This window comes from Citrobacter sp. Cu231 (assembly GCF_030332265.1).
Taxonomy (GTDB): Bacteria; Pseudomonadota; Gammaproteobacteria; order Enterobacterales; family Enterobacteriaceae; genus Citrobacter; species Citrobacter meridianamericanus.
Genome location: NZ_JAOWIE010000041.1, coordinates 1 through 115,343 on the forward strand (window position 1 = coordinate 1; position 115,343 = coordinate 115,343).

The following is a 115,343-nucleotide window of genomic DNA, read 5'->3' on the forward strand; positions in this document are numbered from 1 at the left end:
AGTCTTCCCTTGTTATTGTGTAGCCAGAATGCCGCAAAACTTCCATGCCTAAGCGAACTGTTGAGAGTACGTTTCGATTTCTGACTGTGTTAGCCTGGAAGTGCTTGTCCCAACCTTGTTTCTGAGCATGAACGCCCGCAAGCCAACATGTTAGTTGAAGCATCAGGGCGATTAGCAGCATGATATCAAAACGCTCTGAGCTGCTCGTTCGGCTATGGCGTAGGCCTAGTCCGTAGGCAGGACTTTTCAAGTCTCGGAAGGTTTCTTCAATCTGCATTCGCTTCGAATAGATATTAACAAGTTGTTTGGGTGTTCGAATTTCAACAGGTAAGTTAGTTGCTAGAATCCATGGCTCCTTTGCCGACACTGAGTAGATTTTAGGTGACGGGTGGTGACAATGAGTCCGTGTCGAGCGCTGATTTTTTCGGCCTTTAGAGCGAGATTTATACAATAGAATTTGGCATGAGATTGGATTGCTTTTAGTCAGCCTCTTATAGCCTAAAGTCTTTGAGTGACTAGATGACATATCATGTAAGTTGCTGATAGGTTTCCAGTTTTCCGCTCCTAGGTCTGCATATTGTACTTTTCCTCTTACTCGACTTAACCAGTACCAACCCAGCTTCTCAACGGATTTATACCATGGCACTTTAAAGCCAGCATCACTGACAATGAGCGGTGTGGTGTTACTCGGTAGAATGCTCGCAAGGTCGGCTAGAAATTGGTCATGAGCTTTCTTTGAACATTGCTCTGAAAGCGGGAACGCTTTCTCATAAAGAGTAACAGAACGACCGTGTAGTGCGACTGAAGCTCGCAATACCATAAGCCGTTTTTGCTCACGGATATCAGACCAGTCAACAAGTACAATGGGCATCGTATTGCCCGAACAGATAAAGCTAGCATGCCAACGGTATACAGCGAGTCGCTCTTTGTGGAGGTGACGATTACCTAACAATCGGTCGATTCGTTTGATGTTATGTTTTGTTCTCGCTTTGGTTGGCAGGTTACGGCCAAGTTCGGTAAGAGTGAGAGTTTTACAGTCAAGTAAGGCGTGGCAAGCCAACGTTAAGCTGTTGAGTCGTTTTAAGTGTAATTCGGGGCAGAATTGGTAAAGAGAGTCGTGTAAAATATCGAGTTCGCACATTTTGTTGTCTGATTATTGATTTTTGGCGAAACCATTTGATCATATGACAAGATGTGTATCTACCTTAACTTAATGATTTTGATAAAAATCATTAGGGGATTCATCAGAGCTAAACGTGCTGCGCGTCCGGCTAAATATAGCTATGTTGACGAAAACGGTGAAACTAAAACCTGGACTGGCCAGGGTCGTACACCGGCTGTGATCAAAAAAGCGATGGAAGAACAAGGTAAACAACTGGATGACTTCCTGATCAAGGAATAATTCAGAATTACGCTGTTCAAAATCCCGCCAATGGCGGGATTTTTTTTGCCGCTACTTCGCTCTATCCATACCTGGATTAGGTATAAAAAAACGGCGCTGGGTTAACAGCGCCGTTCTTACCTGGTAATACCTGGAGGTTACTTTTTAATACCCATCTCTTCTTCCAGCCAGGCTTTAAATTCAGCACCCAGTGTATTATGGCGAATACCATATTCTACGAACGCTTGCATATAGCCCAGCTTATTACCACAGTCATGGCTTTTGCCCTTCATGTGATAAGCTTCAACCGTTTCTTTTTCAATCAGCATATCAATAGCATCAGTCAGCTGAATTTCATCACCCGCTCCCGGAGGGGTTTTAGCCAGCAGAGGCCAAATATCTGCGCTCAGCACGTAACGCCCCACAACGGCCAAATTAGATGGCGCTACATCGGCCTTCGGCTTTTCAACAACGCCAACCATCGGTACGCTTTCGCCAGGAGCTAATTCAACGCCCTTACAATCAACAACACCATAAGCGGTAACATCTTCTACCGGCTCAACCATAATCTGGCTACTGCCTGTTTCATCAAAACGATGAATCATTTCGGCAAGGTTGTCGCGTGATAAATCAGATTCGTATTCATCAAGAATTACGTCCGGCAGGATAACCGCAACTGGTTCATCACCCACTACCGGATGTGCGCACAATACCGCGTGACCCAGACCTTTGGCCAGCCCCTGACGCACCTGCATAATAGTGACATGCGGCGGACAAATAGACTGCACTTCTTCCAGAAGCTGACGTTTTACACGTTTTTCCAGCATAGCTTCAAGTTCAAAGCTGGTATCAAAGTGGTTCTCAATCGAATTTTTAGACGAGTGAGTAACAAGCACAATTTCAGTGATGCCCGCAGCAATACATTCGTTTACGACGTACTGAATTAATGGCTTATCAACCAACGGTAGCATCTCTTTCGGGATAGCTTTCGTAGCCGGTAACATCCTGGTTCCTAATCCCGCTACCGGGATAACGGCCTTTTTGACTTTCGAATTAAGGGCAGCCATTTAAAACTCTCCTGGACTGTTCATGTATTGAACGTGTTCATCAATCTGTATCGCATCCCAGTATATCAGTACAGCGACAAGCTTCTGGTCTGAAAAGGACGCGCGTCGGTATAATTAAGATAAATACGAATAAATCTGGCGCTGATAGTAGCACCCGCAGCATGAGAGAGGTGAACCAATTTGATTCCCACACCTGTCAATTGTTCATTCCGCAGACAACATCAGGCGCAAACGACCACCAGCCCCCCAAATTTGACATTGCCAGGACTCGCAGCGTTGACTTAGTTGATTAAGATACGCATTACCTAAAGTGCCCAGCGGAACGCCATTACTGATTTGTACGTTGTGGGAACCCGTATTTAATGTCGCATTCAGCCCTGCAGATACCAAAATCAGGTTTTTTAATTCGCTGTGGTAATAGCCCACCAGCAAGGGAAACTGTCCAGGCAAATTAGCCTGGCGCAGTAAATGGTTTACCTGCTTCAATAACGCACCGAGCTCCGGTAACCGTTGATTTTGATGTGCCAACTGTTCCTGCAACAAACCGTTAAATAGCGCGCGCAGTAATAATGCTGCCAGGACACCGTTATCCCCTGCCCTTGTCACATCAAGGCAATAAAACGCAAGGTCATGGTCCGAGAGCGGCGCAATATCCAGTACCAGCCCCGGCTGATCGGCGGCCACTAACTGGCGATAATTGATTCGACAGTGTGAAATCACTTGTGACACCGGAGGCTGTAATTCTTGTAACAGCTTTGCCGCAGCAGCCGGATCGCCGACCATCGCATCCCAGTCGCGAAACAGCCGTTCTTCTTCTTCCACACGTGAATTAAACATATTGGGATACAAGCACGCAAAGACGGTTTCACGTAGGCGGTTAAGGTCCTTTACTGGTTTCAGTAGCACATCATCCACCCCCAAGCGCAGCGCCTTAGCGATGTCGGACATGTTTTCCGTTGCGGAGATCACCAGTATCGGGGTCTGATCGCCACGATTACGCAGATACTCCACCAGTTTGAGGCCGTTCATTCTTGGCATAGCCAGATCACAGATCATCAAGTCTGGGTTAAAGTGTCCGAGTAATTCCAGAGCTTCAAGCCCATCGCCAGCTACCGCTGTTGTCGCCCCCAAAGAGGAAAACCATGAGTCCATGAGTGAGCGAAATACCGGCTCATCCTCAACGATAAGAATCTGTTTTCCGACCAATGGCTGCGTCATATTCTCCCCCCTGACTGGCTTTAGTAAATAGTGGCATGCTATTGCTACTCACGCCTGTCAGAATTTGCTTAAGTGTTGATAAAAAATGCGTTAGACGTTGGTTTTCACCAAGGGTAGAAGTTCATCCATTTTCTTCTCGACCGCCAGTTGTCCGGCAGCAATTGCTGCGCTAGCGCGGTGGAAATCCAACGTGGATATTTGCGGACAAAACGGCTGAATCAGAATATCCGGCGGGTCGCCAGCCATGCGGTTACGTTTCAGACGGTTTTCCAGAACCTGAATAGAGGTCGTCATGATTTCCATCGCCGTCGGTGCGGTGACCGCACGCCTGGCCGTAATGTTGCTCAAACGCTCTTTCAGGCGGGCACGCCAGGAAAGCTCGTCAGTGTCACCACTCAATTCGCTATCACTGCTGACGTTGAAGGAGAGTAAATCTTGCTGCATAAGATGCGCATCGTGTTGCAGATCGACGGCAATAACGATGTCAGCACCCAGCGCGCGGGTCAGGGACACAGGTACGGGATTCACCACTGCACCATCGACCAACCAGTAACCATTATGCGCCACGGGAGACATCAGACCGGGAATACTGCAGGAGGCTCGGACAGCGAGATGCAAATCACCTTCGGTGAACCATAGCTCCCGACCCGTGCTCAGGTTTGTGGCAACCGTTGCGAAACGACGTGAGCATTGTTCAATAGCTTCTACCGGCATGACATTACGATACTGATTGAATACACGTTCACCGCGCAGCAATCCACCTCTACGCCACGAGAGATCCATCAGGCGTAAAACATCCCAATAGCTGAATGAGCAAACCCACTGCTCAAGGGCAGGTAATTTATTGCAGGCATAAGCGGCGCCCACCAACGAGCCGATAGAACAACCCGCAACGATATCAATATCAATGCCCATGTGTTTCAGGGCTTTAATCACACCAATATGCGACCAGCCTCGCGCTGCGCCGGAACCTAGCGCCAGCCCAATTTTTATTTTTCTCATTGTACCTACAGACTTCCCCTGGCTTGCAGACGTAGCAACATCACTACGGCTCAGTTAACATAGTGCCACCGTGGCGTTTTTACGCCGTTTTTTTATTCCAGGGAGTATTTTGTGTCTCAGGTTTGTCCCTGTGGTAGCGCTGTCGAGTATAGCCTATGTTGCTACCGTTATGTGTCTGGCGAACAAGTAGCACCTACGCCGTCACACCTCATGCGTTCTCGCTACTGCGCTTTTGTGATGAAGGACGCAGATTACCTGATCAAAACCTGGCATCCAGACTGTCATGCAACCGCGTTTCGCGACGACATTATCGCAGGATTTAGCCATACCGAATGGCTCGGACTGACCGTTTTTGAACAAGAGACGACAGACGCAGAAAATACCGGCTATGTCAGCTTTGTCGCACGGTTTACAGAACAAGGTAAAACAGGCGTAATTATCGAGCGCTCTCGTTTTCTAAAAGAAAACGGTCAGTGGTACTATATAGACGGTACACGCCCTCAAATTGGACGAAACGATACCTGCCCTTGTGGCTCCGGTAAAAAATTTAAAAAGTGCTGCGGCTAGTCAACGCCCGACAGTATCAATTTTGCAAACATTCTCAACAGGATCACCGCTGCAAATGCATTCATTACAACGAAAAGTACTGCGTACTATTTGCCCGGACCAAAAAGGTCTGATCGCACGCATTACGAATATCTGTTACAAACACGAGCTGAATATCGTGCAAAACAATGAGTTCGTGGACCACCGTACCGGGCGTTTTTTTATGCGTACCGAACTGGAGGGTATTTTTAACGACGTCACGCTGCTTGCCGATCTGGATAGCGCCTTACCCGAAGGCTCCATTCGTGAATTAACGCCAGCAGGCCGCCGTCGCATCGTCATTTTGGTCACTAAAGAAGCTCATTGTTTGGGCGATCTGTTAATGAAGGCCAATTATGGCGGACTGGATGTTGAAATCGCTGCGGTGATCGGCAACCACGAGACGCTGCGCTCCTTGGTTGAGCGATTCGATATTCCGTTTGAGCTGGTCAGCCATGAAGGTTTAACGCGTGACGAGCATGACCAGAAAATGGCCGACGCTATCGACGCGCACCAACCGGACTATGTCGTGCTGGCAAAATACATGCGCGTTCTGACACCTACATTTGTTTCCCGCTTCCCGAATAAGATTATCAATATCCACCATTCATTCCTGCCAGCGTTTATTGGTGCTCGCCCTTACCATCAAGCCTATGAGCGCGGCGTGAAGATCATCGGTGCGACGGCGCATTATGTGAATGATAATCTCGATGAAGGTCCAATTATTATGCAGGACGTGATTCATGTGGATCACACCTACAGTGCAGAAGATATGATGCGCGCAGGTCGTGACGTTGAGAAAAATGTATTAAGCCGCGCGCTGTATCAGGTTCTGGCTCAACGCGTCTTTGTTTACGGTAACCGAACGATTATTCTGTAATCACCAATAATATGAATTGATTAGCTTTACTGCGTTACGGATGAAAAGTACGCAAACAGTTCATGTTAAGCAAAGGAATGCTTTACAGCGGCGCATCATTTGATATGATGCGCCCCGCTTCCAACGGAAGCAGGCCAGTAAAAGCATTACCCCGTGGTGGGGTTCCCGAGCGGCCAAAGGGAGCAGACTGTAAATCTGCCGTCATCGACTTCGAAGGTTCGAATCCTTCCCCCACCACCATTATTCAGCTAGTTCACAAAATCAGTATACCCCAGGTGGGGTTCCCGAGCGGCCAAAGGGAGCAGACTGTAAATCTGCCGTCATCGACTTCGAAGGTTCGAATCCTTCCCCCACCACCATCATTTCATATAGCACCAACACCGAATTCATCTGTAGTGCCCCATGAACCGCCCAATAGGGAAGGATGAGAAGCTTCGACTAAGGTTCGATTCGAGCGTAGCGAGAAAGCGTTGCCGCAGGCAACGACCCGAAGGGCGAAGCGCGCAGCGCTGAGTAATCCTTCCCCCACCACCTACTTCTCCAGTAACACTTCAGCTAAATACATCTTCTTGCAAACAACCATAAAAAAACCCCGCCGAAGCAGGGTTTGTCTAATACAGATAACCGATTAGTGACGCGCTCGTACAATCTGGTATTTACGCGTCAGGTACTCGACCGGAACGCTCCAGATGTGCACCAGGCGCGAGAATGGGAACAACAGGAACAGCGTCATCCCCAACACCAGGTGCATACGGAAAATAAACGCGACACCATCCAGATATTGAGACGCTCCGCCGTGGAAAGTCACCACAGACTGTGCCCAGTTCACCAGCTTCATCATCTCGCTGCCGTCCATATGCTGGGCAGAGAACGGAATGGTCAACAGGCCCAGCGCACACTGAACCACCAGCAGGGAAAGAATCAAAATATCTGCTGCAGTCGTGGTTGCCCGCACACGTGGGCTGAACAGACGGCGTTTAAGCAGTAAAACGCCACCAACCAGGCACATCACGCCGGATGCCCCGCCCGCAAACATCGCCATCTTCTGCTTCACTTCGAGCGGCAGCCACGCTTCATACATCCAGTGCGGCGTTAACATACCAAGGAAGTGACCGGCAAAAATACCCAGAATCCCGATATGAAACAGGTTTGACGCCATGTTCATCCCTTTACGATCCAGCATCTGGCTGGACGCCGCACGCCAGGTGTACTGTCCGTAGTCATAACGCAGCCAGCTGCCGATCAGAAAGACTGAACCTGCAATGTACGGATAGATGTCAAAGAAGAACGTATTCAGGAAGTGCATTATTGCTGTCCTCCGGTGGTGATATTCAGATACTGCGGCGCAACGGCCCCGGCAAAACGACGCTGATAAGCGGTGATTTCCGACTCGCCACACCCCTGATCGGCGAAGAATTTCACTTGCTCTTCTTCCCAAACTGCATCCAGCGCTTGTGGGGTATCATCACGCGCTTCATCCGCAATCTTTTCAGCCACTTTATCGCTGTCGATAACGGTATTCGCCAGTTTTAACAGCAGATCAAACAGCATCGCATAACGGCTTTCACGCTGTTGCAAACGTGCGCTGAGCAGCGCCAGAATTGGTGCTATATCCTGTAATCCAGCTAACGCTTCGCTTTTCGGCAGTTGCGCAAGGTATTCCAGATACAGCGGAAGATGATCGGGAAGCTCGCGGCTGTCGAGCTGCAAACCGTGCTGCTCATACTGCGACATCAGATCGACCATCGCCTGACCACGATCGCGGGACTCGCCGTGTACATGTTCAAACAACAGCAGCGAGGTGGCGCGACCACGGTCAAACAGTTCGCTATAGCTTGCCTGCACATCCAGCATGTCCTGCGCAGTGAGATCGCGCAGGAAAACGCCCAGGGTCTGGGCATCCTCTTTATCCAGGTTTTCAGATGACGCGAGTGCATCGAAAAGTTCCTGCTGATGCTGCCATAAGGCAGCATCCGGGTACTCGAGCAGACGCGAAACAATGACGAGTTCAATCATTGGTGCGGCTCCGTTTTGCTGGTCACATCAACAGCGTCGATGCGGCGGCTGTTGAACAGATTGAATTTAGTATCAGAACCGTGGCAACCGTCACCGAAGGTAAAGCCGCAACCGCTTTTCTCCGGGAACGCCTCACGCGCCAGTTCACGATGACTGCTCGGTACCACGAAACGATCTTCGTAGTTAGCAATCGCCAGATAACGATACATTTCCTGTGCCTGCGCTTCGCTTAATCCCACCTCTTCCAGCGCACGGGTATCAACTTTACCGTCAACGGTTTCCGCACGTTTGTAGTGACGCATCGCCAGCATACGTTTCAGCGCCAACAGTACCGGCTGTGTGTCGCCTGCGGTGAGGAGGTTCGCCAGGTATTGAACCGGGATACGCAAACTCTCAACGTCCGGCAGAATACCGTTGCTACCAAGCGTACCCGCGTCCGCGGCAGACTGAATCGGTGACAAAGGCGGCACATACCAGACCATCGGTAGCGTGCGGTATTCCGGATGCAGCGGCAGCGCCAGCTTCCAGTCCATCGCCATTTTGTAAACCGGAGACTGTTGTGCAGCGTCAATGACGCTCAGCGGAATACCATCTTTCAGCGCCTGTTCAATAACCGCTGGATCGTTCGGATCGAGGAACACGTCCAGTTGACGCTGGTACAGATCCTTTTCGTGCTCGGTGCTGGCCGCGCTTTCGATCGCATCTGCGTCATACAGCAGTACGCCGAGATAACGGATACGACCAACACAGGTTTCGGAGCAAACGGTCGGTTGACCCGCTTCGATACGCGGATAGCAGAAGATGCACTTCTCGGACTTCCCGCTCTTCCAGTTGAAGTAAATCTTCTTGTACGGGCAGCCGGTGATGCACATACGCCAGCCACGGCACTTGTCCTGGTCGATCAGCACGATGCCATCTTCTTCACGCTTGTAGATAGCGCCACTCGGGCAGGTCGCCACACACGCCGGGTTAAGGCAGTGCTCACACAGGCGCGGCAAATACATCATGAAGGTGTTTTCGAACTGGCCGTACATTGCCTTCTGCATGTTTTCGAAGTTCTGGTCTTTGGCGCGTTTTTCGAACTCGCCGCCCAGAATTTCTTCCCAGTTAGGACCGCTGGTAATTTTGTCCATCCGCTGACCGGTGATCAGCGAGCGCGGACGGGCAATCGGCTGCGCTTTGCTGCCTTCCGGCGCGGTGTGCAGATTCTGATAGTCGAAATCAAACGGCTCGTAGTAGTCATCCATGCCCGGTAGATGCGGGTTAGCAAAGATTTTACCCAGCAGCAGCGCACGGTTACCCATGCGCGGTTGCAACTTACCGTTGATTTTACGGATCCAACCGCCCTTCCATTTTTCCTGATTTTCCCAGTCATTCGGGAAACCAACACCAGGCTTACTTTCGACGTTATTGAACCAGGCGTATTCCATACCTTCGCGGCTGGTCCAGACGTTTTTACAGGTCACTGAACAGGTGTGGCAGCCGATGCACTTATCGAGATTCAGCACCATGCCGACTTGTGAACGAATTTTCATTTTACGCTCTCCTGTACCTGGTCATTGCCTTCGCCATCCAACCAGTTAATGTTCTTCATCTTACGTACAACTACGAACTCATCGCGGTTTGAACCGACGGTACCGTAGTAGTTAAAACCGTATGCCAGTTGCGCATAGCCGCCGATCATGTGGGTCGGTTTCGGCGTAATACGGGTCACCGAGTTATGGATCCCGCCGCGCTGCTGGGTGATTTCTGAACCCGGCAGGTTAACGATGCGTTCCTGCGCGTGGTACATCATGGTCATCCCGGCCGGCACACGCTGGCTGACAACCGCACGTGCGGTCAGCGCACCGTTGCTGTTGAAAACTTCGATCCAGTCGTTATCTTCGATACCCAGTTCTTTCGCATCGACTTCACTCATCCACACGATCGGACCACCGCGTGACAATGTCAGCATCAGCAGGTTGTCGCTGTAGGTGGAGTGGATACCCCATTTCTGGTGCGGCGTCAGGAAGTTAAGCGCTTTTTCCGGGTTACCGTTAGACTTCTCACCCATCACCTCTTTCACTGAACGTGTGTCGATAGGTGGGCGGTAAACCAACAGGCTTTCACCGAAATCACGCATCCATTGATGATCCTGATACAACTGCTGGCGACCGGAAAGCGTACGCCATGGGATCAGTTCGTGAACGTTGGTATAACCGGCGTTATAAGACACATGTTCATCTTCCAGACCAGACCAGGTCGGGCTGGAAATAATTTTTCGCGGCTGCGCCTGAATGTCACGGAAGCGAATTTTTTCGTCTTCTTTATTCAACGCCAAATGTGCATGGTCACGTCCGGTAAATTCACTCAACGCTTTCCAGGCTTTCACGGCGACCTGACCATTGGTTTCAGGGGCCAGTGTCAGGATCATCTCAGCGGCATCAATAGCCGTGTTTAGACAAGGCTGTCCTTTCGCCGGGCCTTCCGCCTTGGTGTAGTTGAGCTTACGCAGCAGATCCATTTCGCTCTGGGTGTTCCAGGCAATACCTTTACCGCCGTTACCGATTTTTTCCATCAAAGGACCGATAGAAGTAAAGCGCTCATAGGTTGCCGGATAGTCACGCTCAACGGTCATGATGTGCGGCGCGGTAACACCCGGAATCAGGTCGCATTCGCCTTTTTTCCAGTCTTTTACATCCAGCGGTTGCGCCAGTTCGGCGGCAGAATCGTGCTGGATTGGCAGCGTAACGACGTCGGTTTCTTTCCCGAGGTGGCCTACGCAGACTTCAGAAAATGTCTTCGCGATGCCTTTGTAGATTTCCCAGTCGCTTTTCGACTCCCAGGCTGGGTCAACGGCGGCAGACAGCGGATGAATAAACGGATGCATATCCGAAGTATTCATATCATCTTTTTCATACCAGGTTGCGGTAGGCAGCACGATGTCGGAATACAGACAGGTGCTCGACAGACGGAAGTCCAGCGTCACCACCAGATCCAGTTTGCCGTCCAGTCCGTTGTCATGCCATTCCACTTCTTCTGGCTTCACGCCGTTCTGCTGGCCCAAATCCATCCCCTGAATACCGTGCTCGGTACCCAGCAGGTACTTCAGCATGTACTCATGTCCTTTACCTGAAGAACCGAGCAGGTTAGAACGCCAGATGAACAGGTTACGCGGATGGTTTTTACCGTTTTCAGGTTGTTCCGCCGCAAAGCGAATCGAGCCTTCTTTCAGGGATTTCACGGTGTAATCCACCGGTGTCATATCTGCATTCTGCGCTTCTTGCGCGATATACAGCGGGTTGGTACCCAACTGCGGCGCAGATGGTAGCCAGCCCATACGTTCAGCGCGAACGTTAAAATCAATCAGGTGGCCGCTATAGCGGGATTTATCTGCCAGCGGAGACAGCAGTTCCTGCGCGGTGACCGTCTCATACCGCCACTGACTGGAGTGATTATAGAAGTAGGAGGTGCTGTTCATGTGACGCGCCGGACGCTGCCAGTCAAGGGCAAACGCCAGCGGCTGCCAGCCGGTCTGAGGGCGCAGTTTCTCCTGGCCGACATAGTGTGCCCAGCCGCCACCACTCTGACCCACACAACCGCAGAAAATCAGCATATTGATCAGGCCGCGATAGTTCATATCGAGGTGGTACCAGTGGTTCAGGCCCGCACCGACGATAATCATCGAACGACCGTGCGTCTTGTCGGCATTATCCGCAAATTCACGGGCGATGCGCACAATCTGAGCACGTGATACGCCGGTAATTTTCTCTGCCCATGCTGGGGTATACGCTTTCACGTCATCGTAGCTGGTCGCGCAATTTTCATCGTTCAGACCACGTTCCAGACCGTAGTTGGCCATGGTCAGGTCGTAAACGGTGGTCACCAGTGCGGTAGAACCATCGGCCAGTTGCAGACGTTTAACCGGCAATTTATGCAGCAGAATGTTTTCCAGTTCTACTTTGCTGAAATGTTCAGTACCTTCACCGCCAAAGTATGGGAAACCTACTTCAGCGATGTCATCCTGACTCCCCAGCAGACTGAGCTGCAGTTCGGTTTCATCACCAGATGTGCCGTCACGCTGCTCAAGGTTCCATTTGCCTTTTTCGCCCCAACGGAAACCAATTGAACCGTTTGGCGCAACCATTTCGCCGTTGCTGTTGATAGCAACAGTTTTCCATTCTGGATTGTTTTCCTGGCCCAGAGCATCAACCAAATCCGCCGCACGCAGCATACGACCAGCAGCATAGTAGCCGTCGCGCTCTTCCAGCATCACCAGCATTGGCATGTCGGTATAGCGACGTACGTAGTCGGTGAAGTACTGGCTCGGATTATCGAGGTGGAACTCGCGCAGCATGACGTGGCCCATCGCCATCGCCATCGCCGCATCGGTCCCTTGTTTCGGTGCCAGCCACAGGTCGCACAGTTTGGCAATTTCTGCATAGTCCGGCGTAATTGCTACCGTTTTGGTGCCTTTATACCGAACTTCAGTGAAGAAGTGCGCATCCGGGGTACGGGTCTGAGGTACGTTGGATCCCCAGGCAATAATATAGCTGGAGTTGTACCAGTCGGCGGATTCAGGTACGTCTGTTTGCTCACCCCAGGTTTGCGGAGATGCTGGCGGTAAGTCGCAATACCAGTCGTAGAAGCTCAGGCAGGTACCGCCGATCAGCGACAGGTAGCGCGCGCCAGAAGCGTAAGAGACCATGGACATTGCCGGGATGGGCGAGAAGCCAGCGACGCGGTCAGGGCCATAGGTCTTGATGGTATACACGTTAGACGCAGCAATCAGTTCGTTCACTTCCTGCCAGGAAGAACGAACGAAACCACCACGACCGCGCGCTTGTTTGAAGCTCTTTGCTTTGTCGGCGTCTTCGATAATAGACGCCCAGGCATCTACCGGATCGCTGTGCAATCTTTTTGCTTCACGCCACATCTTCATCAGACGTTTACGCATCAGCGGGTACTTCAGACGGTTAGCGCTGTAGAGATACCAGGAGTAGCTTGCACCGCGCGGACAGCCGCGAGGCTCGTGGTTTGGCATATCCGGACGAGTGCGAGGATAGTCAGTTTGCTGGGTTTCCCAGGTTACCAGACCATTTTTGACGTAGATTTTCCAGCTGCATGAGCCGGTGCAGTTTACCCCGTGGGTTGAACGCACGATTTTGTCATGCTGCCAACGCTGGCGATATCCATCCTCCCAGTCCCTGTTAGTATTGAGAAGCTGGCCGTGCCCATCGGCAAAGGTTTCGCCCTTCTGCTTGAAGTAGCGAAACCGGTCCAGGAATTTACTCATCGGTTTTCTCCTGTAGGAGCCTGACGGCTCTCTGATAAATCGACATTGCTTGATTGAGAGCGAAGGTAACGCTCTGAAAGGACGTAAGAATTGATAACGATCAAGGCAGACAGGGATGAAAAATGAGGGACAATTTTCACATACCCCCTTAGTGGGATATCTATAAATCAGTCAACTAACTGAATTATAATAATTTTTTTAAATACACTTATCATACAAATGTTAAATTCTTTATAAGTGGGTATTAAGGGGTATCCCCCCTGCCTGGCATCGTGAAAGCACCATACTCACAGGCAGTTGTTGTGCCCCCATGATAAGTATGTTGTAACTAATGATAAGCAAAAAAAAGCGCGGTCTAACGCCGCGCAATGGATAATCAACAGTTACTGCTTTTTTACTTTTTAGAATGACGTCCGTATACCGCCCAGGTGATAACCACACAAGCGACATAGAAGATCAAAAAGACTTTCATCGCACCGACCGGAGAACCGGTTAATGCCAGGGATGTACCAAATGCTTTCGGAATAAAGAAGCCGCCGATCGCACCAATAGCAGAGATAAAGCCCAACGCCGCCGCCGTATCGGTTGCTGCTTCACGCATCGCTTTCTCTTCTGAACCGCCTTCAGCTTTTACTCTGTCCATCGTCAGTTTACGGAAGATAACGGAGATCATCTGGAAGGTTGAACCACTCCCCAGCCCGGCCGTCAGGAACAACGCCAGGAACACTGCGAAGAAAGCAATGAAGTTGCCTCCGACACCATTTGATGGCAGCGTCAGGAACAATAAGGCACTGAAAATAGCCATCAGCACGAAGTTCACCAGTGTGACACGGGTTCCGCCCAGACGGTCAGAGATTGCGCCACCTGCAGAACGCGCCAAAGCACCAATGAACGGGCCAAAGAAGGCGTAATGCAGGATCTGCACCTCAGGGAATTGCGTTTTCGACAGCATCGCAAATCCAGCTGAGAAACCGATAAAGGAACCGAAGGTCGCCAGATACAGCAGGCTCATAATCCACAAATGCCCGCGTTTCAGCACTGGTAATTGCTCTTTCAGCGAGGCTTTGGAGGTTGCCAGTTCGTTCATACCGAACCATGCGGCCAGCGTGAAAATAGCGAGGAATGGCACCCAAATCCATGCGGCATTTGCCAGATACAACTGCGTGCCATCCGGTTGTGCAACGCCGTGGCTACCGAACGCGGCAAAGATTGACAGTGAAACCACCAGCGGAGCGACCAACTGCATCACGCTGACACCCATGTTGCCCAGGCCACCGTTCAGCCCCAGCGCGCCACCCTGTTTCTGTTTTGGAAAGAAGAAACTGATATTTGCCATGCTGGAAGCAAAGTTCGCGCCGGCAAAACCGCACAGCAGAGAGATAATTATAAAGGTACTAAATGGCGTGGAGGTATCCTGCACCGCAAAGCCTAACCATACACAAGGAATGATCAGGATACCGGTACTGAATGCCGTCCAGCGACGGCCACCAAACAGGGGAACCATGAAGGAATACGGTACACGCAGCAACGCGCCGGACACCGAGGGTAATGCCGTCAACATGAACAGTTGTTCGGTAGTGAAATCAAATCCAACTTTCGGTAAATTCACCGCCACGGCGCTAAATAACATCCACACACAAAACGCCAGCAGCAAGCAAGGAACGGAAATCCACAGGTTACGGCTGGCGATTCGTTGACCACGCTGTTGCCAGAAGGCGGGATCTTCCGGCCGCCATTCGGTAATTACAGCTCCAGATGCCCTTTCCGGGGCAGATGAGTGACTCATAGACACCTCTGATACTTGTTTCGATGCCTGCAACATTAGGGTTTACAGCTGGAGGTAAGTTGATATAAATCAAAGGAAAAGGTGTCATTATTCAGGCCTAAAATTTGTCATTACCCTAAGTGAGTACATAACTTAGGTAAAAAATATGTGGTTTTTCACGCCTCTGCCGTCCCCTACTCCCCCTCGTCCATGAACACTCCCCCTGACGGCAATTAAGAGGTAGCCCGTTTGAGGTATGGGTATACTCCAGTGTATCGTCGAGAATAACGCCACTGCCTGCAGCATCGTCATTCAATAAGGTTTTCTGTTCTGCGAAATCCGAAGGAACAAGTCACCATGTTTAAACGTTGTCTCTCTCCGCTGACGCTGGTCAACCAGGTGGCGCTGATTGTTTTGTTGTCCACTGCCATCGGCGTGGCAGGTATGGCTGTCTCCGGCTGGCTGGTTCAGGGCGTTCAGGGTAGCGCGCATGCAATCAACAAAGCAGGCTCGCTACGTATGCAAAGCTATCGCCTGCTGGCAGCTATCCCGTTGGATGCTAATGATCAACCGCTACTGGATGAAATGGAGAAAACGGCGTTTAGTCCGGAATTGACGCGTGCTGCTGAGCGCGACGGACAGCAAACGCAGTTAAAAGCATTACAGGATTACTGGCATACCGAACTGGCACCGGGACTTTTACATGCGCAGACACCTGATGCGGTCGCGCAGGATGTTACGCGCTTTGTGGTTGGACTGGATAAACTGGTTACCGCCTTTGATCATACTACCGAATTACGTATTGAACGCGTCGTCCTGCTGCATCGCCTGATGGCCATATTTATGGCATTGCTGCTGGTCTTCACTATTATCTGGCTGCGGGTGCGTCTGTTACAGCCCTGGAAACAGCTGCTGATAATGGCGCGAGCGGTCAGCCAGCGTGATTTTACCCAACGCGCGCATATTAGCGGGCGTAATGAGATGGCGGCTCTGGGTTCGGCACTGAATAACATGTCGGAAGAACTGGCTGAGAGTTATGCCGTGCTGGAACAACGCGTACAGGAGAAAACGGCGGGGCTGGAGCATAAAAATCAAATCCTCTCTTTCCTGTGGCAAGCCAACCGCCGTCTGCACTCACAGGTGCCGTTATGCGAACGCCTCTCCCCGGTATTGAACGGCCTGCAAAATTTAACCCTGCTGCATGATATAGAACTGCGGGTCTATGACCTGGAGGATGAAGATAACCACCAGGAATTTACCTGTCAGTCCGATGCCAGTTGTGATGAGAAAGGCTGTCATTTGTGTCCACGTGGGACGCTACCTGCCATTGACGGCGGTATCACACTGAAATGGCGTCTGACCGATACACATACACAATATGGTATTCTGCTCGCCACGTTGCCGTACGGACGCCATCTCAGCCACGATCAACAGCAGCTGGTCGATACGCTGGTTGAGCAACTGACCGCAACGCTTGCACTCGACAGGCATCAGGAGCGTCAGCAGCAGTTGATCGTGATGGAAGAGCGTGCCACCATTGCGCGCGAACTTCATGATTCTATTGCACAATCGCTCTCCTGTATGAAGATGCAGGTTAGCTGTTTGCAGATGCAGGGCGATGCGCTTTCAGATAACTGCCGCGAGCTGCTCAGCCAAATTCGTAATGAGCTGAATGCTTCGTGGGCGCAACTGCGTGAGCTGTTGACGACCTTCCGTTTACAGCTGACGGAACCTGGATTGCGACCCGCGCTGGAAGCCAGCTGTCAGGAATACAGCGCCCGTTTTGGATTTACGGTTAAGCTGGATTATCAGTTGCCGCCGCGTCTGGTCCCTTCACATCAGGCGATTCACCTGCTACAAATTGCCCGCGAAGCCCTGAGCAACGCTCTTAAACACTCGCAAGCCAATGAAGTGGTCGTGACGGTGGTGCAAAATGGCAAGCAGGTCAAACTGACAGTACAAGATAACGGCTGTGGCGTACCAGAAAACGCCGAACGCAGTAACCACTACGGTATGATAATCATGCGTGACCGCGCGCAGAGCTTGCGCGGCGATTGCCGTGTACGCCGTCGCGAGACAGGCGGTACTGAAGTTGCTGTCACTTTTATTCCCGAAACAAACTTCACAGAAGTCCAAGGAGATACCCATGAGTAATCAGGAACCGGCAACCATCCTGTTGATCGACGATCATCCGATGCTGCGAACCGGTGTAAAACAGCTTGTCAGCATGGCGCCCGATATCACCGTGGTCGGTGAAGCCAGCAATGGCGAGCAGGGTATTGAGTTGGCAGAATCCCTTGATCCCGATCTGATCCTTCTCGATCTCAACATGCCCGGCATGAACGGTCTGGAAACACTCGACAAGCTGCGTGAGAAATCGCTGTCGGGCCGTATCGTGGTGTTTAGCGTATCCAATCATGAAGAAGACGTGGTTACCGCACTGAAGCGTGGCGCCGACGGCTATCTGTTGAAAGATATGGAGCCGGAAGATTTGCTGAAAGCATTGCAGCAGGCAGCCGCTGGTGAAATGGTGCTAAGCGAAGCACTAACCCCGGTTCTGGCCGCCAGCCTGCGCGCCAATCGTGCAACGTCGGATCGTGATGTCACCCAACTGACACCGCGCGAACGCGATATTCTTAAGCTGATCGCCCAGGGCCTGCCGAACAAAATGATCGCCCGCCGTCTGGACATCACCGAAAGTACGGTAAAAGTTCATGTGAAACATATGCTGAAGAAAATGAAGCTCAAATCACGCGTTGAAGCGGCGGTATGGGTGCATCAGGAACGCATTTTCTGATAATGCATTAACGAGGATCATTTTCCGAAACGTTAATAAACGGTTCGGTCAGTGAGAGCGTGATCTCATTGGAAGAGACACGCTGGCCCAGCTCATCTTCTACCACCACAGACAACCGCCAGCGGTTCATCGCCCCTTCTCTGCTGTCCCATTTTGGCATAATAATTGTCCAGCCCTGCGCGCTTCTGCTATTACTGCCAGCCGTTAAGCTCAACGCCTGGGTATCGCCCTGCCACGTCAGGTGGCGAATCCCATACTGACTACGTACTTGCAATTTCAGCGCCACCGTCTCTCCCCCTTTGAGATCCCACGGTGGCGTGGCCAAAAATACCGACAGGGTTTTACGCTGGCGATATTCCAGCGTCGGCAGATTGTTACGCTGCGGATCGTCATAACGACTGCCACGCAGCGAATGGCTGTTTGCCACCTCGCTGACCATCAGTTGTTTTTTTAGCGGCACGCCAAATCGGTAATTGAGCGTGAAGCCGAGGTTATTCTGGCTGATGCCGCTTTCACCCTGCTTGTGCTGCGCTGTCACTGTGATCAGCGGCACCGGCGTATAGCTCAGCCCGAGATTCATCGCCACCGGGTTGTGGTACCCGGTGCCCGAATGAAAAAGATCTACCTGGTCGCCAAAATACTGCTCCACACTGATGCTGGTATTAAGGTGTTGGTAAAATGGCATGCGCATTTGCGCGGTCAGATCATAGCCGCGGGCCATCCGTTGTTGCTGGGTCACAGAGCGCTCCTGCCAGGAGGAAAACGGCTGATAATAGTTAGCAGATAAGCGCAAATTTTTGCCCCATACCTCTGCACCGAGACCTCCCCGGGGCAGATTTTCATCCAGCAGGTTGTCATAAAAGGTGTTGTAACCCAGTAACCAACCGTCACGTACCCAGCGCTGCCCAATCCCCGCATTACTGACCAGTCCTTCATCCTGCTGCGTCAGTCCCAGCTGGCTCCAGGTGAGATAACGTTGATTGTCTTGCCACGGGATAAACCAGCTCCCCCGACTCCCGTTAAAACTGCCTTCGTTATCAACCTGCAACCCAACGCTGGCATTTCCCCACACAGAGAGCCAGGATTCCAGTTGCTGATTCACCTGCTCGCTAACCGTATCACGCACCTGACCAAACGCGAACTGCTTCGCCTGTTCACCCGTATCAAGCCCGTTATCGGTCATGCTGGCTTCACCGAACGCTTTGACCATTTCGGCAAAGTGCTTTTCGCCCGCCCGCGACTCCGGTGCCATGCCGAGATCGGGCAAGCCATCACTATTGTTATCGAAAGGGTTTTCCGCCTGATGAATGAAAGACGATTGCGCACTGGCAGTACCGCCTGCCAACGGCAAGAGGGAGAATACAGCGAGAGATAAATAAATATTATGGCTCAAATCGTTAGCGGTTTCTTACATCAATTAGCCACAGCGGCATACTTACCTTAAACCATAACTTCTTCAGCATTGATTTTCAGCCCTTCCCACCTTTTTCGGCATTATCCTGGCATCGAGAAAGAGGTGTAACATACGTGTCAGTTATTAACGCTCATATGCAGCAAAAGGAGTAAAAATGCAAAAGATAGTGATCGTCGCGAACGGTGCGGCCTACGGAAGCGAATCGTTATTCAACAGCCTGCGTCTGGCTATCACTTTGCGCGAACAAGAAGGCTCTCTCGACCTGCGTCTGTTTTTAATGTCAGACGCGGTAACTGCGGGATTGCGTGGCCAGAAACCCGCTGAAGGATACAATATTCAGCAAATGCTGGAGATTCTGACGGCGCAAAATGTTCCGGTGAAACTGTGCAAAACCTGCACCGATGGCCGTGGGATCACGGCGCTACCGTTAATTGACGGAGTGGCCGTCGGTACGCTGGTTGAACTGGCGCAATGGACGCTGGATGCAGATAAGGTATTGACCTTCTGATACAACGTTTTCAGGCAAGCGCACTGAAAGTGTCGATAATTTCCGGATTTAATTGTAGATGGGCGCGGTTTCGTTGAACGTTAGCACGCCCTTTCAACCCTTTTGAGGGATTTTGTCACTTTTGTTTAATCGTTATGCCATTTTTTGATCAAAATCAGCATCCTGTTGCTCCCCCTTTGGTGTTATGCAATGAGTGAAATGTGAACAACATCACGCAGCACTTTCGACAGAAAGTACGTTGTTTTCAAGAACGGGGTGAAAAATGGCATTAGTGAAGGCGAGTTTAAAGTTATTTGGTGGCGATACGGTGGTTGTGCGCTGTTCTGAGCGCTGTCATATCCATTTGATGAGCGAGAAAAATCACGTCAAAGACACGCAGTCCGACATTTTAAGCGTGCAGGATCGTGATAACGCATGGCTGACCGTGCCCTATACGGGCATCTGGAATGTGCTGATCGACAGCCACAGCCAGTCGCTTGAGCATTCGATAAGTTATATTGCAGCCTAAGCGTTAAATGCCCGAAAAGCGTCTGGCTTTCGGGCATTCAGTTCTTGGCGGGGTTCAGGCAAACCCTGGTCGCATAACGCCCTCCGGCAGATTCTCTCCCAACAATCGTTTGACCGTAATCACCAGATCGTTAAGACAGTCATCCTGCATCCCCAACTTAACCAGCTCTTGTTCCAGCGAGAACAAATACTGGGCGTTGGTGCCTAAAGGCCCACTCGCCGCAGCAATAAGCGGAGCGATCACCTGCGCACGCGTGTCTGACTCAAACAGCGGATGGCGCGGATCCATAATGAAGACCAGCGCGTTCACCGTCCGACCATCATCCAGCGCCAACTGGCACCAGGTGGGCAGATAGCATCCGGTTATCATTTCACGCTTCCACAGTAAAGAAAGCTCTTGTTCCAACGACGCGTGCGGTAGGCGGTAGGCTACGCCGGTGGTGCGTCCGCCCTCTTTCAAGGCCAACATGCGTCCAGGCTGACCCGCCGTTCCTCTCCCCGCCGTCAGGCGCAGGCAAAAAGCACGGTGCCAGCCGACTAACGTCCCGGTACAGGACTCATCAAACTCTAAGGCCGGATTCCACATCAACGATCCATAACCGAAGATCCACACCGGTCCATCATCGGGTCGGCAAGCAAGCGTGGCGGCCAGTGAAGCTGCCCGTTGTTCCGCTGACCAGAGTAGTGATTCTTCAATAGCACCAAACGCCGTCTTACAGTCGGCATTCAATAAAAAATCACGCGTTAACACCTTACACCTCCGCCACTGCTGCTTCCGTGCGACAACTTTTTTGACGCCTTCCAGGCTTTTTACTGCTCATTTTGAAACCAATAGCTGGACAATAGGCAATTCGCCGCTCGCTTGCAAGGCAACAAAGCGTCAACGGCACTTTATATCCTCTCGCGTTGCTAAACCCTGCACTATCATTTGTATCAGTACTATCAGCAATTCTTGTTGACGGTAAAATCTAATGCTTTGTTATTTAAATACTCTATAAACAAGATATGCAATTTTGTTCGCTTTGATGCAAAAAATGTTCCATGCCGTAAAATTACGTAAAATCAGATCGGAATTACCGAAAGATCTGTTATTTTTTACATTCTTTAATACTTTTATAATTATAAATACCTGCAGAGATGGAGAATTAGTTCAATGACACAAGTACATGAGGCGGTAAAAACCCGCCACAAGGAGACCTCTCTCGTCTTCCCGATTTTGGCGCTGGTAGTCCTGTTCTTCTGGGGGAGCAGTCAGTCACTACCAGTGGTCATCGGTATTAATGCGCTGGCCCTTATTGGTATATTAAGCAGCGCATTCAGCGTTGTCCGTCATGCGGATGTATTAGCGCATCGACTTGGCGAACCCTACGGGTCACTGATCCTCAGCCTGTCCGTTGTTATTCTTGAAGTCAGTTTGATCTCGGCATTAATGGCGACCGGTGATGCTGCGCCTACCCTCATGCGCGATACGCTGTATTCAATCATTATGATCGTCACCGGCGGTCTGGTCGGTTTTTCATTACTGTTGGGTGGACGTAAATTTGCTACACAGTATATGAACCTGTTTGGTATTAAACAGTATTTAATCGCCCTGTTCCCACTGGCCATTATTGTACTGGTGTTCCCAATGGCTTTACCGGGCGCGAATTTCACGACGGCGCAGGCGCTGTTGGTCGCATTAATTTCTGCGGCAATGTACGGTGTATTTTTGCTGATTCAAACCAAAACCCACCAAAGCCTGTTTATTTACGAGCATGAAGACGAAGGCGACGATGACGACCCGCATCACGGTAAGCCGTCAGCACACAGCAATATGTGGCACGCCGCCTGGCTTATCATTCATCTGATCGCCGTTATCGCCGTAACCAAGATGAACGCCAGCCCACTGGAGACATTGCTGACAGAACTGAATGCACCAGTAGCCTTTACCGGTTTCCTGGTCGCGTTACTCATCCTCTCTCCTGAAGGACTGGGCGCGCTAAAAGCGGTGCTGAGCAATCAGGTACAGCGGGCGATGAATTTGTTCTTCGGTTCGGTATTAGCCACTATTTCACTGACCGTACCGGTGGTGACGCTGATCGCATGGGCAACCGGAAATGATTTAGTGTTTGCGCTGGGCGCGCCAGAGATGATTGTGATGGTTTCATCACTGGTACTGTGCCATATCTCTTTCTCCACTGGACGCACCAATGTGCTTAACGGTGCGGCTCATCTGGCGCTGTTTATCGCCTATCTGATGACAATATTTGCCTGATGAAAAAAGCCGGACCCGACTCAACTTGTCGGGTCCGGCTTTTTATTTCCTTTCGTAGGCCTGATAAGCACAAGCTCTGTCAGGTATACAAAATGACTTAGTTCTCAGTATCCAGCTCGTCGAAGCTTTTCACCAGGTCATCAATGGCTTTAATCTGCGTCAGGAACTGTTCCAGTTTCGCCAGCGGCAGCGCGGATGGGCCATCGCATTTCGCATTGGCTGGATCCGGATGCGCTTCAATGAACAGGCCTGCCAGACCGACTGCCATACCTGCACGCGCCAGTTCGGTAACCTGCGCACGACGCCCACCGCTTGCTGCACCAAACGGATCGCGACACTGCAGCGCATGGGTCACGTCGAAAATCACCGGCGAGTTGCCGGAGACCTTTTTCATCACGCTAAAGCCCAGCATATCCACAACCAGGTTGTCATAACCAAAGTTCGCGCCACGGTCGCAGAGAATAACCTTATCGTTACCGCCTTCATGGAATTTATCCACGATATTACCCATCTGACCAGGGCTTACGAACTGCGGTTTCTTCACGTTAATAACGGCACCGGTTTTCGCCATCGCTTCCACCAGATCGGTCTGGCGAGCGAGGAATGCCGGCAACTGAATCACATCCACCACGTCAGCAACAGGTTGCGCCTGGCTGGCTTCGTGGACGTCGGTGATCACTTTTACGCCAAAAGTTTGCTTCAGTTCCTGGAAGATTTTCATCCCTTCTTCAAGGCCCGGTCCACGGTAAGAGTGGATGGAAGAACGGTTGGCTTTATCAAAGGAGGCTTTGAACACGTAAGGGATACCCAGCTTTTGAGTAACGGTTACGTAGTGCTCACAAATGCGCATCGCCAGATCGCGGGATTCCAGCACGTTCATTCCGCCAAACAGCACGAACGGCAGGTCATTTGCCACGTTGATGTCGCCAATGCTAACCACTTTTTGTTTCATAGGATCGCCTTAAACGGTAGGTAAAGTGTCATTAATCAATGCAATACAATTTGTTTGTGCGAAATAGTATTAATCTGCGCACGAATCATTTCGCTGATCGGGTCTTCCGGACACTGTTCAACGAAATAGCTTAAATCGGTCAGCGCAACATGCTCACACTCCAGCTGCGCGTAGATTAATCCACGGTCGCGTATTTCATACGGGTCTTCAGGATTAAACTGTAATAATGCTTCGCTGGCACGCAGGGCCAGTTCCATTTGCCGCTCTTCCATCAGCGATGATTTCAGCGTGTCCAGCAGTTTGCGGATCACTTCCGCGTTATCCGCTTCATCCAGGTCCTCGTTAAATAACTCCGCAACCGGGCTGATATTCCCTTTCAACCAGACTTCCAGCGTGTGCTCATTTAACGTTTCGCCATTGAACGGATTGATTAGCCACATTTCGCCATCGAGCGATTCAATACGCAGGATGAGTTGTGTCGGGAAAATCACCGGCACCAACGGCAGTTCCAGTCGGTTGGCAATCCATAATAAGATCGCGCCCAGCGACACGGCGCTGCCCTGACGATTTTTCAGAACCTGGTCAAGCCATAGTGCATCAGAAAGACGATAGACGCCGTGGGTGTCCGTAAACCCCCATTCGCCATAAAAAAGTGCCAGCAGTTTTTCCAGTTGCTCATCCTGAGACAGGAGCTGGCTAATTTCTTCTTGCGCCAGACTAACCAGACGTTCCAGTTCGTCATAAACAGTTTGTGTTGGAAAATCCAGACGGATAGTCTCCGACGCCAGGATCATCCCATCACACAATGGCGCTTTATTAAATTCGAAATCAGCTAACGACCTCATGCTTACCCCAGTAACGGTATTTTTGTGGTGGCGAGTTTAATGATGATGTACAGCACCACCAGCGCCAGCGGAAATGCGACTAATCGCGCCTGCTGACTGCGCGCCCGACGATAATCGAGCGCAATAAAACCCAAAACGATGTAAATGATAACCCCAAACAGCTTTTCAGTCAGCCATGTCCCGTGCTCAGTGAATGGCAGGATGTGCGCTTTAAGCATTAACGCCACGCCGCTGAGTAATAAAACGGTATCCACAACTGGCGGCACAATGCGCGTCCAGCGTGCGCAGGCAAGACGTGAGTCGGTGTAACGCCACCAAAAACGCAGCGTCAACAGACCAACAGAAAGCGCAATGCTGATGAGATGGACGTTGAGTAACACTCTGAAGGAACTCATGATGGAAGGCGTCCAAGCGTAATTCGCTCGTTGCCGCCATAGTCACGGCAGGTTTCAACTGTCTGGTAACCGGCATGAGTATAGGCGTCGCGGACGGCCTGTCCCTGCTGCCAGCCGTGCTCCAGCAGCAGATAACCGCCGGGCGTTAGCATTTGTCGAGACTGGTCAATGATATGCACGATATCCGCCATTCCCTGCTCGCCCGCCACCAGTGCCGATAGCGGCTCAAAACGTACATCGCCCTGCTCGAGGTGCGGGTCTTGTTCGTCGATATACGGCGGATTGCTGACAATCATGTCAAACTGCTGCCCCTGCAAAGCACTGAACCAGTCGCTTTGCAGCACGCAAACATTGTCGATAGCCAGATGCTGTTTGTTGCGGGTTGCCAGTGCTACAGCATCGGGCATGCGGTCAACCGCGGTCACCGCGCAATCCGGACGCTCGGTTGCCAGCGCCAGCGCAATGGCGCCCGTACCGGTTCCCAAATCGAGAATACGACACGCAGAGGCAGGCAGACGAGCCAGCGCCTGCTCAACCAGACACTCGGTATCCGGACGTGGAATAAGCGTAGCCGGAGACACAAACAGCGGCAGCGACCAGAACTCGCGCACGCCGGTCAGATGTGCCACAGGCTCCCCCCGCTGACGGCGTTCCAGTAATGTATCGAGCCGCTGACGCTGCGCCTCGGTTAACACCGTTTCGCCAAACGCCAGAATAAAGGTGCGCCCCTTACCGGTCACAAACTCGAGTAAAATCTCGGCGTCACGGCGCGGGCTTTCGCTTGCCTGTAATTGGCTTATCGCTTCACGCAGCCAGTGCTGATAATCCATTAATCCTGCTCGGACAATGCCGCCAGTTGGTCAGCCTGATATTCCTGGACAATCGGCTCAATGAGCATATCCAGTTTACCTTCCATCGCTTCATCCAGACGGTAGAGCGTGAGATTAATGCGGTGATCGGTCACGCGCCCCTGCGGGAAGTTATAGGTACGATTGCGATCGCTGCGATCGCCGCTGCCTAACAGGTTACGACGTTCAGAGGCTTCCGCCTGCTGGCGTCTCGCCACTTCCGCAGCACGAATTCGCGCCCCCAGTACCGACATCGCTTTCGCTTTGTTTTTATGCTGTGAACGTTCGTCCTGGCACTCAACCACAATACCGGTCGGCAAGTGAGTAATACGGATAGCGGAGTCGGTGGTGTTAACGTGCTGACCCCCTGCGCCGGATGAGCGGAAGGTATCAATACGCAGATCGGCCGGGTTGATGTCCGGCAGTTCTGCATCCGGTAGTTCCGGCATGACCGCAACCGTACAGGCAGAGGTGTGAATACGGCCCTGTGATTCCGTCGCCGGAACACGCTGCACGCGATGACCGCCTGACTCAAATTTCAGTCGGCCGTAAACGCCTTCGCCGCTAATCTTGGCAATGACTTCTTTATAGCCGCCGTGCTCGCCTTCACTGGCGCTCATGATCTCTACCCGCCAGCGACGCGCTTCAGCATAGCGGCTGTACATGCGGAACAGATCCCCCGCAAACAGCGCCGCTTCATCACCACCGGTTCCCGCACGCACTTCGAGGAAGGCGTTACGTTCATCATCGGGATCTTTAGGTAACAGCAGTACCTGCAGATGCTGTTCCAACTGTTCGCATTTCTCTTTTGCTTCGCGCAGTTCATCCTGCGCCATTTCACGCATTTCAGGATCGTCGAGCATCATCTGAGCGGTCTCGATATCTTCCTGAACCTGTTGCCAGTCCGTAAAACAGCGGGATACATCGCTTAATTGGGCATATTCGCGCGACAGTGCACGAAAGCGTTCCTGGTCTGCGATAGTACCCGCATCACCGAGCAGCGCCTGAACTTCTTCATGGCGTTCATGCAGGGCTTCCAGTTTGGCAACGATAGAAGGCTTCATAGGCGTAAATGCACCCTGTAAAAAATAAGATTGGTGTGCTGCTACTCCAGCCCGAGGCTGTCGCGCAGAATATTCAGGCGTTCACTATCCCCGTCACGGGCGGCCTGTTGAAGTGATTTGGTTGGTGCATGAATCAGGCGGTTGGTCAGTTTCCAGGCCAAATCCTGCATAATGGCTTGCGCATCACCACCCTGTTGAAGAGCGGCCAACGCTTTGGCGGTCAGTTCATCACGGATCTGTTCTGACTGACTGCGGTACTCGCGGATTGTGTCACTTGCGCCCTGAGCGCGTAGCCAGGCCATAAACTCGCTGGTTTCCTGCGCCACAATCGTTTCGGCTTCCACGGCTGCCGCTTTGCGCTGCGCCAGGTTATGCGAAATGATGCTTTGCAGGTCATCAACGCTGTACAAATAGGCGTTGGACAACTTACCCACTTCCGGCTCGACATCGCGCGGTACGGCGATATCCACCAGCAGCATAGGTTGGTTACGACGATTTTTAAGCGCGCGCTCCACCATTCCTTTGCCGATAATCGGCAGCGGGCTGGCGGTGGAGCTGATAATAATATCGGCATCCTGTAAACGCGCGTCGATATCACTCAGCGAAATCACCTCTGCGCCGACTTCATCAGCCAGCACCTGCGCACGCTCGCGCGTACGGTTAGCGATGATCATCTTCTTCACTTTGTGCTCGCGCAGGTGTCGCGCCACCAGTTCGATGGTTTCGCCAGCGCCGACGAGCAACACGGTTACCGTAGAGAGCGATTCAAAGATCTGCCGCGCCAGTGTACAGGCGGCAAACGCGACGGACACGGCGCTGGCGCCGATGTCCGTTTCTGTGCGTACACGTTTAGCGACAGAGAATGATTTCTGGAACATGCGCTCCAGTGCGCTGGCGTTCAGATGGCCTTTTTGCGAGTCCGCAAAGGCTTTTTTCACCTGCCCCAAAATCTGCGGCTCACCGAGCACCAGCGAATCCAGGCCGCTGGCGACACGCATCAGATGACTGACGGCGTCGTTGTCCTGGTGCCAGTACAGGCTATTGCGCAGGTCTTCTTCATTGAGATTATGGTATTCGCACAGCCAGCGAACCAGCGCTTCTTGCAGGTTATCCTGCTCTTCAACGCTGAGATACAGCTCCGTGCGGTTACACGTCGACAATACCACCCCGCCCTGCACCATTGGCTGCGCAAGCAGGCTGTCCAGCGCCTGATCGAGCGTATCCGGCGAAAACGTTACGCGTTCTCGCAGCGATACAGGTGCCGTTTTATGGTTAATACCAAGCGCTAAAAGGGTCATGTCTGCGGGAATAGTACCAGCGTTGATAAGGTTAGACTGGGTGCATCATACAGGATGCGTGCGGTCAATAAAAGAGACTGACCCCTTTTGGAGTAATAGCTTAGTGCACAAATTTAAGCGAATTAAGATAACTTGAACGTAGACGATGTCTGATGGTGGCGCTAGCATTAAGCGTTATAACTGCAACGTATCTCAAGGATTTGTCATCATTATGACCCTGCCTGATTTTCGCCTGATTCGCCTGCTGCCGCTGGCGGCCCTGGTTCTTACTGCCTGTACGCTCAACGCGCCGAAAGGTCCTGGCAAAAGCCCCGACTCTCCACAGTGGCGACAGCACCAGCAGGAAGTACGCGCCCTGAACCAATATCAGACGCGCGGTGCGTTTGCCTATATTTCCGATCAACAGAAGGTGTATGCCCGCTTTTTCTGGCAGCAAACCGGACAGGATCGCTATCGTCTCTTGCTGACCAACCCGCTGGGCAGCACTGAACTGGAACTCAATGCGCAGCCGGGCAACGTCGAGCTTGTCGATAACAAAGGTAAGCACTACACCGCCGACGACGCCGAAGAGATGATTGGAAAACTGACCGGCATGCCTATTCCATTGAACAGCTTACGCCAGTGGATCCTGGGACTGCCGGGAGACGCCACCGATTATAAACTCGACGACCAATATCGTCTGAGTGAAGTGAACTACAGCAAAGACGGTAAAAACTGGAAAGTGGTCTATAGCGCCTACGACAGCAAAATCCAGCCAGCGATGCCGGCGAACATGGAACTGTCCGATGGCTCCCAGCGTATTAAGCTGAAAATGGACAACTGGATTGTGAAATGATGACCCGTTGGCCCTCTCCGGCAAAACTGAATTTGTTTTTATACATCACCGGGCAGCGTGCGGACGGTTACCATACGCTGCAGACGTTGTTCCAGTTTCTGGATTACGGCGACACGATAGATATTGCGCTGCGTAGCGACGATGAAATTCACCTGTTAACTCCGGTGGAAGGCGTTGCGCATGAAGACAACCTGATCGTCCGTGCGGCGCGTTTGCTAATGACGACGGCATCTGAAAGCAATCGCCTTCCCAAAGGAATCGGCGCGGACATCAGTATCGAAAAGCGCCTGCCGATGGGCGGTGGCCTCGGCGGTGGTTCATCAAATGCGGCGACCGTTCTGGTGGCGCTGAATCATCTCTGGCAGTGCGGACTTTCCGTGGATGAGCTAGCGGCGATCGGCCTGACGCTGGGGGCGGATGTTCCTGTGTTCGTACGCGGTCATGCGGCTTTTGCCGAAGGTGTGGGAGAAATTCTGACGCCGGTCGAGCCGAAGGAAAAGTGGTATCTGGTTGCTCATCCGGGAGTCAGCATTCCAACGCCGGTGATTTTTAAAGATCCCGACCTCCCGCGTAATACGCCAAAAAGGTCAATAGAAACGTTACTAAAATGTGAATTCGGCAATGATTGCGAGGTTATCGCAAGAAAACGTTTTCGCGAGGTTGATGCGGCGCTTTCCTGGCTGTTAGAATACGCGCCGTCGCGCCTGACTGGTACAGGGGCTTGTGTCTTTGCTGAATTTGACACTGAGTCTCGTGCTCGCCAGGTGCTTGAGCAAGCCCCGGAATGGCTCAAAGGCTTTGTGGCGAAAGGCGTCAACCTCTCCCCATTGCAAAGAGCGTTACTCTAAATCCTTCGGGTTTCAGGAAGATGGCGAAATGACGAGTCGCCAGGAGCATACAAACGTATGTCACTGGTGCGAGGAATTGATGCCAGCGCACATGAAACGTGAAGGATACCGAGTAAGCCGGGCAAGCTGAGTTGCGGTGACAACGTCACCCTGTTCCAGACGTTGCATCGCGCTCTTTAATACACCGCATGGAGAGGATTCTGCCCGGCCCGCACAGTTTTCGGCAGATTCTTTCCACCAATGGACGCATGCCTGAGGTTCTTCTCGTGCCTGATATGAAGCTTTTTGCTGGTAACGCCACCCCGGAACTAGCACAACGTATTGCCAACCGCCTGTACACTTCACTCGGCGACGCCGCTGTAGGTCGCTTTAGCGACGGCGAAGTCAGCGTACAAATCAATGAAAATGTACGCGGTGGTGATATTTTCATCATCCAGTCCACTTGTGCCCCTACTAACGACAACCTGATGGAATTGGTCGTTATGGTTGATGCGCTGCGCCGTGCTTCCGCAGGCCGTATCACCGCCGTTATTCCTTACTTCGGCTATGCACGTCAGGATCGTCGCGTACGTTCCGCTCGTGTTCCGATTACCGCTAAAGTCGTCGCTGATTTCCTGTCCAGCGTTGGCGTTGACCGCGTCCTCACCGTTGACCTGCATGCTGAACAGATCCAGGGCTTCTTCGACGTACCGGTTGATAACGTATTCGGTAGCCCGATCCTGTTAGAAGACATGCTGCAGCTGAATCTGGACAACCCGATTGTGGTTTCTCCGGATATCGGTGGCGTCGTGCGTGCCCGCGCTATCGCTAAACTGCTGAACGATACCGACATGGCTATCATCGACAAACGTCGCCCGCGTGCGAACGTTTCTCAGGTGATGCACATTATTGGTGACGTTGCAGGTCGTGACTGCGTACTGGTTGATGACATGATCGATACCGGCGGTACGCTGTGTAAAGCAGCAGAAGCACTGAAAGAACGTGGTGCAAAACGCGTATTTGCTTACGCAACCCACCCGATCTTCTCAGGTAATGCGGCAAACAACCTGCGCAACTCTGTGATTGATGAAGTCGTTGTCTGTGACACCATTCCACTGACTGACGAAATCAAAGCATTGCCAAACGTGCGTACATTGACCCTGTCGGGTATGCTGGCCGAAGCGATTCGTCGTATCAGCAACGAAGAATCCATCTCTGCTATGTTCGAGCATTAATCGAGCCCGGCTCAAAAACCCGCTGCGGCGGGTTTTTTTATCTGTAATATTTATTTGTATGACTTTTGCCTCCTTCACCTGCCATTCAGTTGACAGATGATGCGCCCATGGATGAAACATTATTGTGAACAGATTATTTTCCTCACATGTGATGCCTTTCCGCGCCCTCATCGACGCTTGTTGGAAAGAAAAATATACTGCTTCCCGCTTTACCCGCGACCTGATCGCCGGGATAACGGTTGGGATCATTGCCATTCCACTGGCGATGGCGCTGGCAATAGGCAGTGGCGTTGCTCCGCAGTACGGCCTGTATACCTCAGCCGTCGCTGGGATCGTTATCGCCCTTACCGGGGGCTCGCGCTTTAGTGTATCTGGCCCTACCGCCGCCTTCGTGGTGATTCTGTATCCGGTATCGCAACAGTTTGGGCTGGCAGGCCTGCTGGTTGCCACGTTAATGTCCGGGATATTCCTGATCCTTTTCGGCCTCGCCCGCTTTGGCCGCCTGATCGAATATATTCCGCTGTCTGTGACATTAGGTTTTACCTCGGGTATTGGTATCACCATCGGTACCATGCAGATTAAAGATTTTCTCGGCCTGCAAATGCCCCATGTTCCAGAGCACTATTTGCAGAAGGTTGGCGCGCTGTTTATGGCCTTGCCGACCATCAACGTGGGTGATGCCGCGATTGGCGTAGTAACACTGGGGATCCTGATTTTCTGGCCACGTCTGGGTATCCGATTACCGGGACACCTTCCTGCACTGCTGGCAGGCTGCGCTGTGATGGGGATCGTGAACCTGACCGGCGGCCATGTCGCCACCATCGGATCTCAGTTCCACTATATTCTGGCTGATGGCTCGCAAGGCAATGGTATCCCACAACTGCTGCCGCAGTTGGTTTTACCGTGGAATATGCCAGAATCAAACTTTACCCTTAGCTGGAGCTCGTTACAGGCGCTGTTACCGGCAGCCTTCTCGATGGCAATGCTCGGGGCAATCGAATCTCTGCTGTGCGCTGTCGTCCTCGATGGGATGACCGGTACCAAGCATAAAGCCAACAGCGAGCTGATTGGCCAGGGTCTGGGCAATATCGTCGCCCCGTTCTTTGGCGGTATCACTGCCACGGCGGCAATTGCCCGTTCAGCGGCAAACGTCCGTGCCGGAGCGACCTCGCCAATTTCTGCGGTCATCCACGCAATTCTGGTGATCCTCGCCCTGCTGGTGCTTGCACCACTGCTTTCCTGGTTACCGCTTTCCGCCATGGCCGCGCTGTTGCTAATGGTGGCATGGAACATGAGTGAAGCGCATAAAGTGGTGGATCTGCTGCGTCATGCGCCAAAAGACGACATCATTGTCATGCTGATGTGTATGTCGCTGACGGTGTTGTTCGATATGGTTATCGCCATCAGCGTCGGTATCGTTCTCGCTTCTCTGCTGTTTATGCGCCGTATTGCCCGCATGACGCGTCTGGCACCGGTCAACGTAGACGTACCGGATGATGTGCTGGTGCTGCGCGTCATTGGCCCACTGTTCTTTGCCGCTGCGGAGGGATTATTTACCGATCTCGAGTCGCGTATTGCAGGTAAACGCATTGTGGTGCTGAAATGGGACGCCGTCCCGGTACTGGATGCCGGTGGTCTGGACGCCTTCCAGCGCTTTGTCAAAAAGCTACCTGAAGGCTGCGAACTGCGGGTATCTAACCTGGAATTCCAGCCGCTGCGTACCATGGCTCGCGCAGGTATTCAGCCGATCCCCGGGCGTCTGGCATTCTTCCCGAATAAAGACGCCGCGCTGGCGGACATCAAATGACGTCTATCCCGGCTAAGGGAAGCGCCGCAAGACCATAAATGACATGCAAAAAAATGGCTCCCGTAGTGGGAGCCATTTTTATAACAAGCTTATTGCTTACGCTTTCAGCAACTTTTCAGCCGTTACCTTAACGCTGGCCAACAGGACTTTCACATCCTCCAGACACACCGTCGGGTTCAGCAGCGTCAGCTTCAGGCAGGTGATGCCATCCGCTTCAGTCACCCCGACGTTGGCGCTACCCGAAGCCAGCAGAACGTCGCCAATACGTTGGTTCAGTAGTGCAACGAACGCCATATCGTCGCTTTCAGGACGGAAGCGGAACAACACGCTTGCCAGTTGCGGCTCCATCACCAGTTCCAGGTGCGGCTGAGTTTTGACAAACTCAGCTACATCGCGTGCCAGCGTTACGCCATTATCAATGATTTCGGCATACTGCTTTTTGCCCAGCGCTTCGAGCCCCATCCACAGCTTCAACGCATCAAAACGGCGCGTGGTCTGCAGCGACTTCGACACCAGATTCGGCACGCCAGCTTCTTCATCGAAATCAGAGTTCAGGTACGCCGCCTGATAGCGCATCAGTTCATAGTGGCGAGCATCTTTTAACAGGAACGCGCCGCAACTGATGGTCTGGAAGAACTGTTTGTGGAAATCCAGTGTCACAGAATCTGCCAGCTGAAGGCCGTTCAGGAAGTTGCGATACTTCTCAGACAGCAATAACGCCCCGCCCCAGGCTGCATCCACGTGCAACCAAATCTGATGCTCCGCCGCCAACGCCGCGATATCCGCTAACGGATCGATGGCGCCTGCATCGGTGGTCCCTGCGGTGGCAACAATCGCCATCACCTGCTCGCCGTTCGCTTTCGCCTGGGCCAGCTTATCTTTCAGGTCAGCCACATCCATGCGGGAGAACGCATCGGTCTTCACCTGGGTCACTGAGCGGTAACCCAGCCCCATCAGCGCCATGTTCTTCTGCACGGAGAAGTGAGCGCTTTCTGAGCAAAACACTTTGATTTTGCTCAGATCGCCGATCAAACCATCCTGCTGAATGGAATGACCCTGGCGTGCAAAGAAAGCATCACGCGCCAGCATCAGGCCCATCAGGTTACTCTGAGTGCCGCCGCTGGTGAACACGCCGGCATCGCCCGCCGCATAGCCCACCTGCTCGCGCAGCCATTCGATCAATTTGATCTCAATGATGGTGGCGGATGGGCTCTGGTCCCAGGAGTCCATGCTCTGGTTAGTGGCGTTGATCAGCACTTCCGCCGCCTGGCTAATCACCAGGCTCGGACAATGCAGGTGCGCCACGCACTGGGCATGGTGCACTAACAGGCTGTCTTTCAGAAAGTATTCAACCGCACGCTCAATAGCGGCCTGGTTGCCCAGGCCCTGAGACGTAAAATTCAGGTTGATGCGTTCGCGCAGCTGTTCAACGGTTTTGCCCTGATACATCTCAGGCTGCTTCAACCATTCAACCACCGCTCTCGTACTCTGCTCGATAGCATCTTGATAGGCTGCGATGCTTTGCGCCGAGCCGGACAGAATCGGGTTTAGGTCTGACATTCGATCCAACTCCGTTTAAACCGGCTTAATGCCAGCGCCCAGCAGGGCGTTTTCGAATTTATCGAGGAAAATTTCCAGCTCAGCGTTGGTGATCAGCAGTGACGGCAGCAGACGCAGCACGCAACCGTTGCGACCGCCGCGCTCCAGAATCAGGCCGTTTTCGAAGCATTTTTTCTGCAGCAGCGCGGATAGCTCGCCATCGGCCGGGTAGCAGCCCATGTGATCCTGCGCTTCGTTCGGCTTAACGATTTCAATACCAATCATCAGACCCAGACCACGTACATGGCCAATCACCGGGTAGCGTTTCTGCAGGTCAGCCAGCTTGCCTTTCAGCCACTCGCCCTGGGCAGCCACTTTATCGGCAATCTTGTCGTCTTTGAGGATTTTCAACGTTGTCAGGCCGGTCGCCATCGCCAACTGGTTGCCGCGGAAAGTACCGGTGTGGTGCCCTGGTGCCCATGCATCGAATTGTTTTTTAATACCGAGAACCGCCAGTGGCAGACCACCGCCAACCGCTTTGGACATCACGATGATATCTGGTTCGATACCGGCGTGTTCGAAGGCGAACAGTTTACCGGTACGCGCGAAACCAGCCTGTACTTCATCAATGATCAGCAGAATGCCGTGTTCCTGGGTCACTTTACGAATACGCTGTAACCACTCGACCGGAGCCGGGTTCACGCCGCCTTCGCCCTGCACGGCTTCGAGGATCACGGCAGCCGGTTTACGCACGCCGCTTTCAACGTCGTTGATCAGGTTTTCGAAGTAATAGGTTAATGCTTTAACGCCAGCCTCGCCGCCGATACCCAGCGGGCAGCGGTATTGATGCGGATACGGCATGAACTGCACTTCCGCCATCATGTTGCTGACGGCTTCTTTCGGTGACAGGTTACCGGTCACAGACAGCGCGCCGTGAGTCATCCCGTGGTAGCCGCCGGAGAAGCTGATCACGCTGGAACGACCAGTCACTTTTTTCGCCAGCTTCAGGGCCGCTTCAACGGCATCTGCACCGGACGGTCCGGTGAACTGCAGGCAATATTCTTTGCCCTGGCCCGGTAATAAAGACAGTAAATAAGATGAAAATTCATCTTTTAACGGGGTAGTAAGATCGAGCGTATGTAACGGTAAGCCGCTTGTGATGACACTTTGAATGCTCTGCAGCACTTCAGGATGATTATGACCAAGCGCCAGGGTTCCGGCACCTGCCAGGCAATCAAGATATTGATTATTTTCTACGTCGGTAATCCAGACGCCCTGCGCTTTAGCAATCGCCAATGGCAGTTTACGTGGATAGCTGCGGACATTAGATTCAAACTCAGCCTGTCTTGCTAAAAAGGTATCATTGCTCTGTGGTAATGAATTAGCACTTAAAGTATCAATACGGACTTTATCCGTCATCATATCACTCCTACAACCAGGTGTAGATTAACGCCTGATTGAATAAATGGTTATAAGGATTACCTGTAAAAAAGCGCGGCTAATATATGTTGTTTTAGCTTAGGACTCAATCATTTATTTTTAGACGTCTCAAATAATCACTTTCCCCTTAAATTTCAATATGTAAACCTCTCCAACCATTACTAAATCCTAAACAAATATAGCTATTTAATTAACAATGCCGTAGCCAATTGCAACGCATACGATGTTATAAAAACCATGAGATTTTCATGTTTTTATTATTTTTTTACACGTTTTTACCATTAATGATGTACGCACTTTCTTGTTACGACATGATTTTTCACTTATTTGCCGATAAATCGAATAAAAAAGTCGATCCCTTAATATAAATCACTTAGTATGGCGCGCTTATTTACAGGCTATGTAAATAAAATTAATGCGCAGCACCCGGTAACGCGTACAGGCGACACGTGTTATCGACAACAGGAATGCCCTGGGTTGTCAGCAGAAATGTTCGCGGGCGGACATTTCGTAAGGTGAACATCGTTCCCTTATGCCGAGAATGAAAATTTTCTAGCCATACTTTTATGGCGCCCTGATATGAGATTGTTATGACTCGCATTTATCCACCATCCGTCGTTGCCAAATTTGGCGGCACAAGCGTCGCTGATTTTGATGCGATGAACCGCAGCGCCAGCATTGTCCTTGCTGATCAAGATGTCCGTTTAGTCGTACTGTCTGCTTCTGCAGGCGTAACAAACTTACTGGTCGAGCTTTCTGAAGGTCTGGAAACGCATCAGCAATTAGATAAACTTGAGACCTTACGCGCCATTCAATACAACATTATTTCCCGCCTGAAGCAGCCCTCCGTTATCAGCACGGAAATCGATAATCTTCTCAACAACATACGCCACCTTGCGCAAATGGCGACGGTCTCACCATCCGATGCGCTAAGCGATGAATTGGTCAGCCACGGCGAGCTTATGTCCTCTTTGTTGTTTACTGAAGTTTTACGTGAACGATATGCCGAAGCCGGGTGGTTTGACGCTCGCAGCGTGATGTGTACCAACTCGAGTTTTGGCTGCGCCGAACCTGAACTTAGTACCCTGCACCACCAGGTCGAGGCCCATCTTCGCCCTCGTCTTGAACACGCAATCATAGTGACCCAGGGATTTATCGGGCGTGATGCCGCCGGACACACTACTACGCTTGGACGCGGTGGGAGTGATTACACGGCGACGCTTCTCGGTGAGGCGCTTCACGCCGCACGCGTGGACATTTGGACCGATGTGGCGGGGATATATACCACCGATCCGCGTATTGCGCCGCGGGCCAAACGCATTGATCACATCTCATTCTCCGAGGCCAGCGATATGGCCGCCTATGGTGCGAAAGTGCTCCATCCGGCAACACTGCTTCCGGCGATGCGTAAAAGCATTCCGGTCTTTGTTGGCTCAAGTAAGGATGCGGCTGCCGGCGGAACGCTGGTGCATAACACCACCGATAATCCGCCGCGTTATCGTGCGCTCGCCGTGCGCCGTAAGCAGACGCTGTTACGATTACACAGTCTGGAATCACAACCGTCCTGTGCTTTCCTGGCGCAAGTATTTGCCATTTTAGCCCGCCACACGGTCACGGTAGATTTAGTCACAACCTCGGAGAATTGTATTGCGCTGGCACTAGATGCCACTCATGCGACGTCAGGCGAAGACCATATATTAACCACGGCATTATTTACCGCATTGTCCTCCCACTGTCGCGTGGAAATAGAAACCGGACTGGCACTCGTCACTTTGGTTGGGAATCAACTGACTCAGGCTGCGGGGGTTTGCAAAGACGTTTTTGCCTGGCTTGAAGAGCATACGGTACGAATGATTTGCCATGGAGCATCGAATGACAACCTGTGCATCCTGTTACCGGCTGACGATGCGGATAGCGCGGTTAGAGCATTACATTCTCGGTTATTCGAGTAATTCTTCTATTATTCCGTAACGCCTATCAAGCAAGATTTATAAACCAGCAGAGCCCTGGTTTTACAACCAAGGCTTTGCATTCAGACCGCCGGACTCTTAACAGAGGGACGATTTAGTTATGACGGTGATTGGTGCCACCACGACGGCATCGTTTGTCATAATGACGTACCCACCAGTAACGGTCACTGATTTGTTCGTGCCCACCCACTCTGGCGCCTGCTAACCAGAGAATACCGCCAACAAAAATACTGAGCACTGCACCATGTGCGAAAAACTGTGGCAGATTAAATTGCGGCAGTTGGTTTAAAATTGAATAACCCACTCCCACAACCATCACCACCAACCCCAAAGCCATGAGCACGTTACCGAGTAGCGAAGCGTTTTTGCGTTTCATGTGTCACCTCCGGAACTTTTGGGTTGTTACAGGAAATACCCCTAATCCTTATGTGTAAAGTATAGACAACACTTCCATTCGCAAGTGCGCCAGCGATCACAATAACAAACACTCGCGCAACAAAACTTTACAAATAAACTACTGAACACACTCATTTTCCAATAGTCCACTCGTGCAATTATTCAGTTTTTAGTGATAAACACTCAGTTTTTTGTCAAGCGCACCTTCAGACAGTAAACTACACGTCGTTTATGGAAACACTCAGGATAAAACACGTGACGATTAAACTGATTGTCGGTCTGGCGAACCCCGGCGCAGAGTATGCGGCAACCCGACACAACGCAGGCGCATGGTATGTCGATCTACTGGCAGAGAGATTACGCGCTCCCCTGCGCGATGAGCCGAAATTCTTCGGCTACACCTCCCGAGTAACGCTTGAAGGTGAGGATGTCCGTCTGCTGGTACCGACCACATTTATGAATCTTAGCGGTAAGGCCGTCGGTGCAATGGCCAGTTTTTATCGTATTAATCCCGATGAAATTTTGGTCGCGCACGATGAATTAGACCTGCCACCTGGCGTTGCCAAATTTAAGCTTGGCGGCGGCCATGGCGGGCATAATGGCCTGAAAGATATTATTAGCAAGTTGGGCAATAACCCTAACTTTCACCGATTACGCGTTGGAATTGGTCATCCGGGTGATAAAAACAAAGTTGTCGGGTTCGTTTTAGGCAAACCACCTGTTTCAGAACAGAAGTTAATTGATGAAGCGATTGACGAAGCGGCACGTTGTACCGAGATTCTATTCAAAGATGGCCTGACCAAAGCAACGAGTCGGTTGCACACCTTTAAAGCGCAATAAGCAGCGATGTGCGGCATTTTTCTCGCGTGCTGTGTATAATGGGCAGAGTTATTTACTTTTCTACAATCTGTTTTCTATAACAGGTTGAATATCAAAAGATTAAGGTGATTTAAACATGGGATTCAAATGCGGTATCGTCGGTTTGCCAAACGTAGGCAAATCCACCCTGTTCAACGCGCTCACAAAAGCGGGTATTGAAGCGGCAAACTTCCCGTTCTGTACTATCGAGCCGAACACCGGTGTTGTCCCGATGCCCGATCCGCGTCTGGATCAGCTGGCCGAAATCGTCAAACCGCAGCGTATTCTGCCAACAACGATGGAATTCGTCGACATTGCCGGTCTGGTAAAAGGCGCGTCTAAAGGCGAAGGTCTGGGAAACCAGTTCCTGACTAACATCCGTGAAACCGAAGCGATCGGCCACGTTGTTCGCTGCTTTGAAAACGACAACATCATCCACGTTAATAACAAAGTGGATCCGGCTGACGACATTGAGGTTATCAATACCGAACTGGCGCTGTCTGATCTGGATACCTGTGAGCGCGCTATCCATCGCGTACAGAAGAAAGCCAAAGGCGGTGACAAAGACGCTAAAGCAGAATTGGCTGCACTGGAAAAATGCCTGCCGCAGTTGGAAAACGCCGGTATGCTGCGCGCGCTAAAAACGCTGACTGACGAAGACAAAGCGGCCATCAAATACCTGAGCTTCCTGACCCTGAAGCCAACCATGTATATCGCTAACGTCAACGAAGACGGTTTTGAGAACAACCCGTACCTCGACAAAGTACGCGAAATCGCGGCTGCCGAAGGTTCCGTTGTGGTTGCCGTTTGTGCTGCTGTTGAAGCTGACATTGCTGAACTCGATGATGCTGATCGCGAAGAATTCATGGCGGAAATGGGTCTGGAAGAACCAGGACTGAACCGTGTTATCCGCGCAGGTTACGAATTGCTGAACCTGCAAACCTACTTCACCGCTGGCGTGAAAGAGGTTCGTGCATGGACCATCCCGGTCGGCGCCACGGCTCCACAGGCCGCCGGTAAAATTCACACAGACTTCGAGAAAGGCTTTATCCGCGCACAAACCATCGCGTTTGAAGATTTCATCACCTATAAAGGTGAACAAGGTGCGAAAGAAGCCGGCAAGATGCGTGCAGAAGGTAAAGATTACATCGTTAAAGATGGCGATGTAATGAACTTCCTGTTCAACGTCTAAATAGAACCTGCTGTCTCATGAGGTTTCATTGAACCTCGTCGGGACCGAAAAAACTTATGAAATCCACGCAATTGCGTGGATTTTTCATTTCACAATGTCTCAATTCATCTCGTAACAACGCTGTCAAAAATGAGTACATATTGAGGCTGACTCCTTCGTGAAGCACATAGCCCTACAGTTTCTCCAGAATTAAACACGCTTCACGATTAAGCGTAATGAACTCCTGCCAGCTATATTGCTGTTGATAGTTAAGCTGATACTGCTTCTCTACCTGGCAAATAAGCGGGCGTGTTTCATAAATCGCACACAACTTTGTCTCCATCTGATAGTGCTGACAAATGCCGTCACCGCGATCTAGAAATTGCGTTTCACTGGCGCGATCGACGTGGCGACAACAAGCGCCGCACTGGTTACAGGGAAACGCGGGTGTTAGCGTCATAACTTACTTAACCAGCTACGCACAGAGCGGGTATTCCCTGCTTCAAAGGGTAGCGCAATATTACGGCGCTCAACCTCTGCACGCAGCAACAAACCGCGCTCAATTTCACTATTCACCGCGTTAAGATGCAGCGAGAAGCGCGATAACGCAGACGTATCAATAGCAAACTCTAACGCCGAAAGCTCCAGTAGATAACGATCGAGTGCAGCATTCACCTGCTGATAATACTCTAGTGCTTTCTGATACTTATCTTTAAACGTATCCAGAAACTCCCAGACCTTTTTCATCAATTTGCTGTGTTCCAGGAAGTAGTTCATTACCAGCGTCAGAATACCTGTCGCCAGCGCACCGCAGAAAGCGGCCAGTTCCGGGCCAAAAGGAAAGACGAGCATCTTGGCTAAAGCATCATTAACCACCACCCCAGCAGCCACGGACACACCCGCAGCCACCAGCTTGCTCACCGCTTTAGCTAGCTGCCCCGGCGCTAACCCCTCAGGATTAAAGACCATAACTTTAAAGGCCTGTACCAAATTGTTCCACATCTCACGAATCAGGCGCACCATCATCTTCTTAGTCGTAAAGAAGATATTGAAGAGCGTCGTCGTAATGCTGGAGAGCACGCCACCGATGGCACCGTCTTTAAAGGACGTCAGGAAAGTGTTGAATTTACCCTGCACTCGCTGCCAGACTGCGCGTAATGCCTCCGCCGCATCTTGCAGGAAGTCTCCGGCATCGAATGAACGACGATGCTTCTCAAAGATCACGGGAATACGCTCGCGGAACTCAAACCAGGTCTCTGCCAGAACCAACCCCAACATCTGCCGCGTTCCCATGCGAAACGCATTGTTCATTGTGGCAGTGGCGACATTCTTCGCAAACTTGCTGCTGGTGTAATATTCCCGATTGATCGTACTGTTGTATTTTGCCCGCGCCTTTTTGTCGGCCTCTTTCATCCGTTCAAAATCGGCGGCGGCTTTATTTTCCAGCTTATTAAGTTTTTTTTGCTCTTGCTCGGAAAGCGTTAGCTGGCTGCGTAAACGGGCAATTTCCTGCGTAGTCGCAGCATACTGTTCTTGTAGCGTTTGCACGAAGGCATCCATCGTTTTCGCCTTCTTCGCCTTATTCAGCGACTCATTCGTGAAGGTCAGATTTGATGAATCATTAGCCAGATCGGCACCATCGCATTCGGCAAGGATACGCCCTGGATCGTTGTGAATTTCATGGGCGGCAATAATATGGTCGAGGTTCTTTTTATCATTAGCAGCAAATCTCTCACCGGTGTAGGTATCAGTCAACGTACCAGCTTCGTGCGCCTTTTTTCCCGCCCGATTGGTGGCAATGTAGTTTTCGTGGCTATGATAATGATGAGAATCATACCCTTCACGTTGCTCGTATCGTTGACGCTCGGCATCGGTAGCATACACTCCCTCGCGAGCGTTATGGATGGTATTCACATCGCCGCCGTGTTTATCCTCCAGCAAGAGAAAATCCAACCCAAAAGAGGTGATCAGACTCTTGACCACCGTCTGATGTAACTCTTCACCCCAGTCAAACCTGGCTGTGTTCATTGTGCTCACCCATAGCAATGCCGGGCAGCATCGCCCGGCAGGTCGATTAAATACGAGAGGAAAATGCGTCAAACTCAGAAGCAGAAGCCGACAGTTTTTCGTCCAGAATCTCTTTGTTCAGCAGGTTCATACCGTTGCTGTCGGTCTGCAGTTGGATCACCCCATCTTCGATAACGGCTTCTCCGTTTTCCTGCGTCACCGGCTTGAACAGCGGCGTGGTGATCACGTCGGTCATGATGGCGGCTAATTCATAACCATGGTCGATAATCGCCATGATCTCTTCCGACTCACTAATTTCGGTGGTGATATTCTTCTCATGACGTTCAACAATGATGGCATGCATTGCTTTCAGCGGCTCAAAGTAGTGTTGAACAAAGACGCTATGCATACGGGTAATTGATTCATAAATACTATTTACATACCGCTGCACCTTCGTCAGATGCGCTTCAGCCGCATTCATTTTTTCCACCGCCGCGGTCACTTCACGAGAGCTTTGATAAGCATTGTTAAGTGCTTTTTCGGCATGGCTATCGTAAGCCCAGCCCGCAATAGCAATCAGCGGAGCCACCACCGCACCGCCGAGCACCATCGCGCCGCCCGCCATCCCCCACCCACCTGCGGCCAGGGAACCACCACCAATAGCCGCCATTGTGGCGTTATACGCCGCCGCACCAGACAGGGCGGCGATCGGCGTACCGGTAGAAGCTGCGGCAAACGCCATAACACCGCTGTACACGGCAAAACCAGCGGCAGCACCAGAAACCCCGGCACCGACGACTGTCGTCAAGTATTCCGTGGCGGAAATCGCCAGACTTTGAATTTTATTGATATTGTGCTGCGGTACCTTCAGACAAAGATCTTTATGCCCATCCTTAGCCATACGCGCCAACAGATCGTCGGCAATCGTTTTAAATTCATTGAAATCTTTACCGATTTTCAGCTCTTTTTCACCCAGTTCGGCCAGTTTTTTCGACGTTGTTTCATTTGCCTGATCAAAACTCTCTTTATGCTTATCAAAGCGACGTTGCGCGCGATCTAATACATCATCAGCTTCCGATTTTTTCTGATAGCCATCATAAGCTTTTTTGCCGCCAAACGCCGTTGCCGCTGCCGCGACGCCCAGAATAATGAATGGTAATGCCATAGATAATAATCTCCTTTGCAATAAATCGTTGTTACCTGCTACGCATCACATTCCAGAACAGGAACGGGGTCGCGATCGCCAGTGATGTAGTTATGCAGTATATTGATGACCGTTTTTTTCAACCATTCTGGTTCCAGAATTTCTATATTTGGTAACCAGAATAGAATTAGTGGAATAATTTGATTCTGATGTGCTGCCTTGCAAAGCAAAGTCACGCCATCATTCTCTTCGCGAACCAATTCTTGCTGAGGCAGTAAATCTCGTCTTGCGAAGTAGCCAGCAATGCTGTGTTTAATACGCACCCGCACTTCAAACGTATCTTCACTCACCCAGGGATCGCGATGCTCGTCAATTAATGACAGTGTGGGTATATCAACCGCAAAATGCTCTTTCCGGATATCCAACCACCGAATTTTACTTAACGAAAAAGACTTAAGTTTTCCGTCCTCAGTCGCCTGCAGATACCAAATATTTTTCTGGTTAACTAATTTATAAGGGTGAACAGTGCGCGTTTTGTCTTTATATAAAATATGACAGACTCTGTTTTTCTGAATCGCTTTTTCTAATAAGTTAAAATACTTTCGCAAATCATTTCTGACTGAATGTTCAGGGCGACCAAACTGAACTCTAACGTGCTGTTCTTCAGCTCTTTTTTCTAAGTTAAGCCAAAAATCTTCATCTCTCTCAGGAAAAACCGCATCGGCGTCCAGCAGCTTTGCCAGTGGGCCATGAAGGGCATAGGCGCTATTATTCTGCGCTCGAACCGGTATCAATCGATACTCTCCGCCACCACTCCCCTCAATAAAAGAGGAAAGCATATTAAGATCACGATAGACCGTTCGTTCAGTGATATTAAATTTTTTCATCAACTGATAGCGATTCACAACGCCACAAGTTTGTAGCTCTATTAGGATATCGACTAAACGTTCTGCTGAGCAACTCCTTGCTGAATCAGCCATAAGCACCTACTTTTCTGTTTTCCTTACACAAATTATATATAAAATACTGACATATCCTGTCAGTGTATCGGCACGCTAATCATTTTTTTTAGAGAAATCGGCAATTTATTTAACCGTTAGTCGCATTAGGCAATTTTTAGGGGCAAAAAGCTCTCCTCATCAAGAGTAAATGCCAGAGGTATGACAGCAAAAAGACCGCATGCATACATCCTCAACAAACTGGCTAACGGCTATCTCTTCCACTAAGCCAAATTCAACGTTGAGTTTGCAAAGATGGATTGTCAGGAGAATTTCTTAATGATGGCCAGCACCGTGGTATGAACGCCGGTATTTGGCTTCTTCACGCTGAGTAAAAAAACATCATCCGCAGAAGGATATGGATGCGCTGGCAGCAGAAGAGCTAAATGGGGGATTTTACACTTCAACAACTCCCCATCTGTTTACGCGGTTGCAGCTGTTAGTGCTGCTGATTGAGGCGTTGAAACACAAGCTAATTCGTTGTAGAACCAGGCTTACCCATTGATTTCATAGTGACAAGGGGCTAATTTGTATCTCATTAAACATGATTATGACCCCCATCAAAGCCAGACTATGAACATCAGCGAAAAAACATATCATCAATTGAAGGCCAAAATCATCGCAAATGAGTTGGTAGGGGCTATCTCAGAAAATGAGCTATGTCAGGAACTTAATGTCAGTCGAACGCCGTTGCGTGAGGCTTTGTTTCGTCTGATGACGGAAGGCTGGATTGAGCCTTCCAAAAACAAAACGAAAACCATTAAGCCCATTACACTCAGTGAAATACGCGATATTTTTCAGATCCGAAAAGACATTGAAATTATGGTATTGAATTTGTCATGGGAGAACCAGGATCCGCAACGCTACCAGACAATTAAAGATAAAATTGAAGTCGGTTTTCATGATTCGAATGTGTCTTTATTACTCGAAGCTGATAACGAACTACATGAACAAATGCTATCCGATTGCCACAACGCTATCGTGACTAAAACACTGACCTTCATGTATGACCGGTTACGCATGCTGCGTTCAGACAAAATGAAAAATGATTCAATCATTGATTCATCCAAAGAACATTTGAAAATTTGCGCCGGTATTATTTCCCGTGATATAGAACAAACCCGTGAAGCCATTGCCCACCACGTCAACAACTCATACAACCGTCTGTTCTCCAGCTTTAAATAGGCATACATATAAAATGACCGGTATTTCTACCGGTCATTTGGAAAATTAAAAATTAGTAGAGCTGTCGGTACAACACTTTAATCTCTTCAATACAGGTATCTCGAGGATTTCCACCGGTACAGATGTCCGCCATTGCCGCAACGGCCAATGCATCGATATCTTCATATTTCATGCCGATATCACGCAGTCGGACAGGAATATTAACGTCTCGGTTAAGTTGTTCCACGGCTTCAACGGCCGCCTGACGCGCCTCTTCGATCGGCATCACCATGGCCTGAGTATTGCCCAGAGCCTGCGCAATCTGGCGATATTTGTCTCCTGTAAACTCAGCATTGTAAGCCATGATATGCGGCAGTAGCACCGCATTGGCAACGCCATGCGGTGTACCATAGAATGCCCCCAGAGGATGGGCCATACCATGTACCAGACCCAACCCGACATTAGAGAAACCCATCCCGGCAATATACTGCCCCACCGCCATACCTTCAGCGTCCTGGTCTATTCCCTGTATCGAACCGCGTAGCGAACGCCCTATCATCTCAATTGCCTTTAAATGAAGCGTATCGGTTAATTCCCATGCCCCTTTCGTAATATAACCTTCAATTGCATGAGTCAATGCGTCAACCCCGGTTGCCGCCTTTAAACTGGGCGGCATGCTGGCCATCATGTCAGCATCAATAATGGCAACGACCGGAATAGCATGAGGATCGTAGCAAACGAACTTACGGCGGTTCTCTACATCGGTAATTACATAGTTAATAGTCACCTCTGCTGCCGTACCCGCGGTCGTTGGAATGGCAATCATCGGTACGGCGGCATTTTGAGTGTCAGCCCCACCTTCGAGGCTGCGGACATCGGCAAACTCAGGGTTGCTAATAATTATCCCTACCGCTTTGCACGTATCCTGCGGTGAACCACCACCAATGGCGACCAGGTAATCCGCGCCCGCCTGACGAAATGCTTCAACACCTTGCTGCACGATGTCAATCGTAGGGTTAGGTATGACCTTATCAAAAATTTGGTAAGGCAACCCTGCGCTATCAAGAATATCAAGGACCTTAGTCGCCACATTAAACTGGATAAGATCGTGGTCAGTAACTACCAGCGCTTTTTTAAAGCCTCGCTTTTTAACTTCATCAACGATAGCGTTAATTGAACCCACGCCAAAATATGAGGTTTCATTTAATATCATTCTATAAGACATATTCTATACCTTATAACAGAGATGTATAACAGCAATACTGTATTGCCGTAGCATAATGAATGCCGTTATTGATTTTTGATTATTTGATACTGAACATTATGTCGATCTGTTGCGATTCCTGACAGGTTAGTTTCCCCGCAAAGCTTCTTGATCCCCCTCCAGAATACTGAAACTTATGAGCCACCGCGGTTTTAATTGTGGTAACAAAATCATTACCAATATTATAAATAGCAGAAAGTCGGCTTATCTCACGCTGTATACCAGTAAGCTGGGTAAGATCATTTTCATCCCAGGCTTTAATTGCCCGCACAAAAAGTTCGGGACAAATATTATTTAATCCTGAAATAACTCCCGCGCCACCCGCGAGTAGATTTGGGATGAGATATTCATCATAACCGGACAGAACAACAAAATCGTCTCTAACGGACGCGACTGACTGAATGATGGCGCGAGTATGAGAGAGGCAATCAACAGTATCTTTAACACCCACAAAATTGGGAAATTCTGCCGCTAATTGCGCCACCAGTACCGCGTCCAGATCGCATCCAGTTCGGGCAGGAAAGTTGTATGCGAACCATTTTCCATTCAGGCGTTGCCCCAGATCGCGGTAGTATGCCAATAGTTGGGCCGGCGTTTGTTGAAAATAGTAGTGAGGTAGAATCATCACTGCCTGATACTCGCAATGCGAGGCCTCTTCTGCCAGACGTATCATATCCGCCATACAGGTAGCTGAGATATTTGCCACCAGCGGCAGCGATGACATTTTCCGTGTCTCACGGATAAGCATCAGTCGTTCATCCAGCGTTAATGCAGTGAACTCCCCAATACTTCCCATTAGCAATACGACACGAGTCCCTGCCTCTTTCAACCGTCGCAAATGCTGTTGCAGTGCCGATAAATCAATATTTCCTTGTTGATCAAAAGGCGTAATTGATGGGCACCATGCACCGTGAAATTGAGCATGATTTTCAGACATAATATATTCCTGAGAAAATAAAAATTGTTTTATTCAATGACATGGTAAACAACAGTATCAGCCTGTATTTTCTGCCAGTCCCACTGAATACCCAAACTAGGTTCCTCTGGTGGAAAAGCATATCCCTCGCGAATGTTCACCTTATTCAGAGTAACACTATCGAGTTGTGGGATATATTCCAACCAACGGCTATTAGTAATGGCGCAACATAATGATATATGCAATTCCATCAAGAAATGCGGACAGACAATTTTGTTAAAGCATTCCGCCATATGTGCAACTTTAAGCCATGGTGTAATACCACCAATACGAGCCACATCAACTTGAATAATATCTGCGGCATTATTCTGTAAATACTCTTTGAAGTGCTGGATGGAATAAATGGACTCACCCACAGCAACAGGAATAGAGGTTGACTCACACAATTTCTGGTGAGAATCAACATCATGCGCAAGAAACGGTTCTTCAATCCATGAAAGATTAATATGTTCCAACAACGTTGCTCGCTGTTTGGCTTCCGAGAATTTAAACGCCTGGTTGCAATCAGTCATGATCACATACTCATCACCCACCGCTTCACGTACAGCAGTCAAGCGCTCGATATCACGCACCGGACTTTCAGAACCAATTTTGATTTTAGAACCGCAGAATCCCTGCGCCTTAACGGCTAGCGCATCATCAACTAATTCCTGAGTGCTTAAATGCAGCCAGCCCCCCTCGGTGGTGTATAATTTCATGCGCGATTTCGCGCCACCTGCGACTTTATACAACGGCAAATTCATGCGCTTACACTTCAAATCCCATAATGCGGTATCAATGGCTGCCAGTGCCAGAGACGTAATGGCGCCAACCGAGGTCGCATGAGTTGAGAATAGCAATGATTCCCAGATGCCCTCAATCATCGTCGCATCCTGACCAATCAATTTCGGTAACAGATGATCTCGTAACAGCGCAACCACAGATGAGCCTCCAGTGCCAATGGTGTAGGTGTAACCTTCACCTATTTCTCCACTCGATGTTGTTAAACGAATAATCGGCGTCTCTTGTGATACAAAAGACTGAATCGCATCGACACGTTTCACTTTAGGTTTCAAATCAACCATAAAGATTTCGGCTTTAACTATTTTCATTACATCCTCAATATCTGTTTATTTTTTTCGCAAAGTTACAAATGATGCTTACTGAATACCAATACTGACCAGTTCATCCCACAATCCCTGCGGAATATCCCAGTTAGCCCATGTAAAATTAGTCAACGCTTGCTCCACGGATTGAATGCCGCAGGTTACAGTGACCACATTTTGGTTTCTTAATGGGAATTGCAGCGCCGCGGCACCAATCGGCACGGCATATTTTGCACATAGCGCTTCTATCGCATTTACTTTTTCAATAACCTGCGCTGGCGCTGAACCGTATTCATACAACGCCTTAGATTTATCTTTGGCGACTAAAACTCCGGTAGCGAAAGGTGCAGCAACAGCCACCGAAACATTGTTGCTTTCACATTTAGCAAAGAACGCCTGGCGGTCTGTTTCCAGCAGGTTGTAGCGGTTGGCGAGCATTAAGATATCCGGGGCAGCGTTATCCATCACCTCCATAAGGATTGCCTCTTCATTCGCACCTGCGCCCCAGGCTTTGATATCGCCATTGCGCTTAAGCTCTTCTAGTGCTTTCTGCCCTGACTCACAGAAGGTTCTAAAATGTTGACGTTCCAGTTCCGTATTGCCGTAGGTATAGGTACCGAGATCGTGTACATAGAGAATGTCGATAAAACGGGTTCCCAGGCGCTGGATAGAGTTTTCGTATGAGCGCATGATGCCCTCATAGGAGTAATCAGCCAGTCGGTTAAACGGGTTCTCATCATAGAAGAACTCCCCCGCCTCAAGACCAGGCTCTTGTTTCCGCGATTGCAGCAGACGACCAACCTTGGTGGACAAAACATATTCGCTACGATCCAGTCCCCGTAATCCCAGACCTAAACGCAGTTCAGAAAGTCCGCTGCCATAATGTGGTGCAGTATCAAAGTAGCGCCAGCCAACCTGAATGGCCTTATCAACAATGTCCATGGCTTCGTTATTGCTCAGCGTTCTGAATAAATTAGCCAGGCTGGCTGCACCGAAGGTTAAAGAAGGTACACTAAGCCCTACACTTTTAATTGTATTCTGAGTAATCATAATATTCCCCTGATGTTTATCAGTATTCTTAGTCAACTTTTTTTTGCAGTTAATGAGGGTGCTGTAATTGATTTATTATTAATATTGAAAATCAACTTCAGCACATAAATAATAATCCCGGTCGCTACGATAGAAAAAATACACAAGAGTGCAGGATTCATTCCTTTTAACAATTCGAACATTTTGTAGAAAATATAGGATATAGCGTGTGAGCCGCCATCGATTGATGAGGCCATCATCTCTTTTGGCACATTCAATTGCGCCTTTTCGGCCAAAGCCTGCGACACAACAGCGAGATCCGAACCAAACCATAGGATCCCACACACGATGACAATGCCATTAATTAATCCACGGAACATGTTTCCGTTGCATGCAACCGTGCCAAAGACGACAAATATCGGCAGATAAGGAATATCGGCGAATGGCATCATGGTATTAAAAGGCAAAATAGTACTAATCAGGATAGTGAGTGGTACCATCAAAATACCTACAGACAATACCGCAGGATTTTTAAAAGCAATTTCACCACTAATACCAAAATAAAGTGACTTTGTTGGAAAACGTTTCTTTACCCATTCAGAGGCAATTTCAGTAATTGGTACCAGACCACTGACCAGTACCCCCGCCATCGTCGGCAATAACACCATTACCGCCGCAAAATTCATCCCACTCTTAATAATATCGCTGAACGGTAGCGCACCAAGCATACCGATAATTACCCCCAGAATGGCTCCCATGGCTAACGGGCTACCAAAAAAACCTAGTTTGGCTTCAATTTTGCTGAGATTAAGGTCAATTTTGTTAATCAACGGAATACGATCAATTACACGATCCATTAAAAATGCCAACGGAGCCCAGGCGACGATCTCCGCCTGAGTAATAGTCACGTTCGGCGTGTCACAGAATTTCTGCACATGTGGGGCAATGTAATCGGCGATTTTTAGCGTAATAATAAATGTGATCCAACTGGCGAAAATCCCCATCCAAAATGAACCCGTCACCTGTTCAACAATGATTCCGGCAAATACAAAGTGCCAATAATTCCAAAAATCAACGTTAAGGGTTTTAGTGGTGTTGGTTGAAATCATCAACAAATTAGTGACAAAACATAACGTATAAACTATCGGTAGAGAGAGTGCAGCCAGACTGAAGGCGCTAATTAGCGGCCACCCCAGATCCAACACTTCATAATGAAGATTGAGGTTTTTTACCATCGCTTCTGTCGAACTGCTGAGTGATGTCACCATAAAACCAATCAGCAACGAAAGACCGAGAAAACCAATACCTACCGTCATTGCATTTTTCGCCGCGTCGGCAAGTTTCGCGCCAAAAAGCACGGCAAATAAAAACATAATCATTGGAATGACCACTGCCGGGCCAAATCCGAGAATATATTGAACGACTTCCATAAGTGCCCCCCTGTTACTTTAATGAGTAAACCTTCTCTGCCACGCGATAAAAGAAGTTATCGCTGGAAAGAGCCTGGTGAGATTGCAGGTAGTTCTGGTAAAGCCCTAAAGTGCCGGCGTACGGTAATGCCAGTAGAGAAACTGGCCAGTCGGATCCATACATCACTCGCTCATGGCCAAATGCGGCAAAAACCGAGCTAAAATAAGGTTCAAGCTCCTGGCTCGCCTGCTCAGGTCCCGTCCAGCGGGCGTAATCTGCTTCCGTGACCAGGCCTGATAGTTTGCAAAAAACATTGCTGTAAGCCTCACCAATCAACATTAACTGTTCACGCCAGCGGATAATTTCCCTGTCGCGAACTGCGGGTTTTGCCGCATGTTCGATAACAAAGGTCACCTCTGGACAAGCAGAAATTAGCTGATTTGCCGCCTCAAGCTGTTGGTGCGTAACCAACAGTTCATACACCAACCCTTGCTCCCCAACACTGCGAACCCCCTGAATAAATTGCGGGGTCACTAAATGACTCTCAGGCAAGCCTTGAGACATATAGCGGATCCCTTTCAGATAGCGGGATTTTCTCAGCAGTCTCTGCAAATCCTGTACGATCTCAGTCCCGTGGTTTATATCCACCCATCCAACAACACCTTTGACTTCATCGTGATGCTCAGCTATATCCAGCAGCCATTCGGTCTCCTCAATTGAAGGGATGGCTTGTACTAAAATGGCGCCTTCGATACTGTTTTCAGCCAATACCGCCTGCAAATCGTCAATAAGAAAATCACGTCGAATTGCCGCCAGGTCGTCTGTAATCCAGGAAAAATGTTCCCCCCGGCACTGCCAAACATGGTTATGGGTATCGATCACTCTCATACTCACTCTCTGTATTTTTATTGTATACAATGAGAATACAATAAAAGTCTGTGATTAAAAGGCAACCACGGAATGCACTATCTGAGTACGGGATCACAATTTTCACGGTTTATCTGTAGGCTAAAAAAGGGGGACGTAAATGCCTATAACCGCCGTAAAATCCAATGTCACTAAGATGAACTATTGCATGTGGTTAATGTGGTGGACGCTTGTACGTCCCACTGAAGTTACAGAAGCAGAGAAGAGCGATGGATGGGTAAGAACGGAAAAAAATGTAAACGTTTCGTAAGTTACAATATATTGATACGTTAACATTAATAAATAATGGTTATTTTATTGAAACCCCTAAATTACGGCGAGAGTTTAATATACGACCCAACTTTGAGCCTTGCGCGCTCAACAGTGACTAAACAGTACCCCCAAGTTTCAGTTTTATAACATCCACCAGCAAATTAGCGATACCCTCAACAGAATGCACACATCCCTCCGGTTATTGAAACGAAGCAGTTAAGCTAATCATATTGACGACCGGGGAAGCCAGGGGCTGTCGACTCGCACAGTATCCCGGTGATCGAGTCCCTGGATAAGATGCAGTGCACTGAGACGGCCAATTTCATAATGCGGCAACTGTATCGTCGACAGCGGCGGTAAAAACAACTCACCGGTGCCCACCATATTGTCATAGCCCAGCACAGCGACGTCCTGCGGAATGCGCAGCCCACGGCCCAGCAATACCTGGTAGATAACAAAAGCCACGCGGTCATTCCCGCAAACCACAGCATCAAATATCGGTCGCGCGCCATGGATATAGCGGCCGACAATCTCCGCTGCATCAATATGGTGGCTTTCGCCGGGTGGGAGATAATGGTGGAGCATGGCATCAGGGTCAACCCCCGCCTCACGACAGGCGCGCTCCATTCCCGCCCGGCGGCGATCGGTCGCCACAATCCCTTTCGGCAGGTGGATGCACAGCAGCCGACGATAGCCTGCGGCTAATAGCGCCTTCACGCCAAGGTATTGCCCTTGCTCATCATCAGGAATATAGGTGGGAAAAGGACCACTGATGCTTTCGCAGTTTGCCAGCACGCAGCGATACTTATGCAGCTTTTCCGGTACCGGAACCTGACGCAACCCCATCGCGGTATAGATAATGCCGTCAGGGCGATGCGCCAGCAGCAGATCCACCATTTTCTCTGGCTGGTCATTGCTGAACATATTCACCACAAAGCTATTCCAACCGTGCGCCCGCGCGGTCTCTTCGATAGAGAGCGTTATCTCCACGGAAAATGGCGTGGTCATGGTGTCCAGCGCTAACACCCCAATAGTGTTAGCCGTGGTTTTCGCGCCACGAATTTTTTTCGCGGAGAGATCGGAGACATACCCCAGCGCATCTACCGCTTCCATCACCTTTTTATAGGTTTCTGGCCGCAGTCTCTCGGGCTCGTTAATCGCTCGTGATACGGTCATTAACGAGACGTTAGCCCGTTGCGCCACATCCTTTAAAGATGCCATACCCTCTCCTTTAACGGCGTTCACCTTGCCGGGTCTGAAAATGCGATCTTGATAACACTCGCAAAATGTTAACGTTAACTTTTGTGATTAACATCGATATTACCATCAATTCTGCGAGAAAGCTGAGAATGTTAACGTTACCTTCTACTCAATTCACTGACAGGGACACGCAAATGACGTCATTACTCTTAACGGCCAATAAGGCCCTAAACCAGCAAAAAGATCGTATCAATCCGCGCTGGTATCCGTGCTATCACCTCGCCCCTCCGGCGGGCTGGATGAATGACCCTAACGGCCTCTCCTGGTTTGATGGTTACTACCATGCGTTCTATCAGCACTATCCGTGGCAACCGGTTTGGGGGCCGATGCACTGGGGCCATGCGCGCAGCCGCGATATGGTGAACTGGGAGCACCTACCCATCGCACTGGCCCCCGAAGGGCCAGAGGATAAAGACGGCTGTTTTTCCGGTTCAGCGGTGGTTGACGGCAATAAACTGGCCCTGATCTACACCGGGCACAAATTCGACGGCGAGGCAAAAGAGGAAAACCTGTATCAGGTGCAATGTCTGGCCACCAGCACCGATGGAGTTCACTTTGAACGCCAGGGCATGATTCTGGATACCCCGCAGGGCGTTCACCATTTTCGCGATCCGAAAGTCTGGCGAGAGGGAGACAGTTGGTACATGGTTGTGGGCGCCCGGGTCGATGACGTGGGCGAAGTACAGCTCTATCGTTCGCAGGATCTGCAGCACTGGCAGTTTGCGAGCACGCTTGCCCAGGCCAATGACGGCATGGGCTACATGTGGGAGTGCCCGGACCTCTTCCCGCTGGACGATAAGCTCGTCTTCATGTTCTCGCCGCAGGGTATCGCCGCCGACGGCTACGATTACCGTAACCTGTTCCAGAGCGGCTATATGGTCGGCGAATGGCAGGATAACCATCAGTTCCACGTGACCCACCCCTTCCGGGAGATGGATCACGGGCATGATTTTTACGCCCCTCAGTCATTTTTCACACCGGACGGTCGCCGCGTGGTGATCGGTTGGCTATCGATGTGGGAGTCGCCGATGCCAGAACAGGCCGACGGCTGGGCGGGCATGCTTACTCTTCCCCGGGAAGTGACGCTCGATGCAGATTTGCGTCTGCGCATGAACCCGGTCAAAGAGCTGGAGTCATTACGCGGTCAGCTTCATGTCTGGCCGGTCAGCGACCTGAACAATCGCACCCTGATGGTAGAAGAACAGGCGCATGCTCTCGAAGTCGAACTGAGCCTCGATATTGCCCGCAGCCATGCTGAACAATACGGCATCGCGCTGGGTGACGGGCTGCGCGTCTTCGTCGATACCCAGGCTCAGCGTCTGGTGCTGGAACGCCGCTATCCGCAACACGGCCTGTCGGGCTGCCGTAGCGTACCGCTGCCCGCCAATGATGTGCTGGACCTGCGCCTGTTTATCGATAGTTCGTCGGTAGAAGTCTTTGTTAATCACGGCGAGTACACCCTCAGCAGCCGTATTTATCCTGAACCGGACGATCGCCAACTGACCTTATTTAGCCAGAACGGACACGCCATTTTTAATAACGGGCATGCCTGGCCGCTCGCCGCCAAATAACCACCCGTCTCACTGCTTTGGGGAAAAATAATGACAATCTGGACGCTCGGAGATGCCGTGGTGGATTTGCTACCGCGCGACAATATGCAGTTTGAAGCCTGTGCGGGAGGCGCGCCCTTCAATGTGGCCATCGGCGTCGCCCGCCTCGGCCATGACAGCGGCTTTATCGGCCGCGTAGGCAATGACGCCTTCGGCCGCTTTCTGCACCAAACGCTGGTGACAGCGCAGGTGGACACCAAAAGCCTGGAGTTTGATCCCAAGCGACACACCAGCACCGTACTGGTGTCGCTGGATCCTGACGGTGAGCGGCAATTTGATTTTCTGGTCAATCCATCTGCCGATCAGTTTCTCAGCCCGGCGACTCTCGCCCAGGCGATGGCGGCAACTCGACGGGCAGCGGGCACGTTGAGCTTCGATATCAACCTACGCCCACAGATGTGGGGTAACCAGACGCTGATGTTTGACCTTGTTAGCGAGTTCGCCCGACAGAGTGACATTCTGAAGAGGTCCGAAGAGGAACTGCTTCGGCTAACCCGAACCGACGATTTCAACAGCGCCTGCGGTGCTCTGGCAACTACCCAGCGTGGCGCGCTTAGCGCGTTCCCCAACAACCAACAGCTGAGCCGCTTTATTCAGTCACAACCTTCACTAAACAGAACGATAAACCCGTAATACCGAGCACGCGTTACGTCGCGGCAGCAAGACCTTACAATGACCTAATCTGGATTGGAAAAACATGAAAATAACGATGCCGTTCAGTAATGATAAATACCGGTATTCCTCCGGGTATCTGCTCTTTTTCTTTGCCGCCTGGTCGCTGTGGTGGTCTTTTTATGCCATATGGCTAAAAAGCAAATTAGGCCTGTCCGGAACGGAGCTGGGAATGTTGTATGCCGTAAACCAGTTTTTCAGCATGCTGTTTATGCTGGGCTACGGTTTTCTGCAGGATAAGCTCGGTACCCGCAAGCCCCTTATCTGGATGATGGGGACTGTCATCACGCTCAGCGGTCCGTTCCTGATTTATGTTTATGAACCGCTGCTGGTCTCCAACTTCAAGCTTGGCATGGTACTAGGCGCCATTTTCTTTGGTCTTGGCTATCTCGCCGGTTGCGGTCTGGTGGAAAGCTTCGTCGAGAAAGTGAGCCGCAAATTCAACTTTGAATTCGGCACCGCCCGCTTCTGGGGATCGCTTGGCTACGCCGCAGGGACGTTTGTGGGTGGCATCTTCTTCAGTATCAACCCGCACATTAACTTCTGGTGTGTGTCGGTCATGGGGGTGTTATTCCTGGTGATTAACGTGGTGTTCAAAACCAACGCACCGGCCCCGGCATCCGCGGATACACTTTCGCCCGAGCCAGACGCGCTGACCCGAAAGGATTTTCTCACCATCTTTAAAGATTCGCAGTTCTGGTTTTTCGTTATCTTTGTCGTCGGCACCTGGTCGTTCTATAGCATCTACGATCAGCAGATGTTCCCGGTGTTTTACGCCAGCTTATTTGACGACCCTGAACTGGCTCCGCGCGTCTACGGCTACCTCAACTCAGTACAGGTGTTTATGGAAGCCGTTGGCATGGCGATGATTCCATTCCTGATTAACCGCATTGGGCCTAAATCCGCATTGCTGCTGGGTGGCACAATCATGACCTGCCGAATCCTGGGCTCTGCGTTGTTCACTGATATCTATATTATTTCCTTAATCAAAATGCTGCACGCGCTGGAAGTCCCACTGTTTGTTATTTCAGTTTTTAAATTCAGCGTCGCAAATTTTGATAAGCGCCTATCGTCAACGATATACCTGATTGGCTTTAATATTGCCAGTTCCATTGGCATCATCGTGCTGTCGCTGCCTGTCGGTAAGCTGTTTGATATGGTGGGCTATCAGGAAATTTTCCTGATTATGGCCAGCATTGTGGTAATAACGCTGATATTTGGCTTCTTCTCGCTGAGTAAAAAGCATCATCAGCAGGAGGGCGGGAATGAACTCGTAATGGAATAGCAAAGTTTAGTTTATACCGCGACAGGGCCACTGCCCCTGTCGTACATCCCCAACATCAAGTACAAACTGTCGGTGAGCTCAGGCATGTTTCAGCCAGTTCCGGAAAATTTGCGCTTGCAGTATCCTCTGAAAATCAATCAGCCCAGAGCAACCCAGTTTCTTGATCAAATTCTGCCTGGCCTGATAAATCGTTTTTAAGTGTAGATTTAACAGGGCAGATATCTCAAAAATGGTTCTCCCCTCCCCTAACTGCGTTAAAATATATTTATCCCGCGCGGTCAATGAGATATTTAGCTCTGATTGATTTTCGTGATTACTAGCAAAACCAGTAATATCAATAATAAACTGTTTGAGTGTGGCAACGCTAATATCTATCGGCAATCTGTAAAATGAAATCTCATTGAGATACTGATACAGATGGCCATCTATCAGCAGCACCAACCGGTGCGTATTCAGATCGTAATTTTGCTTTTTTACCGCCTCAAAGTGATTAGCGGTGAAGAACACTAGCCGCGCCTTGTCATCTTCAAAAACGATATCGGCAATGATGTTCTTTAATCCTTGCCTGATAAAAATATCATCAACCCATAATTCCGCGTTTCCAGCATGTTCCTGAATTATGTTCATTTTTATGGCCCCAATGAAAAATCACCATTGACCTAACCGGGCTGCGCAGTTTTATCGGGCTGAAGATGGGCCAGAATCTGCGCATAGATATCGGTTAATATCACATTTTTCTCATTCTTCAACTGCGTACTAAATGCCTGAGCAAGAATATCGTTGTTTATATAACCCTGTTTTAACATTACTTTTCGCTCTACATCCTTATATAGCGCGCAGCGGAAAATATAATTCTCCGGAATTGAATTAGCCATATCCCCCCATAGAAATGCATTTATAAAAAAGAGGCTGCTGTGCATAGTCTTAATCTAAAAAGCGAAGCAGTAGAGTTTGCTGCATATAACAAAGTTGATTATTATTTTAATATAATAACAAATTAAACGTCATCAGCTGTATAACGCAACACTATTTCCAGGGTTTTTCTTATAATATCAGCCTGGACAACATCAGTTGTCGATTCCAGAGAACCGATCAGGCTTAAAATAATGTTTTTATTGTTAACATTATCACCTGCTAAAATAACATTTGTCACCGCCTGACCCAGTACCACAGACTCATCGGCTAAAAGCTCACCGGCATTGTGGAAATAACTTGATAACGCTTTATCCGCCATAACACTGTGGACATTAATTTCATGAAGCATAGTAACCTCGCTTGTATAGTCTGGAAAATTATCTTTAATGTAATTTAGGTTTTTTGCTGGCACTGAAATCACTCTCATCAATAGTTCTGTCCGGTTTTATTTTTATTTTGTCCGGATTAAAATTTGTGAATTCATTGATAACGCTTTCAATTAGTTGTTTGCGTGTCCTGTCCATTTCACCGGCCTGCATAAGTCGCAATTGCTTAATCAGTACCATTAAAGAAACGTCTGTATGCATGCGTAAAATTTCTAGCACAGCCAAACCTGTAATTTCATGTTTCAAGCGTTCACTGTCAGGTTTCTTCATAACTCCTTCACTACTTACCCATTATCTTATTAGGGTTTTCATTTATTCAAAAAGCAGGCCGATCAACGCATTGTAATGTTTCTGTTCGTTCTCTCCTGATGCTTTTTCAAGACGATGAAGAAGTTTGGTGCACAGTGATTTGCGGCTGAGATTGCGCCCATCTTTTAGGATCTCAGTAACGATTTCGCCCAAGGTTTCCTGCTGGGTAGGAAGATGCGCTTTAGCAAAGTAACGAGAAATCGCGCCTGCGGAATCAGTAAGAACAGTATGCTGCTGCATGTACTTCTCCTGTAACAAAATGCTGGTGAATATTAAGTTTTATAACAGTAGCAAAGTTGTACCGAAAATGTGTACAACATGATGAATTAATTTTTACCATAATGTGCTAATTGTTTTAAATCAGATAGTTATAATAATTACAACTTACTTAAAACACTGAACGCATTGTACAAATCGATCCTCACCCAGGGTAGGCTTTATCTTCATAAGGTCTTTAAAATGTGAAATTAAAGTTAGAATAAAGTATTAAAATCACGACATAATCAGGTTTGTCTGATACTGTCCATACTTCTTCTTCCCGCTTATAGTCCCGGAATTTCCATGCTCACAACCATAATTTATCGTAGCCATCTACGTGATGACGCACCTCTTAAAGCGCTTGAAGATATGGTGACAGCCGCAAATATTAAAAACAGACTCTCAGATGTTACGGGGATCTTACTCTTTAATGGTCGCCACTTTTTCCAACTGCTTGAAGGCCCTGAGGAGCAGGTAAAAGAGATCTATCGTTGTATTTGTAATGATCCACGACACCACAATGTCGTTGAGCTGATGTGTGATTACGCTCCAGCGAGAAGATTTGGAAAAGTGGGGATGGAGTTATTTGATTTACAAAGACATGAGCGCAATGACGTCCTGCAAGCCGTGCTGAATAAGGGAACATCGAAGTTTCAGCTCACCTATGATGACAGGGCATTACAGTTTTTCCGCACATTTGTCCTTGCGACAGACAAGTCGAGCTATTTTGAAATACCCGCACCTGATTACTGGAGTTTTATTACCGACAATACTTGTACCCTCCTGGATGAAGACACATTTCCCTCCGATGCAGATTTCAGCTTTGCTTTTCAACCTATTATCGATCCTATGTCGCAGCGAGTCATCGCACTGGAAGCGCTTATCCGCGGTAAAGACGGTGATACCCCCACAACATATTTTGGCAGCTTAAAACCTGAGGATGTGTATTCTGCAGACCTGCAGAGTAAAAAGACAGCCTTTGCGATGGCAAGCGCGCTGGGACTTAATGGCAAAATGTTGTCAGTCAATCTGCTCCCCATGACCTTGGTAAACGAACCCGATGCAGTGAGTTTTCTTATAGACGAAATCACGGCGCATGGACTGGTACCTGAGCAAATCATTGTAGAGTTTACCGAAAGTGAAGTTATTTCGCGCTTTGATACGTTCTCGCAGGCCGTGAAGTCACTCAAGGCTGCGGGAATATGTGTAGCGATAGATCATTTTGGCGCAGGTTTTGCCGGGCTTCAGCTTCTGTCTCGTTTTCAACCCGACCGAATTAAGATCAGCCGCGAGCTCATCACTGATGTGCATAAAAGTGGACCACGGCAGGCCATCATTCAGGCAATTATCAAATGCTGCGCTTCACTGGAGATTATGATTTCCGCAGTCGGCGTTGAAAAACCTGAAGAGTGGATGTGGCTTGAATCCGCGGGCATTGAAATCTTCCAGGGCAACCTTTTTGCACAAGCCTGCCTGAATGGAACACCGTCTGTTGCATGGCCTGAGAAAAAATAATTCCCCATCGTTACTAAATTCAACTCACTGTTCTTTAACAAAAATATCCCCCACATGCCTTCATGTTGAATATAAATTTCAGCATTTGCGCCATACATGATAGTAAAGTAAATCTTAATTTTGCTAGAATCATATGTCAGTTTTGTACAATTTGATGCATGTTGTACAAACTGACAGGAATTGCATATCGGTGACGGAGAATCGGGAATGTTTGGGGGAGTTATGGCGTATTACAGTATTGGGGATGTCGCAGAACGTTGCGGGATAAATCCTGTCACTCTCCGGGCATGGCAGCGGCGTTACGGTTTACTCAAACCCCAGCGCAGCGAAGGTGGTCACCGACTCTTTGATGAAGAAGATATCCAACGTATAGAGGAAATAAAACGTTGGATTAACAATGGCACGCCTGTTGGCAAAGTTAAAGCATTGCTCGAAACCAGCACTCGTGAAACTGACGACGACTGGAATCAACTGCAAGAAGAGATGATGGGCATTCTTCGCATGGTGAACCCGCCGAAACTTCGAGCCAAAATTATCTCACTCGGTCGTGTCTACCCAGTTGAAGCATTAATTGATCACGTTTTTCTTCCCGTACGTCAACGGCTGATGCTTGACCATAATACATCCCGCATTATGAACAGTATGCTTGACGGTGCATTGATTGAATATGTTGCAACACTGCTGTCTGAGACGCGACGCAAATCAGGGAAAGATGCCATCCTGATGGCCTGGGATGTTGAAGACAGAACTCGTTTATGGCTCGAATCCTGGCGATTATCGCAATCAGGCTGGCATATTGCCGTGCTTGCTGAACCCATTGAAACACCAAGACCAGAACTTTTCCCAGGGCAAACGCTTTTTGTCTGGACCGGTATTACGCCAACCCGAAGACAAAATGAGCTGCTACAACACTGGAATGAGCAAGGTTACAAAGTCATTTTCCACTGTCCGTAACTATCGAGGGTGGCCATAACAGCATCATAATGTTGATGACCCCAAAATAGGTGGGTTATCACTTGCTCATTTTTTCACACTGAAGAGAACAGATCTTACAAATTCTGATTTATGATGCTTATTTTGAGTGCCATCGAACGAATCAATTGTCCCTTTTCACCTGTCTTAACCCGCGCGTAGCACAGAAAAAAAACAAAATACTCACCCATTGGTATTATTCTTTTGTAGACGCCATCACCTTTTTCGTAAGTAAACTTCATTAGTCCAACTGGCGTACGCCTAATACTTATTCTAGGGTTAAATCATGTCTTCTTATGCCACATTGTTGTTTTTCTAAGGTAATAAATGTGGTTATTTGAAAAAGGTATAGGATATGGCCCTGGTCTTAAACAAACGCTTAATTCTTTGTTGCTGCGCCTTTTCCATTATTCCTGTGGCTCATGCAGCAACCGTTAATGGAACATTTCAGGTACTGATGACTATTCAAAAGGCCTGTACCGTGACCGCCGGTTCGGCTTCAAATATCACTCTTGGACCAGTGAATACCACGGCAACGAATACTAGCGCAAGCAACACGATTTCGGTTAATTGCTCAAAGACCACGCCTTATTTTATCGGTCTGGCGCCGTCAGCCGCTAATGGAGGGACGACGACAGGCTCAGGTGCCATGTCCTCCGTGGCTAATGCTGCCTCCAATACTGATAAAGTGCCCTATCAACTAAATCGTACATCAGCAACAGGTCCGGTGTGGGGGAACACAGCCACCGACACTGCGCCGGGAAACGGCGTAGCAGCTACGGGGACCGGCCTGGCGCAAATTTATACTGTTTATGCCACCGCACCGAGCGCCAACTTCACTCCTGACGACTATGCCGACACGGTAACAGTTAACGTTAACTACTAACTTCAGGAAACCACATGAAAGTAAAACTGCCTGTTGCGCAGTATGCCTGCGCATGCCTGTTAGGGATGGTTGCGAACGTCAACTTTGCCTCCGCCAGCGGATTGCAAATCGCACCGGTCACGTTAACGCTGCAAGCGACGCAAAATGCCGATGGTATCTGGCTGAGTAACGCAGGTGAAAATGTGCTTAATGCCCAGGTTCGGGTTTTTCGCTGGAGCCAAAGCGCTTACGACGACAAACTTTCGCCCTCTCAGGGGCTGGTCATTAGTCCGCCGATGCTGGCATTGGCCCCCGGAGAACGTCAATTGATTCGCGTTATTCGAACGGGGCCACCCTCGACACAGGCAGAAGACGCTTATCGGTTATCGATAGATGAGTTGCCGCCTGCAAAAGTTGAGAAAAACAAGCTTCAATTTGTACTGCGTTATTCCGTCCCCGTTTTCATCCAACCGGCATCATCTGCGCAAACGCAGGCAAAACTGCAATGGAAATTACAACAACTGGATGGCAAAAAATTTATTGAAGTCAGCAACCTGGGAAATGGTCATGCACAATTATCTGCGGCAACTTTTATAAGCCCTGGCGGGGCTAAAAAAGTCATTACACCCGGACTGTTAGGCTACGTTTTGCCCGGCTCAACAATGCGCTGGATAGTCTCTCCGTCAGCCAGTGATACGCATTATGGCGGGAAAGTTGAAGTAACAATCAATGGCCAAAAAACAGTACAAGACCTTTAACAGATCCTGGCTTCTGCTGAACTATTGCTTTCTCAATGGGGTATTAATTTCGGGAATGGTTTGCGCACAAACGCAGAACAATCACCAGAATGAAAACGGTGTTATTAATGGCGCATCGCGACTTGTGGGTATCGATCTGTATCTCGACGTCACCTTAAATGGAAATTCCGTTGGACTGGTGCATCTGGGTTACGATGATCGAAAGTTCTATGCAGGAGCAGACACCCTACGAAAAATGGGCTTTCGCTTTGCGCCAGACGCCACTAATGTCATCTGCCTGAACGATATCCCTCAGCTTACCATTGACTACAACGCTCAGTTGCAAACGCTTTCGCTTACCGCCCCGCTGAGTTCACTCAATCTTGCGACCACGCAGCTTAACTCGCCCACAGAAACCGCGCCGACGGCGACAACCTCACGCGGAGCGCTGCTCAATTACGATATCTATAGCCAACAGGGTGATGAAAGCGCAATCAATACCTTCAGCGAACTTCGTGCCTTCAGTGCCGCAGGCGTACTCAGCACGACCCAGTTGACACAGTATTCCACCGAGGAATATGCAAATAACAGCGTTGAGCGCCTTGATACCAGCTGGCGTACATCATTTCCCGAAACGATGTTGGCGATAACCGCTGGCGATACCCTGACCAGTTCACTTATCTGGTCTCGGCCGACGCGTATCGGCGGCATGCAGATTGGAACTGATTTTGGTCTGCAGCCCTATATGCCAACTACACCCCTCCCTGCTTATCTGGGCTCTGCAACATTGCCGTCAAACGTAGAGCTGTACGTCGATGGCGTCAGGTACTATAACGGAGAAGTCCCTGCCGGTAGCTTTCAGATCAATACCCTGCCTAACATCAGCGGCGCGGGAACGGGTCAGGTGATGATGACAGACGCGTTGGGCAGAACGAGCGTACAAAATTTCTCGTTCTACAACGATCAACAACTTCTGCGAGAAGGATTAACCGCCTGGTCGGCTGAGTTAGGCGCGGTACGCGAAAACTATGGTTACTCCTCTTTCGATTATGCCAGCGCACCGGTATTGAGTGGTACATGGCGTCGCGGGTTTAGCAATACGTTCACCGCCGGAACTCACGCGGAAACCAGCGATGGACTGATTAACGCAGGCTTTAGTAACGACTGGATCCCGGGAACCCGCAGCGGCACATTTTCGACGTCACTTGCCGCAAGCACCGATTCAGGGCAGAACGGATTTCTGTACAGTTTTGGTTATCGTTGGTCCGGCGAACGGTTTAATTTCAGTACCAGTACAACGGCAACTTCTGGTGATTATCGCGATGTCGCCACCCATTATGGTGAGCCGCCTCCAACGCTTAACAGCAACACGGTCATTGGCTATTCGCTGGAATCTGCCGGTAACGTCAGCCTGAGTTACCTGCAGTTTCGTTACCCGCACGAAAATGCGGTGCGCTATGCTAACGCCAGCTGGTTCAAATCAGTTACAGACAACATCTCACTGAACGCCGGACTCAACCAGAACATTGACGACAACCGCGATCGCAGTCTTTATTTGATGGTAACGATTACCACTGATCACAATCTGAGCGCCAGCAGCACGCTACAACGCACCAACGATGAAACCAGCTACCAGCTCAACGCCAGCAAGACGCCCCCTGCCGACGGCGGTTGGGGCTGGAATCTGGCCACCAGTCAGCAAGCTTCCCGGCAAAGCGGTCAGGGCGAAGTCGGATATCTGGGGCGTTATGGCAAAGCGTACGCGGGATTCAGCCGTTTACCGCATAACCATTATGGCTATGCTGGCGCAACCGGATCGCTGGTAACCATGGGAGGCGGCCTGTTTGCAGCACGGGAAATCAACAATGGTTTTGCCGTCGTATCCACTGACGGCGTTCCTGATGTTCCGATTAAATTGCAAAATAACCTGATTGGCCGCAGCAACGACCAGGGACTACTGCTGGTCTCGCCGCTGAATAGCTATCAAAAAAACCTGATCAGTATTGACCCGATGGATCTCCCCGCCAATATGCGGATCGCACGCGTCGAGGCGAACGCTACGCCTGCCGATCGTTCCGGCGCGTTGGTCAGCTTTGGCATCACTGCCGTACGCGCCGCGCAGATCCTTCTTGTCGACAGTCAGGGTAACCCCATTCCCGAAGGCAGCATGGCTTATGCCGTCAGCGGAACGGGACAATCATCTGTCGTTGGCTTTGATGGGATGACCTGGTTCGACGCGCTGGAGCAGCACAATACGCTACGCGTTGATACGGACACTGGCAGTTGTCGCGTGCAATTTGACTATCCTGCGTCAACGAAAGGGATTGCGCAAATAGGACCGCTGGCTTGCCGACCACAATAACAGGAGTGCGCTCATGAGATTAAGACATCTGCTACTCATCGCTACCGTACTCTTTTGTCCGGCAATTAGCCATGCGGTGACCTGTTCGGTGAGCAATGTGCAGCCCATAAATTTGGGTTCGGTGAATCCGCTGTCGGCAACGGGCGCAACGTCATCAATGACGTTCAATTACACCTGCGCCAAAGAGCTTGGCGACGCGCTGGCAGGGATCAATCTCTGTTTTAATATTGGTGCCTCAGCCGTCAGTGGTCAGGTAACACCCCGGAATATGTCATTAAGTGGAACACCTGCCCAAACGCTGGCATATCAGCTTTACCAGGATCCCGGACACACTAAAGTCTGGGGGAGCCAGTATCAGTCGGGAACGACTTTCCCAATGGTTCAGCTTAACCTGCTGAATCTGACGCCAGTGACAGGCTCACTCACGGTATCTGCACAGATCGTCACGCCACAAACCTCAGCCGTTCCCGGTAACTATCAGGATACTTATACGACGGCGACAGCCTTTGTCACCCTCAATCCTGGATTACTTCTCCCGCCAACCACCTGTGGTGATACCGTTGCTGCCAGGCTTCCTTTCACGGTATCGGCGACCGTCAGCAAACAGTGCAACATCACCTCTGCTACCGACATTAGCTTTGCACCAGCCAGGGCAACCGGACGTAATCTAACGGCGTCAAATACCGTGGGCGTAGCATGTTCCAATAACACGCCCTACACCATCGGGCTTCAGCCCTCCAACGGTAATACAACAGGCAACGGCGTGATGACGGGCACGGGGTCAAATACGGACAAAGTCCCCTACCAGCTTAGCTCGACGCCAGGACCTTCCGGTACGGTCTGGGGTAATACTTCACTCAATACCGTTACGGGGAACGGTACAGGGACAACCACCTCCTACCCGGTTTACGCCACCGTTCCCAGTGCGAACTACACGCCTGACAGCTATGCCGATACCGTCACCATCGCTGTAACCTACTGACTTCAGCTTAAACGCAATAAAGCAAATACATTTTGTTATCATATTGTTTACTTTTAGAGGTGCGTCATAAATCTGACAAATTACGATTTTTATATATTCTGCATATTAAATTACCAGTCACGCAAAACAACCCAAATACAAGCAAAAACAAAGAATAACTATTCAATCATAAGTTAAAGGCCATACTAATCATGGTGATAATCCGTGTTGGTTGGACAGACCGCCCTATGAAAAAAATGTTAAATTTAAGTTTATATGGTGAGATTCACTGTATACCACGGCCAAATTAAGAACATATTACTTTTATAACTAAGGTTTATCATGGATAAGTTATCTTACGCTTCAGATAGCAGCACATCTGCCTGGAATACCTACCTGCAACAAATCGAGCGTGTGGCCCCTTACCTGGGCGAACTTTCCCATTGGGTGGATACCCTGCGCCACCCAAAACGTGCGCTGATTGTCGATATCCCGGTGCAGATGGATGACGGTACTATCCGTCATTTTGAAGGGTATCGCGTGCAACATAACCTCTCCCGTGGTCCGGGCAAAGGCGGTGTGCGTTATCATCCTGATGTTGATCTTAATGAAGTGATGGCTCTGTCCGCATGGATGACCATCAAATGCGCAGCGTTGAACCTGCCTTACGGCGGTGCAAAAGGCGGCGTGCGCGTCGATCCGTTCTCGCTGTCCGAAGGCGAACTGGAACGCTTGACCCGCCGTTATACCAGCGAAATTGGCATTATCATTGGGCCACAGAAAGACATTCCTGCGCCGGATGTAGGGACTAACGGGAAAGTAATGGCCTGGATGATGGACACCTACTCCATGAACCACGGCACCACTGTGACCAGCGTGGTCACCGGTAAGCCAATTCACCTCGGCGGCTCGTTAGGCCGTGATAAAGCCACCGGTCGTGGCGTTTTCGTCAGCGGTCTGGAAGTGGCGCGTCGTGCCAATATCGACGTTGAAGGTGCCCGCGTCGCGGTGCAAGGTTTTGGTAACGTTGGCAGCGAAGCAGCCAGACTGTTCGCGGCAGCTGGCGCACGCGTCGTCGCGATTCAGGATCACACCGCTACGCTGTTTAACACCACTGGAATCGACATGGCCGCGTTGTCTGCCTGGCAATTGGAGCACAAACAGATAGCCGGTTTCCCGGGCGCTGAAACCATTGCCAGCGAAGCCTTCTGGAGTCTGGAGATGGATATTCTGATCCCGGCTGCACTCGAAGGGCAGATCACCCGCCAACGCGCGGAAACGCTGACCTGTAAACTGGTACTCGAAGGTGCCAACGGTCCAACCTATCCGGACGCCGACGACGTTCTGGCAAACCGCGGTATCATCGTTGTCCCTGACGTGGTATGTAACGCCGGCGGCGTAACCGTCAGCTACTTCGAATGGGTTCAGGATATGGCAAGCTTCTTCTGGAGCGAAGAAGAGATCAACAATCGCATGGACAAAATTATGACCGATGCGATGGTGCACGTGTGGGAAAAAGCCGCAGAGAAATCCTGCTCCCTGCGTACTGCAGCCTACATCGTTGCCTGCGAACGCATTCTGCTGGCACGTAAAGATCGCGGAATTTATCCGGGCTAACGCCGAAATCAACCATGCCTCCACACCACCCGCTCTGCAGGTGGTGTGTTTTCCATAAAAACCCGTTCAAATACTTTCCGCACAAATACCGCCCGACCTCTCACTTTCGCTGTTTTATGCACCATGACGTTCCAATACGGAACATTATTATGCTGCTATGTTTCGTATTGAAACGCCATTTACAGCAATTTTCTTTTGCAAACCCGTGTGCAAAATTACTTTATCGGCAGCGAGCAGTCGCCGTGGCGATGTACAAACCGATACCCTACATCAGATGCCTGCCCGAATCCGGCAGCCATCCAGGACTGTCTGCGGAGCATAAATAATGAAAAAATTGATTAACCGTGTTGAAGACGTACTGAATGAACAACTCGCCGGACTGGCGAAAGCGTATCCTTCCCTGGCGCTGCATCAGGATCCGGTCTATGTCACCCGCGCTGATGCGCCGGTAATGGGCAAAGTGGCGCTGCTTTCCGGCGGCGGCAGCGGGCACGAGCCGATGCACTGCGGCTATATTGGTCAGGGTATGCTCTCTGGCGCCTGTCCGGGAGAGATTTTTACCTCACCTACCCCGGATAAAATGTTCGAATGCGCCATGCAAATTGATGGCGGCGAAGGCGTACTGCTGATCATCAAAAATTACACCGGTGACATTCTTAATTTCGAAACCGCCACCGAGCTGTTGCACGAAAGCGGCGTCAAGGTCACCACCATGGTGGTGGATGATGACGTAGCAGTGAAAGACAGTCTGTATACCGCCGGTCGGCGTGGCGTGGCGAATACCGTATTGATCGAAAAACTGGTCGGCGCGGCTGCCGAACGCGGTGACTCACTCGAAGTCTGCGCAGCGCTGGGTCGTAAACTGAATAACCTGGGCCACTCCATAGGGATAGCCATTGGTGCTTGTACCGTTCCGGCCGCCGGACAACCGTCGTTCACGTTGCAGGATAACGAAATGGAGTTTGGCGTGGGTATTCATGGGGAGCCGGGCATTGACCGCCGCACCTTCACCTCTCTTGATCAGACCGTAGATGAAATGTTCGATACCCTGCTGGCAAACGGCAACTACAGCCGTACACTCCGCCACTGGGACAACGTCCAGGGCGCGTGGCAGGAAGGTAAAGAAAGCAAACGTGCGTTACAAAGCGGCGACCGCGTCATTGCGCTGGTCAATAATCTCGGTGCAACGCCGCTGTCAGAACTCTTCGGCGTGTACAACCGCCTCGAAAGCCGTTGCCAGGATGCAGGTATTGTCATTGAACGCAACCTGATCGGCTCTTACTGTACTTCTCTGGATATGACCGGCTTCTCAATCACCCTGTTACAGGTGGATGACGAAACGCTGAACTTATGGGATGCACCGGTTCACACCCCCGCCCTCAACTGGGGTAAATAAGGAGATTCATGATGTCCCTCAACAGAACGCAGATTGTTAACTGGCTCTATCGCTGCGGTGAAATTTTCACCACCGAAAGTGATTTTCTCACCGGTCTCGATCGGGAAATCGGCGATGCCGACCACGGTCTGAACATGCATCGTGGCTTTAGCAAAGTCGTCGAAAAGCTCCCGTCCATCGCCGATAAAGACATCGGTTTTATTTTGAAAAATACCGGCATGGTACTGCTCTCTAGCGTCGGGGGTGCCAGTGGTCCACTGTTTGGCACCTTTTTTATCCGCGCCGCCCAGGTAACGCAGGCCCATCAAAGCCTGACGCTTGAAGAGTTATATCAAATGATGCGAGATGGCGCAGAGGGTGTGATTAGCCGCGGTAAAGCTGAACCTGGCGACAAAACCATGTGTGATGTCTGGCTGCCGGTAGTGGAGTCTTTACGCCAGTCCTGCGAGCAGAAGCTGAGCGTCCAGGCGGCTCTGGAAGCAGCAAGCCAACAAGCGGAAGCCGCTGCACAAAGCACCATCACCATGCAGGCCCGCAAAGGTCGCGCCAGCTATCTTGGTGAGCGCAGCATTGGACATCAGGATCCCGGCGCAACTTCCGTTATGTTTATGATGCAAATGCTGGCTCAGGCGTCCAGAGAGTAAGGATAAAGCGATGGTAAACCTGGTTATTGTTTCTCACAGCGCCCAGTTGGGCGAAGGCGTCGGCACGCTAGCCCGGCAGATGTTAATGGGTGATGGTTGCAAAATCGCCATTGCCGCAGGCATTGACGATCCTGAGAATCCGATTGGCACCGATCCTATTAAGGTGATGGGAGCCATCGAGTCCGTAGCCGACACAGATCACGTGCTGGTGATGATGGATATTGGGAGTGCGCTACTGAGTGCGGAAACCGCGCTGGAACTGCTCGATCCTGCGATTGCCGCCAAAGTGCGTCTGTGTGCCGCGCCGCTGGTTGAAGGCACGCTGGCCGCAACGGTGAGTGCTGCCGCAGGGGCGAATATCGAACGGGTCATTTGTGATGCCATGAACGCCCTCGACGCCAAATGTGAGCAATTGGGTTTACCTTCGCCATCTGCAGCAAAGTCAACGTCTCCTGACTTAGTACCCGATGCAGATGCACGTTCAGTTGCCATTGTGGTGAAAAACCCTAACGGCATCCACGTTCGCCCAGCTTCACGGCTGGTTTCCGCGCTGTCCGGCTTTAACGCCGACATGTGGCTGGAGAAAAATGGCAAGTGCGTCGTGCCTGATAGCCTGAATCAGATAGCTCTGCTGCAGGTGCGCTGTAACGATATGCTGCGCCTGATTGCCAAGGGCGAACAGGCAGAAGATGCGCTGGCCGCATTCAAACGGCTGGCGGCAGAGAATTTTGGTGAATCGCTCGAGCCCGCGAATGCTGATAACGTAGCCACGCAGGTCCCCCCACAGGCAACGGGAACGGCATTCTGTTATACACCGTTCTCACCAGAGGTCAGCCAGCAGCCTACAGCATCACCTCAGGCAGACCAGCAGCGATTACGGGTCGCTATCCAAAACACGCTGAACGATTTAAGCGCACTAACCGCGCTTGCGGAAGAGCGATATTCCGCTGATATCGCCGCTATTTTCTCCGGTCATCACACGCTGTTGGACGATCCCGATCTGTTTGTTATGGCCTGCGATTTAATGCAGGAGACACAGTGTAGCGCTGCCTGGGCCTGGCATCACGTGCTGAGCGATCTCAGCCAGCAGTATTTACAGCTCGACGATCCCTACCTGCAGGCCCGATACATTGATATAGAAGATTTATTATCGCGTTCGCTGCAGCATTTGACGGGGGAGATCGTGCAAATTCCCGCCTTCATTCGCCCCACTATTCTGGTCGCTGATGTCATCTATCCATCTACGATCCTGCAACTCGATCCGAAGGCAGTCCAGGGCGTCTGTCTGCGAGACGGGAGCGATGCCTCCCACCCGGCAATTATCGCCCGTGCCATGGGGTTGTGTTACGTATGTCAGCAGGGCAAGGCTGTTGATAGCATCAAAATGGGTGACGCCCTAACTCTTGACTGCGTGACGCAACGAATCACCCACGCGGATTGATGACGGTTGCACACCCTTCCCAACCAAGGGTGTGCATCCTGTTTGCCCACGTCGGGAAATGTCTGTTTATTCGCAAAATGGGGCGTCAATCACACGCAACAGTCGATCCTGAACTAAGGTTTTCTCATGGTAAATGCCGCTACTTTGGCACGCCGCTAAGGAGATTAACCGATGATAACACCTGCAACTCGCCATCCAGGCCTGCTTTCTGTTGCAATAAAACTGACACTCGCCAGTACCTTTTTTGCCCTTTCCTCTTTTGCCGTCAATGCAGAAGACGCACCAGCCGCTCCGCCGCAGCCGCCAGATATCCTGCTTGGACCTCTGTTTAACGATATACAAACGGCCAAACTGTTTCCTGACCAGAAAACCTTTGCTGATGCGGTTCCTAACAGCGATCCTCTCATGATCCTTGCCGATTACCGGATGCAGAAAAATCAATCCGGATTTGATTTACGCCATTTTGTGGAGGTGAATTTCACTTTGCCGAAAGACGGCGAGAAATACGTTCCCCCGGCCGGGCAATCATTACGCGAGCACATTGACGGACTGTGGCCGGTCCTCACCCGTTCGACAACCGACGCTGAAAAATGGGACTCTCTGTTGCCACTTCCGGAGCCGTATGTGGTGCCTGGCGGGCGATTTCGCGAAATATACTATTGGGACAGCTATTTCACCATGCTGGGGCTTGCCGAAAGCAATCACTGGGATAAGGTCTCGGACATGGTGGCAAACTTCGCTTACGAGATAGACGCCTGGGGACACATTCCTAACGGCAACCGCACCTACTATCTGAGCCGTTCCCAACCACCGTTCTTTGCCTTTATGGTTGAGCTGCTGGCACAGCACGACGGGGATGACGCGCTGAAAAAATACCTCCCGCAAATGCTCAAAGAGCACACATACTGGATGGAAGGCGTCGACACGCTCCAGCCCGGTCAGCAGAATAAGCGCGTGGTAAAACTGGATGACGGCACCATTTTGAACCGCTACTGGGATGACCGCGATACGCCAAGGCCAGAGTCCTGGGTGGAGGATATCGCCACCGCTAAAAGCAACCCGAACCGACCGGCCACAGAAATCTACCGCGATCTGCGTTCTGCCGCTGCTTCTGGCTGGGACTTTAGTTCCCGCTGGATGGATAACCCTAATCAATTAGGCACCCTGCGAACCACCAGCATTGTTCCGGTCGATCTCAATGCATTGATGTTCAAAATGGAAAAGATGATCGCCCTCGCCAGCAAAGCCGCAGGTGATGATGCTAAAGCGGCACAGTATGAAGGCTTCGCCAATGCCCGACAAAAAGGGATCGAAAAGTATCTGTGGAACGACAAAGAAGGCTGGTATGCCGACTACGATCTGAAGAGTCATAAAGTACGCAACCAACTCACTGCCGCTGCCCTGTTCCCGCTGTATGTCAATGCCGCGGCTAAAGATCGCGCCAGCAAAGTGGCCGCGGCAACCCAGGCGCATCTGCTACAACCCGGCGGCCTTGCTACCACATCGGTGAAAAGCGGTCAGCAGTGGGATGCCCCCAACGGTTGGGCCCCGCTGCAGTGGGTCGCAGCATCCGGGTTACAGAATTACGGCCAGGATGACGTTGCGATGGACGTGACCTGGCGATTCCTCACTAACGTGCAGCACACCTACGATCGTGAGCAAAAGCTGGTTGAAAAGTATGATGTGAGCACCACAGGTACCGGCGGTGGTGGTGGGGAATATCCGTTGCAGGATGGTTTTGGCTGGACCAACGGCGTAACGCTAAAAATGCTCGACCTGATCTGCGCCAAAGAAAAGCCTTGTGACAGCGTACCCGCATCGCGACCAACCCCGGCAAGTACAACACCAGCTGAGCCTAAAAAACAGACTCAACCGACGCCTTGATCAACTTTCTATTATAGAGAAACGGCCCCTTGAGGGGCCGTTCGATTAATCTCGTCGTACAAGCCGGAAGACACCCAGCACAATAATCGCGCCGACCACGGCCACCAGGAAGCTGTGGAGATTAAATCCGCTGACATCACCACCGATACCAAACATCGTTGCCAACCATCCACCGACCACAGCGCCGACAACACCGAGAATACAGGTCAGGATAAATCCACCGCCATCGCGCCCCGGCATAATCAGTTTGGCGATAACCCCCGCAATCAGACCAAAAATAATCCAGGCAATAATTCCCATTTTCAGGCCCTCTTTCCAGTGAACGCACGCGCAAGACATTCTTGCGCCAGCCTTTAAAGTATAGGCAAACCATCGTTATATGTTGTTTTCACGCAGACTGAATTCATTGGCGTGGGTAAAAAATTTCATTCATTTGTATTAAGTTCCGTTGATTGATGCCGATAATCCAACGATAAACCAGGCATCCAGGAGTCATTAGGTGTGAGTAACTACAATGAGCAGTTCCTGAAGCAAAATCCGTTAGCGGTGTTAGGCGTACTCCGGGACTTGAATTCGCAGCAGGTTCCGCTGCGTATCTCCTGGTCAGGTGGCCAGTTCATCAGCAAAATACTGGCGGTCAGCCCGGACGAACTGATCATGGATTTTGGCAGTCAGGAATACGAAAACCAGGCTGTGCAGCGAGCCACTCAGATCTCGATTATCGCCGAAACGCAGGGCGCCAAAGTGGAATTCACCCTGCCGCAGCTTAAGAAAGGCGAATATCAGCGGCTGCCAGCATTTATCTCATCGTTGCCGCCTTCCCTGTGGTTCGTCCAGCGTCGGGAGTATTTCCGCATCGGTGCTCCACTGCATCCCCCCTATCGCTGCACGGTAAAAATGCCGGACAACAGTACGCTGTGTTTTCGCTTATTCGATTTGTCTCTCGGTGGTATGGGCGGGCTGTTAGAAACGGCAAAACCGGAAGGCCTGACAGAAGGCATGCGTTTCTCGCAGGTTGAGCTGAACATGGAGCAATGGGGGGTGTATCACGTTGACGCCCAGCTTATTTCCATTAGCGAACGCAAAGTTATCGACAGTAAAAACGAAACTATTACCACTCCCCGCCTGAGCTTTCGTTTTCTCAACGTCGGCCCGGCGGTGGAGCGGAACTTACAGCGGATTATTTTTTCCCTTGAGCGCGAAGCCCGGGAAAAGTCGAACAAGGTGCGCGGTTAGCATCCCCGGAGTTACATCGCATCCAGCGCTTGCTGAAGCTTCCAGATATAACGCGGAGCCTGCGGCGCCGGATGATTATCCGCAACATGTTCAATAAATTCATCCGGGCTGAGATCGTTGATCTTATTGATGGCTTTTTTCCTGTCGGATGAGAACGTCCGCAGCAGTGCGCCCGCGCCGTTGGCGTACGAGACCACCAGTGCATATTGCATCACCTGCGGATCTTCGATCCCGGCCAGCGGTCCGGTCTCCAGAATGCTCAGGTAGGCGGCTCCCATCGAGATATTGCGCTCTGGATTTTTCAACTCGCTGGTCGACGGCTCTCCGCTCCACCCCATACGACGATAAACATCGCGGCCTGAAGTCGAGGCTTTTAACTGCATCAGACCAATCGCATTAGACTTACTGACCGCATTCGGGTTACCGCCTGATTCAATGGCGATAATGGCGGTAATCAATTGTGGACTGACACCCCAGGCCGCTCCGGCTTTTTCACTGATCGGCATCCATTGCATTGCGCGTTTAACCGGAACTTCAGCATTCCATGGCGGATTTTTGTAATCCTGTTTTGAACTACAGCCCGCAAGTAATACAACCAAAAAAGCAAACCATCTCAATTTCACGTCATCTATCCTTATAGCCGGAACCTGTCGCTGAGGTGACAACGACATACCTACGCGGCATGATATACATTTGGTTTTAGTTGTAGCAAGGAAATGCCATGTCCCGGTTTCACTTAATTGCCCCGTCGGGCTACTGTATCAACCAGCAGGCTGCCTTACGTGGGCTTGCGCGTCTTACTGAGGCCGGTCATCAGGTCGATAATACAGCGGTCATTGCGCGCCGCTGTCAGCGTTTTGCAGGTACAGAAGCAGAGCGTTTGGCTGATTTAAACTCGCTCGTAAATCTGAAATCGCCTGATACCATTGTGATGGCGGTACGTGGCGGCTATGGCGCGAGCCGTTTGCTGGCAGATATTGACTGGCAGGCACTTGCGGCTCGCCAGCAACAAAACCCATTGCTGCTGTGTGGGCACAGCGATTTTACGGCGATCCAGTGTGGTCTACTGGCGCAGGGTAATGTGATTAGCTTCAGCGGCCCGATGCTGGCGGCTAATTTCGGCGCCGAAGAGATGAACCCCTTTACCGAGCTCCATTTCTGGCAAGCTTTACGCAATGCCCAATTTACCCTCGAATGGCAGGGTAACGGCCCCGAGTGTGCGACTGAAGGGACGCTATGGGGCGGAAATCTGGCGATGATCATTTCGCTGATGGGTACGCCGTGGATGCCGGCTATCGAAAACGGCATTTTGGTACTGGAAGACATTAACGAGCATCCGTTTCGCATCGAGCGCATGCTGCTGCAATTGTATCACGCAGGCATACTGGCCCGGCAAAACGCGATTATTCTCGGCAGTTTTAGCGGCAGCGCGCCTAATGATTACGACGCGGGTTACAATCTTGATTCAGTTTGTGATTTTCTGCGCGCCAGATTGTCCGTTCCATTAATCAGCGGCCTCGATTTTGGCCATGAACAACGTACCGTAACCCTACCGTTGGGGGCGAATGCGGTGCTGAAAAATGATAAAAACAGCACTCAGCTCACCTTAAGTGGGCATCCGATACTTAAATCGTAAAAAAAGCGGCTAACAGGGCTAAGTTAAACGCTGTTTCTGTCGTTATTATGTTAGGGTTTGTTAATACGAAACAGCGTAATTCAGGAGTAACCGAACGTTGGATGCCGCAGCAATTATTAGCCTTTTTATTTTGGGTTCCGTTCTCGTCACCTGCAGTATCTTACTCAGTTCATTTTCATCACGTCTTGGTATCCCTATTCTGGTGATATTTCTCGCTATCGGTATGTTGGCGGGCGTCGACGGCGTGGGCGGTATTCCTTTCGATAACTACCCTTTTGCCTACATGGTGAGTAACCTGGCGCTGGCGGTTATCCTGCTTGATGGCGGGATGCGCACCCAGGCCAGCTCTTTTCGCGTCGCTTTGGGCCCGGCATTATCGCTGGCGACCGTGGGTGTGCTGATCACCTCTGGTCTCACTGGCATGATGGCGGCATGGCTGTTTCATCTGGATCTCATTGAAGGGCTGCTGATTGGCGCGATTGTCGGCTCAACCGATGCCGCAGCGGTCTTCTCCCTGCTCGGCGGCAAAGGACTCAACGAACGTGTGGGCTCGACGCTGGAAATTGAATCCGGTAGTAACGACCCGATGGCGGTGTTTTTAACCATTACGCTTATCGCCATGATCCAAAATCACGAGACCGGTTTAAGCTGGATGTTTGCGGTACATATAATCCAGCAGTTTGGCTTAGGCATCATACTGGGTCTCGGCGGCGGCTACCTGCTTCAGCAAATGATTAACCGTATTTCACTGCCTGCCGGGCTTTATCCGCTGCTGGCATTAAGCGGCGGGATCCTGATTTTTGCCCTGACTACCGCGCTGGAAGGCAGCGGTATTCTGGCGGTTTATCTGTGTGGTTTTCTGCTGGGTAATCGCCCAATCCGCAACCGGTTTGGCATTCTGCAAAACTTCGACGGTTTGGCCTGGCTGGCGCAAATCGCCATGTTCCTGGTGCTTGGACTACTGGTTACGCCGTCGGACCTGCTACCTATCGCAATCCCTGCGCTGATTTTGTCTGCGTGGATGATATTCCTTGCCCGCCCGCTTTCGGTCTTTGCCGGACTGCTGCCGTTTCGTGGCTTTAATCTGCGCGAGCGCATTTTCATCAGTTGGGTGGGTTTGCGCGGCGCGGTGCCGATCATCCTCGCCGTCTTCCCAATGATGGCGGGCCTGGAAAACGCGCGCCTGTTTTTTAACGTCGCGTTCTTCGTGGTACTGATCTCGCTGCTGTTTCAGGGAACGTCGCTTTCGTGGGCGGCTAAAAAAGCCAAAGTGGTGGTTCCTCCCGTTGGCTGGCCCGTTTCGCGCATTGGTCTGGATATTCATCCGGACAATCCCTGGGAGCAGTTTGTTTACCAGCTCAGCGCGGATAAGTGGTGTGTAGGCGCCGCGCTGCGCGACTTGCATATGCCAGAAGAGACGCGAATTGCCGCCCTGTTTCGTGACAACGTGCTGTTTCACCCTTCAGGCAGTACCCGCCTGCGTGAAGGCGACGTTCTGTGTGTCATTGGCCGTGAACGCGATCTCCCTGCTCTCGGCAAGCTGTTCAGCCAGTCGCCGCCGGTGTCGTTAGATCAGCGTTTCTTCGGTGATTTCATTCTCGAAGCCAGCGCGAAATATGCCGATGTGGCGCTGATTTATGGCCTGGAAGATGGCACAGAGTATCGCGATAAGCAGCAAACACTCGGTGAAATTGTCCAGCATCTGCTTGGCGCCGCGCCAGTCGTTGGTGACCAGGTTGAATTTGCTGGCATGATCTGGACTGTAGCTGAGAAAGAAGACAATGCAGTGCTGAAAGTTGGTGTTCGCGTGGCTGAAGATGAAGATGAGTAACGTGGATGTTTTTTGCCGGGTGGCGGCGCCGCCTTACCCGGCCTATGAAATGCAATGACTCCATAGGCCTAATCAGTGCAGAGCCATCAGGCACACCGCAAACGTTACACTGTCACAACCGGTACGCGCAGCGCCAGAGAACACATCAACTCATAGCCCACCGTTCCGGCAGAAGTGGCCACGTCGTCAATTTTAATCTCTTTGCCCCACAGCTCCACTGGGGTCCCTATCCCCGCCTGCGGGCACGGCGTCAGGTCTACCGCCAGCATATCCATTGAAACCGTTCCAACCGTACCGGTGCGAACGCCATCCACCAGCACCGGCGTTCCGCTTGGAGCATGGCGCGGATAACCGTCTGCATAGCCAGTCGCCACAATGCCAATACGCTGCTCGCCGCTGGCGGTATAGCGTCCACCGTAGCCCACCCGATCTCCGGCTTTCAACGTCTGTATGCCGATTATCTCGCTGCTCAGGGTCATTACCGGTTTGAGGCCGGTATTGGCAATGTCCCGCCATTGCCCCGACGGCGATGCACCGTACAAAATAATACCAGGGCGAACCCAATCGTAATGCGCTTCAGGGTGCCACAGCGTGGCGGCCGAATTGGACAGCGACCGTTTGCATTCCAGCCCTTCTGTCGCACGGGCAATGCGCGTCATGGCGTCCTGGATCCCCTCCGGGTGCTCCGCATCAGCAAAGTGCGACATTAATGTCATTTCGCCGACATTGGGCATTGCCCGCAGCTGTTGCCAGACTGTTGATACTCTCTCTGGTAAGAAACCCAGCCGGTTCATACCACTGTTCACCTTCAGGTAAACATCCAGCGGCGCGTTGAGGCGCGCATTCTGCAACGCTTTTAGCTGCCAGTTACTGTGCACGCAGGTGGTCAGACGATATTTGTCATACACGATCAGATCATCGGCGTGGAAAAAGCCCTCCAGCATAAGTATCGGGCCTTTCCATCCTCGTTCACGCAGGGTTATCGCTTCCTCAAGATTGAGCATGGCAAAACCGTCGGTGGTGCCCAGCGCATTCCAGACACGTTCAATGCCGTGTCCGTAGGCATTAGCTTTCACCACCGACCAGACGCGGGCGTCCGGCGCTGCCTGGCGGGTAATGGTCAGGTTTTGTTTCAACGCCTGCAGGTCAATGCTGGCCAGTATCGGGCGGGTCATCTCACGTCCTTATCAGTTATGTGCGCCATGTAAATGTCGTGGACGAGACGGAGTAAACCCCGGACTGTAACGCGCCACGCTCAGATCGTCGTAAGGAATAGCCGGCGTGCGACCGGAGAGAATGTCGCTGAGCAACTGACCCGAACCGCAGGCCATTGTCCAGCCCAGGGTGCCGTGCCCGGTGTTAAGCAGCAAATTCTTGAAACGGGTTCGCCCGACCACCGGTGTACCGTCCGGGGTCATCGGACGCAGCCCGGTCCAGAAGGTCGCCTGTTCCACATGCCCACCGCGTGGAAAGAGATCGCGTACAACCATCTCCAGCGTTTCACGACGGGGTTGTAGCAATTCAGTATTGAAGCCCACAATCTCCGCCATGCCGCCAACGCGAATACGGTTATCAAAGCGGGTAATGGCGATTTTGTAGGTTTCATCAAGGATAGTTGAAACCGGAGCACCGTCATCTTGCGCCACCGGAATGGTCAAAGAATAGCCCTTCAGCGGATAGACCGGAATGTCAACGATCCCTTTCAGCATCGCCGTGGAATAGGAGCCAAACGCCATCACATAGGCATCGGCTTTGACTATCTCTTCGCCACACTGAACGCCATAAATCTGCTCGCCATCGCTCAGTAGCTTATCGACCGGGGTGTTAAAACGAAACTTAACGCCCGCCTGCTCCGCCATCAGCGCCAGACGCTGGGTAAACAGCTGGCAGTCACCGGTTTCGTCATTCGGTAAACGCAGACCGCCGGTCAGCTTGTGCGCGACTTCCGCCAGCGCCGGTTCGACTTCCGCCAGGCGGCTTGCTTCCAGGAGCTGATAGGGTACGCCCGCATCTTCGAGCACGGCGATGTCGCGGGTGGCGTTCTCATACTGTTGAGCGGTACGGAACAGCTGTAACGTTCCGCCCTGACGTCCTTCGTACTCGATACCGGTAGAGGCACGCAGCGCTTTCAGGCAATCACGGCTGTATTCAGCCAGGCGCACCATCCGCCCCTTGTTTTCCATGTAGTGGCTGGTGTCGCAGTTGCGCAGCATTTGCCACATCCATTTCAACTGGAACTGCGTCCCGTCGAGGCGAACGGCCAGCGGAGCATGGCGCTGAAACATCCATTTAATTGCTTTAAGCGGTACGCCTGGCGCCGCCCATGGTGCTGCATAACCTGGAGAGATTTGCCCCGCGTTCGCCGCACTGGTTTCCAGTGCCGGACCGGGCTCACGATCAATGACGGTGACATCGTGTCCAGCCTGACTTAAGTACCAGGCGCTGGTCACGCCAACGACACCACTTCCCAGTATGACAACTCGCATAGCCACTCCGTTAACAGTAAAAGAACAATCATCTAATTACATCTTGATAACTCAGTTGAAAATATTATTCAACATATGGCTTTTTTATGGTGACTTATCTCACATATAGCGGTAACAGCGCGGAACTCTTTGCTTTGGCATCTCCTGCTGCGCGTTATTTTTATCCAGCATAAAATTTTGCAACCATGCCATTTTTCGACGCCTCGCTAACGTGAAATCGCAAAGAAAAAATTTCTGCCACAGCACGTTTTTTAACACCATGTTCTATGCTTGAAATGAGGTACTCCAGACAGAGAGTGCCGCCAACAATGAGGGTGCGCGAATGGCTACGATTGATTCCATGAACAAGGACAGCACACGGTTAAGCGATGGACCCGACTGGACGTTTGATCTGCTGGATGTCTATCTGGCGGAAATAGACCGCGTGGCGAAACTCTACAGACTGGATACCTACCCGCACCAAATCGAGGTGATCACCTCCGAACAGATGATGGACGCGTATTCCAGCGTTGGGATGCCGATCAACTATCCTCACTGGTCGTTTGGTAAAAAGTTTATTGAAACCGAACGCTTGTATAAGCATGGTCAGCAGGGGCTGGCCTATGAGATTGTTATTAACTCCAATCCGTGTATCGCGTATCTGATGGAGGAGAACACCATTACCATGCAGGCGCTGGTGATGGCGCATGCTTGCTATGGACATAACTCCTTTTTCAAAAACAACTACCTGTTCCGTAGCTGGACGGATGCCAGTTCCATCGTCGATTACCTGATCTTCGCGCGAAACTATATTACCCAGTGCGAAGAACGCTATGGCGTGGATGAAGTCGAAAAGCTCCTCGACTCCTGTCATGCGTTGATGAATTACGGCGTTGACCGTTACAAACGCCCGCAAAAAATCTCCCTACAGGAAGAAAAAGCCCGGCAAAAAAGCCGTGAAGAGTATCTGCAAAGCCAGGTGAATATGTTGTGGCGCACGCTGCCGAAGAAAGAGGAAGAGAAAAGCGTGGCGGAAGCCCGGCGTTATCCCTCTGAGCCACAGGAAAACCTGCTGTACTTCATGGAGAAGAACGCCCCGCTGCTGGAGTCCTGGCAACGCGAAGTGCTGCGCATTGTGCGCAAGGTCAGCCAATATTTTTATCCGCAGAAACAAACACAGGTGATGAACGAAGGTTGGGCTACTTTCTGGCATTACACCATCCTGAACCACCTTTATGATGAAGGTAAAGTCACGGAACGGTTTATGCTGGAGTTTCTGCATAGCCATACCAACGTAGTGTTCCAACCGCCATACAACAGTCCGTGGTATAGCGGAATAAATCCTTATGCCCTCGGTTTTGCCATGTTCCAGGATATCAAACGTATTTGCCAGTCGCCAACCGAAGAGGACAAATACTGGTTCCCAAATATAGCCGGATCCGACTGGCTGGAAACCCTGCATTTCGCGATGCGCGATTTCAAAGATGAAAGTTTTATCAGTCAGTTCCTGTCCCCGAAGGTGATGCGTGATTTCCGCCTGTTCACCGTACTGGATGACGATCGTCATAACTATCTGGAGATTTCCGCGATTCATAACGAGGAAGGGTATCGTGAAATTCGTAACCGGTTGTCGTCGCAATATAACCTGAGCAACCTGGAGCCGAATATTCAAATCTGGAATGTCGATCTACGCGGTGACCGCTCCCTCACCTTGCGCTATATTCCGCATAACCGTGCTCCGCTGGATAAAGGACGCAAAGAGGTGCTTAAGCATGTGCACCGGTTATGGGGTTTTGACGTGATGCTGGAGCAGCAGAATGAAGATGGCAGCGTGGAGCTGCTGGAGCGTTGCCCGCCGAGGATGAACGGTCTGTAATAATAAAACCCCTCAAATGAGGGGTTTCTAATTAGCGGCCCTGAATGGCTAAGTCGCCCGGCAAGTTCTTCTGCATACGATGCCAAATCTCGCCACTATCGTGACCATAGCGACGCACCGTATCATATACCTGCTCATGAGCACCTTGCTCACAAAGTTCTGACAGCTTACGGTAGAAGCTCAGCGCCAGCGCGCGCGCCTCCGGATTGGCGAAGTAATGACGGCCAATGCGGGTATACAATCCTTTCATGCCATTGAGAATCAAACCATAGATCGGGTTGCCGGAGGCAAATGCCAGTCCACGAAAGATGTTGTAATCCAGATCGGCAAAGGCGTCAGCGTGGTCGGCAACCTGATTTGCCGTTGCCAGGACCTCCTGCGCTTTATCAGGATGCTGGCGAAACGCGGTGCGAATAAAGATTGTCGAAATATTGGTACGCACAGACAGCAGATTATCGATCAGCTGCGGCACACTTTCATGATCGAGACGCGCCAACGTTTCAAGGATATTCAGCCCCGAAGTTTCCCAGAAGTTATTCACCTTCGTCGGTTTGCCGTGTTGAATGGTCAACCAACCGTCCCGCGCCAGACGCTGTAATACCTCGCGTAACGTGGTACGTGTCACTCCAATAAGTTCAGAGAGTTCACGTTCAGCGGGCAAAATAGTGCCAGGTGGGAAGCGGTTATTCCAGATACTTTCAATGATGTACTCTTCCGCGAACCCCGCCGGGCTTTGCGCCTTAATGACCATAGTGATAATTCCATTACACAGCAAAACATAGTTACAGTTATCATACCAGACGGGTCACATAGCTGATAGCTGACGCAATGAAGAAAAAGTGGATCAAGGCTTCATTTTCCAGATAACGCTGAAGTACAACCAGGCTTGCCCGTCACGTGAATAGCTTGCCTGTACTCCCTCCTCCCGCTAAGCTTTGCGGTCAAACATAAAAACATGATTTCATTTTTAAAGGTAGGGAAATCACCATGGAGCTATCATGGGGCCGCGCTATGTAGCGCAATTTTTTAGGTCAATCACCTGACTGGTACAAACTTGCACTACTCATCTTCTTAGTCGTTAACCCGATTATTTTCTTCATTAATCCCTTCATTGCGGGCTGGCTGTTGGTAGCCGAGTTCATTTTTACGCTGGCGATGGCGCTAAAATGCTACCCGCTGCTGCCGGGCGGGTTGTTAGCCATAGAAGCAGTCATGATTGGCATGACCAGCGCTACACATGTGCGTGAAGAGGTTGCCGCTAACCTTGAAGTGCTTTTGCTGCTGATGTTTATGGTGGCTGGCATCTACTTTATGAAGCAGCTTCTGCTGTTTATTTTCACCCGTTTGCTGCTCACTATTCGCTCTAAGGCGTTGCTGTCACTGGCATTTTGCGTTGCCGCCGCCTTTCTCTCGGCATTTCTTGATGCGCTGACCGTCGTGGCCGTGGTGATCAGCGTAGCGGTCGGTTTTTATGGTATCTACCATCGTGTCGCCTCTTCCCGCACGGAAGACAATAATATGCTTGATGACAGCCATATCGATCAGCACCATAAGGTCGTTCTTGAGCAGTTCCGTGGTTTTCTGCGCAGTTTGATGATGCATGCGGGTGTCGGTACGGCGTTAGGCGGCGTGATGACCATGGTCGGCGAACCGCAAAACCTGATTATCGCCAAAGCAGCTGGCTGGCATTTTGGTGACTTCTTCCTGCGCATGTCGCCGGTCACCGTCCCGGTGCTGATTTGCGGCCTGCTAACCTGTGTGCTGGTTGAGAAGTTGCGTTGGTTTGGCTATGGCGATACGTTGCCGGAGACCGTGCGTGACGTTCTGCAACAGTTTGACGATCAGAGCCGTAAGCAACGTACTCGCCAGGACAAAATCAAACTGATTATCCAGGCGATTATTGGTGTCTGGCTGGTGATTGCTCTGGCCCTGCATCTGGCGGAAGTCGGATTAATTGGTTTATCGGTGATTATTCTGGCAACCTCGTTGACTGGCGTTACTGACGAACATGCGATTGGTAAAGCGTTTACCGAATCGCTGCCTTTCACCGCCCTGTTGACTGTGTTCTTCTCAATTGTTGCGGTTATTATCGATCAACAGCTTTTCTCGCCAATCATTCAGTTTGTTTTACAATCCTCCGAACATGCCCAACTGACGCTGTTCTACCTCTTCAACGGCCTGCTGTCTTCTATTTCTGATAACGTATTTGTCGGCACAATTTACATTAACGAGGCCAAAGCCGCGCTGGAACAGGGAACTATCAGCCTCAATCAATATGAACTGTTAGCGGTGGCGATCAATACCGGGACCAACCTGCCTTCCGTGGCCACGCCAAACGGCCAGGCGGCATTCCTGTTCCTGCTGACCTCCGCGCTGGCACCGTTGATACGCCTGTCTTATGGCCGCATGGTGTGGATGGCTCTCCCTTATACCCTTGTTCTGACACTCGTCGGTCTGCTTTGCGTAGAGTTCACACTTGTTCCGGTGACCGAGTGGATGGCCCAAACGGGCTGGTTAGCTACACTTTCATAACAATTAACCGGGCAAATCACTGCCCGGTTTGACTTTTTGCATGATAAATATCCGATTACGCAAATTTTCAATTACCGCTAGTGGCGCATAAGTTGAATTGGTTTAAACTGCGGTCTCTACGCATGTTGCAGGGAAATGATTATGTTGCGATTTTTAAACCAGTGCTCCCGAGGTCGTGGAGCATGGTTATTGTTGGCGTTAACCGCCTTTGCGCTGGAGCTCGTCGCGCTTTGGTTCCAGCACGTCATGCTGCTAAAACCGTGCGTGTTGTGTATCTACGAACGTAGCGCATTATTCGGTGTAATGGGAGCGGGACTGGTAGGGGCTATCGCGCCAAAAACGCCGCTGCGCTATGTGGCGATGGTTATCTGGATTTACAGCGCCTGGCGCGGGTTTCAGTTGGCGTATGAACACACCATGATTCAGCTTTATCCTTCACCGTTTATGACCTGTGATTTTGCCGCCCGCTTCCCGAGCTGGCTGCCGCTGGACAAATGGCTTCCGCAAGTGTTTTTAGCCTCCGGCGACTGTGCTGAACGCCAGTGGTCTTTTTTAACCCTGGAAATGCCGCAGTGGCTGTTGGGGATCTTCGCCGCCTACCTGGTGGTCGCCGTGCTGGTAGTCATAGCGCAGCCGTTTAAACCGAAAAAACGTGACCTCTTCGGTCGCTAACAGAGACGCGCATTCGGGAGCGTTAAACGTTGGTTTAACGCACTGTAATATAAAACATCCGTAAGACGTCCATCTTAGGTACAGAAAGCTCACAATGTCACCGTTGTGAGCTTTTTTTACCGGTTAAGAGAATATGTCGTCGTAATGGCTTTCGTATGAGTTTGCTGCAATCAGTCAGCACGAGTTCAACAACGGCTTACAATCTGATTCAAGCGAAGAGCTTAAGCTCGGCATACTAATACGTCGTTGAGAGTAACTTTCCCCCGCAACGGCTAGCCCGGTAAAACTCGCGCTGCATCGAATGCCGATGATCAATTTTCTGTAACAATTTTCCGTTATAAGTGATCTACCCCTCAATTTGGAATCTTTCTACTAGTTTATCTACCCGAGTAGATCTATTAATCTGCAGTAAAAATGCAATATCTACCCGAGTAGAATAGATAAAGTTAAAGCGCGCGCAATTATTGGCAGATAACGTCAAGGAGTTCTTATGAACACGCATTCATCCTCTGTACCCGTAACTGACGGTCAGCAAGCCGCACAGCAACGGTTGGAAACACCTGAAGGACGCCGCGAATTCTGGCGAGCGGCATTATCTTGTTGGCTGGGCACAACAATGGAATATGCCGATTTCGCTCTGTATGGCCTCGCGGCTGGCATTATATTTGGCGACATCTTTTTTCCCGAAGCAACGCCTGTTATGGCGCTGTTATCCAGCTTCGCAGCCTATTCCGTTGGGTTTATCGCCCGTCCCATCGGCGCGCTGTTATTCGGCTGGATCGGCGATCGTCATGGCCGAAAAATTGTGATGGTTATCACTATCGGGCTAATGGGCGTATCAACCATGTTGATCGGTTTAATTCCCAGCTACGCGCAAATTGGCGTTTGGGCGCCGGTGTGTCTGGTTATTTTACGATTTTCCCAAGGGCTGGGCGCCGGTGCAGAATTGTCAGGCGGCACCGTCATGCTCGGTGAATATGCCCCTGTTAAACGCCGCGGTCTGGTCTCTTCGATTATCGCCCTGGGTTCAAATAGCAGTACGTTGTTGGCCTCATTGGTTTGGCTCATCGTGCTGCAAATGGATAAAGACACCTTATTAAGTTGGGGGTGGCGTATTCCTTTTCTTTGTAGTTTCCTTATCGCCGCCACCGCCCTCTTTATACGGCGTCATATGCGTGAAACGCCGGTATTTGAACGTCAAAAAGCACTCCTGCAGGCCGAACGAGAGAATGCGCTTCGTAAAGGTGAGGAGATGCAGCAGCACGACACACGTAGTTTCTGGCAACGCACCCGTGCGTTCTGGACTATGGTCGGATTGCGTATCGGCGAAAATGGTCCCTCCTACCTGGCACAAGGATTCATTATTGGCTATGTTGCCAAAGTGCTGATGGTTGATAAATCGGTCCCCACTTTGGCGGTTTTTATCGCTTCAATTCTGGGGTTTGCCATTATTCCACTGGCAGGTTGGCTTTCTGATCGGTTTGGAAGACGTATCACCTATCGTTGGTTTTGTCTGTTGCTTATCCTGTATGCATTCCCGGCATTCATGTTGCTGGATTCCCGCGAGCCGTGGATTGTTATCCCAACAATTATTACGGGAATGGGACTCGCTTCCCTGGGAATTTTTGGGGTTCAGGCGGCATGGGGAGTTGAACTGTTTGGTGTAACCAACCGTTATACCAAAATGGCTTTCGCAAAAGAGCTGGGATCCATTATGTCTGGCGGTACGGCCCCACTCGTCGCCTCAGCGTTACTCTCGTTTTACGGCCACTGGTGGCCTATTGCCCTCTATTTTTCGCTCATGGCTGCTATTGGACTAGTGACGACTTTCTTCGCTCCGGAAACGCGCGGTCGCGATCTCAACCTGCCGGAGGATGCGATTTGAGACCTGAGAGCGTGGGATGCGCGTTCTTTACCAAAGATTTTTGGGTCATAACACCTTATGCTGGCTGGCAAAACGAACACTCTGAACAAAATCAGGTTGGTGCCTTATGACTCAATCACATTCACAACGTGTAACCCGCTCCGATGTCGCGAAAGAAGCAGGAACGTCTGTCGCTGTAGTGAGCTACGTTATTAATAATGGTCCGCGTCCGGTGGCCGAAGCGACCCGACAACGCGTATTGCAGGCCATAAAAAAGACGGGATATCGACCCAATGGTATAGCGCGAGCCCTCGCTTCAGGCAGTACACATACTTACGGGCTCATTGCTCCTGACATATCGAACCCGTTTATTGCCTCAATGGCACACGCCCTGCAACATGAGGCATTTGCTGATGGCAAGGTGCTTCTGCTTGGTGATGCGGGTGATAATAGCGGACGTGAACGAGAATTGATTAATAATATGCTGAATCGTCAGGTTGATGGACTTATCTATACCAGTGTAGATCGGCATCCCTATATTGAGCTGATTCAGGATAGCGGTACGCCTTGTGTCATGTTGGATCGTGTAGATCCCAGTCTGAATGTGAGTGTGATTCAGGTAGATGAACAGCTAGCAGCCAGACAGGTCACACAACATCTTATTGATCACGGTTACCGTGACATTGGCATAATTTGTGGTCCACGTGAAATGTTGAACACGCAGGATCGTATCAAAGGATGGCAGTTAGCATTGGAGGAATCCTCGCTCTCTGTCAATCCCTCCTGGATCTTTTCGACTAACTATACCCGTGTCGGAGGCTACGAGGCGACGAAACGCATGTTACAAGGAGTGCCTCCACGCGCGCTGTTCGCTACCAATGAGCAGCAAGCGCTTGGGTGCTTACGGGCACTGGCAGAACAAGGGCTCCACGTTCCACAAGATGTGGCTTTGGTCTGCTTTAACGCAACACAGGAATCGGCTTACAACGTACCTTCCCTAACCGCCGTTCGACAACCGGTAGACAAAATGGCCCGGGCGGCAATCGATATGTTGAAAAACTGGAATGGAGAAGTTCGCCGCATTGAATTTGAGTTTTTTTTACAAGTGGGAGAGTCGTGTGGCTGCCAGGGACATGAAGTACAATCCGAAACCAGATAAACGTGAATCTATGCGTGTGATTATCGATTGCGATCCAGGTAATGGGATTCCCGGTGCCAATATCGATGATGGCCTCGCGCTGGCACTCGCCATTGCCGCACCGCAAATCTCTCTGGAAATGATCACCACCGTAGCCGGAAATACACCGGTTGAGGTTGGATATGCTGTAGCCAAAGACCTCGTAAAAAGACTGGATGTCCCAATCCCTGTCTATTGTGGCGCCTCACGTGCACTCAGAGAAGATCCTTTGCCATGGAGAGAAAAGCTCGATCATGGTGTGGAGCACTTTGGCTTACGCCAACTCTGGGAAGATGTTCCCACTCCTCAGGCATCTCGCCACGCCAAACCTATTGCGCCTGAAGCGATCGGTGAGCTGATATGTCACAACCCCGGCGAGATAACTCTGATTGCAACGGGTCCGCTTACTAATGTGGCTATTGCGCTGCAACTCTATCCGCAGCTTATTCATGCGGTAAAAAAGATTGTGATTATGGGCGGTGTGTTTAACGTTCCAGGGTATATGAAAGACACCAATTTTGGTTTGGATCCAGAAGCAGCCCATGCCGTGCTGACCAGCGGAGCGCCAGTAACATTAGTTCCTATGGATGTCACAACAAAAACGCAGATGCTCCATGCTGATTTAGATCGTCTGGCTTCGGCAGAAAACGTTCTGGGTCGTTATCTGGAGCAAACTATCCGTCCATGGATTACGTATTCTATGCGCACCCGAAATCTGCCCGGATGCTGGATACACGATGTGCTGACAGTCGCCTGGCTGCTTGACTCCTCTCTCGCAACAACCACAGAAGACTTTCTGGATGTCTCGCTTGAAGGACTGACCCGCGGTATGACCTGTCGCTATGGACGTAACACATTACGTCTCGACGTGGGAATACCTGAGCCCAAAGGAGTAATGATAGAAATTCTTCAGTCTGTTGATAACCAAAAACTTCTTTCACTGATTGAACACTATATCCATCGCTATCATGTGTAGCATGCCGAAACAGGAAAGAATGTATTAGCACAGTATATAAGCTCATATTGTTCCGGAGGAAAAATGAATGCGTTGGCACTCCTCTTATCCGCTGAAGGAGAATCCCTTTTAATTACGTTATGTAAAATATGTGCCGCTTTTTTTCTGGGAGGAGTCCTCGGACTTGAAAGAGAATCAAAAGGGAAGCCAGTCGGGTTTAAAACGTGCGTGATAATATCCGTCGCCAGCTGTGTGCTGACCATCGTTTCGATTCAGTCAGCCGAATATTACGCTGAGATATCGATGAATATACGTAGCGACCCTATGCGGCTTGCCGCTCAAGTCATCAGTGGTGTAGGCTTTCTGGGAGCAGGAGTTATCCTGCATCGCCATGATGATGCGATATCCGGATTGACGACAGCAGCAATCGTTTGGGCTTCTGCTGGTATAGGAATTACATGTGGGGCTGGCTTTTATCTCCATGCCATACTTGCAACAGGATTATTCCTTCTGGCAATAAAACTTAGCTATTTCGTCATCTTTTTACAAACCCGAAACCAGTCACCAGGTAAAGTTAAAATTCGAATTGTCCTGGATGATAAATCGGGGCTACAAATGCTGATTGACAGTATTCATCAGCAAAAAAATGTTATTGAGAACATCACTATTCGCGATCTAAAAAAGAGGAAAATCGAAGTTAATCTTAAGGTGATAATCAGGAATAAAATAACTTTACCTGAACTTTACGGCAATCTGTCTGCCATTGATCATGTTTATGCTATCGCGCTGGAGCACTAATTATTTTGTACAGGGTCGAGAAACCAGATTAAAGTTAAAGGCGGTATCAAAAGTTACCCGGCTGGAAAACGAGTAAAATTACCCCCTGATTGACAGTAAACAACGCGACGAAGGGAAGCGCCCTGGCTTTTGTAGCAGATATTCACTCCTGAAAAAGCAAATCCATAAGATTCGCGTTGTCTGTTTTTTCACCATTCAATTTCCGCAACAGCATTTCTCTTGCAAGTGTTTGTAAAGAAAAAATAATATCAGGCTGAACTCGTTTCATTTTGCTGAGGTTCGCATCAGAATTCACCAGAGCAATTATTTTTGTTGTACTACCGACCAGTTCTTTAGCCGCCAGCACAATAAAAGCATTGTCTGAGTCATCATCGCGCAAAACCAGTATATAGCGTGCCTTATCGGCTTCAGCACTATTGAGCGCTTTATTATCAGATGGATCACCAACAATCACGTCAGCATTTTCTGGATAGTTATGAGGAATGCCCGGAGGCACTATTACGGTGACCTTCTCATTTTGTTCGCAAAGCCCATGATAAACACTGACAGCAAGCGGGGTAGTGCCAATAATAATGATATGGTTTTTACGCATCACGTGTGAAATTCTTCCTTTAATCATACGCCGGAGGTTCCCTCCGAGCATTGGACCGATTATAGCACTGATCGAAGTCGCGAAGACGGTGATGCCGAGAATAATGATCGATACTGTAAATAGTCGGGCAGTCGATGTTACCGGAACAATATCTCCATAACCCACAGTGGACATGCTTACTGTTGAAAAATACAGCGCATCAGATAACTCACTTATTACTGGCCTGAACTCCTCTCCTAAATAGAGTGACCCACAAAGTGCATAAAGCAGTAGCGAAACGAAGCTCACTAACGCGAACAGTGTTCCAGCAGCCAGGCTGGACTGGTTAAAAACACGCCAGAACCAAATTAGAAAAAGACAGTCCACTACCGACAGCAACCCAATATGATAAGAACTGTTCGGCATTAAAAAGCTGAAAAGACTTATGGCAATAAGAAGAATTATTGTAAACGTCCATGCCACTCTGGCACGCAAAAAAAGTCCGATACTCATGAGCACTATCGCAATGCCAAGCATCACCTGCGGTAGCGTTAACAACCCTAATGTGGAGATAATCTCTTTCCAGCCAGAAAACTGTCCGGTGGACTGCAACAAAAAATGCCAGACCTGAGTCAAGAGTGGCCTGAGAAATACGCTGCCAATAAACAGCGTCAGCGTCGCAAGCCACAAGTTGGGTGTAAGGAAAACAGACAAAAATTTGAGTCTGGTAGAAAGTGTTTTCATCGAAAATCTCCAGAAAACCTCAAAAATGAGAATGGAGGGTATGCCAACCAGACCTTCATCTCAAGCACAAGCTCCTTTTTCTAACCGCCTATGCAATGAAAAACTGCGCTTGGACATTGCTTGCTGGCATCTATAAGATGTATATTTAATGCATCTTATAGATGCCACATTAAGGAGATGTCTTATGTCCCATTTACGCATCCCGGCAAACTGGAAAGTAAAACGCTCTACTCCCTTCTTCACCAAAGATAACGTCCCGGCAGCACTGTTGTCTCACCACAACACCGCAGAGGGCGTCTTTGGACAGCTCTGCGTGATGGAAGGTACGGTAACGTATTATGGCTTTGCTAATGAAGACGCAAAAGTGCCTGAAGTGAAAGTGGTGATTAATGCCGGTCAATTTGCGACCAGTCCACCGCAGTACTGGCATCGCGTTGAATTAAGCGACGATGCGCAATTCAACATTAACTTCTGGGTGGAAGATGATAACCACTCCGATGAGATGTATCAGGCGAAAAAGTCTTAACCCTCAACGCCGGTTAGTCGATAGGCGGCTTAGTCCGCCCATGATGGTTTGTTCAGGATATGATCCTGCCAGTCACGCACTTCCGATTCTTTCACCGCTATATGACGGACTGAAATACGTTCACCGTGCATCGCCGCTTTTGAACCCGTCAGCAGCGGATGCCACTCCGGCAGCCCTTTTCCTTCAGCGAGCAGACGATAAGCGCAAGTCATCGGCAACCATTCAAAAGTGGGCAGATTATCACGCGTGAGTTTGATGCAATCAGGTTCATACTCGAAGCGACGCTCATAGTTACGGCACTGGCAAGTTTTGATATTGAGCTGCTTACAGGCAACGTTGGTGAAGTAAATTTCATCGGTGTCTTCATCCATCAACTTGTGCAAACAGCACTGTCCGCAGCCGTCGCACAACGACTCCCATTCGGCGTCGGTCATTTCATCAAGGGTTTTACTTTGCCAGAAAGGTAATTCGCTCATCGGGATGTCCACATCAAAAATCAGGTTGCACCTTATAACCAGTCTGGCACGCTGATGCAAGTTTTGCCGCCCGAAAAGGCGGCAATGAGGATTTACAGTACGCGGGTGGATAACGTATAACCGTTGAAATTGACTTCCAGTTCGTCGCCATTATGCAGCGGCCCGACACCTGCTGGCGTTCCCGTAAGCACAACATCGCCCGCTTTGAGAGTAAAGAAACGGCTCATATAGGCAATCAAAGGAACGATGTGATGGATCATCTCCGCCGTGGAGCCATGCTGGCGCTGTTCGCCGTTTACCGTCAACCCGAGCATCGTATCCTGCGGATCGCCGTTAAACTCCGCCACCGGAATAAACCCCGACAGCGGACAAGAGTTATCAAAACCTTTCGCTTTTTCCCACGGCTGCCCCGCTTTCTTCATTTTCCCCTGAATATCGCGCAGAGTCAGATCCAGCGCTACGCCATAGCCAGCGATGGCTTTACGCACATGTTCTTCGGTCGCCTGACGCAAGGTCGCGCCAATCAGTACGGCCAGCTCAACCTCATGGTGAACCGCCCCCATATCGGATGGGATCACCAGCGGCTGGCGTAAATCACACAGCGCGGTTTCCGGTTTAATAAACAGAACCGGTTCTTCCGGCGTCGCACTGCCCATTTCCTGGATGTGTTTGGCATAGTTACTGCCCACGCAAACCACCTTACTCACCGGATAATCCAGCAGAGCACCATGCCAGTTGTGATGTTGATACATTACTTTCCCCTAACGTAGTCATAGATTTCAGGTACTGCATCGATGGAACGTGCTGCTGCCGGATGCAGTTTAGCCTTTAGCGTCTGGTATATTTTGTTTTGCCGTGGCCAGATGCTGTTTGAGTAAATCTTCTGGCGGCGGTGGTATTTGTAAATAATAGCCCTGCTCGGTTAAGGCCTGTTTTACTTTTTCAAGATCGGCATTAACCAGTTTTTTACGGCCATCAAGCGGCAACATCATTGCCAGCGTCGGTTGACCAAATCCTTTCATCAGTTCTTCAGGAACGCGTGAAAAATCGTCTTTTTTTTCGACATATAAATAGGTCTGGTCACGTTTGCTGCTTCGGTAGATCACACAAAACATATCTTTTACTCTGAATTCACGGAATGGTGGCTTGCCTCAATATAATACTGACTATAACATGCCTTATAGTCTTCGGAATATCACCCCGCGCTGGGGATGATAAATAGCAAATTGAGTAAGGCCAGGATGTCAAACACGCCAATCGAGCTTAAAGGCAGTAGCTTCACCTTATCAGTGGTTCATTTACATGAAGCAGAACCCGAGGTTATTCGTCAGGCGTTGGAAGACAAAATCGCGCAGGCACCGGCTTTTTTAAAACATGCTCCCGTCGTAGTTAACGTGAGTGGTCTTGAAAGCCCGGTAAACTGGCCAGCGCTGCAGAAAGTTGTCGCGTCTACCGGATTGCGCATTATCGGCGTTAGCGGATGCAAAGACGCCAGACTCAAAGCTGAAATCGACGAAATGGGTCTTCCTTTACTGACTGAAGGTAAAGAAAAAGCGATTCGTTCAGCTCCCATTGAGGCTTCGCCCCCCGTCGCAGCGCCGCAAAACGTTACTCCCATCACAAAAACACGATTAATAAATGTGCCGGTTCGTTCCGGTCAGCGCATTTATGCTCCACAATGTGATCTGATTGTTACAAGCCACGTCAGTGCGGGCGCAGAGCTTATCGCTGATGGCAATATTCATGTTTATGGCATGATGAGAGGCCGTGCGCTGGCAGGTGCAAGCGGCGATCGGGAAGCACAAATTTTTTGTACCCATCTGACGGCAGAACTGGTGTCTATCGCAGGTGTTTATTGGCTGAGTGATAAAATCCCAGCAGAATTTTATGGCAAAGCGGCACGTCTGCAATTAGCAGAAAACGCTTTGACAGTTCAACCGTTGAATTGATCCCTTTTTAACAAGGAATTTCTATGGCACGCATTATTGTTGTTACTTCGGGTAAAGGGGGCGTTGGCAAAACCACCTCCAGCGCGGCCATCGCTACAGGTTTGGCCCAGAAGGGAAAGAAAACTGTCGTTATTGATTTTGATATCGGCCTGCGTAACCTCGATCTGATTATGGGTTGTGAACGCCGCGTCGTTTACGACTTCGTCAACGTTATTCAGGGCGATGCGTCGTTAAATCAGGCGTTAATCAAAGATAAGCGTACCGAAAATCTCTTTATTCTTCCGGCCTCACAGACTCGTGATAAAGACGCGCTGACGCGTGAAGGCGTCGCGAAAGTTCTGGACGACCTGAAAACGATGGAATTTGACTTCATCGTCTGCGACTCCCCGGCGGGTATTGAAACCGGTGCGCTGATGGCCCTGTATTTTGCCGATGAAGCGATTATCACCACTAACCCGGAAGTCTCCTCTGTACGTGACTCTGACCGTATTCTGGGTATTCTGGCGTCGAAATCTCGTCGTGCGGAAAACGGTGAAGATCCGATTAAAGAGCATTTGTTGCTGACGCGCTACAACCCTGGGCGCGTAAATAAAGGTGACATGCTGAGCATGGAAGACGTACTGGAAATTCTGCGAATCAAGTTGGTTGGCGTGATTCCTGAAGATCAGTCAGTCCTGCGCGCGTCTAACCAGGGTGAGCCGGTTATTCTCGACATCAATGCTGATGCCGGTAAAGCCTATGCTGATACCGTAGACCGTCTGTTGGGAGAAGAACGTCCTTTCCGCTTCATTGAAGAAGAGAAGAAAGGTTTCCTCAAACGCCTGTTCGGAGGATAAGTTATGGCATTACTGGATTTTTTTCTCTCGCGGAAAAAGAGCACAGCGAACATCGCTAAAGAGCGACTGCAGATTATTGTTGCGGAACGTCGTCGTAGTGACGCCGAGCCACATTATTTACCGCAACTGAGGAAAGATATTCTCGAGGTTATCTGCAAGTATGTACAAATTGATCCTGAAATGGTCACGGTACAGCTTGAGCAAAAAGACGGCGATATTTCTATCCTCGAACTTAACGTGACATTACCTGAAGCCGAAGAGTCTAAATAACCGCTTTGCTCAGTACAGTCATGGTTGCAAAAAAGGCAGATTATTCTGCCTTTTTATTTTCAGTTTCTTGCCAACATGTTGCGCATTTATTCCAACGTAAACTTTGGGTAGTTTTCGGAAAAATAGCGGCGCAAATATTCAACGGTAATACGGATTTTTGCCGATGTCGCCAGCCGAGAAACATAAACTGCCCAAATATTGGCGGGTTGATAATACTCTGGCAATATATGCACCAGATGTCCGCTGGCTATATTGTCACAAACATCCCACCAGGAACGTAAAGCAATTCCCTGACCATCAAGACACCACTGATGTACCACTTCACCATGGTTAGACGACAGAGGCCCTGTCACCTTAATGGAGTGAGCGCCCTCTTTATTACGCATTTGCCAGATACCAAACGGATGGTCGCGCTCTTTAATGACCAGACAGGGAAAAGTGGCGAGATCGGTTAGTTGTTTCGGCGTCCCATGCTGTGCCACAAACTCTGGCGAGGCGCACAAAATACGGTAGTTAGTCGCCAGTTTGCGGGCAATCAGGTTCGGCGCGATATCATCACCGATACGAATATCAAGATCGACCCCCTCATTCACCATATCCACCAGGCGGTCTTCAACATCGAACCTCAGTTCTAACTGCGGGTACTCTTTTGCCAGCGCAGACAGCGCCGGAGCCACCACCCGGCGGCCAAAACCAAAGCTACTGATAATTCGTAACATTCCCTGTGGGATCTGCCTGGCATCAGACAGTTCATCCATCATCTGATCAACGTCCTGCAGGATCCGCTGAGCCCATTCGTAGATCCGCTCCCCCTCTTCCGTGATGGTTACGCGCCGAGTAGTCCGGTGCAGCAGCACTACATTCAGCGTCTGCTCCAATAGAGCAACTCGCTTACTGATAAAGGCAGGTGATACGCCCAGCTCTTCGGCAACGGCGGCAAATCCTGCTCGACGAGCAACCAGCATAAAGACGCGTAAATCATTTAGCAGCGGCAGATTATTCATGATCTGTGTTTTATGTTTCACCAGTTAGGGGGATTAACTATTAATCAGTCAATTATAGGATAAGGGGAAAGTCAATTTTGATGGCGTACAAGTGAGAGCTGCTATGAAGAAAACCTGTCGTATTGCCGCTATCCCCGGAGATGGCATTGGTAAAGAAGTCCTGCCTGAAGGCATTCATGTGTTACAAGCAGCCGCCGAGCGCTGGGGTTTGTCGCTCAGCTTTGAGCAAATGGAATGGGCTAGCTGCGAGTACTATACCCATCATGGAAAGATGATGCCCGATGACTGGCATGAGCAACTACAATCCTTTGATGCTATCTATTTTGGCGCCGTTGGCTGGCCGGACACTGTCCCGGATCACATCTCATTATGGGGATCGTTGCTTAAGTTTCGACGCGAATTCGACCAATACGTCAACCTGCGTCCGGTGCGTCTGTTTCCGGGCGTCCCTTGCCCGCTGGCAGGTAAGCAGCCTGGCGACATTGATTTTTACGTGGTACGCGAGAACACCGAGGGAGAATACTCTTCGCTCGGTGGACGCGTGAGCGAAGGTACCGAACACGAGATGGTTATTCAGGAATCGGTCTTCACTCGTCGTGGCGTGGATCGTATATTGCGTTACGCTTTCGAGCTGGCGCAAAACCGCCCGCGTAAGACCCTGACCTCGGCGACCAAATCCAATGGCCTGGCTATCAGCATGCCATACTGGGACGAGCGCGTTGAAGCCATGGCGGCTAACTATCCCGAGATCCGCTGGGATAAACAGCATATCGATATACTGTGCGCTCGCTTTGTGATGCAGCCAGAGCGTTTTGATGTTGTGGTCGCCTCCAACCTGTTTGGCGATATCCTTTCCGATCTCGGTCCGGCCTGTACCGGAACGATTGGTATTGCGCCTTCTGCCAACTTAAACCCGGAGCGCACCTTCCCCTCCCTGTTCGAGCCGGTACACGGTTCAGCCCCCGATATTTACGGCAAAAACATTGCCAATCCTATTGCCACTATCTGGGCTGGTGCCATGATGCTGGACTTCCTTGGCAACGGTGATGCCAACTATAAAGCCGCCCACGACGGCATTCTGGCGGCGATTGAGCAGGTCATCGCCAGCGGCCCAAAAACGCCGGATATGAAAGGCAGCGCCACCACACAACAGGTTGCTGAGGCCATCTGTCGGGCACTGCGTTAGAGGTCAAACCACGAAATATGAGCCGCGTCACTGACGCGGTTTTTTTATGCTTTTTACGAAGCCAATAACCTGCGTCAATTCACCTTTTATTATTTCCGTTCCGTGTTTTATTGCTTCACGCATTGGGCAATTGTTTAATTCATGTAAAGAACAAATAATTAAATTGTTAAATACAAGGTCGCTAATTCCCTACAGCATGATAACAACGACAGGCTAATGCCAAACGCGGGCAACCGTGCCCAGGAGATCCCATGTTGAGCAACGTAAAGAAAAAAGACGTGCCGCTGATAGCCATCAGCCTGGTGGCTATTCTTTTTATCGCCGCCACACTTAGTCTCTTCCCTCAGCAGTCTGCGCAAGTTGCAAATACCATTTTTAACGGCGTGACCCGAATGCTGGGTTCCGCCGTACAAATCCTCGTTCTCATGGCCATGGGGTTGGTGGTCTGGCTGGCCACCAGCAAATACGGCAATATTCGTCTCGGAGAAGGCAAAGCGGAATACAGCACGCTGTCCTGGCTGTTTATGTTTATTTGTGCTGGATTAGGCTCCTCCACGCTCTACTGGGGCGTAGCCGAGTGGGCCTATTATTACCAGACCCCAGGTCTCAATATTGCGCCACACTCGCAAAAAGCATTGGAATTCAGTCTGCCTTACTCCTTTTTTCATTGGGGGATCAGCGCCTGGGCGACCTACACGCTGGCCTCATTAACCATGGCCTACCACTTTCATGTGCGTAAAAACAAAGGGCTGAGCCTGTCGGGAATTATCGCCGCCATCACGGGTGTGCATCCGCAGGGCGTGTGGGGACGTGTGGTTGACCTGATGTTCCTGATCGCCACCGTTGGCGCATTAACCATCTCCCTTGTCGTCACCGCAGCCACCTTTACCCGCGGTTTGTCAGCCCTGACGGGTTTACCGGATAACTTCACGGTGCAGGCGTTTGTGATCCTGTTCTCTGGCGGCATTTTCTGCCTGAGCTCCTGGATTGGCATCAACAACGGTTTGCAACGTCTGAGCAAAATGGTCGGCTGGGGCGCGTTTTTACTGCCGCTGTTGGTGCTGATTGTTGGCCCGACCGAGTTCATCACCAACAACATCATCAACGCGATTGGACTGACGACACAAAACTTTTTGCAGATGAGCCTGTTCACCGACCCACTCGGCAACGGTGAATTCACTCGTAACTGGACAGTATTTTACTGGCTGTGGTGGATCTCCTACACCCCGGGCGTCGCGATGTTTGTCACACGCGTGTCCCGCGGTCGCAAAATTAAAGAGGTTATCTGGGCATTAATCCTGGGGAGTACCGTCGGTTGCTGGTTCTTCTTTGGTGTGATGGAAAGCTACTCTATTCATCAGTTTGTAAACGGCGTAATAGACGTGCCGCAGGTAATGGCGACGTTGGGTGGTGAAACGGCCGTACAGCAAGTGTTGATGTCGTTGCCTGCCGGGAAATTGTTCCTGGTGGCGTATCTGGCGATTATGATTATCTTCCTCGCCTCGCACATGGATGCCGTCGCCTATACCATGGCAGCTACCAGCACGCGCAACCTGCAGGAGGGCGACGATCCAGACCGTAGCTTACGTTTGTTCTGGTGTGTGGTCATCACGCTGATTCCGTTATCGATTCTATTCACCAGTGCGTCCCTGGAAACCATGAAGACCACGGTGGTTCTGACTGCGCTTCCCTTCCTCGCCATCCTGTTGGTGAAAGTTGGCGGTTTTCTTCGCTGGGTACGGCAGGACTATGCCCATATTCCTGCACATCAAATTGAAAGTCATCTTCCTGAAGTACCCGTTACCCTCCCCGTCGCGCCACCGGCCGGGACACTACTCAAAGGCGACAATTAAGCGCCAGTACAAAATCCTCTTACTCACAAATTAAAGGTATTCCAATGAGCAATCTGAACCCTGAGTTTATTCTGCCGCAAAATTTCTGTGCCAACCCACAGGACGCATGGACTATCCCGGCCCGGTTCTATACCGACCATCAGGCTTTCGAGCACGAACAAGAAAAGGTGTTTGCTAAAAGCTGGATTTGCGTCGCCCACAGTAGCGAACTGGCGAAACCTAATGACTATGTAACCCGCGAAGTCATTGGTGAGAACATCGTGCTGGTACGTGGGCGCGACAACGTACTGCGCGCATTCTACAACGTCTGCCCGCATCGTGGTCACCAGTTATTAAGCGGCGAAGGCAAAGCGAAAAATGTGATTACCTGCCCTTACCACGCCTGGGCGTTCAAACTTGACGGCAATCTGGCGCACGCGCGTAACTGCGAAAACGTCGCCAACTTCGACAGCGAGAAAGCGCACCTCACCCCGGTACGTCTGGAAGAATATGCCGGATTCGTATTTATCAATATGGACCCGAACGCGGGCAGCGTGGAAGAACAACTCCCAGGTCTTGCAGACAAAGTTATCGAAGCCTGCCCTGACGTACACGATCTGAAACTGGCTGCACGCTTTACGACCCGAACTCCGGCCAACTGGAAGAATATTGTCGATAACTATCTGGAGTGCTACCACTGCGGCCCTGCTCACCCTGGTTTTTCCGACTCGGTTCAGGTTGACCGTTACTGGCACACCATGCACGGCAACTGGACGCTGCAATATGGTTTCGCCAAACCTTCGGAGCAGTCATTCAAGTTCGAAGAAGGTGTTGATGCCGCCTTCCACGGTTTCTGGCTGTGGCCTTGCACTATGCTCAACGTCACGCCAATCAAAGGTATGATGACCGTGATCTACGAATTCCCGGTGGATGCGGAAACGACGCTGCAAAACTATGACATCTACTTCACCAACGAAGAGCTGACCGAGGAACAGAAACAACTGATCGAATGGTATCGCAATGTCTTTCGCCCGGAAGATTTGCGTCTGGTTGAAAGCGTACAAAAAGGGTTGAAATCGCGGGGTTATCGCGGTCAGGGACGCATTATGGCGGACACCAGCGGCAGCGGTATCTCCGAACATGGCATTGCCCATTTCCATAATCTGGTTGCCCAGGTGTTTCAGGAATAACCAGGGCTGTAACGACAGGTTCCGGCGCATCGTTGCTCCGCGCCGGACGGATTTTTTAGGGAGTGCCGCAATGTCAGAGTATCAAATGCGAGACGTCCGCGTTAGCCGGATTGAGACAATTACCGCGCAGGTAAAGCGCTTCACCTTAACGGCGACCTCAGATGAACCATTGCCTGCGTTTACGGGAGGCAGCCATATTATTGTGCAAATGCAAGATGGCGATAACCTGTACAGCAATGCGTACTCGTTGATAAGTTCGCCACGCGATACGCGCGCTTATCAAATCGCCGTAAGGCTGGAGGAGGCGTCCAAAGGCGGCTCACGCTATCTGCATCAAAACGTGAAACCCGGCGATACGCTCACGATCTCCACACCAAACAATCTCTTCGCCCTCGCCCCTCAGGCACAAAAACATCTGTTGATTGCCGGAGGCATTGGGATCACACCGTTTTTATCGCAGATCCCGGAGCTTGAGCATGCTCAGGCGCAATGGCAATTGCACTATTGTTCTCCTGGCCGGGATAACTGCGCGTTTCATGACGAACTCGTGCAGCACCCGAGTGCCGCACGCATTCATCTGCACTTGTCAAGCGCAGGTACACGTCTTGATTTAGCGCGTCTGCTGGCCGATGTTGAACCCGGCACGCATATCTACACCTGTGGCCCTGCGGTTCTCAACGATGCCGTCAGAGAAGCCGCTTCCCGCTTCGGGGTGGACAACAATACGCTACATTTTGAACAATTCGCCGCGGAAGACAAAAGCGGTGACGCCTTCACCCTGGTTCTGGCGCGTTCCGGGCGCGAATTTGTGGTCCCGGAAGAGATGACCATTTTGCAAGTTATCGAACATAACAAAGCCGCACGCGTGGAGTGCCTGTGCCGGGAAGGCGTTTGCGGCACATGTGAAACAACGATTCTAGAAGGGGAAGCCGATCACCGCGATCAATATTTCAGCGACGACGAAAAAGCCAGCCAGCAAAGTATGCTCATCTGCTGTTCGCGCGCGAAAGGTAAACGCCTGGTGCTGGATTTGTAGCGTTATGCAGGCCGGGTCAACCATGGCGCGACCCGGCAAGTCTGGTAACTTACTGCGGATATTCCTGCAGCAGCGCGTTAAGACGATCGGACATCAGTTCGCCACGCCAACCGGAAATCAATTCCGGAAGAGACTGCTGCGGCTTTAATTTCCAGTGCCAGTTGAGCAACTGGTTAATCTGGCGACGCGAAGCAAGCAGCTCGACGCTAAGATTATGTTCCGCACTCACTTCAGCAACCAGCGCCTTAATGGCTTTGAACGCCTTGCGATAGCCAGGCATATCCATCAAATTCAGCAGTGGCTCCGGCAGCGACTCTTCCGGTAAGGCCTGAGCTTTTTCGACCATGGAGATCAGCGTCTTGCCGTGGAAGCGAATTTCGCTCCCGGAAAGCCCCAGACTATCCAGTTCGCCCAGACTGCCCGGCATATAACGGGCCACCGCCCACAGATGCTCTTCACGCACCACGAAGTTTACCGCCAAATCGCGCTCGCGCGCTTTACGCAGCCGCCAGTCGGCAAGCAGTTGCAGACAGGCCAGCTGACGGGTGCGCAATTGCCACGCGTTGGTGATGTCGCGCCAGGCGTCTTCAGGCGCCAGAATCTCCTGGCGACGCTGCTGCATTAAGCGACATTCATCCAGCGCGGCTGGCAGCCAGCCGCTGGCTTCGGTTTCAGCCATCAGCGTGGTGGTGATCGGTAACAGATACCAGACGTCAGCTGCCGCGTATTCGCACTGACGCTCGGTCAATGGTCTGGCCAGCCAGTCGGTACGGGATTCGCTTTTGTCGAGCGCCACGCCCGTAAACTCTTCCACCATTGAGGCGAAGCCCCACGACAGCGGACGACCGCAAAAAGCGGCGAGGATTTGTGTATCAATCAACGGCTGAGGAAGTTCGCCGAAAGCGTTGAGAAACACTTCCAGGTCTTCACTGCCGGCATGCAGGAATTTGGTGATGGCGGTATCACGCAGAATATCGCGCAGCGGCGACCAGTCGGTGATCCCCTGAGGGTCAATCAGAGCAACGTGTTTGCCATCAAACAGTTGGATCAGCCCCAACTGCGGATAATAGGTGCGTGTGCGAACAAATTCGGTATCCAGGGCTATCGCCGGAAATTCACGGACGGCTTCACACAGCGTGTCCAACGCGTCGTCCGTGGTGATCATTTGGTAATTCAAATCGTGCTCTCTTTGGTTTGCGGCAAAAAAAACGCCGGATTACCCGGCGTTTTCTGCTGGCTGACTTAACGCTCAGCCTTTATTGTCCACTTTGGCGCGCGCTTCGTCACGTAATTCTCGTCGCAAAATTTTACCGACGTTAGATTTCGGCAACTCATCGCGAAATTCCACCAGCTTCGGTACTTTATAGCCCGTCAAGTGACGACGGCAGAAAGTGACCAGCGCGTCATCGGTTAACGAGGCGTCTTTCTTCACCACAAAAATTTTCACCGCTTCACCGCTGCTGCCTGATGGAACGCCAACGGCAGCCACTTCCTGCACACCAGGATGTTGCATCACCACGTCTTCAATTTCGTTCGGATAGACGTTAAAGCCGGACACCAGGATCATATCTTTCTTACGATCGACAATACGCAGGAAGCCTTCATCATCCATCACCGCAATATCGCCGGTATGCAGCCAGCCGTCTTTGACGATTTCGTCAGTGGCGTCTGGTCGCTGCCAGTACCCCAGCATCACCTGCGGACCTTTCACGCACAGTTCGCCAGGCTCTCCCGGCGGCACTTCGTTGTCGTCGTCATCCACCAGTTTAACCTCGGTGGAAGGAACTGGTAACCCAATACTGCCGCTATGGTAGTCGATATCGTGAGGGTTGACGCTCACCAGCGGAGCACACTCCGTCAGGCCATAACCTTCCAGCAGATACTGCCCCGTCAGCTTAACCCAACGTTCAGCTACTGCCTGTTGAACTGGCATCCCGCCGCCTGCGGAAAGGTGCAGTGATGAGAAGTCCAGTTGCTGGAACTCTTTGTTATTCAGCAGTGCGTTAAACAGCGTGTTGACGCCGGTCATCGCAGTGAACGGATATTTCGCCAGCTCTTTTACCAGTCCGGGTATATCGCGCGGGTTGGTAATCAGCAGGTTTTGACCACCCAGCTCAATAAATAACAGGCAGTTCATCGTCAGCGCAAAAATGTGATACAGCGGTAGGGCTGTCACCACCAGCTCTTTGCCCGGATGCAGCAACGGACCATAGGTGGCATTAACCTGCTCAAGGTTAGCCAGCATGTTGCGATGCGTGAGCATCGCACCTTTCGCCACGCCAGTTGTCCCGCCAGTGTATTGTAGGAACGCCAGATCTTCCGACACTACTTCGGGCTTCACATACTGCATGCGATAACCGTTTTGTAGCGCACTGCGAAACGAAATGGCATCCGGCAGGTGATATTTCGGCACCAGGCGCTTGATATACTTGACGACAAAGTTAACCAGCGTCCCTTTAGCGGTCGACAGCTGATCGCCCATGCGCGTCAGGATCACGTGTTGCACCGACGTTTTGTCGACCACCTTTTCCAGCGTGTGGGCAAAGTTAGAGACGATGACAATGGCCGCCGCGCCGCTGTCGTTAAGCTGATGTTCCAGCTCGCGAGGCGTGTACAGCGGGTTCACGTTCACGACAATCATGCCAGCACGTAAAATCCCAAACAGTGCGACCGGATATTGCAGCAGATTCGGCATCATCAGCGCGACGCGATCGCCCTTTTTCAGCCCGAGGCCTTGTTGCAAATAGGCTGCGAACGCCCGGCTACGCTCTTCAAGCTTGCGGAAGGTCATCACCTCCCCCATGTTTACAAACGCGGGCTGATCGGCATACCGTCTTACTGAGTGTTCAAAGAGTTCCACCAGGGATTGATAACGGTCAGGATTGATCTCCGCAGGAACACCAGCGGGATAACGGTTAAGCCAAACCTTTTTCAATACATCACCTCTAAAATGCGTATTCGTCGTCATCACAACCCCAGGCAATAAACAAACTGTTAACATAATATTAACTCAGCGTACCAGTTTGTTTATTACACAACGACAAGGTTGCGAAGCACGTCACTATTTATTTTTCTTATATCCACGTTAATGCAGAAACAGCGGACGAGCCGCTGTTTCTTTTACTAATAAAACAAAGAGTTACTCAGTTACTATGGTCTGAACCTGTGCCGGACCGGGATTGTACCATCCCCATCCGCCATAGCCACCGTAAGGCCAGCCACGCGCACCGTAGAACCACGGGTCGATCGGCTGAGGCGGCATCACAATTTGCTGAGTAATATGCCAGCGTTTATAGCCAGTTACCTGCATCAGCATGAATTTATACGGGGTATTGCCGATTTTTCCGTCCACTGTGCCGCTAATCGGCCCCACGACGGTGACCAGTTGCCCGCGGAAATCCACCGGGTCGAGAAAGCCATTTACATCAGCATAAATCCGCCCGCGTGAGGCTTCACCCAGCACTGGGCGCGCCCCGCTATCAAGAGGAACCGTGGCAATTTCCAGACGGGATTTCCCCTGCTGGTTCAGAATATTGACCACTTTACCGCCGAAACGCGCTTCCTGTCCGACATACAGCTGCGGCGCATTCATCACCCGCACCAGATCCTGCTGCGGCGTAGGACTCGAACCTTTAATCGCGTCCGGGATGGTGACGCAGCCGCTTAGCATTAACGCTAACGCGCCCGCCAACACACCTTTCAATAACTGCTTTTGCACCGCCATATTACGACTCCCTTTTCTTAGCTTCTGCCCCGGCCTGTTCACAATGCTGTGCACTGACGTCGATGAAAATTAACCGGGGATGTACTACTAAGATTCATTCTTTTCCGGGAAGTTTCTTCCACGCCACGGTGTTACGTAAATAAACCGGTTCAGCATGTTCAACCGCCACGGTCTTACCGGCAGCCAGCATTTGCGTGGCGACAGGCAGCATATCTTCAGCCGCAGGAAGCAATACGTCACCGTCGCTGAGTGTCAGACCACTGTCTTTACCGAGTTCAGGCCAGGCAGGCCAGCCCGTTCCAACCGTTACCCACTCGCCAGACAACTGCAATAAACGCTCATGTACCTGCTCAGGGGTTAACACCGCTTCGGTTTCTTCACCGTGCCAGTTACCGTTCTCATCACGCTGGTATTCGGCCCAGTAGACTTCGCCCATTCGCGCGTCTATCGCGGCCAGTACGCGGGTAGCACCCGATTTACGCCAGGCTCCCTGCGCCATTGTCGCAAGAGTGGAGACGCCGATCATCGGTAAATTCGCGCCTAACGCCAGCCCCTGAGCAATGCCAATCCCAATACGGACGCCGGTGAAACTACCGGGACCGCGACCAAACGCCAGGGCGTCGATGTCGGTTAACGTGAGATCGCCAGCGGCCAGGATTTCCTCGACCATCGGTAAAATTCGTTGGGTGTGTTCTCGTGGGCAAAGCTCGAAATGAGCCTTGATAGTACCGTCATTCCACAGGGCAACAGAGCACGCCTCTGTGGCGGTATCGATAGCCAGAATTCGCATGAGTGTTTGTGATCAAATCAATAAATTTGGCGCGCATCTTACCACACTCCGTAACAAATTACTCAGTCGTTGGTACGGCAAGAAAGCGAACAGCGCGAGCAATATCACGTGTACGCGGTGCAGGCGGAAGGCTCGCAAGGAAAGTGGCACCGTAAGGCCGCATCACCAGACGATTGTCGCAAATCACCAGTACACCACGATCGTCAGCGTCACGAATCAGACGCCCCACGCCCTGTTTCAGGGTGATGACCGCATCCGGCAACTGAACGTCTTCAAACGGATCGCCACCGCGCAATCGGCAGTCTTCCATTCGCGCCTTTAACAGCGGGTCATCCGGTGAGGTGAACGGCAGTTTATCGATAATCACCAGCGATAGCGTATCGCCACGCACGTCTACCCCTTCCCAGAAGCTGCTGGTGGCAACCAGTAACGCATTACCTGCGCTGACAAACTGCTGTAACAGTTGCCCTTTACTGGTTTCCCCCTGCAGCAACACGGGAAGCGTCATGGTGGCGCGGAATTGTTCCGCCAGATCGCGCATCATCGCGTGTGAAGTACACAGCATAAAACAGCGACCGTTGTTCGCCTCGATAATGGGACGCAGCATGGACGCCAACTGCCGCGCAGCCCCCGGCTGGTTAGTTTGCGGGAGATTACGCGGCACGCACAGCAGCGCCTGGCGGGTATAATCAAAAGGACTCGGCAACAGCATCGACTCGGCATCGTTAATACCCAGCCGCGCGGTGAAATGATGGAGATCATCGTTTACCGACAGCGTCGCGGAGGTAAAAATCCAGCACCCCGGTTTTTGCTCCATCACTTCTTTGAATTTATCCGCCACCGTGAGCGGCGTCAGCGCGAGAGTGAAATGACGGGAGGTACATTCATACCAGTAGCTGAAGCCCGGCAGGTTGATCTCTTTCAGACGCTTCAGCCGAGCACGGTAAAGCGTGGCACGTTCAAACGCGGCATCCAGCAAGGCCGAACGTCCGAGAGACAGTTTCGCCACGTCATAACACAGCTCAATCGTGTCATCGAGCAACAGAAATGCGCGCTGCACGCGCTGGTCGGCCAGCAGTTCCCGCAGGTTTCCGCGATAGCCCGGTTCGCCCAACTGCAAGCGGAAGTCCTGAGCGCTTTGCGCCAGTCGGTCGGCGCATTTTTGCAACTGCTGAGTGTCTTTCAGCTCGGTGCGATAGGCAATGGTGATGTCTTTCGCCAGATCCAGCAGCTGGCGACTGGAAAGCGACTGACCAAAGTACTGACTGGCGATATCCGGTAACTGGTGCGCTTCATCGAAGATCATCACCTCTGCTTCCGGGATCAGTTCGCCAAACCCACTCTCTTTCACCACCATATCAGCGAGAAACAGATGATGGTTCACCACAACGACATCCGCTTCCATCGCCTTCTTGCGCGCTTTAACGACAAAGCACTCTTTATATAGCGGACAGTCGCTACCAAGACAATTATCGTTTGTGCTGGTCACCAGCGGCCAGGCCTGAGAATCTTCCGCCACGCTGACGCAGGTGCTGATGTCGCCATCAAGGGTTTGATTTGACCACGAGCGTAGCAAAATGACGTCACTTAAGGTTTGTACCGGCAGATCACCGCCTGCCAGCGCCTGTTGTTCGAGACGCTCAAGGCACAGATAGTTTGAACGCCCTTTCAGCAACGCCAGTTTTCCGGTGAACGCCAGGGCTTTTGCCACGGTGGGTAAATCGCGGCTGTATAGCTGATCCTGCAACGCTTTCGAGCCTGTGGAGACAATCACCTTCTTTCCGGCGCGTAGTGCAGGGGCAAGATAGGCATAGGTTTTACCCGTTCCGGTTCCGGCTTCAACAACCAGCGGCTGTGATTTTTCGATAGCATGACTGACGGCGAAGGCCATCTGCCGCTGTGGTTCACGCGGTTTAAAACCTGGTATCGCTTTAGCTAACTGACCGTCTGCTGCAAAATCGTCCGTCACACTGCCCCCTGTTCATTTGAACAGGGATTATGTCAGGCCAGCGGGTCTTTCGCCAGTTGAAGAGGTGACGTGGGCACAACATTATGGCAGTCTTGGCGCACCCCAAAGCCATTATGAAAAAACGTAAATGAGGAATGATTTATGACGATTGTGCGCATTGATGCCGAAGCGCGTTGGTCCGACGTGGTTATCCACAACAACACGCTGTATTACACTGGCGTGCCGGAGAATCTGGATGCAGACGCTTTTGAGCAAACGGCAAATACGCTGACGCAAATTGATGCGGTGCTGGAAAAACAGGGCAGCGACAAGTCACGTATCCTTGATGCCACCCTATTCCTGGCAGACAAAAGTGATTTTGCTGCCATGAACAAAGCCTGGGACGCGTGGGTGGTTGCGGGTCACGCGCCGGTACGTTGTACCGTTCAGGCCGGGTTAATGAACCCGAAATACAAAGTTGAGATCAAGATTATCGCTGCGGTATAAGCGGCGTTACTCATCTTCATCTTCAAAACGCGCCACGATCCGTTCGCCGGTGTGACTGGCGCGTAACTCTTCAGCGACCAGAGCAATAGCTTGTCCGCTGCTCATCCCTTGCGACATCAGTTCCTGAATGCGCTCTACTGCTTTTTGCTGCTGCTCATGACTGAGTGAAGGTAAACCTGCAAACATTGTTAACTCCTGCTAAATTGTCTGCGCTTATTATTTCATGCTACCGGGCAGTTAGCCAGTAGAGTAGCAACGAGTCAGGACTGATGAAGACGTTATCTCCCGCAATAATCACATTACCCTGGCGTCAGGACGCCGCTGAACGCTATTTTTCGACCTTAAGCCATCTGCCCTGGGCGATGCTGTTGCATTCTGGTCATGCCGACCATCCACATAACCGCTTTGATATTCTGGTGGCGGATCCCATCGCTACGTTGGTTACGCTGGCTGAGGAGACCGTTGTGCAGGACGGACGCACCTTCGTGCGCACGCATGATGATCCGATGACGGTATTACACTCCGTGCTCAACGCACGCAAGATTCATCCAGATTATCACCCGGACCTGCCCTTTCAGGGCGGGGCGTTAGGTCTGTTTGGCTACGATCTTGGCCGACGCTTTGAATCACTGCCCTCTATTGCCGAATGCGATATTGCGCTGCCGGATATGGCGATAGGCATTTACGACTGGGCACTGATTGTCGATCATCAGTTGCAGACTGTGTCTCTGCTTAGCCATACCGATGTCGATGCGCGGCTGAAATGGCTCGATGCACAACAACCGCCAACCAGCGAGTCATTTACATTGACCTCGGCATGGCAGTCCAATATGAGCCGCGTTCAGTACGGCGAGAAATTCCGCCAGGTGCAGGGATACCTTCACAGCGGCGACTGTTATCAAGTCAACCTTGCCCAGCGGTTTCAGGCGCATTATCAGGGCGATGAGTGGCAGGCATTCGTCAAACTCAATCACGCCAACCGCGCCCCGTTTAGCGCGTTTATTCGTCTTGAGGAAGGCGCAATCCTCAGCCTTTCACCAGAACGTTTTATTCTGCTGGAGAACCAGCACATCCAGACGCGTCCGATTAAAGGTACGCTGCCAAGGCTTGAAGATATCAACGCCGATCGTGAGCAGGCCCAGCGACTGGCAAATTCACCGAAAGATCGCGCGGAAAACCTGATGATCGTTGATTTGATGCGTAACGATATTGGTCGCGTTGCCACACCGGGTTCGGTACAGGTTCCGCAGCTGTTTGTGGTCGAACCTTTCCCTGCCGTTCATCATCTGGTCAGCACTATTACCGCGCGCTTGCCAGAGTCATTGCATGCCACCGACCTGCTTCGCGCCGCCTTCCCTGGCGGCTCCATCACCGGCGCGCCGAAAGTGAGGGCGATGGAAATTATCGACGAACTGGAGCCGCAAAGACGCAACGCCTGGTGCGGCAGCATTGGTTATCTGAGCTTTTGCGGCAATATGGATACCAGTATCACCATTCGCACGCTGACGGCCACAAACGGAAAAATTTATTGCTCCGCAGGCGGTGGTATTGTGGCAGACAGTCAGGAAGACGCGGAGTATCAGGAAACGTTTGATAAAGTGAATCGTATTTTGCACCAACTGGAGAACTGAGACGTGGAATACAGCAACCTGACGCTTGATGACTTTTTATCGCGCTTCCAACTCCTGCGCCCGCAGGTCAATCATGCCGCGTTAAACCAGCGCCAGGCTGCCGTACTGATCCCTGTCGTGCGTCGTGCACAACCGGGATTACTGTTAACCCAGCGATCCGTTCACCTGCGCAAGCACGCCGGACAAGTCGCCTTTCCCGGCGGTGCGGTGGATAGTAGCGATGCCTCATTGATTGCCGCCGCCCTTCGTGAAGCGCAGGAAGAAGTGGCGATCCCACCTTCTTGCGTTGAGGTGATTGGCGTGCTGCCACCGGTCGACAGCGTTACCGGATTCCAGGTCACGCCAGTGGTAGGTATTATCCCGCCAAATTTACCGTATCGCGCCAGTGAGGATGAAGTGTCTGCGGTGTTCGAAATGCCGCTGGCGCAGGCCCTGCATTTAGGACGTTATCACCCGTTGGATATCTACCGTCGCGGCGATTCACATCGTGTTTGGCTTTCCTGGTATGAACAATATTTTGTCTGGGGAATGACCGCCGGAATAATTCGTGAGCTGGCGCTGCAAATTGGCGTCAAGCCATGACTATACTTATCTTTACGCACTCCATAGACAACTTGAAATTCAGGTCACAACATTAGCAAAACCGCGGTTATCTATTAGTTTAATTCATGTGAATAGTTAAGCCGATCGCCGCGTTCCCTCTTACACTATGCGCAGTTATAACATCGTTACTGGAAACCCCAGTCGCCCTGTAGGAGTATTATCGTGATTAGTCTATTCGACATGTTTAAGGTGGGGATTGGTCCCTCATCTTCCCATACCGTAGGGCCTATGAAGGCGGGTAAACAGTTCGTCGATGACCTGGTCGAAAAAGGATTACTGGACAGCGTTACTCGTGTCGCCGTCGACGTGTATGGTTCACTGTCGCTCACGGGTAAAGGTCACCACACCGATATCGCCATTATTATGGGTCTGGCGGGCAATGAGCCTGCTACCGTGGATATTGACAGCATCCCCGGATTTATCCGCGACGTAGAAACGCGTGGACGTCTGCTGCTTGCGCAGGGTCAGCACGAAGTGGATTTCCCGCAGAATGACGGGATGCGTTTTCACAACGGCAACCTGCCGCTGCATGAAAACGGGATGCAGATCCATGCTTACAATGGCGAAACCGTCATTTACAGCAAAACTTACTACTCAATCGGCGGTGGATTCATCGTTGATGAAGAACATTTTGGTCAGGATGCCGCGGGCGAGGTCAGCGTGCCTTATCCGTTCAAATCCGCTACTGAAATGCTGGAATACTGCAACAGCACCGGCCTGTCTCTCTCTGGCATGGCGATGCAGAACGAACTCGCGCTGCACAGTAAAAAAGAGATTGAAGAGTACTTTGGCCACGTCTGGCAGACCATGCAGGCTTGTATTGATCGCGGCATGAACACTGAAGGCGTGCTGCCGGGTCCGCTGCGCGTTCCACGCCGTGCTTCCGCCCTGCGTCGTATGCTGGTTTCCAGCGATAAGCTCTCCAACGATCCGATGAACGTGATCGACTGGGTGAACATGTTCGCGTTGGCAGTTAACGAAGAAAACGCCGCAGGTGGTCGCGTTGTAACTGCACCAACCAACGGTGCTTGCGGTATCGTGCCTGCAGTACTGGCCTATTACGATCATTTCATCGAGTCCGTCAGCCCGGATATCTATACCCGTTATTTCCTGGCTGCCGGCGCGATTGGCGCGTTGTACAAAATGAATGCGTCAATCTCCGGTGCTGAAGTGGGTTGCCAGGGGGAAGTTGGCGTAGCCTGCTCCATGGCTGCCGCGGGTCTGGCTGAACTGTTAGGCGCAAGCCCTGAGCAGGTCTGTGTAGCTGCCGAAATCGGCATGGAGCATAATCTCGGCTTAACCTGTGATCCAGTTGCCGGTCAGGTACAGGTTCCGTGCATTGAACGTAACGCCATTGCTTCCGTGAAGGCGATCAACGCTGCGCGTATGGCAATGCGCCGCACCAGCGCGCCGCGTGTCTCGCTGGATAAAGTCATTGAAACTATGTACGAAACAGGTAAAGACATGAACGCCAAATACCGCGAAACATCACGTGGTGGTCTGGCAATCAAAGTCCAATGTGACTAATACTTAATTTTCGCCCATCTGCGACGGATGGGCGAATTTACCCCCTCACCCTCGTCTACTGTAATTTTCCCCACTACACTTGCTCTGTTGCTGTTGGCTTCTGTGACCAACGGCTTATCGGGCAGCCCGCATGCAAACAGCACAACGGATCATTAAAAACTATCGCCGGAATCGCTTAATCGTCTGCACTGTTTGTGCACTACTGACGCTCATCCTTACATTAGCTGTCCGATTTATTTCGGAGCGTAATTTAAATCATCGCAATATCCTTACCTTTGCCAACCACGCCGTTGAAGAATTGGATGACGTGCTTTTACCCTTACAGGCCGGACGCGATGTGCTGCTGCCGTTGATTGGACTTCCCTGCTCAGTAGCGCGTTTACCCCTGAGTAAGCACGCCGCCAGACTACAGACAGTGCGTTCTATTAATCTGATTCAACGCGGGATCCTCTATTGCTCCAGCATTTTTGGTTATCGCAATGTGCCAGTTCGTCAACTGGAGCCTGAATTACCCAGCCGGGAGCCACAACTGCTGCTGACTACCGACCATTCGTTGATTAAGGGCAGCCCGATTCTGACGCAGTGGTATCCCTCATCTGCCGATGGCGAAGATGGTGTGCTGGAAATCGTGAATATTGATTTATTGTCGTCCATGCTGCTTGAACCTCAACCGCCGTACATTACTAATGCCAGCTTAACCGTCGGTAATCGCCATTTGCTCTATGGACAAGGTGTTGTTGATACGCTCCCTGAACTGAATAATGAAAAACGCTACCAGCTCTCATCGCAACATTTCCCCTATACCATCAGCATCACCGGTCCAGGCGCTAGCGAACTGGCTATCAAACATCTGCCAACACAACTGCCGCTGGCGGTGATCCTGAGTTTATTAGTGGGGTACTTGGCATGGCTGGCGACTGCCAGCAGAATGAGCTTCTCCAGGGAGATAAATCTGGCCCTTGCCGCACGCGAATTCGAGCTGTTTTGCCAACCACTACTTAATGCCCAAACCCGGCAATGTACGGGAGTGGAAATCCTTTTACGCTGGAATAACCCGCGCCAGGGTTGGATTGCTCCCGAAGTATTCATTCCCATCGCTGAAGAGCACAATCTGATTGTGCCATTGACCCGTCATGTCATCGCAGAAACCATTCAGCAGCGGCACGTCTTCCCGATGAGCAGCCAGTTTCATGTTGGGATTAATGTCGCCGCCAGCCATTTTCGTCACGGTATGCTGCTAAAAGATCTCAACCAGTATTGGTTCAGCCAACACCCTATCCAACAGTTAGTTATCGAACTTACCGAACGCGATGCGTTACTTGATGTGGATTATCGGATCGTGCGTGAGTTAAATCGGCTTGGCGTAAAACTGGCGATTGATGATTTTGGCACCGGCAACAGCTCGCTCTCGTGGCTGGAAAAACTTCGGCCGGATGTGCTGAAGATTGATAAATCATTTACTTCGGCAATCGGAACAGACGCCGTGAACTCAACCGTCACAGACATCATTATCGCGTTGGGGAAAAAACTGAATATCGAACTGGTAGCGGAAGGCGTTGAAACACAGGCACAGGCGCAGCATTTACGCCGACATGGCGTACAATTATTGCAAGGTTTTTTGTATGCAAAGCCAATGCCGCTGCGCGATTTTCCTGAATGGCTGGCGGGCAGCACGCCGCCGCCCACCCGGCATAACGGGCGACACAGTATGCCCGTCATGCCGTTTCGCTAAACCCGATTACTCGTCTTCGTCGTGAACGGGTTGTTCTTTAACAATGCGAACTAAATCCACACGATAGTCATTCGCTTCGACAATCGTGATGCTCAACGGTGCAACCTCGATAACATCACCTACGCGTGGAATATGACCGTTAGCCGCAATGACTAAACCTGCCACCGTGGCAATGTCTTCATCTTCATTCACTAACGTATCCACGTCCAGCGCCTGTTGCAACGCATGCAGATCGGTTCCCCCTTTCACCAACCAACCGCCTGCATCAGCAATAATTTCAGGCGTTTCATCGGCATCCGGGAATTCACCGGCGATTGCTTCTAATACGTCCAGCGGCGTCACCAGACCCTGCACGACGCCAAACTCGTTAGTAACGATGACGAAACTACCGCGGGCGCGACGCAGAACGCCTAACAAATTAATCGGGTCCAGCGTTTCCGGGACGACGATAGCCGGGGATGCAGAGGCAATGGCCGCCACATCTACACCGTCTTCCAGCGCCACCAGCAGCTCTTTAGCACGCACGATCCCGATGATTTCATCCAGTTCGCCACGACATACCGGGAACAGACTGTGTGGTGAAGAGAGCAACTGCTCGCGAATTTCCGCCACGCTCAGGTCTGCATCAACCCAGCTAATTTCGCCACGCGGGGTCATAATGCCGCGTAATGAACGCGACGCCAAAGAAAGGACGCCGTTGATCATATAGCGTTCTTCTTCCACAA

104 protein-coding genes, 2 tRNA genes, 1 other RNA gene and 2 pseudogenes (1 of these 109 running past the window's edge) are annotated in these 115,343 nt (G+C 50.8%); 56 read left to right on the forward strand and 53 right to left on the reverse strand.

Annotated elements, in window-relative coordinates; all coding sequences use genetic code 11:
* Window positions 1-1,141: IS4-like element ISVsa5 family transposase (locus OGY15_RS14435; protein WP_286539751.1), on the reverse strand; the 1,141-nt coding region annotated here is incomplete at its 3' end.
* Window positions 1,142-1,246: 105 nt separating this feature from the next.
* Between OGY15_RS14435 and OGY15_RS14440 the strand changes: the two are divergent.
* Window positions 1,247-1,402: pseudogene (locus OGY15_RS14440) on the forward strand (H-NS family nucleoid-associated regulatory protein); the annotation flags it as partial.
* Window positions 1,403-1,539: 137 nt separating this feature from the next.
* Here OGY15_RS14440 and galU read toward each other — a convergent pair.
* The 3 genes from galU to rssA all read right to left on the reverse strand — a co-directional run bounded on the left by galU (window position 1,540) and on the right by rssA (window position 4,668).
* Window positions 1,540-2,448 (reverse strand): UTP--glucose-1-phosphate uridylyltransferase GalU, encoded by a 909-nt coding sequence (gene galU / locus OGY15_RS14445; protein ID WP_187252329.1) that lies wholly within the window; start codon window positions 2,446-2,448, stop codon window positions 1,540-1,542.
* A 204-nt stretch (window positions 2,449-2,652) separates the two neighbouring features.
* Window positions 2,653-3,666, reverse strand: coding sequence for a two-component system response regulator RssB (rssB, locus tag OGY15_RS14450; protein ID WP_151219387.1), 1,014 nt, complete (start codon window positions 3,664-3,666; stop codon window positions 2,653-2,655).
* A 90-nt stretch (window positions 3,667-3,756) separates the two neighbouring features.
* Complete coding sequence (gene rssA, locus OGY15_RS14455) at window positions 3,757-4,668, reverse strand: patatin-like phospholipase RssA (RefSeq protein WP_210905164.1); 912 nt, start codon at window positions 4,666-4,668, stop codon at window positions 3,757-3,759.
* Between the two features lie 111 nt (window positions 4,669-4,779).
* Here rssA and OGY15_RS14460 point away from each other — a divergent pair, with 111 nt between their 5' ends.
* From OGY15_RS14460 to OGY15_RS14480, 5 genes are all read left to right on the forward strand, one after another.
* Window positions 4,780-5,235: a YchJ family protein gene (locus tag OGY15_RS14460; RefSeq protein WP_151219389.1), complete on the forward strand. Its 456-nt coding sequence runs from the start codon at window positions 4,780-4,782 to the stop codon at window positions 5,233-5,235.
* Between the two features lie 55 nt (window positions 5,236-5,290).
* Window positions 5,291-6,133 carry a formyltetrahydrofolate deformylase gene (purU, locus tag OGY15_RS14465; protein WP_151219390.1) on the forward strand — a complete coding sequence of 281 codons (843 nt, stop codon included), beginning with the start codon at window positions 5,291-5,293 and terminating at the stop codon, window positions 6,131-6,133.
* Between the two features lie 155 nt (window positions 6,134-6,288).
* Window positions 6,289-6,373: transfer RNA gene (locus OGY15_RS14470), tRNA-Tyr, on the forward strand.
* A 34-nt stretch (window positions 6,374-6,407) separates the two neighbouring features.
* Window positions 6,408-6,492, forward strand: a tRNA-Tyr gene (locus tag OGY15_RS14475).
* A 44-nt stretch (window positions 6,493-6,536) separates the two neighbouring features.
* A non-coding RNA gene (locus tag OGY15_RS14480) (RtT sRNA) lies at window positions 6,537-6,667 on the forward strand.
* Window positions 6,668-6,761: 94 nt separating this feature from the next.
* Here OGY15_RS14480 and narI read toward each other — a convergent pair.
* From narI to OGY15_RS14505, 5 genes are all read right to left on the reverse strand, one after another.
* Entirely contained in the window at window positions 6,762-7,439 is a 678-nt protein-coding gene (gene narI, locus OGY15_RS14485) for a respiratory nitrate reductase subunit gamma (RefSeq protein ID WP_151219391.1), read from the reverse strand.
* Complete coding sequence (gene narJ, locus OGY15_RS14490; RefSeq protein ID WP_151219392.1) at window positions 7,439-8,149, reverse strand: nitrate reductase molybdenum cofactor assembly chaperone; 711 nt, start codon at window positions 8,147-8,149, stop codon at window positions 7,439-7,441. Before narJ ends, narI begins: the two co-directional genes overlap by 1 nt.
* A complete protein-coding gene (gene narH, locus OGY15_RS14495; protein ID WP_151219393.1) occupies window positions 8,146-9,684 on the reverse strand; it encodes a nitrate reductase subunit beta in 1,539 nt (512 codons plus the stop codon). Before narH ends, narJ begins: the two co-directional genes overlap by 4 nt.
* A complete protein-coding gene (locus tag OGY15_RS14500) occupies window positions 9,681-13,424 on the reverse strand; it encodes a nitrate reductase subunit alpha (RefSeq protein ID WP_286539763.1) in 3,744 nt (1,247 codons plus the stop codon). The genes narH and OGY15_RS14500 overlap by 4 nt, the downstream gene beginning before the upstream one ends.
* Window positions 13,425-13,818: 394 nt before the next feature.
* Window positions 13,819-15,210, reverse strand: a complete 1,392-nt coding sequence (locus OGY15_RS14505) for a NarK family nitrate/nitrite MFS transporter (protein ID WP_151219395.1) — start codon at window positions 15,208-15,210, stop codon at window positions 13,819-13,821.
* Between the two features lie 336 nt (window positions 15,211-15,546).
* Between OGY15_RS14505 and narX the strand changes: the two genes are divergently transcribed.
* Window positions 15,547-17,343, forward strand: a complete 1,797-nt coding sequence (gene narX / locus OGY15_RS14510; protein WP_151219396.1) for a nitrate/nitrite two-component system sensor histidine kinase NarX — start codon at window positions 15,547-15,549, stop codon at window positions 17,341-17,343.
* The gene (narL, locus tag OGY15_RS14515) at window positions 17,336-17,986 is read left to right on the forward strand and encodes a two-component system response regulator NarL (protein WP_045443652.1); all 651 of its coding nucleotides are present in this window, start codon (window positions 17,336-17,338) and stop codon (window positions 17,984-17,986) included. The genes narX and narL overlap by 8 nt, the downstream gene beginning before the upstream one ends.
* 7 nt (window positions 17,987-17,993) lie before the next feature.
* On the opposite strand, the gene OGY15_RS14520 is transcribed toward narL, so the two are convergent.
* Window positions 17,994-19,379 (reverse strand): YchO/YchP family invasin, encoded by a 1,386-nt coding sequence (locus tag OGY15_RS14520; protein WP_151219397.1) that lies wholly within the window; start codon window positions 19,377-19,379, stop codon window positions 17,994-17,996.
* Window positions 19,380-19,554: 175 nt separating this feature from the next.
* Here OGY15_RS14520 and OGY15_RS14525 point away from each other — a divergent pair, with 175 nt between their 5' ends.
* Entirely contained in the window at window positions 19,555-19,908 is a 354-nt protein-coding gene (locus OGY15_RS14525) for a DsrE/DsrF/TusD sulfur relay family protein (protein ID WP_286539767.1), read from the forward strand.
* Between the two features lie 262 nt (window positions 19,909-20,170).
* The gene (locus OGY15_RS14530; protein WP_003020763.1) at window positions 20,171-20,416 is read left to right on the forward strand and encodes a DUF1883 domain-containing protein; all 246 of its coding nucleotides are present in this window, start codon (window positions 20,171-20,173) and stop codon (window positions 20,414-20,416) included.
* 54 nt (window positions 20,417-20,470) lie between these two features.
* On the opposite strand, the gene OGY15_RS14535 is transcribed toward OGY15_RS14530, so the two are convergent.
* The gene (locus OGY15_RS14535; RefSeq protein ID WP_151219399.1) at window positions 20,471-21,166 is read right to left on the reverse strand and encodes a gamma-glutamylcyclotransferase; all 696 of its coding nucleotides are present in this window, start codon (window positions 21,164-21,166) and stop codon (window positions 20,471-20,473) included.
* Window positions 21,167-21,568: 402 nt separating this feature from the next.
* Between OGY15_RS14535 and chaA the strand changes: the two genes are divergently transcribed.
* Entirely contained in the window at window positions 21,569-22,669 is a 1,101-nt protein-coding gene (gene chaA / locus OGY15_RS14540) for a sodium-potassium/proton antiporter ChaA (RefSeq protein WP_003020769.1), read from the forward strand.
* A gap of 97 nt (window positions 22,670-22,766) precedes the next feature.
* Here chaA and kdsA read toward each other — a convergent pair whose 3' ends face one another.
* From kdsA to hemA, 6 genes are read right to left on the reverse strand one after another with little or no spacing between them, the layout of a single operon-like run.
* On the reverse strand, window positions 22,767-23,621 hold the full coding sequence (gene kdsA / locus OGY15_RS14545; protein WP_003020772.1) for a 3-deoxy-8-phosphooctulonate synthase: 855 nt from the start codon (window positions 23,619-23,621) through the stop codon (window positions 22,767-22,769).
* 35 nt (window positions 23,622-23,656) lie between these two features.
* Window positions 23,657-24,466, reverse strand: coding sequence for an invasion regulator SirB1 (sirB1, locus tag OGY15_RS14550; protein WP_187252325.1), 810 nt, complete (start codon window positions 24,464-24,466; stop codon window positions 23,657-23,659).
* A gap of 2 nt (window positions 24,467-24,468) precedes the next feature.
* Window positions 24,469-24,861 (reverse strand): invasion regulator SirB2, encoded by a 393-nt coding sequence (gene sirB2, locus OGY15_RS14555; protein ID WP_187259580.1) that lies wholly within the window; start codon window positions 24,859-24,861, stop codon window positions 24,469-24,471.
* A complete protein-coding gene (gene prmC, locus OGY15_RS14560) occupies window positions 24,858-25,691 on the reverse strand; it encodes a peptide chain release factor N(5)-glutamine methyltransferase (protein ID WP_187259579.1) in 834 nt (277 codons plus the stop codon). The genes sirB2 and prmC overlap by 4 nt, the downstream gene beginning before the upstream one ends.
* Window positions 25,691-26,773, reverse strand: a complete 1,083-nt coding sequence (prfA, locus tag OGY15_RS14565) for a peptide chain release factor 1 (RefSeq protein WP_151219402.1) — start codon at window positions 26,771-26,773, stop codon at window positions 25,691-25,693. Before prfA ends, prmC begins: the two co-directional genes overlap by 1 nt.
* Window positions 26,774-26,814: 41 nt before the next feature.
* On the reverse strand, window positions 26,815-28,071 hold the full coding sequence (gene hemA / locus OGY15_RS14570; protein ID WP_151219403.1) for a glutamyl-tRNA reductase: 1,257 nt from the start codon (window positions 28,069-28,071) through the stop codon (window positions 26,815-26,817).
* A 211-nt stretch (window positions 28,072-28,282) separates the two neighbouring features.
* On the opposite strand from hemA, the gene lolB reads away from it, so the two are divergent.
* From lolB to dauA, 4 genes are all read left to right on the forward strand, one after another.
* Window positions 28,283-28,906 (forward strand): lipoprotein insertase outer membrane protein LolB, encoded by a 624-nt coding sequence (gene lolB / locus OGY15_RS14575; RefSeq protein ID WP_151219404.1) that lies wholly within the window; start codon window positions 28,283-28,285, stop codon window positions 28,904-28,906.
* Complete coding sequence (gene ispE, locus OGY15_RS14580) at window positions 28,903-29,754, forward strand: 4-(cytidine 5'-diphospho)-2-C-methyl-D-erythritol kinase (protein ID WP_151219405.1); 852 nt, start codon at window positions 28,903-28,905, stop codon at window positions 29,752-29,754. Before lolB ends, ispE begins: the two co-directional genes overlap by 4 nt.
* Before the next feature lie 266 nt (window positions 29,755-30,020).
* Window positions 30,021-30,968, forward strand: coding sequence for a ribose-phosphate diphosphokinase (prs, locus tag OGY15_RS14585; protein ID WP_001518537.1), 948 nt, complete (start codon window positions 30,021-30,023; stop codon window positions 30,966-30,968).
* 124 nt (window positions 30,969-31,092) lie between these two features.
* Entirely contained in the window at window positions 31,093-32,775 is a 1,683-nt protein-coding gene (gene dauA / locus OGY15_RS14590; protein WP_286539774.1) for a C4-dicarboxylic acid transporter DauA, read from the forward strand.
* 96 nt (window positions 32,776-32,871) lie between these two features.
* On the opposite strand, the gene OGY15_RS14595 is transcribed toward dauA, so the two are convergent.
* Entirely contained in the window at window positions 32,872-34,335 is a 1,464-nt protein-coding gene (locus OGY15_RS14595) for a pyridoxal phosphate-dependent decarboxylase family protein (RefSeq protein WP_151225537.1), read from the reverse strand.
* Window positions 34,336-34,350: 15 nt separating this feature from the next.
* The gene (locus OGY15_RS14600) at window positions 34,351-35,736 is read right to left on the reverse strand and encodes a diaminobutyrate--2-oxoglutarate transaminase (protein WP_252837648.1); all 1,386 of its coding nucleotides are present in this window, start codon (window positions 35,734-35,736) and stop codon (window positions 34,351-34,353) included.
* Between the two features lie 608 nt (window positions 35,737-36,344).
* Here OGY15_RS14600 and lysC point away from each other — a divergent pair.
* On the forward strand, window positions 36,345-37,706 hold the full coding sequence (lysC, locus tag OGY15_RS14605) for a lysine-sensitive aspartokinase 3 (RefSeq protein WP_151219408.1): 1,362 nt from the start codon (window positions 36,345-36,347) through the stop codon (window positions 37,704-37,706).
* Between the two features lie 112 nt (window positions 37,707-37,818).
* On the opposite strand, the gene ychH is transcribed toward lysC, so the two are convergent.
* Complete coding sequence (gene ychH / locus OGY15_RS14610) at window positions 37,819-38,100, reverse strand: stress-induced protein YchH (protein ID WP_151219409.1); 282 nt, start codon at window positions 38,098-38,100, stop codon at window positions 37,819-37,821.
* 275 nt (window positions 38,101-38,375) lie between these two features.
* Between ychH and pth the strand changes: the two genes are divergently transcribed.
* Both pth and ychF read left to right on the forward strand, forming a co-directional pair.
* Window positions 38,376-38,960: an aminoacyl-tRNA hydrolase gene (gene pth, locus OGY15_RS14615; RefSeq protein WP_016153302.1), complete on the forward strand. Its 585-nt coding sequence runs from the start codon at window positions 38,376-38,378 to the stop codon at window positions 38,958-38,960.
* Between the two features lie 115 nt (window positions 38,961-39,075).
* On the forward strand, window positions 39,076-40,170 hold the full coding sequence (gene ychF, locus OGY15_RS14620) for a redox-regulated ATPase YchF (protein ID WP_016153303.1): 1,095 nt from the start codon (window positions 39,076-39,078) through the stop codon (window positions 40,168-40,170).
* 172 nt (window positions 40,171-40,342) lie between these two features.
* Here the strand turns inward: ychF and OGY15_RS14625 are convergent, their stop codons facing one another.
* Genes OGY15_RS14625 through OGY15_RS14640 form a run of 4 tightly spaced genes read right to left on the reverse strand, consistent with a single transcriptional unit; the run spans window position 40,343 to window position 44,280 of the window.
* Complete coding sequence (locus OGY15_RS14625) at window positions 40,343-40,609, reverse strand: YkgJ family cysteine cluster protein (protein ID WP_003020821.1); 267 nt, start codon at window positions 40,607-40,609, stop codon at window positions 40,343-40,345.
* Window positions 40,606-42,177, reverse strand: coding sequence for a coiled-coil domain-containing protein (locus OGY15_RS14630; protein ID WP_286539781.1), 1,572 nt, complete (start codon window positions 42,175-42,177; stop codon window positions 40,606-40,608). The genes OGY15_RS14625 and OGY15_RS14630 overlap by 4 nt, the downstream gene beginning before the upstream one ends.
* A 46-nt stretch (window positions 42,178-42,223) precedes the next feature.
* Window positions 42,224-43,321: a chemotaxis protein gene (locus OGY15_RS14635; protein ID WP_286539783.1), complete on the reverse strand. Its 1,098-nt coding sequence runs from the start codon at window positions 43,319-43,321 to the stop codon at window positions 42,224-42,226.
* 38 nt (window positions 43,322-43,359) lie between these two features.
* Window positions 43,360-44,280: a helix-turn-helix transcriptional regulator gene (locus OGY15_RS14640; protein ID WP_151219413.1), complete on the reverse strand. Its 921-nt coding sequence runs from the start codon at window positions 44,278-44,280 to the stop codon at window positions 43,360-43,362.
* 546 nt (window positions 44,281-44,826) lie between these two features.
* Here OGY15_RS14640 and OGY15_RS14645 point away from each other — a divergent pair.
* Complete coding sequence (locus OGY15_RS14645; protein WP_151219414.1) at window positions 44,827-45,483, forward strand: GntR family transcriptional regulator; 657 nt, start codon at window positions 44,827-44,829, stop codon at window positions 45,481-45,483.
* Window positions 45,484-45,535: 52 nt separating this feature from the next.
* Here the strand turns inward: OGY15_RS14645 and fucO are convergent, their stop codons facing one another.
* The 7 genes from fucO to OGY15_RS14680 all read right to left on the reverse strand — a co-directional run bounded on the left by fucO (window position 45,536) and on the right by OGY15_RS14680 (window position 53,626).
* Window positions 45,536-46,687 (reverse strand): lactaldehyde reductase, encoded by a 1,152-nt coding sequence (fucO, locus tag OGY15_RS14650; RefSeq protein ID WP_151219415.1) that lies wholly within the window; start codon window positions 46,685-46,687, stop codon window positions 45,536-45,538.
* A 79-nt stretch (window positions 46,688-46,766) separates the two neighbouring features.
* Window positions 46,767-47,663, reverse strand: a complete 897-nt coding sequence (locus tag OGY15_RS14655) for a dihydrodipicolinate synthase family protein (RefSeq protein ID WP_187258858.1) — start codon at window positions 47,661-47,663, stop codon at window positions 46,767-46,769.
* 29 nt (window positions 47,664-47,692) lie between these two features.
* The gene (locus OGY15_RS14660) at window positions 47,693-48,793 is read right to left on the reverse strand and encodes a mandelate racemase/muconate lactonizing enzyme family protein (RefSeq protein WP_286539784.1); all 1,101 of its coding nucleotides are present in this window, start codon (window positions 48,791-48,793) and stop codon (window positions 47,693-47,695) included.
* Between the two features lie 48 nt (window positions 48,794-48,841).
* Window positions 48,842-49,837: an aldo/keto reductase gene (locus OGY15_RS14665; protein WP_151219418.1), complete on the reverse strand. Its 996-nt coding sequence runs from the start codon at window positions 49,835-49,837 to the stop codon at window positions 48,842-48,844.
* A 32-nt stretch (window positions 49,838-49,869) separates the two neighbouring features.
* The gene (locus tag OGY15_RS14670) at window positions 49,870-51,246 is read right to left on the reverse strand and encodes a PTS transporter subunit IIC (RefSeq protein WP_151219419.1); all 1,377 of its coding nucleotides are present in this window, start codon (window positions 51,244-51,246) and stop codon (window positions 49,870-49,872) included.
* A 13-nt stretch (window positions 51,247-51,259) separates the two neighbouring features.
* Window positions 51,260-52,114 (reverse strand): amidohydrolase family protein, encoded by an 855-nt coding sequence (locus OGY15_RS14675; RefSeq protein WP_210905176.1) that lies wholly within the window; start codon window positions 52,112-52,114, stop codon window positions 51,260-51,262.
* A 516-nt stretch (window positions 52,115-52,630) separates the two neighbouring features.
* On the reverse strand, window positions 52,631-53,626 hold the full coding sequence (locus OGY15_RS14680; protein WP_286539786.1) for a LacI family DNA-binding transcriptional regulator: 996 nt from the start codon (window positions 53,624-53,626) through the stop codon (window positions 52,631-52,633).
* A 173-nt stretch (window positions 53,627-53,799) separates the two neighbouring features.
* Here OGY15_RS14680 and OGY15_RS14685 point away from each other — a divergent pair, with 173 nt between their 5' ends.
* The 3 genes from OGY15_RS14685 (at window position 53,800) to OGY15_RS14695 (ending at window position 57,232) form a co-directional block, all read left to right on the forward strand.
* Window positions 53,800-55,236, forward strand: a complete 1,437-nt coding sequence (locus OGY15_RS14685; protein ID WP_286539790.1) for a glycoside hydrolase family 32 protein — start codon at window positions 53,800-53,802, stop codon at window positions 55,234-55,236.
* A 30-nt stretch (window positions 55,237-55,266) separates the two neighbouring features.
* On the forward strand, window positions 55,267-55,908 hold the full coding sequence (locus OGY15_RS14690) for a PfkB family carbohydrate kinase (RefSeq protein WP_286539793.1): 642 nt from the start codon (window positions 55,267-55,269) through the stop codon (window positions 55,906-55,908).
* Between the two features lie 64 nt (window positions 55,909-55,972).
* Complete coding sequence (locus OGY15_RS14695; protein ID WP_286539794.1) at window positions 55,973-57,232, forward strand: MFS transporter; 1,260 nt, start codon at window positions 55,973-55,975, stop codon at window positions 57,230-57,232.
* A 78-nt stretch (window positions 57,233-57,310) separates the two neighbouring features.
* On the opposite strand, the gene OGY15_RS14700 is transcribed toward OGY15_RS14695, so the two are convergent.
* From OGY15_RS14700 to ycgZ, 5 genes are all read right to left on the reverse strand, one after another.
* Complete coding sequence (locus OGY15_RS14700; RefSeq protein ID WP_151219423.1) at window positions 57,311-57,859, reverse strand: LuxR C-terminal-related transcriptional regulator; 549 nt, start codon at window positions 57,857-57,859, stop codon at window positions 57,311-57,313.
* Window positions 57,860-57,891: 32 nt separating this feature from the next.
* Window positions 57,892-58,107, reverse strand: coding sequence for a hypothetical protein (locus tag OGY15_RS14705; protein WP_151219424.1), 216 nt, complete (start codon window positions 58,105-58,107; stop codon window positions 57,892-57,894).
* Window positions 58,108-58,229: 122 nt separating this feature from the next.
* The gene (locus OGY15_RS14710; protein WP_151219425.1) at window positions 58,230-58,496 is read right to left on the reverse strand and encodes a biofilm/acid-resistance regulator YmgB/AriR; all 267 of its coding nucleotides are present in this window, start codon (window positions 58,494-58,496) and stop codon (window positions 58,230-58,232) included.
* 34 nt (window positions 58,497-58,530) lie between these two features.
* The gene (locus OGY15_RS14715; protein WP_286539798.1) at window positions 58,531-58,803 is read right to left on the reverse strand and encodes a hypothetical protein; all 273 of its coding nucleotides are present in this window, start codon (window positions 58,801-58,803) and stop codon (window positions 58,531-58,533) included.
* 42 nt (window positions 58,804-58,845) lie between these two features.
* Window positions 58,846-59,082 (reverse strand): regulatory protein YcgZ, encoded by a 237-nt coding sequence (gene ycgZ / locus OGY15_RS14720; RefSeq protein ID WP_151219427.1) that lies wholly within the window; start codon window positions 59,080-59,082, stop codon window positions 58,846-58,848.
* A gap of 321 nt (window positions 59,083-59,403) precedes the next feature.
* Here ycgZ and OGY15_RS14725 point away from each other — a divergent pair, with 321 nt between their 5' ends.
* The 11 genes from OGY15_RS14725 (at window position 59,404) to OGY15_RS14775 (ending at window position 73,494) form a co-directional block, all read left to right on the forward strand.
* On the forward strand, window positions 59,404-60,615 hold the full coding sequence (locus tag OGY15_RS14725) for a diguanylate phosphodiesterase (RefSeq protein ID WP_151219428.1): 1,212 nt from the start codon (window positions 59,404-59,406) through the stop codon (window positions 60,613-60,615).
* 222 nt (window positions 60,616-60,837) lie between these two features.
* Window positions 60,838-61,569 carry a MerR family transcriptional regulator gene (locus OGY15_RS14730; protein WP_187253008.1) on the forward strand — a complete coding sequence of 244 codons (732 nt, stop codon included), beginning with the start codon at window positions 60,838-60,840 and terminating at the stop codon, window positions 61,567-61,569.
* Between the two features lie 373 nt (window positions 61,570-61,942).
* A complete protein-coding gene (locus tag OGY15_RS14735) occupies window positions 61,943-62,473 on the forward strand; it encodes a Csu type fimbrial protein (RefSeq protein WP_151219429.1) in 531 nt (176 codons plus the stop codon).
* Window positions 62,474-62,487: 14 nt separating this feature from the next.
* A complete protein-coding gene (locus OGY15_RS14740; RefSeq protein ID WP_151219430.1) occupies window positions 62,488-63,210 on the forward strand; it encodes a fimbrial biogenesis chaperone in 723 nt (240 codons plus the stop codon).
* 55 nt (window positions 63,211-63,265) lie between these two features.
* A complete protein-coding gene (locus tag OGY15_RS14745) occupies window positions 63,266-65,551 on the forward strand; it encodes a fimbria/pilus outer membrane usher protein (protein ID WP_286540056.1) in 2,286 nt (761 codons plus the stop codon).
* A gap of 13 nt (window positions 65,552-65,564) precedes the next feature.
* Complete coding sequence (locus tag OGY15_RS14750; protein ID WP_286539802.1) at window positions 65,565-66,533, forward strand: Csu type fimbrial protein; 969 nt, start codon at window positions 65,565-65,567, stop codon at window positions 66,531-66,533.
* 321 nt (window positions 66,534-66,854) lie between these two features.
* Entirely contained in the window at window positions 66,855-68,129 is a 1,275-nt protein-coding gene (locus tag OGY15_RS14755) for a Glu/Leu/Phe/Val family dehydrogenase (RefSeq protein ID WP_151219432.1), read from the forward strand.
* A gap of 325 nt (window positions 68,130-68,454) precedes the next feature.
* A complete protein-coding gene (gene dhaK, locus OGY15_RS14760; protein ID WP_151219433.1) occupies window positions 68,455-69,525 on the forward strand; it encodes a dihydroxyacetone kinase subunit DhaK in 1,071 nt (356 codons plus the stop codon).
* Window positions 69,526-69,536: 11 nt separating this feature from the next.
* Window positions 69,537-70,169 (forward strand): dihydroxyacetone kinase subunit DhaL, encoded by a 633-nt coding sequence (gene dhaL, locus OGY15_RS14765; protein WP_020996617.1) that lies wholly within the window; start codon window positions 69,537-69,539, stop codon window positions 70,167-70,169.
* Window positions 70,170-70,179: 10 nt separating this feature from the next.
* Entirely contained in the window at window positions 70,180-71,610 is a 1,431-nt protein-coding gene (gene dhaM / locus OGY15_RS14770; RefSeq protein ID WP_151219434.1) for a dihydroxyacetone kinase phosphoryl donor subunit DhaM, read from the forward strand.
* Between the two features lie 171 nt (window positions 71,611-71,781).
* A complete protein-coding gene (locus tag OGY15_RS14775; protein WP_187252307.1) occupies window positions 71,782-73,494 on the forward strand; it encodes an alpha,alpha-trehalase in 1,713 nt (570 codons plus the stop codon).
* 45 nt (window positions 73,495-73,539) lie between these two features.
* Here OGY15_RS14775 and OGY15_RS14780 read toward each other — a convergent pair whose 3' ends face one another.
* Entirely contained in the window at window positions 73,540-73,794 is a 255-nt protein-coding gene (locus tag OGY15_RS14780) for a GlsB/YeaQ/YmgE family stress response membrane protein (protein ID WP_151219512.1), read from the reverse strand.
* A 201-nt stretch (window positions 73,795-73,995) separates the two neighbouring features.
* Here OGY15_RS14780 and ycgR point away from each other — a divergent pair, with 201 nt between their 5' ends.
* Window positions 73,996-74,730 carry a flagellar brake protein YcgR gene (gene ycgR / locus OGY15_RS14785; RefSeq protein ID WP_187258845.1) on the forward strand — a complete coding sequence of 245 codons (735 nt, stop codon included), beginning with the start codon at window positions 73,996-73,998 and terminating at the stop codon, window positions 74,728-74,730.
* 11 nt (window positions 74,731-74,741) lie between these two features.
* On the opposite strand, the gene emtA is transcribed toward ycgR, so the two are convergent.
* Window positions 74,742-75,353, reverse strand: coding sequence for a membrane-bound lytic murein transglycosylase EmtA (gene emtA, locus OGY15_RS14790; protein ID WP_151225551.1), 612 nt, complete (start codon window positions 75,351-75,353; stop codon window positions 74,742-74,744).
* Window positions 75,354-75,451: 98 nt separating this feature from the next.
* On the opposite strand from emtA, the gene ldcA reads away from it, so the two are divergent.
* Window positions 75,452-76,366 (forward strand): muramoyltetrapeptide carboxypeptidase, encoded by a 915-nt coding sequence (gene ldcA / locus OGY15_RS14795; protein WP_286539811.1) that lies wholly within the window; start codon window positions 75,452-75,454, stop codon window positions 76,364-76,366.
* 97 nt (window positions 76,367-76,463) lie between these two features.
* Window positions 76,464-78,197, forward strand: a complete 1,734-nt coding sequence (locus tag OGY15_RS14800; protein ID WP_151219438.1) for a potassium/proton antiporter — start codon at window positions 76,464-76,466, stop codon at window positions 78,195-78,197.
* A 104-nt stretch (window positions 78,198-78,301) separates the two neighbouring features.
* On the opposite strand, the gene dadX is transcribed toward OGY15_RS14800, so the two are convergent.
* On the reverse strand, window positions 78,302-79,372 hold the full coding sequence (gene dadX, locus OGY15_RS14805) for a catabolic alanine racemase DadX (RefSeq protein ID WP_151219439.1): 1,071 nt from the start codon (window positions 79,370-79,372) through the stop codon (window positions 78,302-78,304).
* A gap of 12 nt (window positions 79,373-79,384) precedes the next feature.
* The gene (locus OGY15_RS14810; protein WP_043016065.1) at window positions 79,385-80,683 is read right to left on the reverse strand and encodes a D-amino acid dehydrogenase; all 1,299 of its coding nucleotides are present in this window, start codon (window positions 80,681-80,683) and stop codon (window positions 79,385-79,387) included.
* 322 nt (window positions 80,684-81,005) lie between these two features.
* Here OGY15_RS14810 and OGY15_RS14815 point away from each other — a divergent pair, with 322 nt between their 5' ends.
* Window positions 81,006-82,538: a SpoVR family protein gene (locus tag OGY15_RS14815; RefSeq protein ID WP_187252304.1), complete on the forward strand. Its 1,533-nt coding sequence runs from the start codon at window positions 81,006-81,008 to the stop codon at window positions 82,536-82,538.
* 31 nt (window positions 82,539-82,569) lie between these two features.
* On the opposite strand, the gene fadR is transcribed toward OGY15_RS14815, so the two are convergent.
* On the reverse strand, window positions 82,570-83,289 hold the full coding sequence (gene fadR, locus OGY15_RS14820; RefSeq protein WP_252837660.1) for a fatty acid metabolism transcriptional regulator FadR: 720 nt from the start codon (window positions 83,287-83,289) through the stop codon (window positions 82,570-82,572).
* A gap of 236 nt (window positions 83,290-83,525) precedes the next feature.
* Between fadR and nhaB the strand changes: the two are divergent.
* From nhaB to OGY15_RS14850, 6 genes and pseudogenes are all read left to right on the forward strand, one after another.
* Window positions 83,526-85,070: pseudogene (gene nhaB / locus OGY15_RS14825) on the forward strand (Na(+)/H(+) antiporter NhaB).
* A gap of 141 nt (window positions 85,071-85,211) precedes the next feature.
* Entirely contained in the window at window positions 85,212-85,742 is a 531-nt protein-coding gene (dsbB, locus tag OGY15_RS14830) for a disulfide bond formation protein DsbB (RefSeq protein WP_151219442.1), read from the forward strand.
* A gap of 490 nt (window positions 85,743-86,232) precedes the next feature.
* Window positions 86,233-87,627 (forward strand): MFS transporter, encoded by a 1,395-nt coding sequence (locus tag OGY15_RS14835; protein WP_286539819.1) that lies wholly within the window; start codon window positions 86,233-86,235, stop codon window positions 87,625-87,627.
* A gap of 106 nt (window positions 87,628-87,733) precedes the next feature.
* A complete protein-coding gene (locus OGY15_RS14840) occupies window positions 87,734-88,765 on the forward strand; it encodes a LacI family DNA-binding transcriptional regulator (protein WP_286539820.1) in 1,032 nt (343 codons plus the stop codon).
* Between the two features lie 10 nt (window positions 88,766-88,775).
* On the forward strand, window positions 88,776-89,759 hold the full coding sequence (locus tag OGY15_RS14845) for a nucleoside hydrolase (RefSeq protein ID WP_151225727.1): 984 nt from the start codon (window positions 88,776-88,778) through the stop codon (window positions 89,757-89,759).
* Window positions 89,760-89,822: 63 nt separating this feature from the next.
* Window positions 89,823-90,536, forward strand: a complete 714-nt coding sequence (locus OGY15_RS14850; protein WP_286539822.1) for an MgtC/SapB family protein — start codon at window positions 89,823-89,825, stop codon at window positions 90,534-90,536.
* A 142-nt stretch (window positions 90,537-90,678) separates the two neighbouring features.
* Here OGY15_RS14850 and kch read toward each other — a convergent pair whose 3' ends face one another.
* Window positions 90,679-91,851 carry a voltage-gated potassium channel protein gene (kch, locus tag OGY15_RS14855; RefSeq protein ID WP_151225558.1) on the reverse strand — a complete coding sequence of 391 codons (1,173 nt, stop codon included), beginning with the start codon at window positions 91,849-91,851 and terminating at the stop codon, window positions 90,679-90,681.
* A 184-nt stretch (window positions 91,852-92,035) separates the two neighbouring features.
* On the opposite strand from kch, the gene OGY15_RS14860 reads away from it, so the two are divergent.
* Window positions 92,036-92,377, forward strand: coding sequence for a TehB family protein (locus OGY15_RS14860; protein ID WP_151219446.1), 342 nt, complete (start codon window positions 92,036-92,038; stop codon window positions 92,375-92,377).
* A gap of 29 nt (window positions 92,378-92,406) precedes the next feature.
* Here the strand turns inward: OGY15_RS14860 and ycgN are convergent, their stop codons facing one another.
* The 3 genes from ycgN to OGY15_RS14875 all read right to left on the reverse strand — a co-directional run bounded on the left by ycgN (window position 92,407) and on the right by OGY15_RS14875 (window position 93,968).
* Window positions 92,407-92,853, reverse strand: coding sequence for a cysteine cluster protein YcgN (gene ycgN, locus OGY15_RS14865; RefSeq protein ID WP_151219447.1), 447 nt, complete (start codon window positions 92,851-92,853; stop codon window positions 92,407-92,409).
* A 92-nt stretch (window positions 92,854-92,945) separates the two neighbouring features.
* Complete coding sequence (locus OGY15_RS14870; protein WP_151219448.1) at window positions 92,946-93,605, reverse strand: fumarylacetoacetate hydrolase family protein; 660 nt, start codon at window positions 93,603-93,605, stop codon at window positions 92,946-92,948.
* Between the two features lie 69 nt (window positions 93,606-93,674).
* The gene (locus tag OGY15_RS14875) at window positions 93,675-93,968 is read right to left on the reverse strand and encodes a YcgL domain-containing protein (protein ID WP_151219449.1); all 294 of its coding nucleotides are present in this window, start codon (window positions 93,966-93,968) and stop codon (window positions 93,675-93,677) included.
* A gap of 126 nt (window positions 93,969-94,094) precedes the next feature.
* On the opposite strand from OGY15_RS14875, the gene minC reads away from it, so the two are divergent.
* From minC to minE, 3 genes are read left to right on the forward strand one after another with little or no spacing between them, the layout of a single operon-like run.
* On the forward strand, window positions 94,095-94,802 hold the full coding sequence (gene minC, locus OGY15_RS14880) for a septum site-determining protein MinC (RefSeq protein ID WP_187252302.1): 708 nt from the start codon (window positions 94,095-94,097) through the stop codon (window positions 94,800-94,802).
* Window positions 94,803-94,825: 23 nt separating this feature from the next.
* A complete protein-coding gene (gene minD / locus OGY15_RS14885) occupies window positions 94,826-95,638 on the forward strand; it encodes a septum site-determining protein MinD (protein ID WP_003020956.1) in 813 nt (270 codons plus the stop codon).
* A gap of 3 nt (window positions 95,639-95,641) precedes the next feature.
* On the forward strand, window positions 95,642-95,908 hold the full coding sequence (minE, locus tag OGY15_RS14890) for a cell division topological specificity factor MinE (RefSeq protein WP_001185666.1): 267 nt from the start codon (window positions 95,642-95,644) through the stop codon (window positions 95,906-95,908).
* 86 nt (window positions 95,909-95,994) lie between these two features.
* Here minE and OGY15_RS14895 read toward each other — a convergent pair whose 3' ends face one another.
* Complete coding sequence (locus OGY15_RS14895; protein WP_151225560.1) at window positions 95,995-96,912, reverse strand: LysR family transcriptional regulator; 918 nt, start codon at window positions 96,910-96,912, stop codon at window positions 95,995-95,997.
* 103 nt (window positions 96,913-97,015) lie between these two features.
* Between OGY15_RS14895 and OGY15_RS14900 the strand changes: the two genes are divergently transcribed.
* The 4 genes from OGY15_RS14900 to OGY15_RS14915 all read left to right on the forward strand — a co-directional run bounded on the left by OGY15_RS14900 (window position 97,016) and on the right by OGY15_RS14915 (window position 102,156).
* The gene (locus tag OGY15_RS14900; RefSeq protein WP_151219451.1) at window positions 97,016-98,098 is read left to right on the forward strand and encodes a tartrate dehydrogenase; all 1,083 of its coding nucleotides are present in this window, start codon (window positions 97,016-97,018) and stop codon (window positions 98,096-98,098) included.
* 251 nt (window positions 98,099-98,349) lie between these two features.
* A complete protein-coding gene (locus OGY15_RS14905) occupies window positions 98,350-99,951 on the forward strand; it encodes a BCCT family transporter (RefSeq protein WP_286539830.1) in 1,602 nt (533 codons plus the stop codon).
* 44 nt (window positions 99,952-99,995) lie between these two features.
* Window positions 99,996-101,120, forward strand: coding sequence for a carnitine monooxygenase, oxygenase subunit YeaW (yeaW, locus tag OGY15_RS14910; protein ID WP_151225561.1), 1,125 nt, complete (start codon window positions 99,996-99,998; stop codon window positions 101,118-101,120).
* Between the two features lie 70 nt (window positions 101,121-101,190).
* A complete protein-coding gene (locus OGY15_RS14915) occupies window positions 101,191-102,156 on the forward strand; it encodes a PDR/VanB family oxidoreductase (RefSeq protein ID WP_151225562.1) in 966 nt (321 codons plus the stop codon).
* A 49-nt stretch (window positions 102,157-102,205) separates the two neighbouring features.
* Here OGY15_RS14915 and rnd read toward each other — a convergent pair whose 3' ends face one another.
* The 5 genes from rnd to yoaA all read right to left on the reverse strand — a co-directional run bounded on the left by rnd (window position 102,206) and on the right by yoaA (window position 108,639).
* On the reverse strand, window positions 102,206-103,321 hold the full coding sequence (gene rnd, locus OGY15_RS14920) for a ribonuclease D (protein WP_286540060.1): 1,116 nt from the start codon (window positions 103,319-103,321) through the stop codon (window positions 102,206-102,208).
* Window positions 103,322-103,405: 84 nt separating this feature from the next.
* Window positions 103,406-105,091, reverse strand: coding sequence for a long-chain-fatty-acid--CoA ligase FadD (gene fadD / locus OGY15_RS14925; protein WP_210905188.1), 1,686 nt, complete (start codon window positions 105,089-105,091; stop codon window positions 103,406-103,408).
* A 204-nt stretch (window positions 105,092-105,295) separates the two neighbouring features.
* Window positions 105,296-105,880, reverse strand: coding sequence for a Slp family lipoprotein (locus OGY15_RS14930; protein ID WP_151219453.1), 585 nt, complete (start codon window positions 105,878-105,880; stop codon window positions 105,296-105,298).
* A gap of 94 nt (window positions 105,881-105,974) precedes the next feature.
* Entirely contained in the window at window positions 105,975-106,670 is a 696-nt protein-coding gene (gene tsaB, locus OGY15_RS14935) for a tRNA (adenosine(37)-N6)-threonylcarbamoyltransferase complex dimerization subunit type 1 TsaB (protein ID WP_040232337.1), read from the reverse strand.
* 58 nt (window positions 106,671-106,728) lie between these two features.
* Window positions 106,729-108,639 (reverse strand): DNA repair helicase YoaA, encoded by a 1,911-nt coding sequence (gene yoaA, locus OGY15_RS14940; protein WP_286539837.1) that lies wholly within the window; start codon window positions 108,637-108,639, stop codon window positions 106,729-106,731.
* A 141-nt stretch (window positions 108,640-108,780) separates the two neighbouring features.
* On the opposite strand from yoaA, the gene OGY15_RS14945 reads away from it, so the two are divergent.
* On the forward strand, window positions 108,781-109,125 hold the full coding sequence (locus tag OGY15_RS14945; protein ID WP_151219456.1) for a RidA family protein: 345 nt from the start codon (window positions 108,781-108,783) through the stop codon (window positions 109,123-109,125).
* Between the two features lie 6 nt (window positions 109,126-109,131).
* Here the strand turns inward: OGY15_RS14945 and OGY15_RS14950 are convergent, their stop codons facing one another.
* Window positions 109,132-109,311, reverse strand: a complete 180-nt coding sequence (locus OGY15_RS14950; protein ID WP_003020986.1) for a YoaH family protein — start codon at window positions 109,309-109,311, stop codon at window positions 109,132-109,134.
* Window positions 109,312-109,394: 83 nt separating this feature from the next.
* Between OGY15_RS14950 and pabB the strand changes: the two genes are divergently transcribed.
* From pabB to pdeD, 4 genes are all read left to right on the forward strand, one after another.
* Window positions 109,395-110,756: an aminodeoxychorismate synthase component 1 gene (gene pabB, locus OGY15_RS14955; RefSeq protein WP_210905190.1), complete on the forward strand. Its 1,362-nt coding sequence runs from the start codon at window positions 109,395-109,397 to the stop codon at window positions 110,754-110,756.
* Between the two features lie 3 nt (window positions 110,757-110,759).
* Window positions 110,760-111,338: a CoA pyrophosphatase gene (locus tag OGY15_RS14960; RefSeq protein ID WP_151219457.1), complete on the forward strand. Its 579-nt coding sequence runs from the start codon at window positions 110,760-110,762 to the stop codon at window positions 111,336-111,338.
* A 183-nt stretch (window positions 111,339-111,521) separates the two neighbouring features.
* Window positions 111,522-112,886 carry an L-serine ammonia-lyase gene (gene sdaA, locus OGY15_RS14965; RefSeq protein ID WP_003833765.1) on the forward strand — a complete coding sequence of 455 codons (1,365 nt, stop codon included), beginning with the start codon at window positions 111,522-111,524 and terminating at the stop codon, window positions 112,884-112,886.
* A gap of 130 nt (window positions 112,887-113,016) precedes the next feature.
* Window positions 113,017-114,618, forward strand: a complete 1,602-nt coding sequence (gene pdeD / locus OGY15_RS14970) for a cyclic di-3',5'-guanosine monophosphate phosphodiesterase PdeD (protein WP_151219458.1) — start codon at window positions 113,017-113,019, stop codon at window positions 114,616-114,618.
* A gap of 6 nt (window positions 114,619-114,624) precedes the next feature.
* On the opposite strand, the gene yoaE is transcribed toward pdeD, so the two are convergent.
* On the reverse strand, window positions 114,625-115,343 hold the end of the coding sequence (yoaE, locus tag OGY15_RS14975) for a CNNM family cation transport protein YoaE (protein ID WP_151219459.1). 841 nt of this gene lie beyond the right edge of the window; only the last 719 of its 1,560 coding nucleotides appear in the window; the start codon falls outside the window, past its right edge — the gene reads right to left on this strand; the stop codon is at window positions 114,625-114,627.

What these genes read in the sequence shown, in the direction of transcription:
- galU (WP_187252329.1), bottom strand. Translation starts at nt 2,448, where the DNA reads ATGGCTGCCCTTAATTCGAAAGTCAAAAAGGCCGTTATCCCGGTAGCG.
- rssB (WP_151219387.1), bottom strand. Translation starts at nt 3,666, where the DNA reads ATGACGCAGCCATTGGTCGGAAAACAGATTCTTATCGTTGAGGATGAG.
- rssA (WP_210905164.1), bottom strand. Translation starts at nt 4,668, where the DNA reads ATGAGAAAAATAAAAATTGGGCTGGCGCTAGGTTCCGGCGCAGCGCGA.
- purU (WP_151219390.1), top strand. Translation starts at nt 5,291, where the DNA reads ATGCATTCATTACAACGAAAAGTACTGCGTACTATTTGCCCGGACCAA.
- narI (WP_151219391.1), bottom strand. Translation starts at nt 7,439, where the DNA reads ATGCACTTCCTGAATACGTTCTTCTTTGACATCTATCCGTACATTGCA.
- narJ (WP_151219392.1), bottom strand. Translation starts at nt 8,149, where the DNA reads ATGATTGAACTCGTCATTGTTTCGCGTCTGCTCGAGTACCCGGATGCT.
- narH (WP_151219393.1), bottom strand. Translation starts at nt 9,684, where the DNA reads ATGAAAATTCGTTCACAAGTCGGCATGGTGCTGAATCTCGATAAGTGC.
- OGY15_RS14500 (WP_286539763.1), bottom strand. Translation starts at nt 13,424, where the DNA reads ATGAGTAAATTCCTGGACCGGTTTCGCTACTTCAAGCAGAAGGGCGAA.
- OGY15_RS14505 (WP_151219395.1), bottom strand. Translation starts at nt 15,210, where the DNA reads ATGAGTCACTCATCTGCCCCGGAAAGGGCATCTGGAGCTGTAATTACC.
- narX (WP_151219396.1), top strand. Translation starts at nt 15,547, where the DNA reads ATGTTTAAACGTTGTCTCTCTCCGCTGACGCTGGTCAACCAGGTGGCG.
- narL (WP_045443652.1), top strand. Translation starts at nt 17,336, where the DNA reads ATGAGTAATCAGGAACCGGCAACCATCCTGTTGATCGACGATCATCCG.
- OGY15_RS14525 (WP_286539767.1), top strand. Translation starts at nt 19,555, where the DNA reads ATGCAAAAGATAGTGATCGTCGCGAACGGTGCGGCCTACGGAAGCGAA.
- OGY15_RS14530 (WP_003020763.1), top strand. Translation starts at nt 20,171, where the DNA reads ATGGCATTAGTGAAGGCGAGTTTAAAGTTATTTGGTGGCGATACGGTG.
- chaA (WP_003020769.1), top strand. Translation starts at nt 21,569, where the DNA reads ATGACACAAGTACATGAGGCGGTAAAAACCCGCCACAAGGAGACCTCT.
- kdsA (WP_003020772.1), bottom strand. Translation starts at nt 23,621, where the DNA reads ATGAAACAAAAAGTGGTTAGCATTGGCGACATCAACGTGGCAAATGAC.
- sirB1 (WP_187252325.1), bottom strand. Translation starts at nt 24,466, where the DNA reads ATGAGGTCGTTAGCTGATTTCGAATTTAATAAAGCGCCATTGTGTGAT.
- sirB2 (WP_187259580.1), bottom strand. Translation starts at nt 24,861, where the DNA reads ATGAGTTCCTTCAGAGTGTTACTCAACGTCCATCTCATCAGCATTGCG.
- prmC (WP_187259579.1), bottom strand. Translation starts at nt 25,691, where the DNA reads ATGGATTATCAGCACTGGCTGCGTGAAGCGATAAGCCAATTACAGGCA.
- prfA (WP_151219402.1), bottom strand. Translation starts at nt 26,773, where the DNA reads ATGAAGCCTTCTATCGTTGCCAAACTGGAAGCCCTGCATGAACGCCAT.
- hemA (WP_151219403.1), bottom strand. Translation starts at nt 28,071, where the DNA reads ATGACCCTTTTAGCGCTTGGTATTAACCATAAAACGGCACCTGTATCG.
- lolB (WP_151219404.1), top strand. Translation starts at nt 28,283, where the DNA reads ATGACCCTGCCTGATTTTCGCCTGATTCGCCTGCTGCCGCTGGCGGCC.
- ispE (WP_151219405.1), top strand. Translation starts at nt 28,903, where the DNA reads ATGATGACCCGTTGGCCCTCTCCGGCAAAACTGAATTTGTTTTTATAC.
- OGY15_RS14595 (WP_151225537.1), bottom strand. Translation starts at nt 34,335, where the DNA reads ATGTCAGACCTAAACCCGATTCTGTCCGGCTCGGCGCAAAGCATCGCA.
- OGY15_RS14600 (WP_252837648.1), bottom strand. Translation starts at nt 35,736, where the DNA reads ATGATGACGGATAAAGTCCGTATTGATACTTTAAGTGCTAATTCATTA.
- lysC (WP_151219408.1), top strand. Translation starts at nt 36,345, where the DNA reads ATGACTCGCATTTATCCACCATCCGTCGTTGCCAAATTTGGCGGCACA.
- ychH (WP_151219409.1), bottom strand. Translation starts at nt 38,100, where the DNA reads ATGAAACGCAAAAACGCTTCGCTACTCGGTAACGTGCTCATGGCTTTG.
- ychF (WP_016153303.1), top strand. Translation starts at nt 39,076, where the DNA reads ATGGGATTCAAATGCGGTATCGTCGGTTTGCCAAACGTAGGCAAATCC.
- OGY15_RS14625 (WP_003020821.1), bottom strand. Translation starts at nt 40,609, where the DNA reads ATGACGCTAACACCCGCGTTTCCCTGTAACCAGTGCGGCGCTTGTTGT.
- OGY15_RS14630 (WP_286539781.1), bottom strand. Translation starts at nt 42,177, where the DNA reads ATGAACACAGCCAGGTTTGACTGGGGTGAAGAGTTACATCAGACGGTG.
- OGY15_RS14635 (WP_286539783.1), bottom strand. Translation starts at nt 43,321, where the DNA reads ATGGCATTACCATTCATTATTCTGGGCGTCGCGGCAGCGGCAACGGCG.
- OGY15_RS14640 (WP_151219413.1), bottom strand. Translation starts at nt 44,280, where the DNA reads ATGGCTGATTCAGCAAGGAGTTGCTCAGCAGAACGTTTAGTCGATATC.
- fucO (WP_151219415.1), bottom strand. Translation starts at nt 46,687, where the DNA reads ATGTCTTATAGAATGATATTAAATGAAACCTCATATTTTGGCGTGGGT.
- OGY15_RS14655 (WP_187258858.1), bottom strand. Translation starts at nt 47,663, where the DNA reads ATGTCTGAAAATCATGCTCAATTTCACGGTGCATGGTGCCCATCAATT.
- OGY15_RS14660 (WP_286539784.1), bottom strand. Translation starts at nt 48,793, where the DNA reads ATGAAAATAGTTAAAGCCGAAATCTTTATGGTTGATTTGAAACCTAAA.
- OGY15_RS14665 (WP_151219418.1), bottom strand. Translation starts at nt 49,837, where the DNA reads ATGATTACTCAGAATACAATTAAAAGTGTAGGGCTTAGTGTACCTTCT.
- OGY15_RS14670 (WP_151219419.1), bottom strand. Translation starts at nt 51,246, where the DNA reads ATGGAAGTCGTTCAATATATTCTCGGATTTGGCCCGGCAGTGGTCATT.
- OGY15_RS14675 (WP_210905176.1), bottom strand. Translation starts at nt 52,114, where the DNA reads ATGAGAGTGATCGATACCCATAACCATGTTTGGCAGTGCCGGGGGGAA.
- OGY15_RS14680 (WP_286539786.1), bottom strand. Translation starts at nt 53,626, where the DNA reads ATGGCATCTTTAAAGGATGTGGCGCAACGGGCTAACGTCTCGTTAATG.
- OGY15_RS14685 (WP_286539790.1), top strand. Translation starts at nt 53,800, where the DNA reads ATGACGTCATTACTCTTAACGGCCAATAAGGCCCTAAACCAGCAAAAA.
- OGY15_RS14690 (WP_286539793.1), top strand. Translation starts at nt 55,267, where the DNA reads ATGACAATCTGGACGCTCGGAGATGCCGTGGTGGATTTGCTACCGCGC.
- OGY15_RS14695 (WP_286539794.1), top strand. Translation starts at nt 55,973, where the DNA reads ATGAAAATAACGATGCCGTTCAGTAATGATAAATACCGGTATTCCTCC.
- OGY15_RS14700 (WP_151219423.1), bottom strand. Translation starts at nt 57,859, where the DNA reads ATGAACATAATTCAGGAACATGCTGGAAACGCGGAATTATGGGTTGAT.
- OGY15_RS14705 (WP_151219424.1), bottom strand. Translation starts at nt 58,107, where the DNA reads ATGGCTAATTCAATTCCGGAGAATTATATTTTCCGCTGCGCGCTATAT.
- OGY15_RS14710 (WP_151219425.1), bottom strand. Translation starts at nt 58,496, where the DNA reads ATGCTTCATGAAATTAATGTCCACAGTGTTATGGCGGATAAAGCGTTA.
- OGY15_RS14715 (WP_286539798.1), bottom strand. Translation starts at nt 58,803, where the DNA reads ATGAAGAAACCTGACAGTGAACGCTTGAAACATGAAATTACAGGTTTG.
- ycgZ (WP_151219427.1), bottom strand. Translation starts at nt 59,082, where the DNA reads ATGCAGCAGCATACTGTTCTTACTGATTCCGCAGGCGCGATTTCTCGT.
- OGY15_RS14725 (WP_151219428.1), top strand. Translation starts at nt 59,404, where the DNA reads ATGCTCACAACCATAATTTATCGTAGCCATCTACGTGATGACGCACCT.
- OGY15_RS14730 (WP_187253008.1), top strand. Translation starts at nt 60,838, where the DNA reads ATGGCGTATTACAGTATTGGGGATGTCGCAGAACGTTGCGGGATAAAT.
- OGY15_RS14735 (WP_151219429.1), top strand. Translation starts at nt 61,943, where the DNA reads ATGGCCCTGGTCTTAAACAAACGCTTAATTCTTTGTTGCTGCGCCTTT.
- OGY15_RS14740 (WP_151219430.1), top strand. Translation starts at nt 62,488, where the DNA reads ATGAAAGTAAAACTGCCTGTTGCGCAGTATGCCTGCGCATGCCTGTTA.
- OGY15_RS14745 (WP_286540056.1), top strand. Translation starts at nt 63,266, where the DNA reads ATGGTTTGCGCACAAACGCAGAACAATCACCAGAATGAAAACGGTGTT.
- OGY15_RS14750 (WP_286539802.1), top strand. Translation starts at nt 65,565, where the DNA reads ATGAGATTAAGACATCTGCTACTCATCGCTACCGTACTCTTTTGTCCG.
- OGY15_RS14755 (WP_151219432.1), top strand. Translation starts at nt 66,855, where the DNA reads ATGGATAAGTTATCTTACGCTTCAGATAGCAGCACATCTGCCTGGAAT.
- dhaK (WP_151219433.1), top strand. Translation starts at nt 68,455, where the DNA reads ATGAAAAAATTGATTAACCGTGTTGAAGACGTACTGAATGAACAACTC.
- dhaL (WP_020996617.1), top strand. Translation starts at nt 69,537, where the DNA reads ATGTCCCTCAACAGAACGCAGATTGTTAACTGGCTCTATCGCTGCGGT.
- dhaM (WP_151219434.1), top strand. Translation starts at nt 70,180, where the DNA reads ATGGTAAACCTGGTTATTGTTTCTCACAGCGCCCAGTTGGGCGAAGGC.
- OGY15_RS14775 (WP_187252307.1), top strand. Translation starts at nt 71,782, where the DNA reads ATGATAACACCTGCAACTCGCCATCCAGGCCTGCTTTCTGTTGCAATA.
- OGY15_RS14780 (WP_151219512.1), bottom strand. Translation starts at nt 73,794, where the DNA reads ATGGGAATTATTGCCTGGATTATTTTTGGTCTGATTGCGGGGGTTATC.
- ldcA (WP_286539811.1), top strand. Translation starts at nt 75,452, where the DNA reads ATGTCCCGGTTTCACTTAATTGCCCCGTCGGGCTACTGTATCAACCAG.
- dadX (WP_151219439.1), bottom strand. Translation starts at nt 79,372, where the DNA reads ATGACCCGCCCGATACTGGCCAGCATTGACCTGCAGGCGTTGAAACAA.
- OGY15_RS14810 (WP_043016065.1), bottom strand. Translation starts at nt 80,683, where the DNA reads ATGCGAGTTGTCATACTGGGAAGTGGTGTCGTTGGCGTGACCAGCGCC.
- OGY15_RS14815 (WP_187252304.1), top strand. Translation starts at nt 81,006, where the DNA reads ATGGCTACGATTGATTCCATGAACAAGGACAGCACACGGTTAAGCGAT.
- fadR (WP_252837660.1), bottom strand. Translation starts at nt 83,289, where the DNA reads ATGGTCATTAAGGCGCAAAGCCCGGCGGGGTTCGCGGAAGAGTACATC.
- dsbB (WP_151219442.1), top strand. Translation starts at nt 85,212, where the DNA reads ATGTTGCGATTTTTAAACCAGTGCTCCCGAGGTCGTGGAGCATGGTTA.
- OGY15_RS14835 (WP_286539819.1), top strand. Translation starts at nt 86,233, where the DNA reads ATGAACACGCATTCATCCTCTGTACCCGTAACTGACGGTCAGCAAGCC.
- OGY15_RS14840 (WP_286539820.1), top strand. Translation starts at nt 87,734, where the DNA reads ATGACTCAATCACATTCACAACGTGTAACCCGCTCCGATGTCGCGAAA.
- OGY15_RS14845 (WP_151225727.1), top strand. Translation starts at nt 88,776, where the DNA reads ATGCGTGTGATTATCGATTGCGATCCAGGTAATGGGATTCCCGGTGCC.
- OGY15_RS14850 (WP_286539822.1), top strand. Translation starts at nt 89,823, where the DNA reads ATGAATGCGTTGGCACTCCTCTTATCCGCTGAAGGAGAATCCCTTTTA.
- kch (WP_151225558.1), bottom strand. Translation starts at nt 91,851, where the DNA reads ATGAAAACACTTTCTACCAGACTCAAATTTTTGTCTGTTTTCCTTACA.
- OGY15_RS14860 (WP_151219446.1), top strand. Translation starts at nt 92,036, where the DNA reads ATGTCCCATTTACGCATCCCGGCAAACTGGAAAGTAAAACGCTCTACT.
- ycgN (WP_151219447.1), bottom strand. Translation starts at nt 92,853, where the DNA reads ATGAGCGAATTACCTTTCTGGCAAAGTAAAACCCTTGATGAAATGACC.
- OGY15_RS14870 (WP_151219448.1), bottom strand. Translation starts at nt 93,605, where the DNA reads ATGTATCAACATCACAACTGGCATGGTGCTCTGCTGGATTATCCGGTG.
- OGY15_RS14875 (WP_151219449.1), bottom strand. Translation starts at nt 93,968, where the DNA reads ATGTTTTGTGTGATCTACCGAAGCAGCAAACGTGACCAGACCTATTTA.
- minC (WP_187252302.1), top strand. Translation starts at nt 94,095, where the DNA reads ATGTCAAACACGCCAATCGAGCTTAAAGGCAGTAGCTTCACCTTATCA.
- minD (WP_003020956.1), top strand. Translation starts at nt 94,826, where the DNA reads ATGGCACGCATTATTGTTGTTACTTCGGGTAAAGGGGGCGTTGGCAAA.
- minE (WP_001185666.1), top strand. Translation starts at nt 95,642, where the DNA reads ATGGCATTACTGGATTTTTTTCTCTCGCGGAAAAAGAGCACAGCGAAC.
- OGY15_RS14895 (WP_151225560.1), bottom strand. Translation starts at nt 96,912, where the DNA reads ATGAATAATCTGCCGCTGCTAAATGATTTACGCGTCTTTATGCTGGTT.
- OGY15_RS14900 (WP_151219451.1), top strand. Translation starts at nt 97,016, where the DNA reads ATGAAGAAAACCTGTCGTATTGCCGCTATCCCCGGAGATGGCATTGGT.
- OGY15_RS14905 (WP_286539830.1), top strand. Translation starts at nt 98,350, where the DNA reads ATGTTGAGCAACGTAAAGAAAAAAGACGTGCCGCTGATAGCCATCAGC.
- yeaW (WP_151225561.1), top strand. Translation starts at nt 99,996, where the DNA reads ATGAGCAATCTGAACCCTGAGTTTATTCTGCCGCAAAATTTCTGTGCC.
- OGY15_RS14915 (WP_151225562.1), top strand. Translation starts at nt 101,191, where the DNA reads ATGTCAGAGTATCAAATGCGAGACGTCCGCGTTAGCCGGATTGAGACA.
- rnd (WP_286540060.1), bottom strand. Translation starts at nt 103,321, where the DNA reads ATGATCACCACGGACGACGCGTTGGACACGCTGTGTGAAGCCGTCCGT.
- OGY15_RS14930 (WP_151219453.1), bottom strand. Translation starts at nt 105,880, where the DNA reads ATGGCGGTGCAAAAGCAGTTATTGAAAGGTGTGTTGGCGGGCGCGTTA.
- tsaB (WP_040232337.1), bottom strand. Translation starts at nt 106,670, where the DNA reads ATGCGAATTCTGGCTATCGATACCGCCACAGAGGCGTGCTCTGTTGCC.
- OGY15_RS14945 (WP_151219456.1), top strand. Translation starts at nt 108,781, where the DNA reads ATGACGATTGTGCGCATTGATGCCGAAGCGCGTTGGTCCGACGTGGTT.
- OGY15_RS14950 (WP_003020986.1), bottom strand. Translation starts at nt 109,311, where the DNA reads ATGTTTGCAGGTTTACCTTCACTCAGTCATGAGCAGCAGCAAAAAGCA.
- pabB (WP_210905190.1), top strand. Translation starts at nt 109,395, where the DNA reads ATGAAGACGTTATCTCCCGCAATAATCACATTACCCTGGCGTCAGGAC.
- pdeD (WP_151219458.1), top strand. Translation starts at nt 113,017, where the DNA reads ATGCAAACAGCACAACGGATCATTAAAAACTATCGCCGGAATCGCTTA.